This window comes from Marinifilum sp. RC60d5 (genome assembly GCF_052400665.1).
Classification (GTDB): domain Bacteria; phylum Bacteroidota; class Bacteroidia; order Bacteroidales; family Marinifilaceae; genus JBQTGK01.
Map to the genome: position 1 here is coordinate 1 of NZ_JBQTGK010000007.1, position 115,343 is coordinate 115,343.

The 115,343-nt window shown below is 34.2% G+C and carries 90 protein-coding genes, 2 tRNA genes and 1 riboswitch (1 of these 93 running past the window's edge); of the genes, 46 read left to right on the top strand and 46 right to left on the bottom strand.

Annotated elements, in window-relative coordinates:
* Positions 1–110: 110 nt before the first annotated feature.
* The 8 genes from rimO to dinB form a co-directional block, all read right to left on the bottom strand.
* Positions 111–1,409 carry a 30S ribosomal protein S12 methylthiotransferase RimO gene (gene rimO, locus ACT3CE_RS14270; RefSeq protein ID WP_444710443.1) on the bottom strand — a complete coding sequence of 433 codons (1,299 nt, stop codon included), beginning with the start codon at positions 1,407–1,409 and terminating at the stop codon, positions 111–113.
* Positions 1,410–1,551: 142 nt separating this feature from the next.
* Positions 1,552–2,502, bottom strand: a complete 951-nt coding sequence (gene ftsY, locus ACT3CE_RS14275; RefSeq protein WP_444710444.1) for a signal recognition particle-docking protein FtsY — start codon at positions 2,500–2,502, stop codon at positions 1,552–1,554.
* Positions 2,503–2,663: 161 nt separating this feature from the next.
* Positions 2,664–2,819: a DUF4295 domain-containing protein gene (locus ACT3CE_RS14280; protein WP_444710445.1), complete on the bottom strand. Its 156-nt coding sequence runs from the start codon at positions 2,817–2,819 to the stop codon at positions 2,664–2,666.
* Positions 2,820–2,827: 8 nt separating this feature from the next.
* Positions 2,828–3,010, bottom strand: a complete 183-nt coding sequence (gene rpmG, locus ACT3CE_RS14285; RefSeq protein ID WP_054721833.1) for a 50S ribosomal protein L33 — start codon at positions 3,008–3,010, stop codon at positions 2,828–2,830.
* 14 nt (positions 3,011–3,024) lie between these two features.
* Positions 3,025–3,267 (bottom strand): 50S ribosomal protein L28, encoded by a 243-nt coding sequence (gene rpmB / locus ACT3CE_RS14290; protein WP_444710446.1) that lies wholly within the window; start codon positions 3,265–3,267, stop codon positions 3,025–3,027.
* Between the two features lie 289 nt (positions 3,268–3,556).
* Positions 3,557–4,465, bottom strand: a complete 909-nt coding sequence (locus ACT3CE_RS14295; protein ID WP_444710447.1) for a YitT family protein — start codon at positions 4,463–4,465, stop codon at positions 3,557–3,559.
* A gap of 291 nt (positions 4,466–4,756) precedes the next feature.
* Positions 4,757–7,705: a DNA polymerase III subunit alpha gene (locus tag ACT3CE_RS14300; RefSeq protein ID WP_444710448.1), complete on the bottom strand. Its 2,949-nt coding sequence runs from the start codon at positions 7,703–7,705 to the stop codon at positions 4,757–4,759.
* A 12-nt stretch (positions 7,706–7,717) separates the two neighbouring features.
* Positions 7,718–8,926, bottom strand: a complete 1,209-nt coding sequence (gene dinB, locus ACT3CE_RS14305; RefSeq protein WP_444710449.1) for a DNA polymerase IV — start codon at positions 8,924–8,926, stop codon at positions 7,718–7,720.
* Positions 8,927–8,999: 73 nt separating this feature from the next.
* On the opposite strand from dinB, the gene ACT3CE_RS14310 reads away from it, so the two are divergent.
* The 3 genes from ACT3CE_RS14310 to ACT3CE_RS14320 all read left to right on the top strand — a co-directional run bounded on the left by ACT3CE_RS14310 (position 9,000) and on the right by ACT3CE_RS14320 (position 10,838).
* On the top strand, positions 9,000–9,710 hold the full coding sequence (locus ACT3CE_RS14310; protein WP_444710450.1) for an XRE family transcriptional regulator: 711 nt from the start codon (positions 9,000–9,002) through the stop codon (positions 9,708–9,710).
* A 77-nt stretch (positions 9,711–9,787) separates the two neighbouring features.
* The gene (locus ACT3CE_RS14315; protein ID WP_444710451.1) at positions 9,788–10,309 is read left to right on the top strand and encodes an RNA polymerase sigma factor; all 522 of its coding nucleotides are present in this window, start codon (positions 9,788–9,790) and stop codon (positions 10,307–10,309) included.
* Entirely contained in the window at positions 10,296–10,838 is a 543-nt protein-coding gene (locus ACT3CE_RS14320) for a hypothetical protein (protein WP_444710452.1), read from the top strand. Before ACT3CE_RS14315 ends, ACT3CE_RS14320 begins: the two co-directional genes overlap by 14 nt.
* A 480-nt stretch (positions 10,839–11,318) precedes the next feature.
* On the opposite strand, the gene thiC is transcribed toward ACT3CE_RS14320, so the two are convergent.
* The 3 genes from thiC to ACT3CE_RS14335 are packed head-to-tail and all read right to left on the bottom strand — an operon-like array spanning position 11,319 to position 13,976.
* Positions 11,319–12,593 (bottom strand): phosphomethylpyrimidine synthase ThiC, encoded by a 1,275-nt coding sequence (gene thiC, locus ACT3CE_RS14325; protein WP_444710453.1) that lies wholly within the window; start codon positions 12,591–12,593, stop codon positions 11,319–11,321.
* Positions 12,593–13,204: a thiamine phosphate synthase gene (gene thiE, locus ACT3CE_RS14330; RefSeq protein ID WP_444710454.1), complete on the bottom strand. Its 612-nt coding sequence runs from the start codon at positions 13,202–13,204 to the stop codon at positions 12,593–12,595. The genes thiC and thiE overlap by 1 nt, the downstream gene beginning before the upstream one ends.
* A gap of 1 nt (position 13,205) precedes the next feature.
* Positions 13,206–13,976, bottom strand: a complete 771-nt coding sequence (locus ACT3CE_RS14335; RefSeq protein ID WP_444710455.1) for a sulfide-dependent adenosine diphosphate thiazole synthase — start codon at positions 13,974–13,976, stop codon at positions 13,206–13,208.
* A gap of 58 nt (positions 13,977–14,034) precedes the next feature.
* Positions 14,035–14,127, bottom strand: a riboswitch (TPP riboswitch).
* Between the two features lie 442 nt (positions 14,128–14,569).
* Here ACT3CE_RS14335 and ACT3CE_RS14340 point away from each other — a divergent pair.
* Both ACT3CE_RS14340 and ACT3CE_RS14345 read left to right on the top strand, forming a co-directional pair.
* Positions 14,570–15,205, top strand: a complete 636-nt coding sequence (locus tag ACT3CE_RS14340) for a flavodoxin family protein (RefSeq protein ID WP_444710456.1) — start codon at positions 14,570–14,572, stop codon at positions 15,203–15,205.
* 192 nt (positions 15,206–15,397) lie between these two features.
* The gene (locus ACT3CE_RS14345) at positions 15,398–16,144 is read left to right on the top strand and encodes a hypothetical protein (RefSeq protein WP_444710457.1); all 747 of its coding nucleotides are present in this window, start codon (positions 15,398–15,400) and stop codon (positions 16,142–16,144) included.
* A 459-nt stretch (positions 16,145–16,603) separates the two neighbouring features.
* Here ACT3CE_RS14345 and ACT3CE_RS14350 read toward each other — a convergent pair whose 3' ends face one another.
* Complete coding sequence (locus ACT3CE_RS14350) at positions 16,604–18,634, bottom strand: M3 family metallopeptidase (protein ID WP_444710458.1); 2,031 nt, start codon at positions 18,632–18,634, stop codon at positions 16,604–16,606.
* Between the two features lie 612 nt (positions 18,635–19,246).
* Between ACT3CE_RS14350 and proB the strand changes: the two genes are divergently transcribed.
* The 4 genes from proB (at position 19,247) to ACT3CE_RS14370 (ending at position 24,476) form a co-directional block, all read left to right on the top strand.
* Complete coding sequence (proB, locus tag ACT3CE_RS14355; protein WP_444710459.1) at positions 19,247–20,317, top strand: glutamate 5-kinase; 1,071 nt, start codon at positions 19,247–19,249, stop codon at positions 20,315–20,317.
* Between the two features lie 187 nt (positions 20,318–20,504).
* Complete coding sequence (locus tag ACT3CE_RS14360) at positions 20,505–21,752, top strand: glutamate-5-semialdehyde dehydrogenase (protein WP_444710460.1); 1,248 nt, start codon at positions 20,505–20,507, stop codon at positions 21,750–21,752.
* Between the two features lie 280 nt (positions 21,753–22,032).
* Positions 22,033–23,832, top strand: coding sequence for a MutS-related protein (locus ACT3CE_RS14365; protein WP_444710461.1), 1,800 nt, complete (start codon positions 22,033–22,035; stop codon positions 23,830–23,832).
* An 83-nt stretch (positions 23,833–23,915) separates the two neighbouring features.
* Positions 23,916–24,476: a hypothetical protein gene (locus ACT3CE_RS14370; protein ID WP_444710462.1), complete on the top strand. Its 561-nt coding sequence runs from the start codon at positions 23,916–23,918 to the stop codon at positions 24,474–24,476.
* 56 nt (positions 24,477–24,532) lie between these two features.
* Here the strand turns inward: ACT3CE_RS14370 and lgt are convergent, their stop codons facing one another.
* The 5 genes from lgt to ACT3CE_RS14395 form a co-directional block, all read right to left on the bottom strand.
* Positions 24,533–25,354 (bottom strand): prolipoprotein diacylglyceryl transferase, encoded by an 822-nt coding sequence (gene lgt, locus ACT3CE_RS14375; protein WP_444710463.1) that lies wholly within the window; start codon positions 25,352–25,354, stop codon positions 24,533–24,535.
* Positions 25,355–25,455: 101 nt separating this feature from the next.
* On the bottom strand, positions 25,456–28,752 hold the full coding sequence (gene secA, locus ACT3CE_RS14380; RefSeq protein ID WP_444710464.1) for a preprotein translocase subunit SecA: 3,297 nt from the start codon (positions 28,750–28,752) through the stop codon (positions 25,456–25,458).
* Between the two features lie 105 nt (positions 28,753–28,857).
* Complete coding sequence (locus ACT3CE_RS14385) at positions 28,858–29,244, bottom strand: hypothetical protein (protein ID WP_444710465.1); 387 nt, start codon at positions 29,242–29,244, stop codon at positions 28,858–28,860.
* A gap of 176 nt (positions 29,245–29,420) precedes the next feature.
* Positions 29,421–29,930 carry a ferritin gene (locus tag ACT3CE_RS14390; protein WP_444710466.1) on the bottom strand — a complete coding sequence of 170 codons (510 nt, stop codon included), beginning with the start codon at positions 29,928–29,930 and terminating at the stop codon, positions 29,421–29,423.
* A gap of 184 nt (positions 29,931–30,114) precedes the next feature.
* Complete coding sequence (locus tag ACT3CE_RS14395) at positions 30,115–31,740, bottom strand: patatin-like phospholipase family protein (protein WP_444710467.1); 1,626 nt, start codon at positions 31,738–31,740, stop codon at positions 30,115–30,117.
* A gap of 341 nt (positions 31,741–32,081) precedes the next feature.
* Between ACT3CE_RS14395 and ACT3CE_RS14400 the strand changes: the two genes are divergently transcribed.
* The gene (locus tag ACT3CE_RS14400) at positions 32,082–33,677 is read left to right on the top strand and encodes a cation:proton antiporter domain-containing protein (protein ID WP_444710468.1); all 1,596 of its coding nucleotides are present in this window, start codon (positions 32,082–32,084) and stop codon (positions 33,675–33,677) included.
* Positions 33,678–33,776: 99 nt separating this feature from the next.
* Here ACT3CE_RS14400 and ACT3CE_RS14405 read toward each other — a convergent pair.
* The 4 genes from ACT3CE_RS14405 to ACT3CE_RS14420 form a co-directional block, all read right to left on the bottom strand.
* Positions 33,777–33,858 (bottom strand) — tRNA-Leu (locus tag ACT3CE_RS14405).
* 197 nt (positions 33,859–34,055) lie between these two features.
* Positions 34,056–35,387, bottom strand: a complete 1,332-nt coding sequence (gene nhaA, locus ACT3CE_RS14410; protein WP_444710469.1) for a Na+/H+ antiporter NhaA — start codon at positions 35,385–35,387, stop codon at positions 34,056–34,058.
* Between the two features lie 98 nt (positions 35,388–35,485).
* On the bottom strand, positions 35,486–36,139 hold the full coding sequence (locus ACT3CE_RS14415) for a response regulator (protein ID WP_444710470.1): 654 nt from the start codon (positions 36,137–36,139) through the stop codon (positions 35,486–35,488).
* Complete coding sequence (locus tag ACT3CE_RS14420; protein ID WP_444710471.1) at positions 36,126–37,388, bottom strand: sensor histidine kinase; 1,263 nt, start codon at positions 37,386–37,388, stop codon at positions 36,126–36,128. Before ACT3CE_RS14420 ends, ACT3CE_RS14415 begins: the two co-directional genes overlap by 14 nt.
* Positions 37,389–37,582: 194 nt before the next feature.
* Between ACT3CE_RS14420 and ACT3CE_RS14425 the strand changes: the two genes are divergently transcribed.
* Both ACT3CE_RS14425 and ACT3CE_RS14430 read left to right on the top strand, forming a co-directional pair.
* A complete protein-coding gene (locus ACT3CE_RS14425) occupies positions 37,583–37,870 on the top strand; it encodes a hypothetical protein (protein ID WP_444710472.1) in 288 nt (95 codons plus the stop codon).
* A 99-nt stretch (positions 37,871–37,969) separates the two neighbouring features.
* On the top strand, positions 37,970–38,596 hold the full coding sequence (locus ACT3CE_RS14430; RefSeq protein WP_444710473.1) for a YqaA family protein: 627 nt from the start codon (positions 37,970–37,972) through the stop codon (positions 38,594–38,596).
* Between the two features lie 45 nt (positions 38,597–38,641).
* On the opposite strand, the gene ACT3CE_RS14435 is transcribed toward ACT3CE_RS14430, so the two are convergent.
* From ACT3CE_RS14435 to ACT3CE_RS14445, 3 genes are all read right to left on the bottom strand, one after another.
* Positions 38,642–38,723, bottom strand: a tRNA-Leu gene (locus tag ACT3CE_RS14435).
* A gap of 160 nt (positions 38,724–38,883) precedes the next feature.
* Positions 38,884–39,252 carry a hypothetical protein gene (locus ACT3CE_RS14440; protein ID WP_444710474.1) on the bottom strand — a complete coding sequence of 123 codons (369 nt, stop codon included), beginning with the start codon at positions 39,250–39,252 and terminating at the stop codon, positions 38,884–38,886.
* Between the two features lie 50 nt (positions 39,253–39,302).
* The gene (locus tag ACT3CE_RS14445; protein WP_444710475.1) at positions 39,303–39,638 is read right to left on the bottom strand and encodes a DUF6686 family protein; all 336 of its coding nucleotides are present in this window, start codon (positions 39,636–39,638) and stop codon (positions 39,303–39,305) included.
* 217 nt (positions 39,639–39,855) lie between these two features.
* Here ACT3CE_RS14445 and mnmE point away from each other — a divergent pair, with 217 nt between their 5' ends.
* The 21 genes from mnmE to ACT3CE_RS14550 all read left to right on the top strand — a co-directional run bounded on the left by mnmE (position 39,856) and on the right by ACT3CE_RS14550 (position 68,430).
* A complete protein-coding gene (gene mnmE, locus ACT3CE_RS14450; protein WP_444710476.1) occupies positions 39,856–41,253 on the top strand; it encodes a tRNA uridine-5-carboxymethylaminomethyl(34) synthesis GTPase MnmE in 1,398 nt (465 codons plus the stop codon).
* 214 nt (positions 41,254–41,467) lie between these two features.
* The gene (locus tag ACT3CE_RS14455) at positions 41,468–41,833 is read left to right on the top strand and encodes a helix-turn-helix domain-containing protein (protein WP_444710477.1); all 366 of its coding nucleotides are present in this window, start codon (positions 41,468–41,470) and stop codon (positions 41,831–41,833) included.
* A complete protein-coding gene (locus ACT3CE_RS14460) occupies positions 41,833–42,927 on the top strand; it encodes a phage integrase SAM-like domain-containing protein (RefSeq protein ID WP_444710478.1) in 1,095 nt (364 codons plus the stop codon). Before ACT3CE_RS14455 ends, ACT3CE_RS14460 begins: the two co-directional genes overlap by 1 nt.
* Positions 42,927–43,949, top strand: coding sequence for a DUF6617 family protein (locus ACT3CE_RS14465; RefSeq protein WP_444710479.1), 1,023 nt, complete (start codon positions 42,927–42,929; stop codon positions 43,947–43,949). Before ACT3CE_RS14460 ends, ACT3CE_RS14465 begins: the two co-directional genes overlap by 1 nt.
* A gap of 199 nt (positions 43,950–44,148) precedes the next feature.
* Entirely contained in the window at positions 44,149–44,451 is a 303-nt protein-coding gene (locus ACT3CE_RS14470; RefSeq protein ID WP_444710480.1) for a helix-turn-helix domain-containing protein, read from the top strand.
* A complete protein-coding gene (locus tag ACT3CE_RS14475) occupies positions 44,448–44,741 on the top strand; it encodes a helix-turn-helix domain-containing protein (RefSeq protein ID WP_444710481.1) in 294 nt (97 codons plus the stop codon). The genes ACT3CE_RS14470 and ACT3CE_RS14475 overlap by 4 nt, the downstream gene beginning before the upstream one ends.
* Entirely contained in the window at positions 44,731–45,663 is a 933-nt protein-coding gene (locus tag ACT3CE_RS14480) for a BT4734/BF3469 family protein (protein WP_444710482.1), read from the top strand. The genes ACT3CE_RS14475 and ACT3CE_RS14480 overlap by 11 nt, the downstream gene beginning before the upstream one ends.
* 150 nt (positions 45,664–45,813) lie before the next feature.
* Entirely contained in the window at positions 45,814–47,655 is a 1,842-nt protein-coding gene (locus tag ACT3CE_RS14485) for a DUF3987 domain-containing protein (RefSeq protein WP_444710483.1), read from the top strand.
* A 189-nt stretch (positions 47,656–47,844) separates the two neighbouring features.
* On the top strand, positions 47,845–48,531 hold the full coding sequence (locus ACT3CE_RS14490; RefSeq protein WP_444710484.1) for a hypothetical protein: 687 nt from the start codon (positions 47,845–47,847) through the stop codon (positions 48,529–48,531).
* Positions 48,532–48,740: 209 nt separating this feature from the next.
* Positions 48,741–49,022, top strand: coding sequence for a helix-turn-helix domain-containing protein (locus tag ACT3CE_RS14495; protein ID WP_444710485.1), 282 nt, complete (start codon positions 48,741–48,743; stop codon positions 49,020–49,022).
* A gap of 14 nt (positions 49,023–49,036) precedes the next feature.
* Positions 49,037–49,633, top strand: a complete 597-nt coding sequence (locus tag ACT3CE_RS14500) for a BrxA family protein (protein WP_444710486.1) — start codon at positions 49,037–49,039, stop codon at positions 49,631–49,633.
* 3 nt (positions 49,634–49,636) lie between these two features.
* Positions 49,637–50,227: a BREX protein BrxB domain-containing protein gene (locus ACT3CE_RS14505; protein ID WP_444710487.1), complete on the top strand. Its 591-nt coding sequence runs from the start codon at positions 49,637–49,639 to the stop codon at positions 50,225–50,227.
* A 2-nt stretch (positions 50,228–50,229) separates the two neighbouring features.
* On the top strand, positions 50,230–53,793 hold the full coding sequence (brxC, locus tag ACT3CE_RS14510; RefSeq protein ID WP_444710488.1) for a BREX system P-loop protein BrxC: 3,564 nt from the start codon (positions 50,230–50,232) through the stop codon (positions 53,791–53,793).
* A gap of 6 nt (positions 53,794–53,799) precedes the next feature.
* Positions 53,800–57,444: a BREX-1 system adenine-specific DNA-methyltransferase PglX gene (gene pglX, locus ACT3CE_RS14515; RefSeq protein ID WP_444710489.1), complete on the top strand. Its 3,645-nt coding sequence runs from the start codon at positions 53,800–53,802 to the stop codon at positions 57,442–57,444.
* A 288-nt stretch (positions 57,445–57,732) separates the two neighbouring features.
* Positions 57,733–60,270: a BREX-1 system phosphatase PglZ type A gene (gene pglZ / locus ACT3CE_RS14520; protein ID WP_444710490.1), complete on the top strand. Its 2,538-nt coding sequence runs from the start codon at positions 57,733–57,735 to the stop codon at positions 60,268–60,270.
* Between the two features lie 160 nt (positions 60,271–60,430).
* Positions 60,431–60,787, top strand: a complete 357-nt coding sequence (locus tag ACT3CE_RS14525; RefSeq protein ID WP_444710491.1) for a helix-turn-helix domain-containing protein — start codon at positions 60,431–60,433, stop codon at positions 60,785–60,787.
* On the top strand, positions 60,781–62,073 hold the full coding sequence (locus tag ACT3CE_RS14530; protein ID WP_444710492.1) for a type II toxin-antitoxin system HipA family toxin: 1,293 nt from the start codon (positions 60,781–60,783) through the stop codon (positions 62,071–62,073). The genes ACT3CE_RS14525 and ACT3CE_RS14530 overlap by 7 nt, the downstream gene beginning before the upstream one ends.
* An 18-nt stretch (positions 62,074–62,091) precedes the next feature.
* The gene (brxL, locus tag ACT3CE_RS14535) at positions 62,092–64,104 is read left to right on the top strand and encodes a BREX system Lon protease-like protein BrxL (RefSeq protein WP_444710493.1); all 2,013 of its coding nucleotides are present in this window, start codon (positions 62,092–62,094) and stop codon (positions 64,102–64,104) included.
* A gap of 158 nt (positions 64,105–64,262) precedes the next feature.
* Complete coding sequence (locus ACT3CE_RS14540) at positions 64,263–65,561, top strand: IS1380 family transposase (RefSeq protein WP_444710494.1); 1,299 nt, start codon at positions 64,263–64,265, stop codon at positions 65,559–65,561.
* A 557-nt stretch (positions 65,562–66,118) separates the two neighbouring features.
* Positions 66,119–68,194 carry a Piwi domain-containing protein gene (locus ACT3CE_RS14545; RefSeq protein WP_444710495.1) on the top strand — a complete coding sequence of 692 codons (2,076 nt, stop codon included), beginning with the start codon at positions 66,119–66,121 and terminating at the stop codon, positions 68,192–68,194.
* A gap of 17 nt (positions 68,195–68,211) precedes the next feature.
* Entirely contained in the window at positions 68,212–68,430 is a 219-nt protein-coding gene (locus tag ACT3CE_RS14550; protein ID WP_444710496.1) for a hypothetical protein, read from the top strand.
* A 370-nt stretch (positions 68,431–68,800) separates the two neighbouring features.
* Here ACT3CE_RS14550 and ACT3CE_RS14555 read toward each other — a convergent pair whose 3' ends face one another.
* The 5 genes from ACT3CE_RS14555 to ACT3CE_RS14575 form a co-directional block, all read right to left on the bottom strand.
* The gene (locus ACT3CE_RS14555) at positions 68,801–70,177 is read right to left on the bottom strand and encodes an SUMF1/EgtB/PvdO family nonheme iron enzyme (protein WP_444710497.1); all 1,377 of its coding nucleotides are present in this window, start codon (positions 70,175–70,177) and stop codon (positions 68,801–68,803) included.
* A 221-nt stretch (positions 70,178–70,398) separates the two neighbouring features.
* Positions 70,399–71,793 carry a hypothetical protein gene (locus tag ACT3CE_RS14560; protein ID WP_444710498.1) on the bottom strand — a complete coding sequence of 465 codons (1,395 nt, stop codon included), beginning with the start codon at positions 71,791–71,793 and terminating at the stop codon, positions 70,399–70,401.
* 24 nt (positions 71,794–71,817) lie between these two features.
* Positions 71,818–72,987, bottom strand: coding sequence for an FISUMP domain-containing protein (locus ACT3CE_RS14565; RefSeq protein WP_444710499.1), 1,170 nt, complete (start codon positions 72,985–72,987; stop codon positions 71,818–71,820).
* Between the two features lie 40 nt (positions 72,988–73,027).
* Positions 73,028–74,056 carry an FISUMP domain-containing protein gene (locus ACT3CE_RS14570; RefSeq protein WP_444710500.1) on the bottom strand — a complete coding sequence of 343 codons (1,029 nt, stop codon included), beginning with the start codon at positions 74,054–74,056 and terminating at the stop codon, positions 73,028–73,030.
* 227 nt (positions 74,057–74,283) lie between these two features.
* Positions 74,284–75,048 carry a LytR/AlgR family response regulator transcription factor gene (locus ACT3CE_RS14575; protein WP_444710501.1) on the bottom strand — a complete coding sequence of 255 codons (765 nt, stop codon included), beginning with the start codon at positions 75,046–75,048 and terminating at the stop codon, positions 74,284–74,286.
* A gap of 1,609 nt (positions 75,049–76,657) precedes the next feature.
* Here ACT3CE_RS14575 and ACT3CE_RS14580 point away from each other — a divergent pair.
* Positions 76,658–77,299: a DUF6266 family protein gene (locus tag ACT3CE_RS14580; RefSeq protein ID WP_444710502.1), complete on the top strand. Its 642-nt coding sequence runs from the start codon at positions 76,658–76,660 to the stop codon at positions 77,297–77,299.
* Positions 77,300–78,276: 977 nt separating this feature from the next.
* Here the strand turns inward: ACT3CE_RS14580 and ACT3CE_RS14585 are convergent.
* The 3 genes from ACT3CE_RS14585 to ACT3CE_RS14595 all read right to left on the bottom strand — a co-directional run bounded on the left by ACT3CE_RS14585 (position 78,277) and on the right by ACT3CE_RS14595 (position 82,795).
* Complete coding sequence (locus ACT3CE_RS14585; protein ID WP_444710503.1) at positions 78,277–79,230, bottom strand: hypothetical protein; 954 nt, start codon at positions 79,228–79,230, stop codon at positions 78,277–78,279.
* Positions 79,231–79,915: 685 nt separating this feature from the next.
* On the bottom strand, positions 79,916–80,647 hold the full coding sequence (locus tag ACT3CE_RS14590) for a DUF6261 family protein (RefSeq protein WP_444710504.1): 732 nt from the start codon (positions 80,645–80,647) through the stop codon (positions 79,916–79,918).
* 606 nt (positions 80,648–81,253) lie between these two features.
* On the bottom strand, positions 81,254–82,795 hold the full coding sequence (locus tag ACT3CE_RS14595; RefSeq protein ID WP_444710505.1) for a Dabb family protein: 1,542 nt from the start codon (positions 82,793–82,795) through the stop codon (positions 81,254–81,256).
* A 774-nt stretch (positions 82,796–83,569) separates the two neighbouring features.
* Between ACT3CE_RS14595 and ACT3CE_RS14600 the strand changes: the two genes are divergently transcribed.
* The 3 genes from ACT3CE_RS14600 to ACT3CE_RS14610 all read left to right on the top strand — a co-directional run bounded on the left by ACT3CE_RS14600 (position 83,570) and on the right by ACT3CE_RS14610 (position 88,352).
* Positions 83,570–84,346, top strand: coding sequence for a hypothetical protein (locus tag ACT3CE_RS14600; protein WP_444710506.1), 777 nt, complete (start codon positions 83,570–83,572; stop codon positions 84,344–84,346).
* A 23-nt stretch (positions 84,347–84,369) separates the two neighbouring features.
* Positions 84,370–86,586, top strand: coding sequence for a sodium-translocating pyrophosphatase (locus tag ACT3CE_RS14605; protein ID WP_444710507.1), 2,217 nt, complete (start codon positions 84,370–84,372; stop codon positions 86,584–86,586).
* Positions 86,587–86,987: 401 nt separating this feature from the next.
* Positions 86,988–88,352, top strand: coding sequence for an FAD-dependent oxidoreductase (locus tag ACT3CE_RS14610; protein WP_444710508.1), 1,365 nt, complete (start codon positions 86,988–86,990; stop codon positions 88,350–88,352).
* 143 nt (positions 88,353–88,495) lie between these two features.
* Here the strand turns inward: ACT3CE_RS14610 and ACT3CE_RS14615 are convergent, their stop codons facing one another.
* On the bottom strand, positions 88,496–89,884 hold the full coding sequence (locus ACT3CE_RS14615; protein WP_444710509.1) for a sensor histidine kinase: 1,389 nt from the start codon (positions 89,882–89,884) through the stop codon (positions 88,496–88,498).
* A gap of 524 nt (positions 89,885–90,408) precedes the next feature.
* Between ACT3CE_RS14615 and ACT3CE_RS14620 the strand changes: the two genes are divergently transcribed.
* Complete coding sequence (locus ACT3CE_RS14620; RefSeq protein WP_444710510.1) at positions 90,409–91,113, top strand: queuosine precursor transporter; 705 nt, start codon at positions 90,409–90,411, stop codon at positions 91,111–91,113.
* A 268-nt stretch (positions 91,114–91,381) separates the two neighbouring features.
* Here ACT3CE_RS14620 and ACT3CE_RS14625 read toward each other — a convergent pair whose 3' ends face one another.
* Positions 91,382–92,053, bottom strand: coding sequence for a Crp/Fnr family transcriptional regulator (locus tag ACT3CE_RS14625; protein WP_444710511.1), 672 nt, complete (start codon positions 92,051–92,053; stop codon positions 91,382–91,384).
* A 210-nt stretch (positions 92,054–92,263) separates the two neighbouring features.
* Between ACT3CE_RS14625 and ACT3CE_RS14630 the strand changes: the two genes are divergently transcribed.
* From ACT3CE_RS14630 to hcp, 3 genes are read left to right on the top strand one after another with little or no spacing between them, the layout of a single operon-like run.
* Complete coding sequence (locus ACT3CE_RS14630) at positions 92,264–92,455, top strand: ferredoxin (RefSeq protein ID WP_444710512.1); 192 nt, start codon at positions 92,264–92,266, stop codon at positions 92,453–92,455.
* Positions 92,456–92,465: 10 nt separating this feature from the next.
* Positions 92,466–93,155, top strand: coding sequence for a hypothetical protein (locus tag ACT3CE_RS14635; protein ID WP_444710513.1), 690 nt, complete (start codon positions 92,466–92,468; stop codon positions 93,153–93,155).
* Between the two features lie 39 nt (positions 93,156–93,194).
* Positions 93,195–94,853: a hydroxylamine reductase gene (gene hcp, locus ACT3CE_RS14640; RefSeq protein WP_444710514.1), complete on the top strand. Its 1,659-nt coding sequence runs from the start codon at positions 93,195–93,197 to the stop codon at positions 94,851–94,853.
* Positions 94,854–95,133: 280 nt separating this feature from the next.
* Here hcp and ACT3CE_RS14645 read toward each other — a convergent pair whose 3' ends face one another.
* The 8 genes from ACT3CE_RS14645 to ACT3CE_RS14680 form a co-directional block, all read right to left on the bottom strand.
* A complete protein-coding gene (locus ACT3CE_RS14645; RefSeq protein WP_444710515.1) occupies positions 95,134–95,916 on the bottom strand; it encodes a VIT1/CCC1 transporter family protein in 783 nt (260 codons plus the stop codon).
* Between the two features lie 502 nt (positions 95,917–96,418).
* The gene (locus tag ACT3CE_RS14650; protein WP_444710516.1) at positions 96,419–97,531 is read right to left on the bottom strand and encodes a polysaccharide lyase family 7 protein; all 1,113 of its coding nucleotides are present in this window, start codon (positions 97,529–97,531) and stop codon (positions 96,419–96,421) included.
* Between the two features lie 112 nt (positions 97,532–97,643).
* Positions 97,644–98,078 carry an RbsD/FucU domain-containing protein gene (locus ACT3CE_RS14655; protein ID WP_444710517.1) on the bottom strand — a complete coding sequence of 145 codons (435 nt, stop codon included), beginning with the start codon at positions 98,076–98,078 and terminating at the stop codon, positions 97,644–97,646.
* 80 nt (positions 98,079–98,158) lie between these two features.
* Entirely contained in the window at positions 98,159–98,923 is a 765-nt protein-coding gene (locus ACT3CE_RS14660) for an SDR family NAD(P)-dependent oxidoreductase (RefSeq protein WP_444710518.1), read from the bottom strand.
* Between the two features lie 113 nt (positions 98,924–99,036).
* Entirely contained in the window at positions 99,037–100,311 is a 1,275-nt protein-coding gene (locus ACT3CE_RS14665) for an Nramp family divalent metal transporter (RefSeq protein ID WP_444710519.1), read from the bottom strand.
* Positions 100,312–100,343: 32 nt separating this feature from the next.
* Complete coding sequence (gndA, locus tag ACT3CE_RS14670; RefSeq protein ID WP_444710520.1) at positions 100,344–102,227, bottom strand: NADP-dependent phosphogluconate dehydrogenase; 1,884 nt, start codon at positions 102,225–102,227, stop codon at positions 100,344–100,346.
* Between the two features lie 60 nt (positions 102,228–102,287).
* Complete coding sequence (locus ACT3CE_RS14675) at positions 102,288–103,001, bottom strand: FadR/GntR family transcriptional regulator (protein ID WP_444710521.1); 714 nt, start codon at positions 102,999–103,001, stop codon at positions 102,288–102,290.
* Positions 103,002–103,578: 577 nt separating this feature from the next.
* A complete protein-coding gene (locus ACT3CE_RS14680; protein ID WP_444710522.1) occupies positions 103,579–104,190 on the bottom strand; it encodes a leucine-rich repeat domain-containing protein in 612 nt (203 codons plus the stop codon).
* 582 nt (positions 104,191–104,772) lie between these two features.
* Here ACT3CE_RS14680 and ACT3CE_RS14685 point away from each other — a divergent pair.
* Both ACT3CE_RS14685 and ACT3CE_RS14690 read left to right on the top strand, forming a co-directional pair.
* Positions 104,773–106,569, top strand: coding sequence for an ABC transporter ATP-binding protein (locus tag ACT3CE_RS14685; RefSeq protein WP_444710523.1), 1,797 nt, complete (start codon positions 104,773–104,775; stop codon positions 106,567–106,569).
* A gap of 245 nt (positions 106,570–106,814) precedes the next feature.
* Entirely contained in the window at positions 106,815–107,675 is an 861-nt protein-coding gene (locus ACT3CE_RS14690; RefSeq protein WP_444710524.1) for a YkgJ family cysteine cluster protein, read from the top strand.
* 93 nt (positions 107,676–107,768) lie between these two features.
* Here the strand turns inward: ACT3CE_RS14690 and ACT3CE_RS14695 are convergent, their stop codons facing one another.
* The gene (locus tag ACT3CE_RS14695) at positions 107,769–109,070 is read right to left on the bottom strand and encodes a M18 family aminopeptidase (RefSeq protein WP_444710525.1); all 1,302 of its coding nucleotides are present in this window, start codon (positions 109,068–109,070) and stop codon (positions 107,769–107,771) included.
* A gap of 295 nt (positions 109,071–109,365) precedes the next feature.
* On the opposite strand from ACT3CE_RS14695, the gene ACT3CE_RS14700 reads away from it, so the two are divergent.
* On the top strand, positions 109,366–110,664 hold the full coding sequence (locus ACT3CE_RS14700; protein ID WP_444710526.1) for an exonuclease domain-containing protein: 1,299 nt from the start codon (positions 109,366–109,368) through the stop codon (positions 110,662–110,664).
* A 188-nt stretch (positions 110,665–110,852) separates the two neighbouring features.
* On the opposite strand, the gene ACT3CE_RS14705 is transcribed toward ACT3CE_RS14700, so the two are convergent.
* Complete coding sequence (locus ACT3CE_RS14705; RefSeq protein ID WP_444710527.1) at positions 110,853–111,086, bottom strand: hypothetical protein; 234 nt, start codon at positions 111,084–111,086, stop codon at positions 110,853–110,855.
* Between the two features lie 317 nt (positions 111,087–111,403).
* Entirely contained in the window at positions 111,404–111,607 is a 204-nt protein-coding gene (locus tag ACT3CE_RS14710; RefSeq protein WP_444710528.1) for a hypothetical protein, read from the bottom strand.
* A gap of 157 nt (positions 111,608–111,764) precedes the next feature.
* Between ACT3CE_RS14710 and ACT3CE_RS14715 the strand changes: the two genes are divergently transcribed.
* Positions 111,765–112,487: a hypothetical protein gene (locus ACT3CE_RS14715; protein WP_444710529.1), complete on the top strand. Its 723-nt coding sequence runs from the start codon at positions 111,765–111,767 to the stop codon at positions 112,485–112,487.
* A 298-nt stretch (positions 112,488–112,785) separates the two neighbouring features.
* Positions 112,786–115,011 carry an alpha-L-rhamnosidase-related protein gene (locus tag ACT3CE_RS14720; protein WP_444710530.1) on the top strand — a complete coding sequence of 742 codons (2,226 nt, stop codon included), beginning with the start codon at positions 112,786–112,788 and terminating at the stop codon, positions 115,009–115,011.
* 143 nt (positions 115,012–115,154) lie between these two features.
* Here the strand turns inward: ACT3CE_RS14720 and ACT3CE_RS14725 are convergent, their stop codons facing one another.
* On the bottom strand, positions 115,155–115,343 hold the 3' end of the coding sequence (locus tag ACT3CE_RS14725) for an RICIN domain-containing protein (protein ID WP_444710551.1). The gene runs 192 nt beyond the window's last position; only the last 189 of its 381 coding nucleotides appear in the window; its start codon lies beyond the right edge, outside the window; the stop codon is at positions 115,155–115,157.

The window sequence follows — 115,343 nt, forward strand, 5'->3', positions numbered from 1 at the left end:
CAATTTTTTTCTTGAGCTAGAAAAAGGCTCCGAAAAAATCAGAATAACTTTACTTACACACTTTATGGGATACTACTCTTTATTAAATTTTCGGAAGAATACCTGATTTTTTAGATTACAGTTCCAAACAGGTCATAATCTTCACAATCATTAATTTTCACATTATAAAACTCACCTATTTTTAATATGCTATTTTCTTTCAGAATTAAAACTTCAGGATCGACTTCATAGGAATCGAATTCGGTTCTGCCATAGTAGTAATCTCCTTCTTGACGATCAATAAGTACTTTAAGCTCCTGACCGATTCTCTTTTTATTTGCTTCTAAACTAATATCTTGCTGAATGAGCATTATTTCCTCTTTTCTTCTTTCCTTTTCTTCCTGTGGAATATTATCCTCATAATTAATGGCAGCATAAGTATCTTCTTCGTTCGAATAAGGAAATACACCCAAACGTTCAAATTTCATTTCCTGAACGAAATTCTTAAGATCTTCCATATCCTCTCTGGTTTCACCAGGGTGTCCAACCAACATTGTGGTTCTAAGGGTAATACCAGGAACCTCTTCTCTAATTCTATTTATTAACTCTGTTGTTTTAGCACGGTTGATACCTCTACGCATCAATTTTAAAACATTGTCGCTTGAATGTTGCAAAGCAATATCCAGATAACGACAAACTTTAGGATTCTCACGCATCACTTTTAGTATGCCATAAGGAAATTGAGTTGGATATGCATAATGTAATTTAATCCATTCCAGACCTTCAATTTCAGATAAAGCCTGGACTAATTCGGCCAGTTTTAATTCATCATATAAATCATAACCATAGTAAGAAAGATCCTGGGCAATAACCAATAATTCTTTTACTCCACCTTCAACCAAACTTTTGGCTTCTGCAAGAATATCTTCCATTGGTCGGGAAATGTGTTTTCCAGTAATAATAGGTATTGCACAATAAGAACAAGACCTATTGCAGCCCTCAGATATTTTTAAGTAAGCAAAATGTTTAGGAGTTGTTACCATTCTCAAATTTTTGAAGTCTGGCTTGTATTCTTTATGCAATTCTCCAACAATTGCCTTCCAATCAAATTTACCAAAATAATGATCGACTTCTGGAATTTCACGTTCTAATTGATCCCTGTATCTTTCCGATAAACAGCCCATTACAAACAACTTATCAATACGTCCATCTTTTTTTGCTTCAACATATTGCAAAATGGTATCAACTGATTCTTCTTTGGCATCACCAATAAAACCACAAGTATTAATAATTATGGTTTTAGCATCACTATTCTCCTCTTCACAGGTTACCTGAAACTGATTTGCATCCAATTGTTTCATTAACACTTCTGTATCAACTAAATTCTTCGAACATCCAAGACTTATGATATTGATCTTATTCTGATTCATATATTGATTTTCTTTATTAAATTTTTGACAAAAATAAGACAAAAAACTCTTTTATACACTTAAGTATTTAGATTAAATAAATTTCAATGCAAAAGGCTGTCTTTAACGACAGCCTTACTAATATTATTTTTGATATTTTTCTTTAGTTAAATAAGGAATCTACAAATTCCGTACGATTAAAAACTTGTAAATCTTCCATAGCTTCACCAATACCAATATATTTAACTGGAATTTTAAATTGATCGGAAACTCCAATTACAACACCACCTTTTGCTGTTCCATCAAGTTTAGTTATGGCAAGAGCATTTACTTCTGTCGCTTTGGTAAATTGTTTTGCTTGCTCAAAAGCATTTTGACCTGTCGAGCCATCTAGAACCAATAAAATTTCATGAGGTGCTTCAGGAATTACACGGTCCATTACACGCTTAATTTTACTAAGCTCATTCATTAAATTAATTTTGTTATGTAATCTTCCTGCTGTATCGATAATCACAACATCAGATCCGGCTTCTTTAGCTTTGGTAAGAGTTTCGAATGCCACCGATGCAGGATCAGCTCCCATTCCCTGATTTACAATAGGAACACCTACTCGCTCCGACCAAATAATTAATTGATCAACTGCTGCAGCACGAAATGTGTCGGCAGCTCCAAGCATTACCTTTTTTCCTGCTTTTTTAAACTGATGAGCCAGCTTCCCAATAGTTGTGGTTTTACCCACTCCATTAACTCCCACAACCATTATTACAAACGGATGATCTGATTGAGGAAGTTGAAAAGCTTCGTAAGCTCCTTTATTATTTTCTTCGAGTAATCCGGCAATTTCTTCTTTTAAAATTCTATTTAATTCCGAAGTCCCTAAGAATTTATCTTCAGCAACTCTTTCTTCTATTCGTTCAATAATCTTAACAGTTGTATCTACACCAACATCAGAAGAAATTAGGATTTCTTCTAATTCATCAAGCACATCATCATCAACGGTAGATTTACCAACTACAGCTCTGGAAAGCTTTTTAAATACACTTTCCTTTGTTTTAGCCAATCCTTTATTAAGATTTTCCTTTTTCGATTTCGAAAAACTTCCAAATAATCCCATTCTACTTAAATTTTAGGCTGCTAAATTACAAAAAAAGGAACACACAAACAATTAACAATAAATGATTTAAAACAAAAGATTAAAAGTTTTAATTTAAACAATAAAAAAAAAGCTTCCTGAAAAACAGGAAGCTTTTTAAACTCAGTATTATATGAACTTTTTTACTTCTTAGCAAAAAAATCCTTTACGTTCTCGTTAGGAACAATCTCTTCTTTAAAAGAGTATGAACCAGTTTTAGATGATTTAACCATTTTGATTACTTTAGCGTAACCACGGCCTTCACCTTTTTGTAGGGATGCTACTACTTTCTTAGCCATATCTCAAATTATTTAATTTCTCTGTGAAGGGTTACTTTCTTCAAAATAGGATTATACTTCTTCAACTCCATACGATCTGGAGTATTCTTTTTATTTTTAGTAGTGATGTATCTTGAAGTTCCTGGCATACCGCTTTCTTTATGCTCAGTGCACTCAAGAATTACTTGCACTCTATTACCTTTTTTAGCCATTTTCTATGCCTTTTTTAATAATTTTTAATAAATCCTTTTTCTTGAGCTTTATCTAGTGCACCTTTTACACCTAATTTATTAATTAGACGAACTCCTGCAGCAGAAATTTTCAATTCAATCCAGCGATCCTCTTCAGGAAGATAGAACTTCTTTACAAAAAGATTTGGATAGAATCTTCTCTTGGTTCTTCTTTTTGAGTGAGAAACATTGTTCCCAACCATTACGCTCTTTCCAGTAATTTGACAAACTCTTGACATAGTCCAGATTATTTTTTTCCTTAAACGCTTTTCAAACAGGTCGCAAAATACGTAATAATTTTCTTAAAAATCAAATTATATTACATTTTTTTGCAGATATATTTTCAGACTGGAGAAAATCCTTAAGCCTCCATAAAACCAATGAAAGATCGGTTTTAGAAGTTCATATCATTACAAACAATAAATTTTCTTATTGAATTCTCTCTAACGCATTCAGTCTTACTCGTGCAAAAATAAAAAAATCTCTCTGTTATTTGGAGAGATTTTTCATTTATCTGATAAAATATTTTTATTCGATTTCTTCATTTAAGGATTTAAATCCTTTACCAATAATTTCATTTGCCTCTGTTACATTAACAAATGCATCAGGATCAATAACTTTAACATGTAATTTAAGAATTTCCAGTTCTCTTCTACTCATTACTGAGTAAAGCATTTTTTTCTCTTCTCCGGAATAAGATCCCATTCCGCTTAGTATAGTTACCCCTCTTCTAAGGTCATATTTAATTTTATCAGCAATGATTTCGTAGTGATCTGATACTATCATAACCGTTTTGTGATAGTTTGCTCCACTTACAACCATATCGATAATCTTACCTTCGATATAAATAATAATTAACGAATAAATTACAAATTCCCATCCAATTGCACCTGTTTCGGTTGGTTGTACTAAAGTAAAAAGGACAATTATACCATCCACAATCATTACCAACTTACCCAATGATAATTTCGTATATTTTGCAAAAATCATTGCAATAATATCTGAACCTCCCGAAGTTGCTCTCGATTTAAATATCATTCCAATTGCAATTCCATAAAAAACACCTGCAACAACTGTATTAAGCATAGGATCGAGAATTACTTTTGGATAACCGGGAACAACATAAGTTTCCATTATCCAAACCGTAATCAGAATTATGGCAATACTTAAAACTGTTTTAATTCCAAATCTGGGTCCCAAAATTATAGTTCCTATAATTACCAAAGGAACTTCCATGGCAAAGGTACAGTAACTAATTTTCCAGTTAAATAATGTGTTTAAAACTGTTGCGATACCATATACTCCACCTGGAGCTAATTTGTAAGGAACAACAAATAAAATGTCGGATACTGCAAAAATAATACTTCCAAGAATTAGATATGCATAAGCGCTTAGCCACTCATTTGACAAGAACTTTTCTTTAGTAATAAAAGCCATTTTTTTAGTGTTAGTTTAAGTGTGTTAAATTCGCCGACAAAAATAAATTCGCCCCAATTATATGCAAGCTTTTTGGTAATTTTTCACTTCCGGCTTACTATCACTAAATCTGATTGTTATGTATTTTAAAATTATTTTTTTTTAGCTTTTCACAAAAACCACTAAAAAAAGACGTCAATTTTTCACTTATGTGAATGTAAATTTTAATTCTTGTACTGATTCTTATCTAACTATATCATTATTCTATTTAAAGTTATTACTATACTTATGTATAGTAAAATCGAAAAATACTCATTTTTCCACCAAATCATCAATACTAATATTTGCCATGCGTAACATTTTACTCACCTCTATGCTTAAAAAACCATACTCTTCTACTACTTTACCTTCTATGGTATAGCAACCCGGACCACGAAAAGGATATTCTTTTGCTTTTTGCGAAAAATGAACTGTATCTATCCAATGTCCATCTAAATCTATCCAGGTACCAAAATACATGAGAGTACCATTACTGGCTCGTGTAGGTTTACGATGAATTAAATAGGCAACAATACGTATGTAACGATTTACTAATCTGGGCAAGTGACAAGCTTTTAAATCGGAAGGTAATTGTTCTTTTACCAATTCGAAAGGCGATTGTATTGATACTCCCAGCAATTCTAATTCGTCGAATGCATTTTCAAGCTTATGCTTCCACAATTGAGGTAATTTGAATTCTTTTACCTCGGTTTGAAATAATGTTTTTTCCGGTTTACTCTTTTCTGTATGTCCTAATATAAGGTGAGCATCCCACAATAATTCTTTTTTCCCTTTTCCGGTAAAACGAAAAGCTCCCACTCTAATTAGAATAATTAACTGCTCCAATCCAATTGGAAAACGTTTCACAAAATCGCGTAAGCTTTTATATTTCCCATTTTTTTCCCTTTCCTCGATTAAATCTCTTGCTCTTTCTTTTTCTAAATCTCTTAGCAAGAAAAATCCCAGCCAAATGGTTTTTTCTTTAATAGTATGCTTCAAAAAGCTTTTGTTTACACATATTGTTTCCAGGTTTGCTCCATGCATAGCAGCTTCGTGCAGGTACAATTGAGTAGAATAAAATCCTCCGCCATTATTTAATGTTGCTACCATATACTCTAAGGGATAATAAGCTTTTAAATAAAGAGCCTGAAAACTTTCTACCGCATAGCTGGCCGAATGCCCTTTGGCAAAAGCATAATTGGCAAAACTTTCTATTTGTCGCCAAATATCATGTACAACAAGATCGGCATAACCTTTGGACTTGCAATTAGAAAAGAATTTATCTTTTACCTTAGCAAATTCATTTCTCTGTTTAAATTTCCAGGACATTCCCCGACGCAAAACATCAGCTTCGTCGAGCGATAATCCTGCAAAATAATGAGCTACCTTAATAACATCTTCCTGATAAACCATTACACCATAAGTTTCTTCCAGAATTTCATATAAGGCTGGTAATTCCCGTTTTGCCTTCTCTCTTTTGTCTTTATTCTGAAATCGAATAATATATTCTCGCATCATTCCACTTTTGGCTACTCCCGGACGAATAATAGAACTAGCCGCCACTAAACGCTTATAATCTTCGGCTTTTAGCTTAGTTAAAAGCATACGCATGGCTGGCGATTCAACGTAAAAACATCCAATTGCCTGTCCTTTTTTTAGCATCTGTTTTACACGCAAATCCTCCATAAATAAATTGGTATTGTTAATATCAATCTCAATTCCATAATTTTGTTTGATTATTCCCAAAGTATCCTTGATTTTTCCCAAACCACGCTGACTTAGAATATCGAATTTGTGCAAGCCCAAATCTTCGGCAATGTACATGTCGAATTGAGTAGAAGGAAAACCTTTGGGCAATAGTTCGGTGGCCGTATAGTTGCTAATTGGTTCATCCGATATTAAAATACCACTGGAATGTATGCTGGAATGACTCGGAAAATCGGAAATATAATTACTGTAGCGAATTACCCATTTACCATACTCGTCGGCTTGCGCCGGATTTGGATTTTTTTGCAAACGCACAATTTCTTCATCGGGTAAACCGAATACTTTGCCAATTTCCCGAAAAGCCGATTTGTGGCTAAAAGTAATAAAGGTTCCTAATAATGCTACATGATCCCAACCATATTTGTCGAACAAATAACGAGTTACATCATTGCGATCGGTCCATGAAAAATCGATATCAAAATCGGGAGGAGATGTTCGAAATGGATTTATGAAACGCTCAAAGTAAAGATCCAAATCAATAGGGTCAACATTAGTGATTCTTAATAAGTAAGCTACGAGACTATTGGCTCCGCTTCCTCGTCCAACATGATAGTATCCTTTACTTTGAGCATAGCAAACCAAATTCCAGTTAATTAAAAAGTAGGAACAAAAATCTAACTGTCGAATTACTTTTAGCTCTTTATTTAAGCGTTCTATAATTTCCTTGGTTATTGTTTTGTATCGATACGATAAACCTTCAAAAGCGATCTGTTTTAGAAATTCAAAATCTTCATCCTTCGATTTTTTAAAAACCTTTTTGTTTTTATTGGTTTTAAATTCGAAATCTATACTGCAGTTTGCCAGTAAATTTTCAGTATTCATTATTAGCTCGGGATATTCTTTATACAGTTCCAATAAATTGGATTTACTTATGTACTGATCATCGAAACTGGCTTGTTCGTCTTTGGCTAGTTTACTTAGTAAGCTGTTTTTATCAATAGCTCTTAATAGGCGATGAATATTATAATCTTTCTTATTGCGAAAGCTTGCAGTTTGTAGAATTACCAGCTGATCGAAATTATTTTTCCATTGTGAAAAAGGCAGATAGAGTAAATCTTTTGGGCTTATTCCAATGAATTCGTAAGCTTTTAATTCACGCTGTTTATTTTGAAAAGGATAAATCACAAAAACATTCCTGAATAAGGGAGCTTTATCACAAAACTTCTTATTCCCATGTAAATGAACTGTTAAAAACTCATTTATTTCTTGAAATCCCCCGGCATTTTTTGCTAGCAGTACATATTGTTGTTTTACTCCATTTCTTATGTCTGCACCAACAATGGGTTGCATAGATATTTTTTTAGCCTGCCTCACAAAATCGAGGCTTACTGCTGTATTATTTATATCTGTTAATGCAACACGCGTATATCCTCCGGTATGGGTCTCCTTCAAAACCTCTTCAACCGAAAGTGCTCCGTACTTAAAACTATAATAGGAGTGACAATTTAATAACATACAATGAAAAAATTATTCATTACCAATTAAATTCGGCGCTTGTCCGTTAAAAGAATTCATTCCGCCAATGGTTTTCACATCCATTCCTATGGCTCTTTTTACTGCATTTTTCCCATATCTATTTCGCAAATAATCCATTTTCTGATATAATTTTATGAGCTTCTCAGAATCTTCGAACAGACGAATTTGATAAGTTCCCCCCACCAAATTACTAAAGCGAACACCAATTAAACGAATCAGCACTCTACGTTCATATATTTTATCAAACAAGTCGAGCACTATAGCGATTAGGGTGTGATCGAGCGATGTGTATGGAATTCGCTTTTGTTTAGAATAGGTCTGAAAATCGGAGTAACGAATCTTAAGCGTCACACAGGCAGTTAGTTTGTTGCTATTCCGAAGCTGATAAGCCAAATTTTCGGCCATAGCTATCAACATGCTTCGTAATTTTACCATATCGGTGGTATCTTTCTCGAAAGTGCGCTCGGTAGAGATCGATTTCTTCTCACTCCAACCAACAACAGGAGTATTATCAATTCCCTGTGCCTTCTTCCAAATTACCTGCCCATTTTTTCCCAACACGCGCTCCATTAACTCCATGGGCATTTCCTGCACAGTTCTCACTTTTTCAATCCCCATACTTCGCAATTTGTGGTAAGTTTTATCGCCAACCATAGGGATTTTTTTAATGGAAAGCGGAGCCAAAAACGGAATTTCATTTCCACTTTCAATATTGATATGATTATTTGGCTTTGCTTCTCCTGTCCCTACTTTTGAAACTGTTTTGCTGGTCGACAATCCAAAAGAAATAGGCAAATGAGTTTCTTTTAGAATTTTTTCTCGCAATTCTTTCGACCACAAATAACTTTCCTGTACAAAACGATCCATTCCACTTATGTCAATGTAAAACTCATCGATAGATGATTTTTCGAATAAAGGCGAGTATTCTTTAATAATTTCCGTCACATCATTTGAAAACTTACTGTAAGTTCTGCTTTCTCCTCTAATTACTACCGCCTCGGGACAAAGCATTCGAGCCATTTTCATTGGCATGGCAGAATGCACACCGTAAACACGAGCCTCGTAAGAACAAGCAGCTACAACTCCCCTGTCGGATGTTCCTCCAATTAATACCGGACGATTGTTCAACCTTCTGTCTAACAATCTCTCACACGACACAAAAAAAGTGTCCAAATCCATGTGTACTATCGTTCTTCTCATTAATTGTCGATAATTTCGTCATTATTTTGTCTATAATTTAGTCTTTCTTTCCTATCTTTGAAAAAAAGTAGCTATGTTTTTTGCAGAAAATATCAAGTTTCTTCGCAAGAGAAGAAAGAAATCACAGGCCGATTTATCTGAGCAATTGGGAATTACCAGAACCACTTTAGCAGGATATGAAAAAAGTGTTCAGCCTCCTTTTAAAGTGCTAATTAAATTTGCTGAATACTTTGGCGTTTCTATTGATGCCTTACTAAGGTATAAATTGCAGGAATTATCGGAATTTCAGCTTTCGCAGATAGAAAATGGATTTGATATTGATGTAACTGGTAAAAAATTACGCTTGCTTACCATATCAGTAAATCAGGATGGAGAAGAAAATATAGAAATGGTTCCCCTAAAAGCTCAGGCCGGCTATACCAATAGCTATGGCGATTTGGATTTTATCGAATCCCTACCAAAATTCACGCTCCCATTTTTACCTAAAGATAAAAGTTATCGCACATTTCAAATTCAGGGAGACTCTATGTTACCAATTTCTGAAGGATCGTGGGTTACCGCCTCTTATATTCAAAACTGGGAAAATATTAAGGATGGAACTCCATGCATTATTGTTACACAAGATGATGGTATTGTATTTAAAGTAGTATACAAACAGCTTGAGAAAAATAAATCTTTTTTACTGGTATCGACAAACCGGAGCTATAAACCTTACGAAATGCCTGTTAGTAAGATAATTGAGATCTGGAAATTTGAAACTTATAATGGTTTTGAAATATTATAAATAAAAAATATCAAAAAAAAGTGTAACCAATTACACTCCTCTCTTACTAAATAGATAAAGAATCAAATTTACACACATTGAAAAAAGAAGAGCTATTTAATCAAATTCTATCGGATAATAGCGAGCGCATACAGCGAATATGCCGTTACTATAATTCGAATGCCGAAGATCAAAAAGATATGTATCAGGAAGTACTGGTTAATATCTGGAAAAGTTTGGATCAATTCAAAGGAAAATCGGCAATTAGTACATGGGTTTATCGTATAGCTGTTAACACATCGCTGAGCTTTACCGGCAAAAGCTACAGAGAAATGAAACTGATTGTACATAGCGATACGCAAAATTTAAATTCTATTGTTGATGATGAAGAATTGGATATCAAACAAAAAGAAGAAAGCCAGTTCAATCTACTCCAAAACGAATTAAATATGCTGTCGGTAATCGATAAGGCCTTAATATCCCTAATGCTTGAAGGTTTAAGTATGCGTGAAATTGCAGATGTAATTGGTATAAACGAACCCAATGTAAAGGTTAAAATACACAGAATTAAGACACAATTAAAAACTAAACTGACAGGAGGTACTCATGAACGTAAATAAAGATAACAGCGAAAAAATCAATTTAGATCATTTAATGAGTAAACTCAAAAAAGAGGATAACAATTACGCCAATTTATGCAAAGTTCTTAAAGCTATTTATTGGGCCTTAATTCCAATGTATGTGATCATGACAATTGTTATTTATCTTGATACAAAAGACATAATGAACCTAATTGCAGGACTAACAATTATAAGCTCATTCATCGTTTTCCTCATTATTTTAGGACAATATCAAAATGAATATAAAAATGCCGATTATTCATTACCCACTCTTCTAATGTTGAAAAAAGCAGCCGCCAGATATCAACCCATTCGACCTAAAGCAATTTGGGCAATTCTTGCAATTGTATTACTAGATATCGGCTTATCTATAAACTCCATCAATGAAATTGACATGGTGACTTTTCACATCTTTTTAGGTGCTTTTTTTACTCTTGCATTAATTATTGGCTTTATTATATGGTATTACAAATACAAACCTCTTCGCGATCATGCTTTGGCAATTATTGCTGAAATTGAAGGTGAATAGTCAAACTCATTTGCAATGATAAATGCCCAAATCGATGTGATTTGGGCATTTAGTTTTTCTCTAAAATTAAAACCGCCTAATTAAAGTCTGATGCTGCATTTATCACTTTTCTAAAATCCTCAAAGTAGACTTTATCGGTATCAATTTCTTTCTAATATTCATCAATTTCAACAATATATTCATCTCCCTCAATTCGGTGATTGGAATAAAGAAAAGAGAATAATAGAACCCACAAGGCTCGCCGCGGAGAATCCTTTTTATTGAAACTTAGGCTCTCCCTCTAATTCATAAACAACATTCATATCTACTAAGCCCGTCAGCGATTTTTTTTATCCCTGACGGTGCTTTAAAAAATAGACGTAATTCCCGTAAGCGCCGAAAGTGCCCAATAGCCCAAATCGTGTGCAACTTTACAATCCTGTTGCATACCTGCTCCTCCACAACTATCCGAAGCTGCAATTGTTAAAAATTAGTCCATTTCTACATGTTTTTATCGTTTTTCACAGCGCACAGATTACCACACATCGTGCAATGATCCTCTTCGCTACTTTCCGAATCCATTTTTCGCTTTCTGGCCAATTCCGGATCGATACTATTCTGAAACATTGTCTCCCAATCAAGATCGTAACGTGCCTTCGAAATGGTAAAATCTTGCTGACGGACACCTGCTACATTATTCACTAAATCGGCAGAATGTGCAGCAATTCGACTAGCGATTACACCTTCTTTTACATCTTGTACATTGGGCAAACACAAATGTTCGGCAGGCGTTACGTAACACAAAAAATCGGCTCCGTGAATGGCTGCAACAGTTCCCCCAATTGCTCCTACAATATGATCGTATCCTGGTGCGGCATCGGTAACCAAGGGCCCTAAAACATAAAATGGTGCTTCACCACAAAGTCTTTTCATCAATTTCATATTGGCTTCAATCTGATCCAAAGGCATATGTCCTGGACCTTCTACCATAATCTGAACGCCTTTTTCTCTGGCACGATCGACCAATTCACCTAAAACCAACAATTCAGCCACTTGAGCACGATCTGTTGCATCGGCACCAGCACCAGGACGCAAACCATCTCCTAAACTAATGGTCACATCATATTGTTTACAGATATCCAATACTCGATCGTACTGCTCATACAATGGATTTTCTTTCTTGTTCTCCTTCATCCATCGTTTTAACAAAGCTCCTCCACGACTCACAATTCCACAAACCCTATTTTCATTCTCCAAAAACGAAAGAGAAACATTGGTTACACCACAATGTAAAGTCATAAAATCAACACCCATTTTTGCCTGAATTTCAATCTCTCGAAACAAATCTTCTGGATCGAGTTCTGAAATTTCTTTCCCTTCAGCCAATAAGCGTGTGGCAACTCCGTAGATAGGTACAGTACCAACCATTACAGATGACTTCTGAAGTATTCGTTGAAGAATAATATGCAAATCGCCACCTGTTGATAAATCCATTATCGCATCAGCTCCATTGGCAATGGCAACATCCATTTTTTCCAATTCCTCTTTGAAAAAACAATGTTTTTCAGAGGTTCCCATGTTCGCATTTACCTTGGTTCGTAAACCATTCCCAATTGCCTTAACCGGAAAATCATGATTTATATTTTTAGGAATAACAATTCGTCCTGAAGCAATCTCGTTTCGTAACCATTTAACATCAACTTTCTCTTGCTGAGCAACCGCATTCATTTCGGGTGTAATAAAGCCTTCTTTAGCTTTTTGTATTTGTGTAGTCATTATTTCTTGTTTAGTAAATTCGTAACGTCTTGAATTCTTTGATCGAACTGATCGGTTTGCATAAAATGCCGAACCATAGCAATATTTTTAGCTCCCGCATTTAAAATATCATCTATATTTTCAGGAAAAATTCCTCCAATGGCAACCACTGGAACAGTCGCTAAATCCAATACTTGCTTTAATTGTTCAACACCAACAGTTTTGTCAGGTTTCGCTTTTGTAGTAGTTGGGTAAATAGGACCAAAACCAATGTAATCTGGCTTTTGAGCCAAAGCTTCCTTAACTTGCAAAATGGAATGAGTAGATAAGCCAATCTTCATATCTCCAACAATCTTTCGAGCATCCTCCATCGACACATCATCTTGCCCGAGGTGTAAGAAATCAGCATCACAAATGGCGGCAATATCAGGACGATCATTCATCACAAAACTAGTTTCACTTCCCTTGGTAATGCCTCTAATCTCTTTTCCAATCCTAATTAATTCCTTGTCAGATAAGTCTTTTTCTCGCAATTGCAACATCTTAACACCGTTTTCAACACAAGATTCTGCAATATGTCGATAAGTAGATTGTGGATTTGTAATAATAATGTATAAACCAAAGTCTTCCATCTTATTTCCTTAAATTTTCAGCAATTAAATCAGCCAATTTTTCACCTGACAAAAGCATTCCTCCAAAAATTGGTCCCATTCGAAATCCACCACTCACACCATTCGATGCCATTCCCGACACATACAAACCTGGATATACTTCTTTGGTATTTTCTACTGTAGTTCTCTCCGCTTCATCAATCGATAATGAATATTCCCCCATTACCTTACCTGTTTTCGTATTCAGCTTTACATCGTTTTTACGTTCTAGTGTGCTTACAATATCACATTCATGACCCGTTCCATCTACCACAGCTTTTGCCATAATCACCAAAGGATCAACATGTAATCCTTCTCTACGAACAGGAGACCAGTTCAAAACTACTCCACATACTTTATTATTTTGAAAAACAACATCTTCGATAGAAGAACAATTGAACATTTTCACACCCGCCTGTGTAGCATGATAAATTAATGCCGAAGTTGCATGTACCGAATCAATGGTATAATAATCTCCTTGATAATTTGCATACGAAATGTTCAACTCATCAAGAATGTGTAAGGCATCTTTTTGCACAATAATTTCATTAAACATCATAGCACCACCCCACATGCCTCCACCTGGAGCCAATTTACTTTCGTACAAAGAAACTTTAAAACCTTTCTTTGCGAGATAATAAGACGCAACCAATCCGGAAGGACCCCCTCCAACTATTGCCACATCAACCGATAAATTTTCTTTGAGTTTTTTAAAATAGGAATCAACGATTCCTGCAGATACAATTTGCTCCATTTTATTGTTTATTAAGTAAATACTATTAATAAACAGGGGCTATCCTACTCTAAATAAAGTAGACTTGTCTTTACTTTCCTACGCAGGCATTATCCTGATCAGGTAAAGGGTATAATCTCAGCCTTAAAGTTAGGCACCCCTAGTTTATATAATTGCAAATGTAAAATAAAAATATTAGAATGCTGCACTTAAGTTTAAAATCTTGCACGAATAAATAATTCGGATCAATTATCTTTACCCGTAAAAATACCAAAATCATTAGCCTAAAATAGATTTATTCTATTAACAAATTATTAAAACAATTGCATTTGCTTACTGATTATTTTTGTGAGCTAGATTGGTGAGAACTTTTCTATTTCTTATAAATCAAAAATGATTAAAACAATAAAACTCAAAATATGAAACAAGCCTGTAAAAAGCATTACAAACAAGAGAATGAGTGTAATTTGAAAGTTCCATATAGCAACTAAAAAACAAATTATTATTATATGAAACGTCCATGTACAAAGCTTTCTACACACAGGAAAATGATTATATGGTAAGTTCTCCCGAAAAATCCAAAACAGAAAAACATAACTTAAAATAAAAAACAAATGAAAGTCGTCGCATTTAACGGAAGCCCTAAGAAAGAAGGAAATACTTACCATGCTTTACAATTGGTATGTGAACAGTTGGAAGCTAAAGGAATTGAGACAGAAATTGTAAATGTTGGCATTAAAAATGTGAAAGCATGTACCGGCTGCAACATGTGTTTTAAAAATAAAGATGAAAAATGCATCATTAAAAACGATAATGTGAACGAATGGATTCAGAAAATGAAAGAAGCCGATGGAATTCTTTTGGGTTCTCCGGTTCATTACGCATCCTTGAGCGCAAGTCTTAAATCATTCCTCGATCGCGCATTTTATGTTGCCGGAGCCAATGGAAATTTGTTCCGCCACAAAGTAGGTGCCTCTGTTGCAGCAGTTCGTCGTTCGGGAGGATTACCTGCCTTTAACGAAATGAACAACTACCTGACCTATTCCGAAATGATGATTCCAACTTCGAACTACTGGAATGTGATTCATGGTTTGTTCCCGGGACAGGTTCATGAAGATAAAGAAGGCGTTCAAATTATGAGAGTTTTGGGTAAAAACATGGCTTACCTGCTGGAATTAATGGAAAATGGAAAAAACAAGGTGAAAGCTCCTGAAATAGAGAAAAAAATAATGACCAACTTTGTGAAATAATAGCAAACAGCAATTAATTATAGAAGCTACCAATCCCAATTGGTAGCTTTTTTTTAACAGCAAAAACAATAGAAATCCCATTAAAATTTCACCTTTCATTCTTTCATAAGCTAAAATTTTGATCAGCCTAAATGATAAATTATAGTAAGATTCTGCTAAATTTAATCTATCAATTACCAAACTTACCTTAGCATGAATATAGCAGAACTTACTATTCCTGAAAATTCTTTACTCGAAATAAAATCCATTACAACAGAAAACATCATCGAGCCCACCATCCCCGTTAGCACCTATCTGCAGGACGCCGAAAACCTCGTACTCTGGACAAAAGACGATTTAAACGAACTCGCCAGAGTGGGCATTAGGCAGCAACATATCGACGAATTAATTGTTAGAATTGACATTTGCCGAAAGGTGCAAACCTGCTGGATTCATTCCAAAGAAACTCAATCGGAGCTAGATAAAAACTGGAAAAAGGAACTACAAACTGGAAAAGATCTTTACAGAGAACTGCTTCATTATTTTACATATGCATTCCGAAACGATGAGAAATTATCCAAAACATTAAAACGAAATAAAAAAGCAAATAGTCATGCTTCCCTCATTCAAACACTGTCTAATTTGAGGGTATTAGGAGATGCTAATAAAGATTTACTGGAAAAAATATCTTTCGATTTTCAATTGCTCACTAAAGCATCAGACTTATCAAATCGATTAGGAATATTAGCAGGTAAGTGTCATGCAAACAATTGGAATATAAAAGAAAATAAGCGATTTCGTGATAAAACCTACACCTACCTTAAGCTGTGTATCGATGAAATTCGCGATGCAGGAAAATTTGTATTTCGTGACAATAAAAAACGCTTGCGCGGATACATGATAGCCTATTATTTGAAGAAAAATGCCGAGCATCGCACAAAGAAGCAAATCCTTCGCTAAAAATAATATTCCTACGTATTTTAAGCCCGCACATAAGCCATTTTATAGAGAGCATTGATATAAATACAGCATAAATTTCAAAATTTCCGTATCCTGTTAAAATAAAAATTACATTTTTTATTTACTCTTTATCGTGTATTGATATCTACTGTCTTTTTAATAGTTTAATTAGCTTTTCGAAAAAGAATGTAAATTACTTAAAAAGGATAACTAGTTTCTGAAAAGATCTACATTTTTATGAAAAGGCGACATTATTTTCTAAAAGGTATCAAAGTAATATAAAAGATAGTTAAATATCATCTCTGCTGATAGAAAAATGAATAATATCCTGATTTATATCGCAAAGGAAAATCCTCTATTAGGCAGGGAGAATATATAAATAAAAATGGAGGGTAAAAAAAAATCGCTGCCCCACTTGAGACAACGATAGTACTATTCTTTTTAAAGTAGATCTTCAATTTATTTTAAACCGCTACGCTTCAAAAGAGGATCGATTGATGGTTCTTTTCCTCTGAATTTTAAATATAAATCCATAGGATGTTCGCTACCTCCTTTTTCAAGGATATTTTTTCTAAACGAATTGGCAGTGGCCTTATCGTAAATTCCATTTTCCTTAAAAGCTTCAAACGCATCGGCATCGAGTACTTCGGCCCATTTATAGCCATAATATCCTGCGGCATATCCTCCAGCAAAAATATGTGAGAAGGAAGTGCTCATACAGCTTTCTTTAATCGGAGAAAATAACTCTGTTGATGCCATTGCTTTATTTTCAAAAGCAGAAACATCTTCTATAATTGGCTCTTTTACACTGTGCCACGACATATCATTTAAACCAAAGCTTATTTGGCGAACAAAGGAATATCCGCTAAGGAAATTTGCACTATCGATAATTTTCTGAACCAATTCAGATGGAATTTTTTCACCTGTTTCATAGTGTTCTGCTACTTCATCTAACCACTCTTTACGGAAAGCAAAATTCTCCATAAACTGCGACGGCAATTCAACAAAATCGCGATAAACATTGGTTCCCGATAAAGCACTGTATGTACATTTCGACAGCATTCCGTGCAATGCATGACCAAATTCGTGCAAAAAGGTGGTTACTTCGTTAAAGGTAAGTAAAGACGGTTTTGTTGCGGTAGGACGCGTAAAATTACACACAATAGAAATATGCGGACGAAAATCCTCTTCACCTATCATGTACTGATCAGTAAATGAAGTCATCCATGCACCCCCTTGTTTTGTGCTACGAGGGTGAAAATCGGCATAAAATAAAGAAACAAATTCACCTTTTGAATCAAATACTTCATAAACATCTACCTCTTTATGGTATTTAGGAATATCTGCATTCAATTTAAATTGAAGGCCGTAAAGTTTTCCTGCTAAATCGAAAATTCCTTTCTTCACACGCTCCAATTCGAAATATGGACGAGTAATTTCATCGTTTATATCGTACTTTTCTGTTTTTAATTTTTCAGCATAGTACGCCCAATCCCATCTTTGTAATTCAAAGTCTGCACCCAATGATTTTGCATAATCTTGCAGTTCTTTAAATTCTTCTTTTGCTCTGGGCATCGAAGCATCTAAAAGTTCGTTCAAAAAACTCAAAACTTTATCTGCCGATTTGGCCATTCTTTCCTCCAGAACAAAATCAGCATAACTTTCATATCCCAAAAGTTTAACTTTTGCCAGGCGCAACTCAATAATACGATGAATCACTTTTTGGTTATCGAATTTATCATTAAAACAACGCGAAGAATAGGCTCTGAACATTTTTTCCCTTAATTCGCGATTATCGGCATATTGCATAAAGGGAACATAGCTAGGAAATTGAAGGTTAAAAAGCCATCCATCCTTCTCTTTCTCCTTTGCTAAGGCCGATGCAGCCTCTAAAATACCATCGGGTAAGCCGGCAACATCCTTTTTATCGCTTAAATGCAATTCAAAATTATTGGTAGCCGCCAAAACATTTTCTCCAAACTGAAGAGTAAGTTTCGAAAGTTCTTTGGAGATCTCTCTTATTTTTGCTTTTTTTTCTTCATCCAAATCGGCTCCCGATCTCACGAAAGACTTATAGCGATCGGTTAATAATTTTTCCTGCTCAACATTCAAACGAAATTTTGCCTTGTTTTCGTAAACCAATTTCACTCTTGCGAATAGTTTCTCATTCATAATAATATCGTTCGAAAACTCTGTTAGCATTGGAGAAACCTCACGAGCCAAAGCCTGCATATCATCATTGGTATGTGAGTGATTTAAATTAAAAAACACAGAAGCAACACGATCCAGTTGATGTCCTGAGTATTCTAGTGCTTCAATTGTATTCGAAAAACCAGGTGTTATAGAATTACTTGCAATATTATCAATCTCTTTTCTTGCCTTTTCTATGCTTTCTTTAAAAGCAGGCATATAATGCTCCAATTCAATTTTATCGAAAGGAACAGATTCGTATGGTGTCGTAAAATCTTCTAATAAAGGATTTGTACTCATAATTTAATTCAATTTTATATTTACATACAAATATAGAAAAGGTCTATGATTAAATGTTGCATTGGAAATATTAAAAAAGCTTAATTCTATTAAAATTGCTACAACTAGAGATAGAATTAATTTAAATAAAAAAAATATCTTTTTTATTTATTTGAACTCTAAATTCGTCTCAATATTGTTGATTACATGATATTTATCATGTTTTTACAATGGCTAATTTAATCACCGAAAAGGTTTTCAACACAGAGTTAAGTTACGCTATATCAAGAAGTAATAAATATTGGTAGGAAAATTTATGTATATTTGGGCTTTAGATAAGGGGGAAATTACATCTGCAAGCTTTAGTACTATGAAAGAAATGTGTAATCTTATCGATCAAGCAAAAGACTATTCGGAAGACAGTAATAATAGCTTCTTCTGCCACCTTTATGCCCCAATTTCATTTACTTTATCATCTCGTCCCGTTAGGGTATTTTAATTCTCATACAACTTACGTTACATCTTTAAGTACATCGGCCTTAGCTATTTATTTAAAGATAATTTACACCATTTACATTACTGTTTTACAGTGTATGCATTGCGTACATTAGAATTACTATACTCATAAATAAAATGAAAAGAATTTGCATTAAAATAGGCTCTAATGTTTTAACCAAAGAAAACGGAGAGCTAAACAAGGAAAGAATTAAAAATATAGTTTATCAGATATCGGAGCTTCGAAAAAAAAATATTCAGTGCATTTTAGTTTCATCGGGAGCAGTTGCGGCTGGTAAAAGTAAAATTAAGCTGTGCGATAAAACTGATACTGTTACGGCCCGACAGATTTGGTCGTCGGTTGGGCAGGTTGAATTGCTGAATGTGTATTCCTCCTATTTAAAGGAATATGATATTGAATGCGCCCAATTATTGGTCACAAAACAAGATTTTAGAACAAGAGAGCATTATTTAAACATGAAAAACTGTCTTACATCGCTTCTGCATAATGGTGTTTTGCCTATTATCAATGAAAATGATGCTATTTCGGTTACTGCCTTAATGTTTACAGATAATGATGAACTATCGGGTTTAATTGCTTCTATGATAGATTCAGAAGCTTTGTTTCTGCTGAGTAATATCAATGGAATTTATACAGGTAATCCTGATAATCCAGATTCAACTTTACTGAAAACTGTTGATGGGGACATAAACCGATTAAAGCAATACATAAGCACAAAAAAATCGAATTTTGGACGTGGTGGTATGCTTACAAAATGCAGTATTGCGGGGCGTGTGGCAAAATCGGGAATTAGTGTTCATATAGCCAATGGAGGGATCGATAATATCGTATTAAAGCTAGTTGACTCATCTGTAAATGTGGATCATACCGAATTTACTCCAAGCAAAAAAACCTCTACCGTAAAACAATGGCTGGCAAGTTCCGACGGATTTGAAAAGGCAAAAATCACCATTAATGAGGGAGCTGAAGAGGCTTTATGTTCGAATAGAGCCAATAGTTTACTTCCAATTGGAATTGTAGAAATGAAAGGCAGTTTTGAGAAAGGAGATATTGTAAAAATAATAAATATGGACGGGAAAGTCGTAGGACTTGGAAAAACTGCTTACAATAAAACAAAAGCAAAAATTCATATTGGTAAAAGTGGTGCTAAACCTCTGGTTCATTACGATTATTTGTTTCTGTATTAATTCAATATTTGAAGGCCAATTGTTGAAAACAGCTACATTTAAACAGTAAAAACATTCAGCAATCAGCAACAAACAGTAATCATAAAACATACTGCTTTTTTACATGAAACTAAAGATTAAATTATAATCATTAGTTACTCATTTAGTGAAAATTGCCAACCTTAACGAAACAATTACTTTATTAGCTATGAAAACAATAGATCAACTTTATAAAATAAAAGAAGCAGCACGAAACATGCCTTTAATTTCGGCAGAAACCATTAATAAAATTCTTTTGTCGCTTGCACAAGCAATAAGAAATGCTTCGGCCGATATTTTAGCTGCTAACCAAAAAGACCTGGATACTATGCGTAAAGATGATCCGAAATACGATCGTCTTCTATTAAATCAGCAAAGAATTGAAGGGATTGCTTCGGATATTGAAAATACAGTTCAACTAGCATCTCCTTTGGGTCGAATTCTATCTGAAAGAACATTGGAGAATGGTCTTACAATTAAAAAAGTTAGTGTTGCCTTAGGAGTTGTAGGCGTAATTTACGAAGCCCGACCTAATGTAACTATTGATGTTTTTGCTCTTTGTCTTAAATCGGGAAATGCTTGTGTTTTAAAAGGTGGTAGCGATGCCATAAATTCAAATAAAGCCATAACTACTATTATAAAAAATACCTTATCAGAACTACATATTAATTCTGAAATTATTCAATTATTAGCTCCCGATAGGAAGGCTGCAAGTGAATTAATGAACGCACAAGGCTTTGTTGATGTATTAATACCAAGAGGATCGCAAAATTTAATAAATACAGTACGTGAAAATTCAAAAGTTCCTGTTATTGAAACCGGAGCAGGAATTGTTCATACTTATTTCGATAAATATGGCGATACAGAGAAAGGTGCAAATATTATATTTAATGCAAAAACAAGAAGGGTAAGTGTTTGTAATGCCTTAGATTGTTTAATTATCCATAAGGATAGATTAAATGATTTATCGGTTTTGGTAGGTCGATTACAGGAAAAAAATGTGGTAATTTATGCCGATAATACTTCTTTTAAAGCCATTCAGGAAACTTATCCCAATTCTCTTCTGTACAAAGCCGATTCAGAATCGTATGGAACTGAATTTTTAAGCCATAAGATGGCCATTAAGACAGTAAATAATTTTCAGGAAGCACTAGATCATATCTATCGGTACAGTTCAAAACACAGCGAAGCAATAATTAGCGAAAACAATGACAATATAAATGCCTTTTATTCTAGTGTTGATGCTGCTGCTATTTATTGTAATACTTCAACTGCATTTACCGATGGAGCACAATTTGGCTTAGGTGCCGAAATTGGAATTAGTACCCAAAAGTTACACGCCAGAGGTCCGATGGCCCTGGAAGAACTTACCTCTTACAAATGGCTTATTGCTGGAGATGGACAAATTAGAGAATAGTTAAAACGCTTTTAAATCGAGTGATTATATGGGAGATTCAGCATTGCGAATCTCCTATTTTTTTTAGAAAACTACAACTAAAAAATAAAAGTTCAATCCATTATTTTACGTCCTTTTTTATATGCAATCTCCAGCGAATAGAGATGCCTGCAGCGCAACAAATCCATTCGCTGCACAAACCTGCACCCAAGCACTAAATATGATTTTTAAGAATTCCATAAATATTTAATTTCAAGAGATAGTTTTTGCTAATTTTGGTTTCTTAAAATACAAGCATTATATGAAGCAGAACTATTACCAAAATCGCATAAAAGCATTCAGAAAAGAAACAGCACTTCTTCAAAAAACCAATAAAAGGCTATCGGCATTTCGCTTACTTAGCGCAGTAGCTGCATTTGTTTTGTTCTATGTTATTCTTCCCTACTCTATGTTGGCTGCTATATCTGTAGCTGTATTTCTTATTAGTGCATTAAGTTATTTTGTGCGCAAATACGGTAAAAACGATAAAAAAATAAAAAAATTGAATCTCCTGGCCGATATTAATGCCAACGAAATTTCATGTTTAAATACTAGGCATAATGATCTTTTTTATAATGGAAAAGAATATTTAGAAGCAAATCATCCCTATGCCTCGGATCTTGATATTTATGGCTCTCATTCCTTATATCAGTTAATTAATCGCTGTGTAAGTAAAAGTGGAAACGATAGTCTGGGAAAATGCTTAAATGAACCCTCTGCGAATAAACTTATTAAAGAAAGACAGGAAGCTGTAAAAGAATTAAGCACACAAATTGACTGGCGCCAAAATATTATCCAATACGGTTTATCTAAAAAATTAAAAAATGACAATCCTGATTTTGTAAGTGATTGGGGTAAAATGTCATCTCCATTTCATAACAACAAAGGCTTATTTAGGGTAATTTCTATACTCCCGTTTTTTTCTTTTGCAGCTATTATTTATTCTTTTATAGGATCGTCGATTCCCTTGTTACTTCTTTTTGTTCTTAGTTTTGCTATTCATTATCGTAACAATAAAAATGTAGACAAAGCTTATAGCAACACCTCTAATAAAGGTAGCATGCTTAGGATTTATGCCTTTATTATCGAAGAATTTGAAAATCGAACCTGGGAATCAAAAAAACTATCCTCTCTCAAGAAAAAGCTGGAAAGCAAAGATTTAAGTGCCTCAAAAAAAATAAGACGCTTGTCGCGATTAATCGAAATGCTCGATCAGCGTCACAATATGCTTGTTCAAATTATTTTTAATGCTTTGTTTTTCTATGATCTTCATTTGTTGTACCGAATAGATAAATGGAAAACAAATTATGGTCATGAAATTGAAAACTGGTTTACTAGTATTGGAGAAATTGAAACATTGTCGAGCTTTGCCAATCTAAGCTTTAATCATCCCGAATGGGTATTTCCTGAAGTAACAGATGAACACTTTAAGTTGGCAATGAAAGAAGCGGGCCACCCTATGATTGATGAAAATGTTCGTGTAAATAACGATTATGAACTAAATGGTCCTGGAGTGATTCATATTGTTACCGGATCGAATATGGCCGGAAAAAGTACATTTTTAAGAACCATTGGTGTGAATATTGTTTTGGCTCTTAGTGGTGCTCCGGTTTGCGCAAAAGAAATGCTGGTTTCAAATGTCGAGGTTAATACTTCCATGCGTATTAAGGATTCCATAGAAGACAATGAATCTTCGTTCTATGCAGAACTGAAAAGAATTCAACAGGTACTTGAAAAAGTAAATAAGCAGGAAAACACACTACTTTTACTCGATGAGATATTGAGAGGAACCAACTCTAAAGACAAGCATACCGGATCGAGAGCATTAATTAAGCAATTGGTAAAGCAAAATGCTGTTGGTTTGGTTGCTACTCACGATTTGGAATTATCAGTTTTAGAGGATGAATTACCGGGTAAGGTCGAAAATCGATTTTTCGATATTAAAATTGATGGTGATGAGTTGTATTTCGATTATAAAGTTCAGCATGGATTCTGCAAAACCTTTAATGCGCCTATTTTAATGAAGAAAATGGGAATTGAAATGGAGTTGATTAATGACTAAAAATTAGACGCAGATTTTTATGATTGGTTATGATTTTCATATATAAATTGGAAATTTGCGCTAACTAGACATAATTGAAAATAATGAATGATAAAACACAATTTTCTAAATTAATTGATAATTTAAACCTCATAAAACCTAGAGAGAAGTATGGCTTAAAATATCAAAATATTAGTTTGCTTGGATTAGTCTGCATTTATCCAATTTACTACAGATATAATTCATTAGTTATTTCAATCAATGAACTAATAGTTTTTATCCCAATAATAAGTTTTATTATTTCAATCACTTTCTTTAATTTTTTCAAAAAACATTTGGGATTTATTTGGTCCCTTTTTCACAACCTCACGATTGGGGTGCTTTTTCTTTATACTCTAATCTTTATTAATTCTGTAAATAAACAAGATAATATTGAATTCAAATCTTATAAAATTAAAAAGGTAAGATTAGTTGATAACCATAAAAAAGGAGATCAGACTTTACATCCTATAATAACATTAAAAATAGACTCTATTGTTAAAAATATTAATATACACCATCAGCATACAAAAAATTCATTGCACTCCGATAGTATTAGGCTTGGAATAATAAAAGGCAACTTAGGTTATGCTGAAATTATATCTTTTGAATTTATAAAGAAATGACAAAAAAATCCGAACCAGTTTGGTTCGGATTTTTTATTTGATCTCGAAATTGAGATTTATACTATTTTTTTCTTTAGGTTTTTAATTAGTAAATAAGCTCCCAAAAGCACAAATGGAATACTTAGCCATTGTCCCATGTTTAAAGCCATACCTTCTTCGAATGCTTCCTGATTTTCTTTGATAAACTCAATAAAGAAACGAGCTGTAAAAATCATCACTAAAAATGCACCGAAAATCATGCCCGATCGTTTTTTCGCATCCGTTTTCCAATACATAAACATTAGTACACCGAAAGAGATTAGGTAACAAATAGATTCATATAACTGTGCCGGATGGCGAGGTGAATTTGGTTCAAAAATGGAAGCTCTCACAAACTGGAATCCCCAGGATGAGCCTGTTTGAGTTCCAATAATTTCTGAATTCATAAGATTACCTAAACGAATAAAACAACCTGCTAAAGCAACTGGAATAACAACAAAATCTAATATCCATAAAATTGACTTTTTGCTTACATTTTTAGAATAAAACCAAAGAGCAATAATAATTCCTATCGCAGCTCCGTGAGAAGCTAATCCTCCATGCCAAACCTTTAATATTTCACCTGGATGCTGTGAATAGAATTCCCATCCATAGAAAAATACATGCCCCAGGCGAGCCCCCACAACTGTAGCAATCATGGTGTAAAGAAATAATTTATCAAGCCATTCCAGCTTAATACCTTCTTTCTTAAACATCTTTTCGACAATATAATAGCCTAATAAAAAGCCAAGAGCAAAAAGTAATCCATACCAACGAACCGAAATGGTCCCAAATATCCACCAGTTTATGGGTAGGTTAAAGATTTCCGGATCAATATCCCAAAGTATTGATAGTAACATGTTATAAGATTTTAGATTTTAGTCCCGATTGTTATCGAAATGAGAACTGAGCTACAATTTACTCAATTCTCATTAATTCATTCTTTCACTTATTATCTGGCTTAAGCCGATGCACCTTTACCGTGACAATGCTTAAACTTTTTACCACTACCACAAGGACAAGGCTCATTACGTCCTACTTTTTGAACATTTCGAACTGGTTCAGCTTTTTTGGGAGCCTGCTTGTGTCGTCCATCAGAGCTTAGCTCCTCTTTGGTAGTTTTTAGCTTACTCATATCGCGCTTGCGTTCTTCAGCCTGACGAACTTCTTCAGGATCCTGCAAAGGAATATGCCCTTTCATTAAACTTGAAATCACCTTCTTATTTACATCTTCAACCATTACTTTAAATAAGTTAAAGGATTCAAATTTGTAAATTAAAAGTGGATCTTTTTGCTCATAAGAAGCATTCTGTACAGATTGTTTCAAGTCATCCATTTCGCGTAAATGCTCTTTCCACGAATCGTCAATTGTTGCCAAAATAGAAACTTTTTCGAATGATCTCATTACATCTTCAGCCTCAGTCTCGTAAGCTTTCTTTAGATGAGTTACCACATTGAACATTTTCGATCCGTCGGTAAAAGGAACAACTATGTTCTCATACATTTCTGCTTTTGCCTCATATACATTCTTGATTACAGGATATGCCTGTTTAGCAATAGCTTCGGTTTTTCTTTTGTAAGTATCCTGTACAATATCATTGATTTTTTCGGAGATTACAGCAGGATTTTCCTTCATAAATTCTTCCTCTGTAATTGGAGATTCAATTGAGAAAGTACGAATTAATTCCATTTTAAAATCTTCGAAACTACCACCATGATATTCGTTTACTATTGTTTCTGAAACATCATACATCATGTTGGCAATATCAACCTGAATACGTTCTCCGAATAATGCGTGACGGCGACGTTTGTAAATTACCTCACGCTGAGAGTTCATTACATCATCGTATTCAAGTAAACGCTTACGAATACCAAAGTTATTTTCTTCTACTTTTTTCTGTGCTCGCTCAATTGATTTGGTAATCATGCTATGCTGAATTACCTCACCATCTTCCAGCCCCATACGGTCCATTAGTTTCACAATACGATCGGAACTAAACAAACGCATTAAATCATCTTCAAGAGATACAAAGAACTGAGAAGAACCTACATCTCCCTGACGACCGGCACGACCACGCAACTGACGGTCTACACGACGTGAATCGTGACGTTCGGTACCAATAATAGCCAAACCACCTGCAGCTTTTACTTCATCGCTTAATTTAATATCGGTACCACGACCAGCCATATTGGTAGCAATGGTAACGGTTCCTGCCTGACCGGCTTCTGCAACAATATCAGCTTCGCGCTGGTGTAATTTTGCATTCAGTACATTGTGTTTTATCCCACGAATCTTAAGCATTCTACCTAACAATTCTGAAATTTCAACCGAAGTTGTACCTACTAATACCGGACGACCAGCCTGTACCAGAGCAACAATTTCTTCAATAACCGCGGCATATTTCTCACGTTTGGTTTTGTAAACCAAATCATCTCTATCGTCGCGAGAAATTGGTCGGTTGGTTGGAATTACAACTACCTCTAATTTGTAGATGTCCCACAACTCACCAGCTTCGGTCTCTGCAGTACCTGTCATACCCGATAGCTTGTGATACATTCTAAAGTAATTCTGAAGGGTAATTGTTGCGAAAGTTTGAGTTGCAGCTTCAATCTTAACACTCTCTTTGGCTTCAATTGCCTGGTGCAAACCATCGGAGTAACGACGACCTTCCATGATACGTCCTGTTTGCTCATCGACAATTTTGACCTTACCATCAATTAACACATACTCTACATCTTTTTCGAATAATGTGTAAGCTTTTAACAACTGATTTACAGTATGAACACGTTCTGTTTTAACCGAATAAGATTGAATTAGCTCATCTTTTTTGCTAACTTTTTCTTCATCAGATAATGATGATTTTTCAATGTCATTAATTTCTGAACCAATATCAGGTAACACAAAGAATCCAGAGTCATTGGCATCGGCACTTAATAAGTCGATCCCTTTATCTGTAAGTTCTATTGAATTTTGTTTTTCGTCGATAACAAAATACAGCTCATCGGTAATAATGTGCATGTTTTTGTTGTTCTCCTGCATGTAGAAATTTTCTGTTTTTAGCAAGATAGCTTTGTTTCCCTGCTCACTTAAGTACTTAATTAAAGGTTTCATTTTTGGTAAACCTTTAAAAGTTCTTAACAACAACTTAGCACCTTCTTCATGCTCTTTTTTATCTTGGCTGGCAAGTAATTTTTTTGCTTCGGTAAAAATATGCATCACCAAATCGTTCTGTGCTTTAACAAGCTTTTGAACTTCTGGTTTTAAAACATCGAATTGCTGATTATCACCACGTGGAATAGGTCCTGAAATAATTAATGGCGTACGAGCATCATCTACTAATACCGAATCGACCTCATCGACAATTGAATAGTTGTGACGACGCTGAACCAAATCTTTAGGATTGGTAGCCATATTATCACGCAAGTAGTCAAAACCAAATTCATTATTTGTACCAAAGGTAATATCAGAGGCATAAGCCTTTCTTCTCTCATCGGAATTTGGAGAGTGTTTATCAATACAATCAACTGATAAACCATGGAATTGATATAATGGTCCCATCCATTCCGAGTCACGTTTGGCCAGGTAATCATTCACAGTTACAACATGAACACCACGACCAGTTAAGGCGTTTAGAAACACTGGTAAAGTTGCTACTAAAGTTTTACCCTCACCCGTTGCCATCTCGGCAATTTTACCTTGGTGCAGAACAGTACCACCAATTAGCTGCACATCGTAATGAACCATATCCCAGGTTACTTCTGTTCCCCCAGCAGTCCATGAATTAAAGAAAACAGCTTTATCTCCATCTATTTGTACATTATCAAAATGAGGAGCCAAGTCGCGATCGAATTGGTTTGCAGTTACTTCAATTTCTTCATTCTCGGTAAATCGTCGAGCAGTATCTTTCACAACAGCAAAGGCCGTAGGAAGAATTTCCTCTAAAACCTCTTCTATTTTTTCATCAATTTGCTCTTCTATTTTATCGATTTGGTCGTAAGTATCTTCTTTCTCGTTTACAGAAAGACCACCATTCTCGATTTTATCTTTTAAAGCTTTAACCTGATCAGTTTCAGCTTTTACATAATCTTTAATGTGTTGTTTTAGTTTCTCCGATTCTTCACGAAGCCCATCATGACTTAATTGTGTTACTCTTTCGTACTCTTTTGTAATTTTCCCTAAATAAGGCGATAATTCTTTTAAATCTCGGTCTGATTTATTACCAAACAGTTTGCCTAATGTTTTATTTATAAAACTCATCTTGATATATTGATTTCAATATGTAAATGCACTCAATACTATTGAGATACAAATTATTTGTATGTTAATTTACTAAGCTTGCCCGGTTTCTGGGCAGATGAAATATTAGCAAAAAATGCCAGGAGCCCGAATTTGAGTATCACCCTCGGGAATTTGTTTGTAGTAAACTTCGGAATAAGGATTTACTCCCCTAAACTCTTCTGGTAAAGGATAATTGAGTAAAGATTCTTCTCGATTTAAAGCTGGAATTTTAGGTAAATTCTTTAGAACAGATAGTTCTTCGGGATTCGAAAAACAGGTTCCAGTAACCATTTCCTGATCTACTTGCACCAATATTGGTGAAGCAAAAGATTCGTCGAAGTGTTGAATATGATCTGCATACCATTCTGCAAACAATTGTTGATCTACCGTAAAATCCTGAGCATTAGCGCCCGGAACTACAGCTGCACAACCTGTAAGCACACAAAAAACTACTATGAGGTATCTGTTCATATCCATCGAGACCAAAAGTAAAAATTATTATTGGTTTAACGACTGGTTTTATTGAAAATAATTGAATTCTTTTGATGGATTATTAGTAAGTCGTAAAAATACGATTTATGATAATATCATAAAAAAAGCCTCACAAAAAATATGTGAGGCTTTAGATATAATAAAGTCTGTCTTATTTATTCAGCAGGAGCAGTAAATGTTCTTGTCTTAAAATCTTTATCCATCATATAAAGTCCATGACCTTTTCCTTCGAACATTCTTAATTGATCAATAATTTCGCCAACAGTGGCTTCTTCTTCTACTTGTTCATCAACAAACCATTGAAGAAAATTAACTGTAGCGTGATCTTTTTCTTCGATTGCAACATTTACACATCCATTTATCAATCGAGTAACTTCCTCTTCGTGTTTCAATGTTTCTTCGAAAACATTTAGCACTCCGGACCATTCTGAAGGAACTTCAGGTATGGGATCTAAAATTACTCTACCTGCACGCTCATTTATATAGTCAAGCATTTTCATTGCATGAAAAGTTTCTTCTTCAAACTGAACTTTCATCCAATTTGCAAAACCTGGCATTCCATTTGCGTTAAAATAATTCGACATTGAAAGGTAAAAATATGCTGACCAAAATTCAGCATTAATCTGTTCGTTCAAAATCTTTTCTACATTCTTGTTAATAGCCATAATGTATGATATTTTAGTGTATCTCTTATTTTATTCAAAAATAGAAAGAATTCACCGAACACAACAAAAATGCTAATGTAGATTGATTCTAATTTACTGACTAAGGCACATATATACCTGTGAAAAAGACGAGTACTAATTGACGGATTACAAATCTAGAATTAAGATTGAGTTGATTCAAATTTTATTCTAAGGTAAAAAGTGGATTTTCATTAAACTTTGCCCAATCCTCTTTTAACACATTATACATTTTATCTATTTCCGGATTACTGATTCCACAACTTTTTAGTTCTAAGATATATTTCATCAAATTATAACAGCTTGTAAATTGCCCACAAGCAATTAAGGAATTCATTCTGTCTACTTTTCTATCTTCCTCGGTCCACCAAAGCGATGTTGGTGCTTTTGATGCTGTTAAGGCCACTGCCTTTAACCGCTTCTGAGGTCGTTTTATCTCTAGATGTGTTTTTTTTGCTCCATTTAAACCGCCTATAACTGAACTTATTCTCCTATTTTCCAGATTCTCCGAAGAGTAGAAAAGTTGGTAGTTTAAATACCTAATTTGTTTTAAAAATACATCATCAATCATTTTCGCTCCTGAGGTTGCTCTTTCTATGAGCATACGTTTTACCAAATCGGTATTTAATTTCTGGAAAGATTTAATTTCGGTAAGTAATGATCCGGGCACATTATTTTCAAAAATTACTTTTAGCTTAGCCAAAGCATCACTTTTTAAATAAGCAATTACTCCACCGGCCAAAGATAAACTTAAGCCAATACCTGTTAGAACACCACCAATAACATATAAAGAGGGCCATGCTTGTCCTGTTATAATTTCTAAAGAGTTGATTAACATTAAAACAATGCCAGAAAATAAAATTGTTAAAAAACTCCAGTGAACACTCAGATATTTCATGAATGTATTGGCCTTTTCTTTTACTGATATTCTGGAAGTACCTTTAGAATTTTCGGGTAACCAGGCTTCCATTTCACTATTCCCAACATCATTAACAATAATTAAATCTAATATCCTGTCTCTATGTTTTGATTTACTAATATTCACCATACTACCAATAGCCTGATTATCGACTATTCCTCCATCCATTACACCAATTCCTTTGGTAAAATTTTCGAGACGCTTAAGATTTTTGTAATCGGTGTCTTTTCTGTTTCGAATATAATCATCGGGAAACACCAAAGGCTCAAATCCAATGGGAAAGCACGATGATGATGCAACAATATCTGAAAGTTCAATTTTACTGCTTAATTGATTTAACTCATCACAAGATAGATTTCCATTTCCAAATGTGCCAATATTCTGAAACCTAAAAGCCCTTCCAAAAGAAAATTCTGTTGCATTAAAACAAACATGCTTAAGATTCGATGATTTGATATTTTTAAACATACCGAATTGTCCCTGAAAGAAAGGCATATCAGCATAAGCCAAGGCAAAAGCATTAATCAAAGATCTTTTCTTGTGTGGATATTTTTTCCACAAAACGCGATTCTCGAGTTTCTCGACTGCATTTTCGAGCAATTTATCTTTGTCAGGCTCAAAACATTCGTAGAACTCTCTGTAAAACTTATTAAAATTATAATTCTCACTTTGTACGGCTTTAGCATAGGCCATAGCTAACAAAGATCCTCCACTTACCGCACTAATAGCCTCTACCCTATTTAGCAATGCATCGCCCTCATAAGATATTCTGTTTAAGTAGGAAAGAACCCCCAGCGAAAAAAAAGTAGCACGATATCCGCCACCACTAAAACAAAGTCCAATCGATTGAAATGGGATAAGTTGTGTTCTCATGCTTACATCTTTTATATATTTGCCTCTAATGATAGAAAGCATTATTTTTTATACTAAACTACAATAATATTGGGAATATCAATATTTAAAAATTACATGAATAACTCCGGTTTTATTATTGCACATATTTTTTACAAAAAAAGCAATAACACAATTTTAGCTAAGTCATAAAGTTTAATTTAGGGGTACAATCGTTTTAATTATTTTGTTCGTTAATTTTTTAAGTAATCTCTAAATATTTTCTCTAATTTTAAAAACTCATAAGTCCAATCTATAAATTATTATCTCTATTTTTAGTATCCCGCCATGAAAGCGGTTTTACCCTCTAAATTAAATTAACTATGGATCCTCTTTGGCTAGCTATTGCATTTTCTTTCGGACTACTTGTAAAAGTAATAGGACTTCCCCCATTAATAGGATATTTACTAGCGGGATTTACCTTAAAATATTTTGGTGCCGAGTCGAATGAATTAATTCAAAGTCTTTCCGAGCTTGGAATAAGTCTTTTGTTATTCACCATTGGTCTTAAGTTAAGCATTAAAGATCTACTTCATAAGGAAATCTGGGGTGGCGCCTCTATACATCTTCTTTTGGTAAGCTTGCTAATGGGTTTAATTTTATTTGGTTTAAGCTATAGCTCCTTACATATATTTACTGATTTTACATGGCAACAAGCCTTAATAATTGGTTTTGCGCTTAGTTTTTCGAGTACCATTTATGCAGTTAAAATTTTAGAAGAAAAAAGCGAATTAAAATCGGCTTATGGTGTACTATCGATAGGAATATTGATAATTCAGGATATTTTCGCTGTTTTTTATATTGTATTGGTTGCGGGAGAACTTCCTTCTGTTTGGGCTCTTGCTTTACCAGTTGTTTTTGTTTTGATACGTCCCTTACTATTTTTGATACTCGAAAAAATTGGTCATGGCGAAATTTTAGTGCTTTACGGATTTTTTCTAGCTTTAGTTGTAGGAGCCGAGCTATTTAAATTTGTTGGCCTTAAAGCCGATTTAGGAGCATTGGTTGTGGGTATACTTATTTCAAATCATAAAAAAGCAAAAGAACTGGCAGAGTCCTTAATGAATTTTAAAGATATCTTTCTAATTGGCTTCTTTCTTTCTATTGGATTAATGGGTTTCCCTGATTTTCAGATGCTACAGATAGCAATCATTTTAGCTTTGGCTATTAATATAAAAGCCATACTCTATTTCATTGTATTAACCCGCTTTAAAGTTCGGGCCAGAACATCTTTATTTACATCTTTAACACTTGCCAATTTTAGCGAATTTGGTTTAATTGTGGCTTCTATTGCAGTTGCAAAAAATTTAATTCCCTCAGATTGGTTGGTAACTATTGCTATTGCGGTGGCCATAACTTTTATCATTTCTTCTCCTTTAAATTCTCAGGCTCACAGAATTTATTTTGGAATTAAAAAACACCTTCGAAAATTTGAGACTAAAAGTCGTTTAATTTACGATAAGACTTTTGATATTGGCGATGCAGAAATTTTAGTTTTTGGTATGGGAAAACTGGGTGTATCGGTTTATGATCAATTAAATAAAATACATGGACAAAAAGTTTTAGGATTGGATTACAATTATGACACAGTTCAAAATCTTAAAAAAGAAGGAAAAAACATTCAACAAGACGATGCTGCAGACGGTGAATTTTGGGAAAGTATTTTTTCAAAATCGAATCACAAGCAAGTAAAGTTAATTATGCTATGTATGAATGATCATCAATCAAATATTTTTGCGGTAAAACAATTAAAATCAACAAAATATAATGGAAGAATTGCTGCCATAGCACGATTTGAAGATGAACACAAGCAATTAGAAAAAATGGATGTTGATGCAGTTTATGATATCTATTCCGAAGCTGGTTACGGATTTGCAAATCATGTATGTAGTAATATTGATATTGAATGCAGCAGATAATATACTTCTACTATTTTACTAAACTTATTAGAATTAGCAGACAGCGAAATAATCTGGCTAACCATAAAAAAAGGATCAACATTAGTTGATCCTTTTTTGTGCGGATGAAGGGACTCGAACCCCCACGCCCTAAGGCACTAGATCCTAAGTCTAGCGCGGCTACCAATTACGCCACATCCGCCTTGCGTTAATTGCGATGCAAATATGAGTCATTTTTTCTTTTGAAACAAAATATTTTCATAAAAAAATCTCCACACATCAGTATTTACGGGACATACACCAACTAAACCAGCTGATAAACAAGTTTATCGAGAAATAAAATTATTTTACAAATAATTCTCAAACCAAAACTTTGTTACAGGAACAAAACCAAAATAATTATTCCTGATTTCGACTAAAAATCCTGAGTATCAGAAAACCTATAATTCCCGACATAGATGATGCTATTAAAACCGAAAATTTTGCAAGACTTAGCATCTGGACATTGGTAAATGCCAATTGCGAAACAAAAAACGACATTGTAAAACCAATTCCACCTAAAAAGCCAATTCCTAAAATTTGCAACCAAGAAATTTCTAATGGCTTCTGTGCTAATTTTAAATGTACACTTATGTAGGAGAATAAAAATATTCCTAAAGGTTTTCCAACAAATAATCCGAAGATGATCCCCAAAGAAATAGGCTCAGCAATATTTGTCACTAATGTTGAATCGATTAATACACCCGCATTAGCGAAAGCAAATAAAGGAACAATCAAATAGGCCACCCAGGGATGGAATAAATGTTCCAATCTGTGTAATGGTGAAATAACTTCAACACAATTATTTTCAATCGCATATACTGAGGATTGAACATGTTTTTCTTTAAACTCAGTCTGCTTTTCGCTAGTGGAATCATCTAACTGATTCATTATAACCAAATTTGAACGAACAAACTCAAATACATTTCGATTGGCATGCGCAGGAATTGTAAACGCAAGCAGTATGCCTGCTAAAGTTGCATGAACACCCGATTTTAAAAGCATGTACCAAAGAATAATTCCCAAAATTAAAAAGACTGAAACATTGCGAACTTTTAGTAAGTTTAAACACCAAAGAAATACATATATTCCTCCGCCGTAAAGCAAATACAACCAATCTATTTCACTGGTATAATAGACTGCAATTACAATCACAGCACCAATATCATCGACAATAGCAATTGATGTTAACAAAAGTTTTAAAGCAACCGGAATTCGTTTTCCCAGAAGAATTAAAATCCCCAAAGCAAAAGCAATATCAGTAGCCATCGGTATTCCCCAACCATGAGTACCACTACCTGTTAAATTAAGCGACACATAAAATAATGCAGGAACCAGCATACCACCAATGGCTGCAAAAATTGGAAGGCTTGCTTTACGCATCGATGATAATCCTCCAGTTAAAAGCTCACGTTTAATTTCCAGTCCAACAACAAAAAAAAAGATTGCCATTAAACCATCATTAATCCAATGAATAAGACTTTTTGATAGTTCCCAACTTCCAAAGTGCAAACCAAAATACCCTTGCCAATAGGCAAGAAATGATTCACTAACAGTAGAATTTGCAATAAAAATTGCCAGAATTGTGAAAAACATTAATACAATTCCACCAAATGCTTCTAATCTTACAAATTCCACCAAGGGGTCTTTAATCTTATTTAGTATTCTTTTGCGCTTTAAAAACTGAATCATATTTATTCTCTCTTAATTAATGAGCTGCAAAAATAGAATACCGTAAAATCTTTTACAATGGGGAAATCCCTACTTTCATTATGGATAGATAGTAAAAACTAGTCTTTGATTAAGCCATGTTTAAATGCATAAATTACCAAATTAACAGAATTGTAAGTTTCTGTTTTCTGAAATAAGCTACTCTTATGTTTTTCAATAGTTTTTGGACTTAAAAAGGTCTGTTCCGCAATTTCCTTGTTCCCTAATCCTTTACAAATTAAGTCTAAAATTTCTGTCTCCCTATCGGTGAATTCAGGGACATCCAGATATTTTTTCTTGTGCTTTTGTAATGAGTTTTTTTTATTCGATAAGAGGTCAATCATTTCTTCGGAAAAGTAATTACCACCTGAATTTACTTTTTTAATAGCATTTTCAAACTCATCAATTTCAGCACTTTTTAACATATAAGCTTCTACCCCTGCCATTAGCATTTGTTCCAGATAATCATCATCTAAAAATGTGGTAAGGGCAATAATTTTCATATTGGGAAATCGTTCTAAAGCTTTTTGTGTAGCTTCTACTCCATTAATATCTGGCATATTAATATCCATAAAAATGATATCTGGAGAATGAGTGTTTAGCAGTTGCAATAATTCCCTTCCATTGGATGCTTCACCAATTATTTCAACATACTGGAAACTCTGCAGTAATAATCGAAAACCATCTCTAAAAATTTTATGATCATCTACTAATATTACTTTAATTGATTTCATCGATCTGTTTTATCGTGTTTATATCAAACTTAATTTCAATAAAAAAACCCTTTCCTGGTTTACTTTTAATATCAAGTTTTCCTCCAATTGAATTAATTCGATCCGTAATATTCTTTAATCCCATCCCTCCACTCTCATTAATAGGAATTTTTGCAGAATCAAATCCAATTCCATTATCGGAATAATTTAATAAAATGGTTTTATAACCCGATAGTTTAAGATAGGCTTTGCTGGCCTGTGCATGTTTTAAGCTATTATTTATTAACTCATTACATATTCTATAAACAATTACTTCTGTACTTTTTAAAGGCTTTCCCTTAAAATTATCTGTATTTACAGTTAAATTTATTTTGCCTAATTTATTGATTTTATCGGAAAGTTTTTGCAGAGATTCACTTAAATTATAACGATTTAATACCGATGGATTTAAATTATTAATCACCTCACCAACAGCACCTAATGCCTGTTTTGACAGTAAGGTAATTTGATTTAATTTGACATTTACATCCGGATTTTTTTCGAGCTCTTTTGCTACTATTTTTCCATACATTCCAATACTGGAAAGTAAAGCGCCCAAATCATCGTGTAAATCCCTTGCAATTCTTTTACGTTCTCGCTGTTCAACCTTCATGGTGTTTCGAACTAAGTCTGCGTTTACTCGAATTAAATTATTTGCTAAGCCAATAATTAATAACAAACTCAATATCAACAAAATAAAAACCACCACTATAAGCACAAATATTTGCTGTTTTAATCTTGAATTTGTCTCATTAATGTATAAATGCAGGCTTTTTTCATAGTTCGTGAAGTATTTCTGAAACTGATAAAAAGATTTATTAAAACTTAAATATTCATCAATTTTCTTGATTCTACTCTCAAAATTTGAAATTGTCTGCTTAAGCTTAGATAAGTCGGATAGGATTAATTTCGCATGACTTAAAGTGTGGGTGCGAGAATTCGCCATTACATCTTCTATATCAGCAATATATACTTTTGATTTTATTAAGTAATTTTCGCAGGAATCAATATCTTCCTTTTGTCTGCTTTGTATATAATTATCTAATTTTATTCTGCTATCAAGAAAGCTAATCTCAATTTTCTCGGATTTTTCAACTAATTTGATATGCTCTTTATCAAGGCTAGTGCTAAAATGAAATGTATAGATTATACCACCAAAAGAAAATAAGCTAAATAATACCAAAACAATTACAATTTTCTGCTTAATTAAATGGTTTTTTCTGATACTCATAAGCTCTGATTATTTTGACAATAAACAAATATAAAAATATTATTTATGTACAAATAAAGAATAGGTTTATTTTAAATTTAGAATAAAACTTTCAATAATAATTTAAAATGAAAAATTTATATTTTTTAACAAAAAACAAGTGTTTTTAGACAGTTATTTATGTATATTTGTTAATTGCAATCTAAAAAAGATTAATGAAAAAGTCACTTGTAATTATCCTGCTCTCAATGGCATTTCTATCACTTCCGGTGATAATGAAATACCATCAATTTGAGTGCGATTTAACAATAGACCTTTTCGATTCGAATACTGAAAATTCTGAACTATCGGATAAAAACGATAATGAGGAAACTGAAGAAATTAACATGAGTAGTATTTTATCTAAGATACTTCCTTTAAAAAGTAAGAGTGAATTTCTTCATAAAATATTCGAAATTATTAATCCTTCAAGAGAAGTAGATTCGCCACCTCCAAGACAGTAACAATTCTGAATGAGCTAATTTTCTGAGCTCTGTATTTAGCTTTCTTATTTTTTTTATCCGTTTGTTTAAGTTTTAAACAAAGCTATTGTTACGCCATAAATGAAAACATACTTTGAACGCAAAAATCGTAAACCGAGAGTTTTGCTACTGCATCAATATTATGCCTATACAGGCTTTTATCAGTTCATTATCAAAAGTCTTAAAAAAGTAATTTTACCTGTTGTATTTCTTATTTCAGCACTATTATTTGTTGATTATTTTATTCTTGATCTTACCTCCATATTTACAGAAAAAACAAAAGATTATTCCCGATTAGGAGTTTTCTCACTTTTTTTTGTTTCAGAATCGATCTTAGGCTTACTTCCACCTGAACTATTTATTGCCTGGATCAAAACATTACCCAATCCGCTTGTTCACTTGTCTTTTTTAGCTCTACTCTCTTATTTAGGAGGTTGTGTATCCTATTTTATTGGTAAAGGAGTAATTAAATTTCCTTCTTTTAAACAAGCTATCGAAGGAAAAATGAAGAAACACATTGTTCATTTAAAAAAATGGGGTGGTTTTTTAATAGTTATCGGTGCTTTGCTCCCTATTCCCTTTTCGATGGTAAGTATCGCATCGGGAATGATTAATTATAAACTAAGTAAATATCTGCTTTTTGGACTATTTCGTTTTTTAAGATTTTATCTGTTTGCTATCGCAATTTTTAGTTTTATGGAAAACTAAAATCTCAACAAATAAAAAAGGACCAACTAATGTTGATCCTTTTTGTGCGGATGAAGGGACTCGAACCCCCACGCCCTAAGGCACTAGATCCTAAGTCTAGCGCGGCTACCAATTACGCCACATCCGCCTTGCGTTAATTGCGAGGCAAATATGATGCTTTTTTCTATAGTCTCCAAATGTTTTTGAATATAAAAATAGTCTACAAGTCGCTATCTTCAACACTTCCGACAATAATTAACTGATTAACAGCACCAAATAAATATTAAAAAAAAGTAATATTTATTTCATTATTTTTCTGTGCTTAATAATTCAATTGGCTGCATAATAAATACACCAAAACACTCATGACCGTCGTGACTATGTCCGACAATCTGATTTTGAGCATTTAAGATCCCTTCCCAAGTATCTAAATTGTATTCAAATTGCTTTTCTACATCTAATAATTCTACTTTTGTTCCTGTAACCGAAAAATTTGTTCCATCATAACTACCTTCCACATGCTGCTCTACCCTAAATGGGGTTTCCTCGTCTATTCGTTCTGTATAAACAACTACTCCAGTTAATTTATCTCCATTCTGTGTAAATTCGGCAAAACCTTCATCTTTGCCAAAACCAAAATCCTCGTTGAACGACCATCGGCCAGTAATATTTTTCATTGTTTTGTTTTAGTATCATTTATTATAAAAAACAAAAGTAGAAACAATAATTAGTTTAGACTAAAATCGATCTCTAGTTTTGTAAAACTTAAGATATTGTCGTTTAATCTTTGGATACATAAGCGTTTAAGATCCTCCAATTCTCCCCCGTGCATTATGAAATTGCAGGCTCCACTGCCTATGGGAATCATTATTTTTCTATGATAAGGTGAATTTTCATTCTCTTTTTCTGTTTGCTCTATATTTATATCATGCACATAATCAGCAAACTGATGATACTTGATTTCATTCGAAAAATTGATATTTATATTATTAAATTCCAAATGAATTGATTGATAGGAATCACATTTAAATACTGATCCGTTTGATGTCTTATTATATACCATATCCTTATATATTTTAGTGTTTACATACAAATCTAAAGTCTAAAGTGTTGCTTAACAATACCTATAAATAGTGATTTTTAATTTCGAAAAGCTAACAAAGGAAATGAAGATCATTCCTAATATCGATTACTATTAGATAATTTTAGAATCTTAATTCTTAATTCATAATTCTCACTTATCTTTGTAAACTTAAATATTGACAAAAATTCATTGTATCATGATCGATCAATCAACTATATGTGCCATATCAACTGCTCCTGGAAATGGAGCTATTGCAATTGTACGCCTCTCGGGAGATAATGCTATTTCTATTTGTGAAAAAGTATTTCATCCTCTTAAATCAAAAAAATTAAATGAACAAAAAGCAAATACTGTGCATTTTGGGACCATTAATGATGGCGAAGAAATAATCGACGAAGTATTAGTTAGCATATTTAAAGCTCCTCATTCTTACACAGGAGAAAATAGTATCGAAATTGCTTGCCATGGAGCACCTTTTATACAGCATAGAATTTTACAGGTGTTACTAAAAAATGGTGCCCGAACTGCAAATCCTGGTGAATATACTCAACGTGCTTTTCTTAATGGAAAAATGGATCTTTCTCAAGCCGAGGCTGTTGCCGATTTAATTGCCTCTACTTCTGCGGCCGCTCATAAAGTTGCATTGCAACAAATGCGTGGAGGTTTTTCTAACGAAATTGCTAATTTAAGAGACAGGCTTCTTAATTTTATTTCATTAATAGAGTTGGAACTTGATTTTGGTGAAGAAGATGTTGAATTTGCAGATCGCAGTCAGTTAACAAATTTAGTTGACGAAATTAAAGGTCTAATTCAAAAACTGGTTAACTCTTTCGAGCTAGGAAATGTAATTAAAAACGGAGTACCTGTTGCCATTGTTGGGAATACGAATGTAGGTAAATCAACACTTTTAAATGCTCTTTTGAACGAAGACAGAGCCATTGTTTCGGATATTGCAGGCACAACTCGTGATGTAATTGAGGACACCATTAACCTTGGCGGAATTACATTCCGATTTATAGATACTGCAGGAATTCGTACCACATTGGATCGAATTGAAAGCATGGGAATCGAACGCACCTACAGCAAAATGAAACAAGCTCAAATTGTTATGCTTTTGGTGGATGCCGATAAGGATATTGATCAACTAAATGAATCAATTGCTGCTGTTAATAAAACAATTGATCGTGATTCTCAACATCTTTTGGTTTGTATTAATAAAATTGATTTAATTGAAAATCCACAAGAAATTGCAAAAAATCTAATAGGTCTTAAAGCTGAAGATAAAGTCATGTTTATTTCTGCCAAGCAAAAACAAAATATCGATGCTTTAACCAATGAATTACTTAAGTCTGTTAATATGGGGAAAGTAAATGAACAAGATGTAATTGTTACCAATATTCGCCATTTCGAAGCTCTTAAAAATGCATTGGAAAGTATACAGAGAGTGTCTCAGGGAATAGTCAGCCAAATTCCTACCGATTTTCTTGCTCAGGACATTCGCGAATGCCTTCATTTCCTTGGAGAGATAACTGGTGATATTAGTACTGATGAAGTTTTGGGAAATATATTTAAGAATTTCTGCATCGGGAAGTAATCCACCTTCCGATATTTGTCATCAATCCTCATTTACTGCATCTTACAAATATTTATTTTCACTTATCTGTTGCCCATCTGCATTTTTTTATCTATTTTAGTTGTACAGTTGTTGCCCAAACAATCTTATTTGTTGCCTAGCAACAGAGAAAGATAAATAATGGCAGTTAAAGACAACTTACGACAGTTATAGACAATTAAAGGCAGTTGGTGGCATGAGTAGTAAAATTCAAATTTCAAAACATTGCGAGTATTGCGGTAAGGAATTTACTGCAAGAACTACAGTGACTAGATTTTGCACCCAAAAATGCGCAGCAAAATCTTACAAACAACGCAAAAAGGAAAATAAGTTTAGCAAAGCTCTAGAGGAAGCCAATAAAGCTAAGCACTCCTTTCCTAAAGATTCAATTCTTGAATCAGCAAAACAAAAAGAATTCCTTTCCATCAAAGAAGCTTATACCCTACTCGGCATTAGTGAACGCACATTCTATCGCGTCATGAAAGATGGAACCATTCCTACTACCAAATTTGGTAGACGTACCATTATTAAAAAATCTGACATTGATAAACTATTTACCTAATGAAAGTAACCTTACGTCAACGCAACAAAAGTGGTAAAATAAGCCTGTATCTGGATTTCTATCACAAAGGAATTAGAAAGTATGAATACTTAAGACTTTACCTTGTTGAAAAACCAAAAACAAGTGACGATCGTCGCCTAAACAAAGAAACACTAGAATTAGCTAATAATTTAAGAGCCAAAAGGCAAATTGAACTTCAAAATGGTTTCTACGGATTTAGCGATTCTGAGAAAATATGCTCTAGTTTTCTACCCTACTTTGAATCTTTAGCTGAAAAACGCAAAGAAAGCGGAGGAAATTACGGCAACTGGATGAGTGCATTAAAACATCTAAAAAAATGGAAAAAGGCAGATGTTCGCTTCATGGACATAAACAATGTATGGCTTGAAGATTTAAAACATTATCTGGTGTATGAAGCCAGGACAAAACAAGGAAAAAGCCTTTCTAAGAATTCATGTGTATCCTATTTCAATAAGGTAAGAGCTACCTTAAAACAAGCTGTAAAAGACAAAATTATTTCTGAAAACCCAGGAGAAGATGTTAAAGGAATACAAGAGGCTGAAACAAAAAGAGAATTCTTAACGCTCGAAGAGCTTAAACAAATCGTAAATGCACATTGTGAAATCGAGGTACTAAAAAACGCATTTATCTTTAGTGCCCTTACCGGATTACGTTTTTCGGATATTGAAAAACTAACATGGGCAGAAATACAACACTCCGAGGAAAATGGATACTATATTCGATTTAAACAACAAAAAACGAAAGGTCAGGAAACACTCCCAATATCCGAAGATGCCATCAAATTTACAGGAGAAAGACCGCCTAACAATCAAAAAGTATTTAAGGGACTTACCTATAGCGATTACAACAACGCGAAAATTCGTGAATGGATGATACGTGCAGGAATCGAAAAACACATTACCTTCCACTGCGCACGACACACTTACGCAACGCTGCAATTAACATTAGGCACAGACATCTATACTGTTTCTAAACTACTAGGTCATAAAAGTCTAAAAACTACTGAAGTCTATGCAAAAATTATAGACGAAAAGAAAACCCAAGCCGCTAACCGAATTAAACTCGATCTTTAATGAACGCAATAGAATTATATCAAAAAATATTGTTCCTGGAGCTTCGCCCTTGGCAAATGAACAATCTCTCAGATCTAAAATTCAAACACCTTATACTCGATATAAAAAAAGAGTACTATACACATCAACCCAATTACGAAGTAGTCTTTTGTAAACCTCTATCATATTTTCGTAAATACTACAACAATTTAATTGAATACTCTGCTATTAACTTTTTAAATGAGTTTTATTCCGAAATTCAACTAACATCCAATAAAAGCGAAATTGCCTATTTGGTCAATCAAGCTATAAATAAAAAGCTATCACAAAAATTAAAAGAAATAGATCAAGTTATTCAGAGTAGAAATTATACACCTGAACAATTCGATCTAAACAGTCCTAACAAAGCTAAAGACCCTACCATTGCAGATGAATCCTATGTCATTCACCTGTTAAAATATCATATGATAAGATTGTTTATGGATATCCAGGAAACTTATAAAAATGAACTACATGGTGAATACTTGAGTAAAGAGGAGATCTTTTACAAATATTTTAACGAGAATCCACCTTCTCAAGAAATTATAATTGAAGCTGATAATTTTCCAAATACCAATCCAATTATAAAAACAAGTACGGAAGAAACCAAACCAACATTTAACCCAATTAGGGATGATATAAGACCAAACAATACGAAAGTGCTATTATTTGAGCAGATCATTAAAAACCCTTCCCGATTCTCACATATAGAAGAGTTGATGTATGAAAAAGAATTGATTGATGACAATTATAATTTTAAGGATAAATACGGCATAAAAAGATATTTGGCGGCTCTTTATCATCAACTAATTAGAAAAGGATACTTCAACTCTCGCTACTTCCCTGAGAACAAAGAAATAGAACCTCTTATGATTAGAAAGTTCCTGGATTATAGATACAATTCAAACATAGATAAGCAATTCCGAACATGGAATAATGATCAAGCTGGATTATTAAATTTTATTGAAAAAGATTACTGGTTAGATAATATTTCTGCCTGTTAAAATTGCGGTAATTTGCCGTCAATTTTCCAATTACAATTACCACTCAAAATCATAAGTGGCTGATTTACTACACCCTACACTTTCCAAAATTACCACATAATAAACTGCCATCATTGCTGTATTATATTGCATATGTCATTGATAATCAGTGATGACTTTATCGATAGAGTCCATTTTCAAACTTGTAATTCACAAAGGAATGGATTCAGTTATTTTAAAAAAATTAGAAAGCATTGAACAGATGCTTACTGAGCAGAATATGCTCAAAAAAGAAGTAATAAACTTCAACGAAGCCTGTAAATACCTTGAGTTCTCAGAATCTCACTTGTACAAACTAACAAGTAGTAATCTGATACCCCATTACAAACCCAACGGGAAAAAAATCTATTTCAACCGCAAAGAATTAGATACCTGGTTGCTGCGCAACCGTATTAGCTCTAAAGATGAAATAGATCAAAGAGCAGCCGATTATCTCGTAAAAAAAGGGAGGATCACATTATGACTCAAATCATAAAAATGATGTTGAATCTCTCAGGCGAGATCAAATCAATCAAAATACTGCTCGAAACTTTTCACAAAACAAGACTCGAAAAGTTCACCGAAGCATGGATCGACGGACAGGATGTAATGCAAGTGCTGCACATCAGCAAAAGAACTCTGCAAACCCTCAGGGACAGTCATACACTTCCCTACAGCCGCATCAATGGCAAATTCTACTACAAGCTTTCTGATATAGAGAACATGTTGGAATCCAACTATTCACCATCTAAATCAGCACGCCATGGAAAATAGCAGAAAAGCCATTTTGTCTAAAACCCATTGCGGTTTAAAGATATACGCACACATACTGCGTAAATATTATCCTGGAACAACAGTCCTTTCCCTTTCGGGGAAGGATTGCCTTCCGGCAAGGAATCCTTTCAACGCCGATAAAGCAACATTAAAAATTTCAATCAAAGACAATTGCGGCTGGCATACCGACACAGAAAAAGCAATTCCCGATGGTGATGTTTTCGACTTTGCAGAACAACATTACAAAATAGAAGGCGATGATTTGCTTCAAAGAATAAAGGAAGAATTAAACCTCAGTAAGCTAAAAGTTCAATCAGGTACCGAAATAAACCTAAGCTTGTTAAATGCACCTCGTTTTTCCTATTTCAAGCATCCAATTCGCAATACAGTACCTTTTGAAAAATTCACATTGCTCGATGTATATCAGGTAATCATCGGAAATGCTTTTAAGAAGAATACCAAAGCTTTGCGTAAAATTAGCGATCCAAAACAAGCGCGAAATTTTAAAGCCAACAACTTCGATTACGTTACCTTTTCAGGTGTTTTCTCAAAACGAAAAGATACCGAATTAATTAAGCATTCAGGCTTACTGACCATCGATTTCGACCACATTCCAAACCTTCAGCAATTGAAAAATCAACTACTGAACGATGAATACTTCGAAACCGAACTGATGTTCACATCACCCTCAGGAGATGGCTTAAAATGGATCATTTCCATTGATCTCTCACAAGCCTCACATGCCAATAACTTTCAGGCAATAGCGAACTATATCAAATACACTTACAAGGTAGAAGTTGATAAATCAGGCAAAGACATTTCAAGGGCATGTTTTCTGCCTCACGATCCCGAAGCCTATATCAATCCCAATTATTTCAGTAATCGTAAATCAGTAAATACAGAGAATTATGAAAGCAAATAAATACATCAAATATATATTTAGATTCCTACAAAAAGTAACATCAAACACCTGGCCCATCTGGTGGACAGTCATTCCCTTTCTCTTGCTCTATTCGGTTCAGTTTTCCAAATGTTCACAAATTTTTCGTGTAATCCTTTAAAAGCAATAGTCATGAAGAAAGAATTCAAGCCACAAGAATGGCTAAACATAGATACTAGTAGTAATACAATGCCTTGTGTTTCAAATCAAAGAACAGACGCAATGTCTTGTACCTCAAAGACCCCTTTAGGGAATTGGAGCAAAGCGGAAATCGACGAAGTCCATTTAGGAGTTACTGACATCGAACAACCTGAATTAAGCGAAGTCGAAATGATCACCCAGCGCATCGAATCCAGCCAAACCGACATCACAACAAATTATGCCGATTGGCGCGATATAGGCTTTGCACTAGCCGATGAATTAGGAGAAGCAGGTAGAGATTACTACCATCGCATCAGCCGATTCCATCCCGATTACAACACGAAGGATTGCAATCAGCAATTCGACAAATGCCTCAAAGCAAACGGACAGGGAATCACAATCAAAACCCTCTTCCATCTCGCCAAATCCGAAGGAATCAATATTTCCTTTCCCAAGACTAAAAGAAACCTGTCAGAGTCTTCAAGACCTGACAGCGTTTTAAACGCCAATGAAGAAGTCATTTTCAATACCCCACAAATCCCCTCTTTAATCTATGAGCAATTGCCCGATATTTTGAAAGAAAGCACTAATCTATTTCAAGAAGGCATCGAAAAAGATGTATTCCTAATTGGTGCATTATCTGTTATCAGTGCATGCTTACCCAATATCGAAGGAATCTATTTCGATGAGCCCGTTTCAGCTCATCTCTATGCCTTCATCACAGCACCTGCCGGATCAGGTAAAGGAAAGCTGAAATGGGCAAAATACTTTGGCATAAAAATTCATAAAACCATTGTCGAAGAATCCATTCAGGAAAAAGAAGAGTATGACCGGCAAATAGAGGAATACAACAACCTCAATAAAAAACAGCGTCAGGCTGTCGAAAAACCCATCGAACCCAAACGTAAAATGTTCTACATTCCTGCCAATAGCAGTGCTTCTGCATTTATCCAGGCATTGGCCGATAACGATTTTAAAGGCATCATTTTCGAAACCGAAGCCGATACCCTGTCAGGAACCCTAAAACAAGATTGGGGAAACTTTACCGATGTGCTCCGAAAAGCCTTTCACCACGAAAGTACCAACATGTTTCGTCGGAAAGACAGTGAATACATCGAAATTGAAGATCCACATCTGGCAATTGCCCTGTCTGGTACGCCAAAACAGGTACACAACATGATGCCCGATGCGGAAAACGGACTCTTCAGTCGTTTCCTTTATTACGCTTTCGAAGATTTCAGCGACTTTAAAAATCCATTTGTTTCTTACTCCTCAGTCAATTATACCGAGTTTTTCGAAGCGAAAGCCCGGGAAATAGATGACTTGTATCAAATGCTGAAACAAAACAGTTCTCCCATTCGTTTTTCTTTCACAAACAAACAAGGAGAAAGATTCACCCAACAATTCAACACCCTTTACAATCGCAACCGAATGTTACTGGGGAACGATTTCAATGCAAATAGCCGACGTTTAGGCCTAATAACTTTCAGAATTGCCATGGTTCTTCGCAGCCTTCGAATTCTCGAAGACGGCGACACATCAACTCCATTACTCTGCAACGAAGTCGATTTCCAAACAGCCATCGAAATAGCTTTCACTTTAGAAAAGCATGCTATCGCTGTATTTCAAAACCTCCCCAACAACAACAACTTAAAGGGAATTAAACTGAAATTCTACAACGCTTTGCCCCACGAGTTCAATCGGCAGGAATATTTGGCAGTTGCAAAACAGCTTGATATAAAAGATAAGACTGCAGAAAAGTACGTCACACAATTTCGTGAAGCTAAGCTGCTCAGCCACGAGCATAACAAATACACAAAAACAAATACATAATACTCTATCCCAATGGGATGCAATACCAAATAGGTGAGCATCCCATTTTTATTTATTCAAAGAACAAAACTTGGCACATTTGACAGGTTGATTTTAAAATTTAAAAACGTAAATTGATGTGCTTTTTTTACTCCTTTTAAAATAATCAAGCACTGTAAAAGGAGATAATAAATAATAACCCTAAAAAAAATGGTAATCTCTGACAATGAATTAAATATTCTCAAAAATCTAATAGTAGGTAAATCAATTGCCAAAGTATTGGAAATATTAAAAGCTTCTGAAGAAGAAATTGGCCTTATAGGTGTAAAATCAAATGAAACTTATACCAATAATGTGTGGGATAATAATGCTGATAAAATTATTCATTATTACACCTCAAACATACACAGACCTTGCAAAAGGAGATTGCGAAAAAAAATTGAACTCCTAAATGCGAAAAAAGGTTTTGCCATTCCTCAAGATCAATTAATAGCTAAAAAGCAAGCTAAACCAACACCTGAACAGAAACCTAAGAAAACAACTCTTTCATTAGCAAAACAGGAAGCCATAGAAAAGGAAGCAAAACACAACATCTATGTTTATTTTCAAAGATTAAACTATGCAAAAGAAATTTTTAAAATATACAATTCACCAGATGTATTTACAAACCTAAAAAATCACATGCTTGAATTGTATGAATCAGACAAAGAAGTGTACAACAGGATACTTCGTAAAAAGAATTTCGATGGGTTGTGCAAATGCTTACCAAAAATGAATTCTACCAAAACAGCAATTAAATTATTCGAATTCAAAAAAAGAAATAGCGAAGATCATTCAAATGATGATAGGAATTCTATTCATGCAATTTCCATCCCCATGGGTGGTAAAAATAATTAGGAAATAGGAAACAGAGGAAATATAGGAATTCAAATCGTTTAATTAAAATATTGATTAATTAGGAGTTGGTTGTTGAGCGTAGTCGAAACATTCTATACTTCCTACAATTCCCCCTCTCCTATGTTAATAAAAATTAGCCTTTTCTTTCTTTTCTTTGCTTTTACTTTAGTACATTGTCCAATATTTGACAAGTCACAAACAAAATAGTCATGTTTTTAGGAAAACGAATCAGAGAACTCAGAGAAGAAAGAGAATTACTGCAACGGCAATTAGCAGCTGAATTGGAAATTGACACACCAATGTTTAGCAAAATTGAACGTGGCGATCGTAAAGCAAAACGGGAACAAGTTGTTAAAATGGCAAAGCTTTTCGAAGTTGATCAAGAAGAACTAATATCTCTTTGGTTGGCTGGTCAGATTTATGGGATTGTCAAAAATGAAAACGAAGCATTAAATGCTTTAGAAATTGTTAAACAACTATACAAGGATTGAATAAGAGGTGCCAGATGACCAGAAATAAAACAAAATACGAATCTAATTTTACGTCAGCGGGATTACTTTACCATGAATTCATAGCCCTTCAAAATGTTTTATTAAGTCCAAATTTTTCTGTATTAATGCAATCAGAACAAAAGGATAACCAGTATTTAGGAATCGCAACACAAACAGGACGCAAAAGGGCTATTCATGAAATTAAAAGAAGATATTCAAATGCTCCAAGCGGATTTTGGCAGCAGTTTTTCGAATGGGATATTCAAGAACAGAAACTTGGATTATTTTTTTTGATATTAAAAACTTATCCCATAATATTTGAACTTCATTGGAATGTTACCTTAAATAAGTTCCGTACAGGAGATAATTTAGATTCTTATGACTTAACCATGAAATTTGACGAATTATCTTCAAACAATGAGATAATTGATTCATGGGCGAATTCTACAATTAACAAATTAAATACAAGATATAGAAGAGCATTAACAGAGGTTGGTATGCTAAAAAACAAAGCGCTCCAAAAACCTCCTGTAAATAAACCCTTGTATTGGGACTATTACAAAAATATCTCCGAAGCATGGTTCCTAGAAGCCTGTTTCCAAAAAAATTAAACAATGACCATTACCGAACTATACACACAATTAAGCGATAAAGATTTTCAAAACCACCAAACTGGCAATCTATTCTTTCCTGCATACATGTACATGTACGACCCCGAGAAAGAATACGAAGTAGATGCGGAAATCTTAGACATCAAAAATCGTTTACATCGCCCAAGTAATTACCTGGATGTAATGGTAATTGATATTTTTGAGGTTTTTGTTGAATACCTCAAACAAGAAAAGTTTGGACGAGAAACAAAATTTAATTACTACACCCAATTTGAAACTTCAAAGCCTGATGCTGTAGATAAATCCCTGAAAATGGATGCCTACAACCAACGTTTTTTAAACTTCTTATCCAACAAAATTGAAGAACATCTAAAACAAGCAAATGATTTTGAAGTAGCCTATGTATTTGTAAAAGGTTTTGGCAGGTCATTCCCCTACATACGTGCCAGCCGCTTTATGAACAACTTCGAGAAGTATATAAAAGGCTATAAACTTATCATGTTTTACCCAGGCGAAGCAAAGAACTATTACAGCCTGTTTGAATTGTTAAAAGACGAAAACCTATATCGAGCTATCAAATTAATCAACGAATAAGCATGAAATTACAAGAGATATACGACCGTGATATTTTCCGCCACATAAACCCAGCGGTTGTGGTGAGTGAAAAAGATGAAGCTACCATTGAAGCAGAGATTAAAGAATATGTTTTTACCAACGAACTAATTGAAAAAATATATCTGATATTAAACACTGTCCTGAATAAAAAGTCAGGAAAAACAGGAATCTGGATAAACGGATATTACGGCTCGGGTAAGTCGCACTTTATTAAGTATGTCCATTACTTGTTAGATGCAAAAACATCACCTCTTGCTTTCGAAGCATTTAGTAAAGCCGTTGGTGGATACGACACTATGGCTATCGGTGCGAATGAGGATATTACATTAAGTAACATCAAATTGTTGCAAAAGCGGGTTAATTCTTCACATACCGATAACATCATGTTCAACGTAGAAGATGAAACCGATGATGGCAGTAAAGAACGCCTGACTCGTATCTTCCTGAACATGTTCAATAAGTTCAGAGGCTACAATGCCAATGATATTCCATTAGCTCTTTTATTGGAAAAACCGCTTGACCAAAAAGGAGTGTTCCAGGCTTTTAAAGATAAAATAGATTCCGAATTAGGTTTCGATTGGAATACCGATGCTGCACAAGTATCCGCATTCCAGTTAGAAGGTGTATTAGATATTGCTAAATCGGTATATCCAGAATTAGATACCGTATCATTACATGGAAAACTTTCAAATCCCGATAGTTTTAAAGTAGGCATTAACGCTACCTTAATTCCCGAATTACAAAACTTCATTAAAAATAAAGAACCGAATTATCGTTTGTTCTTCCTGATTGATGAAGTGAGCCAGTACATCGGTTCCAACAAAGAAATACTGCTCAACTTTCAGAATATAATTGAGCGCATAAGTAACGATTGTAACAATCAGGTTTGGGTAGCTTGCACGGCACAACAAACATTAGACGAAGTTTCTATCAGTGCCGATGGTGTAACAGATGTACAGGACGAGTTCGGCAAAATATTGGGGCGCTTTGATACCCGTATTTCATTACAAAGCAACGATGCATCATACATTACACAACGCAGGGTTTTGGATAAAAGCAGCGAGGGTATCGAAGCTTTAAATAAGCTTTATGCTACCAACAAAGACTATATCGAAAACCAATTCAAAATCAGTCACGAGCTGTATAAAGGCTACCAAAACGAAGAGGAGTTTATTGTTTCCTATCCCTTTATTCCTTATCAGTTTAAGTTAATCGCTCATGTATTCGAAGCCTTTCAGCAATTACAATTTGTAATAAAAGAGGTAAAAGATAACGAACGTTCAGTATTAGGAATTACACACTTTACCGCCAAGCAACATGCTAACGAAGAAGTGGGAATGTTTATCCCTTTCGATGGTTTTTATAATCAGCAATTTCATACCAACCTCACCAACCGTGGTTCCAAAGCCATTCAAAATGGTTTAGAACTCACCTATGTGAAAAATAATGCATTTGCTCAGCGTGTAGTGAAAGTGCTATTTATGATTTCCAATTTATTGGAAAATCAGCGTCAGACCTTCCCATCTACCATAGAAAATATAGCGGTGTTGTTGATGGATCAATTAGACCAAAACAAAATGCAACTCCACACAGAGATTAAAGAAGTGTTGGACAAATTGGTTGACGAAAGTATTATTCGGGAAGAAAAGGGTAGCTATTTCTTTTTTAACGAGGATGAAATTGACGTTCAAAATCTGATTAAAAATCAAACGGTAGGTCTAGACGATAAATGGAGTACCTTCGATTCTTTATTTCGCCCATTAGTAAAAATTAGTCCTAAGGTTTCATTCGGAAAGAACGATTTTAAAATGGCTTATTCCATTGAGAATAAAGAGTTCTTCCGTCAAGGTGAATTTAATTTAATTGTTCTGTTAACCGACAGCACACATCTACCACAGAAAGCCTTAGATGTAAATAAAAAAGACCTGCTCATTTGTATTAACGAGTGGTACAATAAAGATGAAAGCTTACGCAGAGATTTCGACTGGTACTGCAAAACCAATAAATATTTTACCAATAATTCGGGGGGCGAAACAGGTGAACGTTCCAAAACCAACGATAATTTCCGTATTCGAAACAACCAACTGAAAACGAAGATAGAGCAGTCATTAAAAAACAAGTTCAGCGACACACGGTTTATCTCGCAAAACACCATACTTGAAACCAATCAGGTTAATGGTGCAACAGCATCAGAACGTGTAAAGAACCTGATTGAAAAACACCTGTCTGGCATTTATAAAAATCATAAATTAAGCGAAAAATATGCCGACAATCAGATGATGTTAAAAAAGTCGGCAGCCGATACACAAACCATGTTCCCCGAACTAAGCCCGGCCGAACAAATGGTAAACGATTTTATTACTGCCAACGGACATCAGGTAACAGTGCATGATTTAATAAAAAACTTTGAAAAAGAACCTTTCGGCTGGCGTTTTGAAGCTGTACTAGACGTGTTGATTCATCTGGTAAAAAAGAAAAAACGGGAGTTTGCCTATAAAAAACAGCAGCGTTATCCTATTGTAGATTTCATTAACAAAGCGGTAATTACTTCCGAGCGTTTTTCCTGCGAGGTAGTAACGGGCGAAGATATTGACCCTATTTTACTTAACAATGTGGCTAAGGCGTACAAAGCCATCTTTAATGAGAATTTGAAAACTTCTACCGATGGAAACGAACAATTCGACAAGCTAATTATCGCATTAAAAGAAAAGCAACAACACTACCAAAAATCGGAAGGCGAATACTATGGTTATTATCCCTTTGGTGTTGTATTTCAACAGGCTTCCAATCAATTAAGAGAATGGAGCCAAATGCGTGACCCTAAAAAATTGTTTAACGCCATAGTGGGTGCTCAGGATGGTTGCAAAGAACTCTTCGACAAAGCCAAAGGAATACAAGACTTTGCTCATCGAAGTTTAAAAGAATACGAGAGCATTCGTAAATTCGTAACAGAGAATAGAGAGAACATTAAAGAGCTGGATGCAAGTGCGCAGGAAAAGGCTGATAAATTAATGGCCTTTACTAAATTGGACGACCCTCGTAAAGAGTTCCGTCATGCACGTAAAGCTTTCGACGAAATAAAATCTGCGCTTAAAGAGTTTACCGAAACGCTCAAAAAAGAAGTGCTGCACATTTATAGCGAAATATTTGCTGAGCTAAAAACGCAAGCAGACAGTTTCAAAGTGAGTGAAAACGATTTTGCACAAAAAGATTATACGCTTTCGTCCATTAAAAACATGACTTCTATTGCAGCTCTGAGCAACAAAAAATTAGATGCCGACAACTTTAAAACAGCACAACTTAGGCAAATTGTTGATGTTTACGAAACGGAAAAAGCACAGGAGAAAGCTAAAAAACAACAGAAAAATAGTGATGGTACACCTAAAAAAACATACGCTGTTCCCAAACCAAAATCAACAACCTATCACTTAGCAAATGGAACAAGTATTATTAGGACCAATGAAGAATTAGATACCTACATTTCCAAAATTAAAAGTGAAATGAGCGAGTTGCTAAAAGCAAAGAAAACCATTATCCTGAAATAGAAACTGATGAATACAAAAACATTTGCCCAAACGGCACGAAGAATATTGATGGAGGGCGTTGCCCAAAAGCTATTGTATTGGGGCTTCACTCCCGAAGGAGAAGTGGTGGAAGAACCGGTATCAGTTTCTGGTGGATATTCCTTCCGTGGTAAAGTGATTGACGATGCCACACTACCCGCATTATGGAGAAAATTACGTTCTGCCATTGGCAAAAAAGGAATGGAAGTAATTGTGGAAGAAGCTGCCTATACTTGGTTTAACCGTATGATGGCATTGCGCATAATGGCGAAAAACGATTACGAAGAACATCAGCTTTCCTATGTGGAAGGAATGGAAAATACGCCCATTATTCTACAACGGGCACGACAAGGGGAATACTCATTCTTAAACGCGACCGAACAAGAGCGATTGCAAAAAATAATTGGGGACTACAACAAAGACACCGAAGCTTTTGCACTCTTATTGGTGGGCTATTGCCACAACCACCAAACCTTGAATAGTGTATTTGGAAAGTTAGACGATTACACCGAGCTGCTTTTACCCGATAACATACTACAGGAAAGTGGCTTTTTACACCTCTTAAATACTACCGATGCCATTAGCGATGAAGAATACAAAAAGGTAGAACTGATAGGTTGGTTATACCAGTTTTATATTTCTGAACGAAAAGACGAGGTATTTGCTTCTTTTAAAAAGAACAAAAAAGCCGAAGCAAAAGACATACCCGCTGCCACCCAAATATTTACTCCAAATTGGATTGTAAAATATATGGTGGAAAATACTGCTGGTAAATTGTGGTTGGATAAAAATCCTGACTCTCCCCTCAAGAAGAACATGAAGTATTTGGTGGAGAATGACAGCGATGGACAAAACGAAGCATTAATAAACGATATTGAAGACCTCACCCTCATAGACCCCGCTTGTGGCTCGGGACACATACTGGTAGAAGGCTTCGACCTGCTCTACCAAATGTATATGGAAGAATACTATACCCCCGAAGAAGCGGTGGAAAGTATTCTTACTAAAAACCTATTTGGTTTAGATATTGATGATAGAGCTGCACAATTAGCCACCTTTGCCATTTTGCTAAAAGCTGCACAACAATACCGCGATATATTTACCAAAGGGTGGATGCCGCAGGTATATGCCATGCCCGAAGCACAGGATTTTACCGAGCAGGAAGTCTTAGACTTTTTAGGTGCAGATGGTGAAGAATACGTAGAAGAACTAAGCGATGCTTTGCTCTTAATGAAACAAGCTAAAAACTTGGGTTCTGTAATGAAGTTGCAACTAAGTGCCGATGCACAGAGTTTTATAGAAAGCCGTTTTAAAGACTTACAAAATAACCCAAGCACCGACATTAATGTAGTTGCAGTATTTCAGAAAATAAAGGTGTATATACCTGTGCTTCTTATAATGACTAAGAAATACAGCTCAGTTGTAGCCAACCCACCTTACATGGGAAGCGGTACAATGAATGCCAATTTAAAAAATTACGTAACGAAGAACTATAAGAATAGTAAATCAGACCTTTGTACAGTTTTCATTGAAGCTCTACCCTTATATAGTATAATAAAGGGAAAATTTGCCTTTATTGTCCCTCCTTCTTGGATGTTTTTATCATCATTTGAGAAGTTAAGGAATCAAATAGTTACATCCCAAAGTCTTGATTCTTTACTTCATTTGAGTAGGGGAATATTTGGCGCTGATTTTGGTTCAGTCTCTGCTGTTATAACAAAATGCAAACCCAAACCGACACAAAGTGGTGTATATTTTAGACTTGTGGAACGCACTTTCCAAGAGTTTTATCACAGCCACTTAGAAAAGCTATTTTTATCATCTAAGGGAGATATTTCGTTTAAGTATAATTTTAAGAAATACACAAAGGATTCTCCATCCATATTTCATTCAGAAGAAGGACTAAGAATTTACTATCCTAATATTTCTCAAAATCATTTTTCCAAATTGCCTGGAAGTCCAATTGCATACTGGGTTTCAGATAAATTAGTATCGATTTTTGAGAAAAATGAAACTCTCAAAAGTTATGGGAAAGGTGTAAAAGGCTTGGACACAGGAAAAGATGCCTTATTTCTTCGTTTATGGTGGGAGGTAAGTTTGACGAATACGTTCCTAAATAATGAAGAAACTCCTAAATGGTTTTCATACCACAAAGGAGGAACTTTCAGGCGTTGGTATGGGAATAAGCTTTTTATAGTAAATTGGGAAAATAATGGTGTGGATATACATTCGCATCATAATTTACCATTATCATACAGGGGAGCACCAGTTAGAGCAAAGCAGTATTATTTTGAGGAAGGAATTGAATGGTCAAGAATAAGTTCTTCTAAGATAGGGTTGCGCCTAATGTCTTCATCAATATTTGGTGGAGCAAGTCAAGCTGCCTTTCTTATTGACAACAGCTTTAATAACTATTTCCTTGGACTCTTAAATACAGAGTTGGTAAGTGAAGTGTTGAAGCTTTTAAATCCGACACTTGTTTTTCAGGGTGGTGATATTAATCGGATTCCTATTATTATTGAAAACAGTTATAGACCTAAAATTGAAAAATTAGTAGATGAAGCAATTCAAATAACGAAATCAGACTGGGATGCATCTGAGTTTTCATGGGACTTTAGGAAGTCACCTTTATTAAATGGAAACAGTACATTAACCGTTTCTTACAATACATGGCATGAAAAGGTTAGAGAAGATTTTTTTCAACTGCATTCTAATGAAGAAGAAATCAACCGAATTTTTATAGATATTTATGGTTTACAAGAGGAGCTCACCCCCGAGGTGCGTTTAAAAGACATTACCATTCTGCAAGAAGAGCTAGATCGCAAGCAATTAGAGCAAGATGAGAAAGTACTTAGGAAACAGGGATTAGGGATTAGTAGGAAAGACCAAGACTTACCTCTCGTACCTGAAAACTATTCCCTCCCTATAGATAAAGCAGAGGTGATGCAACAGTTTATCAGCTATGCCATTGGGCTGTTTATGGGGCGTTATAGGTTAGATAAAGCAGGTTTAAATATTGCACATCCAAACCCAACGGCAGAAGAATTGGCCACTTACACCTACAAACATGGTGAGGTAGAAATAGATGAAGATGCCATTTTACCTTTAATGGGTAACAATTGCAACTTCCCTGATGATGCCATATTGCACATCAACGGATTGCTAGACACCATTTGGGGACACGAGGTACGCACCGAGAACATCAACTTTATACAGGAATGTTTGAACAAAGATTTGGATAAGTTTCTGGTAAAAGACTTTTACAAGTATCACTGTAAAATGTACAAGAAGAAGCCCATTTACTGGTTGTTCTCGTCTAAAAAAGGCGCCTTCCAGGTATTGGTTTATATGCACCGCATTAACGAGTTTACGGCCGAAAAAATACGAGCCAATTATTTGTTAGAACATTTGAAACAACTGCGTGGTGAGCAAACTTTATTACAAAGCAACGAGAGCAGTTTAAATACCCAGGAAGCACGTAAACTAGAGCAATTGCGCAAAGACATCATCGAATGCGAAGAATACGACATGGAGCTGAAAAACATTGCCGACCAACAAATTAAAATAGATTTAGACGATGGCGTTACAGTAAACTATAAGAAATTTGAAAAGGTAGTAGCAAAAATAAAGTAGTGGTTTAGGAATGGGCTCATACGGATGTTTGATTTCCGCCTCTGAGAAAATGCGTTAATAAAATCAATGAAAGGAGCGTTAAAAATTCAAAGCTGTTTGACGAACGTTAAGTTTGAGGCACGAGAACTTATAAGGAGGAGTTCTTTGAATTTAGTGAATGAAATGGATTTTTAGCACTTTTATCAGCAGCGGTGGGGTCTTTTGATTACTTTTCTCACCTATAGGAGAAAAGTAATTGCCCTTGCGGCATGAGCAAAAAGGAAATACTTATTACGATAACAAAAGAAAATGATAAAAGAAAAAATATACAGTTATTTTGAGCGTTTCAATCATTTACGCATTCTATTCTTTTTCGATGAAAACGAAGAATACAAAGCCGATGTAGAAGCCTTAGATTTAGAAGACATCCATATTGAATGGTATGCCAACAATCCCTTCTCTTTAAAATGTAAGCTGATTGATGAATTAAAAAATACAAATGTGCTGTTGTATTTACCTATGGCAGCTCCACGCACACAAGAAGCCTACCATACATTTCCCTTAATGGGCTTATTATTGGCAAACAAAGAACTTCAGTTGGATAATGTAGGCAACTTTATGGAAGATTACGGCTTACAACGTCACCAGAAAAGCCTGGTGCAAAAATACATGGCTGAACTGCAATATGGGGGCATACAAAAAGTTTGTGCGCCTGTGCTTAATGCCGCTAATTTTGTAGAACCTAATGTACAGCAAGCCATTGTTTCGGCATTATTAAAGTTTAAAAACATAGAAAGCTGGTCGGTATTGTGTGCCAAATTAATGGTGCTGGCTTCGCATTCCGAAACCACAGACTTAGATAAATTGATTACCCGTTTTCAGAAGAACAATCTGCATGAGCTTGTTGTAAATAAACTGAATCAGATTACGGGTGTTTCAATAAAAACACTGAGCAAAGAAGGTTTATTGGAAATTACCCGTGCTATTCTTTACAACCAACTGACTCAAACCATAGAGGTCACTGTACCAACCGACCCTTATGCTGCTTTAAAAATAAAAGAAGGTCAGCAAATCACCCGTCTTAACCAGTTATTACAAGATGTAGATAAAAATAGTACGGTAAGTACTGCATTTAAGCAAGCATTAAAAAATGCAGGTAAGAAAATTAAAGGTGCTACCTTAATAGAAGCATACGGAAACGATGCGACCTTTGCCGAATGCAATACCGAAATGATATGGGCAATAGTCAATAGTGTACAATCGCTAATTCAGATCTCACCCCAAGAGGTGATTGAACGCATGGAGCAAATAAGCCTTCAATCCGATTTAGACGAGCTAATAAAAGAAACCTTAAAATATGTGGTTCAGGTTGCCAAAGTACATCGCTCCATAAATAGCATTAAAAGTTATATTTTAGATACACCCGAAATCTACATCCACACCTACGTACAGGAACATTATAAAATAGATGCTGCCTACCGTAGAGCTGTACTTGCTTTTAAAAGCTTAGATATTTCTGAAATACCCAATATGATCAACCTGGAAAATATTCAGCAGGAATTGAACAAGAGCTACGATAAGCATGTAGATGAACTCAACCGTGAATGGTTGCGTTGTTTGAACCAATTTAACTTCGATTATAGCAAGGTAAATGTCCCCAAGCAGTACAATTTTTATAAAACAGAATTAGCCACCGAAGATAAAAAGGTAGTAGTCATTATTTCGGATGCTTTACGCTACGAAGCAGCAAGTGAATTGTTGTCAGAAATGCATGGCGATGCAAAAAATACAGCAGAAATGCGATACATGTTGGCATCCATCCCCTCCAAAACAAATGTGGGAATGGCGCAATTGTTACCAGGCGTAAAATCCTATAATAATGGCGAAATTAAGTCGGATAACTTTTCTACTTCGGGTACCGAAAACCGTTCCGCTATATTAAACCAACACAAGCCCGAAGCAACTGCCATTCAATATTCTGAATTAGACAGATTTAATCAGGCACAAAAACGAGAGCTTTTTAAAAAACCTCTGGTGTATGTATATCACGATATCATTGATGCCCGTGGCGATAAAAAAGTATCGGAACGAAGCACCTTTAAAGGCGTAGAAGAAGCCATTGCTGAAATCAAGCGTTTGGTGAAAAACCTTCATGCTTCTAATAATGTTTCAAAGGTAATTATTACTGCCGACCATGGCTTTTTATACAACGATATAGAGATAGAAGACAAGGATAAGGAAAATATAACAGCGGATAATGTAATAACATCGGGCAACCGATATTTTATTACAGAAGAGGAACAAAGTTTAGATCTTGGCTATTCCATTTCTTTATCGGCAACCACTGCATTTAATGAAAATGCTTTTGTGAATATTCCACTATCCGTAAATCGTTACAAAAAACAAGGCGTGGGTCAGCAGTTTGCGCATGGTGGCGGTAGCTTGCAAGAGTTAATAGTTCCTTTAATTGAAAGTTCCCGTCAGCGCAAAGAGGTAAGCAAAAAGGTAGTGCCGATGCTGATTAACCGTGGTGGTTTAAAAGTGGTATCCAATATCTTAAAGTTGAATATTCTGCAAGAGACAGAAGTATCTCGCTTAGAAAAAGAACGTACCTTACAAATTGGCTTGTATCGTGGTTCTAACTTAGTCAGCAACCTAGAAACCATCACTTTAAACTTCACAAGCGAAGCACCAAGCGAAAGGATGCTTCGGGTAGAATTGACTTTGTCAAGCGAAGCTGGTACCGAGAGTTTCTTAAAACTAAAAGCTTTTGATGTAGATGACTCATTAAACCCCGTAATTGAAGAAACAGTTCAGAATAATACTTTGATACAAACGGATTTTTAGAATATGATCAGGTATTATTGTATGAAATATCATTCATTATTATCAATTACAAACGTTAATGTGTGATATGTCACGCATTAGTCGGATTACATGTTTATAATAGGATTTTTTACCATATATTTGTATTATATTTCAGTCAATAAATATAAAAAATACGTTTATGAATGATATCTCGGACATTAACTGGGCTTCGATGACCGATGGGGCATTGTTAAAGACGGTAGGTGATTTTGTACGGCACCACCGCTTAAACCAAAATATTACACAAAGTCAATTAGCTAAAGAGGCAAATATCAGCCGTTCAACTTTGAGTTTAATGGAAAAAGGAGATAAAATTACGTTCCCAACACTAATACAAGTATTGCGGGTGTTAGACCAGTTACATATCATGAATGTATTTAAAGTGGAAGAACAAATCAGCCCCATTGAATATGCAAAATTGATGAAAAAAAAACGTCAAAGGGCTAGTTCAACTAAAGATAAATCGCAACCTGATAATTTAGAATCGGAATGGTAAATTTTGCAAACGTAAAAATATGGGGAGAATTTGTCGGCATCATTCTTTGGAATGATGAAAAGCAGTCTGCTACTTTTGAATTCGACCCAGGCTTTGTTTCAAAAGGATGGGATTTAGCTCCTCTTAAAATGTCAATCAAAAATAGGCAGCGCATCTTCTCATTTCCTGAATTAACAAAAATAGCAACATTCAGTGGTTTACCTGGTTTATTAGCTGATGCCTTACCCGATAAATATGGCAATGCTTTAATGGATAGATGGCTTGCTCAGCAAGGTCGCCCTGCAGGTAGCATGAACCCTGTGGAAAAGCTTTGTTTTATTGGCTTTCGTGGAATGGGTGCATTGGAATTTGAACCGTCTGAATTTAAAGCCACTAAAAACACCTATAAAGTAGAAGTAGACAATTTGGTAAGCATAGCTCAAAAAATGCTGAACCAAAGAGAAGATTTCAATGCCAATATTTCAACCGACGAAGAAAAAGCAATGAATGAGATTCTTAAAATAGGTACTTCTGCAGGTGGCGCAAGACCCAAAGCAATTATTGCATACAATAAAAAAACGGGAGCAGTAAAGTCTGGGCAAACAAAAGCACCCAAAGGCTTCGAGCATTACCTCATAAAATTAGATGGTGTAAGCGATACCCAATTTGGTGAAACTGAAGGCTACGGTAGAGTTGAAATGGCCTATTACAAAATGGCTTTAGCCTGTGGAATTGACATGATGCCCTGCGAATTACTAGAAGAAAATGGCAGAGCTCACTTTTTAACCCAACGATTCGACAGAGAAGGAGGCTCAACCAAACACCACATACAAACCTGGTGTGCCATGGCGCATTTTGATTTCGATAATGTTGGAATGTACGGTTACGAACAACTGTTTCAAACCATGCGCATATTGCGTTTATCATACCCGCAAGCCGAACAACTATTCAGAAGAATGGTTTTTAATGTGATTGCCCGAAATTGCGATGACCATACCAAGAATTTTGCATTTAGATTAAAACAAGGTGAAAAGTGGGAACTAACTCCTGCTTACGATGTATGCCACGCATACCGTCCTGACAGCATTTGGGTCAGTCAGCAATCACTCAGCGTAAATGGCAAACGAAAAAATATTCAAAAGCAGGACTTATTAGCTGTGGCAAAAGCTATGAATATCAAAAAGGCTGAATCCATTATCAACCATATTGACATAACCGTAAGCAACTGGAATACTTTTGCTGAAGAGCAAAAGCTTAGAACAGACCTGCGTGATGCCATTAATAATACCTTAATTACTTATAAATAGACAAACACACCGCATAATATGAGCACTTTAAAAGAAAAAATAATCCAACATTTTGAAGGTAAGGTTGTACGCAAAGATTTAACCGCTATAGTTAAAGGAAACAACCCTGTTCCCGCTTATGTATTAGAATATCTGTTAGGACAATATTGTGCCATAGATGATGAAGAAATTATTAATGCAGGTATCGAAAAAGTAAGAAGTGTTATTCGTAGTAATTATGTACATCGCTCCGATGCAGAAATTGTAAAAGCAAAAATTCGTGATACGGGTAGTTACAAGATTATCGACAAAATCACTGTATCGCTGAACGATAAAGCCAACATTTATGAAGCTGAGTTTGCTAACCTTGGTTTAAAAAAAGTACCCATTGCCGATGCCATGGTAATGGAAAATCAAAAGCTTTTAAGTGGTGGCGGTGTTTGGTGCATTTTAAGTATGGGGTATTCTCATGCAGAAGAAACTTCAATACGTTGGATAATTGTTGATTTAAAACCTATTCAGGTATCAAATGTTAGCCTGGATGAATATGTGCAAGCTCGTAAATCTTTTACTACAGATGAATGGTTGGATGTAATGATGCACAGCATCGGATTAAATCCGGAATACTTTAGCCGTAGGGATAAATTTATTCAGCTTTCACGATTGATAACACATGTCGAGAACAACTACAACTTTATAGAACTGGGCCCAAAAGGCACAGGTAAATCGCACATCTTTTCAGAACTTTCCCCACATGGTGTATTGGTATCTGGTGGTGATGTATCCAAAGCCCGTTTGTTTGTAAATAACACAGGCAACAAAATTGGCTTGGTAGGTTATTGGGATGTAATAGCGTTAGATGAGTTCGAACAGGAAAAAGGCGGTAAACGAACCGACGGAGATTTGGTGAAAATCATGCAAAATTACATGGCGAACCAATCTTTCAATCGTGGAAAAGAAACCTATCAGGCAACAGCATCTTTGGCATTTGTAGGCAATACTAAACGCACAGTGCCATACATGCTCAAAAATTCACATCTATTCGAATCAATTCCTGAAGGGTATATCAAAGGTGCATTCTTAGATAGAATGCACATGTACATACCAGGTTGGGAAGTAAGAATTTTAAAATCTTCTACTTTTTCTAATGAGTATGGCTTTATTGTAGATTATTTGGCTGAGCTATTGCGAGAGCTTCGTAAGTTTGATTATTCGGGTTTACTAGATGACAAAGTTTCATTTGATGGTTCGTTAACCACAAGGGATAAAACCGCTATCCGTAAATCTTTTTCAGGATTAGTAAAGATAATTTACCCGCACAAAGAATTAACTGAAGCTGAATTACTGGAACTATTAGATTTTTGTGTGGAAGGTAGAAAACGTGTAAAAGATCAATTGTACATCATAGATGAAACATTCAGAACTGAACCCGTTGACTTTACATATACACTGATTTCAAGTGGGAAACAGTATAGCCCTGAAACATTAGAAAATTTGAACTATAAGGCTGCTGTTCAAGTACAAAAAGAACATCAGGAAGAGGAAAATCCAACAGAGACTAAAAACACTGCTAAGGTAAAATTAGAGCCCCATCAAGTAATTTTAAAAGACAATCAGACAGGTATTTCTTACAAAAAACTTTTTGCTGATTACCTAAGAGATACAAATTGCATTACCATCCAGGATCCATACATCCGACTCCCTTACCAATTTAAAAATTTGTTGGAGTTTTGTGTAATGCTCGGGAATACAAAATCACCTGAACAGGAAATTAACCTTGAAGTGGTTACTTGGAACGATGAAGAACACATAGCTGAGTCAATAGCCAATTTCGAGGAAATACAATCTAGCTTAATCGACCTTGGTATACATCTTACCTATCGTATAGAAAAACATCACGATAGATTTATCGCAGCAGATAATGGTTGGAAAATATCATTAGGAAGAGGTCTGGATATCTTTGAAAAAATCGAAGGTCGCTTTAATGTCGCCGATCTCGACCAAAACAGACGCAAATGCAAGGCTTGTGAGTTAACTTATTTGAGAATATAACATATTGGAAATTTGCAATTCAAATTAATCCCCGCTGGTACGCGATTCCTACCTAGATTCCGCAAGTCTTGCTAAAAATAAGCTGTAAAACTTTATTGAATAGAGTTTTACAGCTACAGTATTTTCACCTAAATTGGTGTTGCTTACAAAATACCGATATGAAGATACTAAATAGCCCGACGGTTTCGTCATTTGGAGGATTAAACTTTGTCATTGAAGAGGTGATAAAATTAAAAATCGATGAATTATTAAAAGGAAATATGCCGATATTACCTAAACAATCTACTTATAACTGGTTTGATATAATTATGTCATACTGGTCAGTCTTTTTTTGCGGAGGCGATTGTGCAGAAGACTTGTCAATTAATTTGAAGGATGGACTTAAAAACAATCCATTCATAAAAATTCCTAGTCCTGACAGAGTTTTGAATAGACTAAAGTCATTATCTGTACCAGCGAAATATTTCACAACTCAAAGAGGAAACAAAGAGCATCATTTTTCAGTAGCAGAACAATTAAATCGCATCAACCTTAAAATGTTATCATCATTACCTGGTTTTGAAAAAGATAATGTAGTTCTTGATTATGACAACACAATAATATTCTCCGAAAAAGCAGATTCAGAACGTACTTATAAAAAAGAAAACGGATACAATCCGGGAGTTGGTTTGATAGGTCACCATGTGGTTTACGTTGAAAATAGAAATGGAAAAAGTAATGCCCATATTTTGCAACATGAAACCATTGATCGAATGGCTGCCTTATTAAATGAAGCGGAGATTAAAATTGATGCCATAAGAGCGGATTCAGCTTCATATACTTATGATATCATAAAATCTATGGAAAGAGTCGCAAAACGAATTTTCGTCAGAGCTAGAATGACAGCTGGTGTTGAAAAGGCAATCTCTAAAATTCAGAATTGGGAAGAGGTAGTCATTGGTGATGATATATTGCATAGGAGTTCGATTACTTTTACCCCATTTTTGCGCAAAGCAAGAGAAGATAAGAGCACCAAAACTTCTCTTCAAGAATATCGAATTGTGGTAACCAAAGAGGCTCGAAGAGACGGACAGTTGAACATGTTTACCGGAGAAGCATGCAACTACAGTATAATAATGACCAATGACTTTGAACTAAGCAATGATGAAGTTGTTTTTTTCTATAATGCCAGGGGAGCAAGTGAAAGAGAGTTTGATATATTAAAGAATGATTTTGGCTGGAATAGAATGCCATTTTCAAAACTGGAACAGAATACTGTATTTCTTATAATTACAGCAATGTGCAAGAACTTATATGTGCATATGATTGAAAAATTTTCCAGACTTACCAATGTTTTGTCCCCTAGTTTTAGAATCAAGAAATTCATCTTTCGTTTTATATGTATACCCGCAAAATGGGTATATTCTGGCAGAATAAGAAGGTTAAGACTGTACGGATCAATTGCATTTAAAACTTAAAACGGTTATAAAGAAACAGAACAAATTTTTAAGAGTCCAGATTAATAAGTCATACTTAAATGGAACACTATGCTATCAACTTTAGATAAATGTCCTAATATGCAATTGTCAGGTACAGTTTCGTTGTGTAAGAACAAAATCATACTAGGATTATTAAAAAAATTACGATGATTTCCTGAAAATCCAAGTGTGGTAATTAGACATGCGGATTTTAGGTTCCTATCGCGTTCCTATACAGGATATAGGATTCATAGGAAACATCAGATTTCCAAAAATAAACCCCAAACCTTGAGATTCTCACTTCTAGTGAGGCTCTCAATAAAAATCAGCATACCCTTTATCGCAATCATCCCAAAAAAATTACCAAGCCTAGTCAAAGCTCAAATCCCCCATTTCCTACATTTCCCCTATCCTACACTTCATTTAACCCAGCATAACTAACTCATTATCTGACACAATTAACAACAATTATTTTGCAGCAATATAAATTTTTGTTAAATTAAGTTTTCTAACTGACAGAATTTTCTGCCATTGTTTAATTCACACAACAGAAAGCTATGCAAGAACAAAATCTATTTTTCAACACCTTAACCTTCGATTTTCCTTCAGAAAAACAAACATTCTACTTCTCAAAAGATGACATTGGAGAAGGTCATAAAATCTACAAATCTTTATTTCCCGATAATATAGATTCAATATTCCCAGGACTTAGCAACAGTGACACAGAAGCCATATTTACAACCTTTACCGGTAAAGTAGATAAATTTCTGCCTTTAAGCATAGATCTCGAAAAAGAAAATCCTGATTTGATCAAACGATACTACAATCGTCAAATCAACTATTACTTTAGCAAAGTAATCGATCAAATTGTTAAAGTTGGATTCATAAAAGAAAATCAGGTGTGGGTACACGATCCCAGGCAATCTACATCTGAATTTAAGATATATAAGAAATTCTCACTTAAAGTTCAGTTAAAAACCCTTAGTAAATACCCCGAATTATTAGTTTCATACGATGGAATCTCTAAAGTACTTAAGAAATCTGTTGCCGAGATAATTCAAGGGATATCTCCGACTTGTTTAAATTGGGTAGTGCACAACAATAAACTCGAAAAATGGGCTTGGCAAAACTCCGAAGACAATCCTGATTACAACACCTACTTCCCTGTCTTAAACAAAAAACTGCAGTCTGCATTGAACCTTCCTCCAAAAACTCCCGATCGAGGAAATCGATACCCTAAATACCTAAGTAACATTCAAGATTTCTACAATCAGTACTTAGACACTACAGATTTTAAAAAAATAATCCCACTTCACGATGAAGGTTTCTTAAATGTAAGTTCAGCTCGCATAAATACAACAACCAAAGAAAGCAATCTATTGGTTTTTGGTAAGAATCAATTAGGCCAAAATTACACAGGAATCACACCAAAATATGACCTTAAAAAATTTAAACCATACAAGGCTAGTCCATACAAAAAAGTTCATCTCTTCTTTATTATGCACAAAGAAGCCATTCCACAAGCTTTTGCCTTAAATAAAATTTTTACAAGTGGATTAAAATGGTTTAAGGGATTGCAACAATATGCCAATATCTTATTTCATATTGAGAAAAATTTCAGTATCACATTCATAGACAAAGAAAATCCGATTCCTGAAATAGAAAAAACACTTTCAGATCGAGACCTAAATCCTGATGTCAAATACATCGCCATTTACATCACACCATATAGCAAATATGACAGCAACAAAGAACATCGGGAAATATACTATCAGGTAAAAGAGCTGCTTTTAAAAAGAAACATCACCTCTCAAGCCATCGATCCAGATAAAATGATCGCTCAGGGCGACGATTGGGTCTACAGCCTACCAAACATTGCCGTCGCTATCTTAGCAAAGCTAGATGGTATTCCCTGGCGTTTAAACACTCCTGTTAAAAATGAGTTAATCATTGGTATCGGAGCATTCAAGCATATCGAAGAAAATATTCAATACATTGGCAGTGCCTTTAGCTTTAGCAACGATGGCAAATTCAACAGCTTCGAATATTTCATGAAAGATGAAATCGAACTTTTAGCGGGGAAAATTTCAAAATCTGTTCGCGATTATGCAACCATCAACAACAAGCCCGATCGATTAATCATTCACTTTTACAAAAGCATGAGTGAACGGGAAATTGTGCACATACAAAATGCTCTAAACGAAATGGATTTGTCCATTCCTGTTTTTATCATATCCATCAACAAAACAGAATCAAAAGACATCATTGCATTCGATAAGAATTGGAGTCAACTAATGCCTGCAAGTGGTACTTTCATCAATATAGGCAGAAATAAATACTTACTCTTCAACAACACACGCTATCCCGAAGCAAAACATAATAGTGCCGATGGATACCCATTTCCAATAAAACTAAGCTTCGATTGCACCGATAAAGAACAACTAAAAGATGCTAAAGTTATCCGACAACTCATCGATCAAGTGTATCAGTTCAGCCGTATGTATTGGAAATCTGTGCGTCAGCAAAACCTACCTGTAACCATCAAATATCCCGAAATGATTGCCAAAATTGCTCCCCATTTCGTTGACGAAGACATTCCTGTTTACGGAAAAGATAATCTATGGTTTTTATAAATTGAAATTGCAGAAAAATGATACTAGAAGCCAAAAATACACATCAGGTTGAGCTATTAAAAACAAGTAAAATAGCCAGTAAATTATATGCAAAACACATTAATACAGAACTATATAAAAAAATTGTCGAATCTTTAGATCAAGATCATCCTGATTGGCGCAAAAACAGTCAACTGGGTAGATGTGCACCTCACCTGATCAATTTCGTGATCAGGTTTTGCAGCAGGATGGAATAGATCCATCCCATAAAAATTGGCAGAAAGACATAAAAAATATAATTAATTTCGATTATGATCTTTGTTATTCTGCTAATGTTTTGTTCTACAAACAAGACATTCATGATTTATTTGATGACTACTTAGAAAATTGTACAAAAAAAGAATTCCTATCTCTTGATATGAACGAATTCATGAAAAATTCCTCAAACAAATTAAATAACAAAATCTACTGGCCCTATTAAATCAACTTGGAGTAACAATCTTATTCGAAAGCTAAATTACAAAACAGCTTACTCATTTAACCGATGAATAAGCTGTATAGATTTTATATGATATGAACTAATAAAGTTACTCTCACATTTGCTCATATAAAGGAATGAATAATCCGCTATAAACTAAGGGCAAGGCGTAAGCCTAAAGCATTCCCCTTTTCACTCGGATCGAAGGGAGCGCGATTAGCAACATGACAGTAGCCACCGGCTGCGTGCCAACCGCCACCCCGACTAACACGGGAAGAGCCAGATGTAGGACCTGTAGGGTTAGTTACTGCATCACTTCCATAACTTTCATAATACCAGTCAGAACACCACTCGTACACATTACCACTCATATCGTAAATTCCCAATTCATTAGCTTGTTTTGTACCAATATCATGAGTTTTGCCGTCTGAGTTGTTATCATACCAAGCCACATCCTCCACAGTATTACTACCTGCATAGCTATTATCATTTGATGAATTACCTCCTCGAGCAGCAAATTCCCATTCAGCTTCGGTTGGTAATCGGTACTCTAGCCCTGTTTGTTCGTTTAATTTGGAAATAAAAGTTTGAATAGTATTCCAGCTGACTCGTTCAACAGGCAAGTTATCACCCTTATGGTACGAAGGATTACTACCCATTACACTCTCCCACTGAGCTTGAGTCACCTCATATTTTCCAATCTCGAAACTGCTGATCGTAACTGTATGTATGGGCTGTTCATCACTGTCGCCATAGTTAAATCCCATTTGAAAGGTGCCGCCTTGTACGGTTATCATTTCAATATCAGTTGAGGGACTAGAATTAGCTGATGTAGTAAAACTAAATACAGAGCTAGATGAACTTGCTCCTTTGGTATCTTTAGCAATAACTTTCCAATAATAATTCTTCGAATATTCTAAACCTTCAGGTTTGTAGTTTAGCGTGTTTACATCTGATGCTATTAATTCATTTTCTGACAAATTATCAGATTCACCTAAATAAACAGTGTAAGTAATTTTATCTCCATCGGCATCGGTACTTTCCTCCCATATTAAACTTAAATCAAGTGCCACATCTGTTGACTTATCTGTTGGCAATGTTAAAATAGGAACAGTTGGTACTGTGTTGGACTTATCCTTTGTTGTAAAAGAAAATATCGTGCTTGAACTTTCCAAGTCATTTTCATCTTTTGCAACTACTTTCCAATAATAACTTGTAAAATATTCCAATTCATTCAATTCACACGAAGTTGTTTTAAGATCTGCAGCAATTAATTTATCCTCAAGCTCAGTTTCTATTTCTGATAAGTAAACATCATAAAATATATCATCACTATCAAGATCGGTACTTTCTGCCCAATCCAAAGAGAGACTAAGATCCAGCTCAGTAGCATTATCAGCAGGATATATTAATTCTGCTGAAGATGGAGGTGTATTTTTCACATCCACATCTTCATCTTTACTACAATTGGTAAAATTTAAGGTACTCCCCAATAGAAGTATCACAAGAACTAATTTGATTTTCATAACTTCCATTTTAAATTTTATTAATAAATATACCTTTACCTAATACATTCTGATACTCTATATGTAAAATTTCTTGCAATTCTCCTTGACCATACCTAAACTCTGGATGGATCTCATCTGAGGTATAACAAATTCTAGTATATATTTCATATATTAATTTACAGTATTTCACATTGTTATATTCAATTAGACACTAACTCAAAATGTATTTATAATTATATTTACCGTATCCCCAATTGTTGTTTTTGCTCTGAGTTTAAAGAGCCACGAAAATCACTCCATACTTCTTGAGGTACATAACCACTCTCACTAATTAAACGAATAACTTGAAGTTCAGTACTACTAAATGGCACCGAATTATCTAATCTAAACTGATAAGACATCTCATAGTTATCCATTTCATAATCAGAATGATATTGAGAAAGTTTTTTTCGACTTTCCTCCATCTTTTTTATCTCTTCTTTATGATATGCATATTCATTATAATGATCTGCTGCTTTCACAAAATCCCCGGAATACATTTCGGATACATAATTACCATACTCCTGCGAAGCTCGACTTCTTTCAAACATCACTTGCCTATGTTTCGATACACTTGTCCTTATTCGTTTTGACGAATTATAAGCTCTGTTTCTAAGCTGTGAATACTTCATTTTCTCCTCTCCCATAATCTCCCAAAGAGTAATAATATTTTGCCTTAAGAAAAGTCCATTTTTTGTTCGCCAACCTCTATCCTCGTTTGCAAAATCTACTTTTAATAACCACATACCTATATCCCAGCCGTCAGTAGGCGGTCGCCCAACAACCTGTTGAGCAGAAACTGTACTAGGCGGAAAATTTTGTTGCACAACATTTAACTTACTTTGGCTATTCATTCTTTGAATTAAATTACGATGTAATTGTTGCGGAATACCTATAGGAGGATATTTTTCCGCTAACTTAGGATTGTTCATAAACGAACGCCATGGGTCTCTGGTAACTTTTTCCTTTTGGTAGATATCTGATTCCTCAATTGCCTGACTATTTTCAACCTGATTAGCTTGCGATCTATTTCTGCCTAAAGACTCATCAATAAATTCTAGCAACTCCTCATTAGCTTGGTGATAACAACTATTTAAACATTTTTTTGCTGTTTTAGTTCCATAAGTATTAGGAAGTGTTTCAACTTTCGTAATGTTTTTATCCTTGGATACAACATTTTCTTTCCTGTAATCACTCACATTTGCAAAATAAGCTGTATTCCCATTCCAAACACCAGATAAGAACGGACCAGGGTTTGCTTCATATACAGCTATGCCAATCATGATACAAATAAGGTTTGAAGTTTCATCTCCATTGTATTGCTCAAAAGGAATTACTTCCATTGAAGCTAATGGATAGGCCCTTTTCAACATATTTATAAGTGAATTCGACACATCTTGGTTTGTACAATAAAGTTTACTCCCAGTACTATATTCACTATCGTTAAATACAACCAAATCAACTTTCTCTCCTACCAGTATATCTGTTCTTGGCTCAAGCGTTTGTTCAGTTGGTGCCCATACATAACTCTTCTGTGCATAAACAGAAGATGCAGTGCAGAGAATTATAAATACTAAATATTGTCGTAGTTTCATGTAACATCTTTATAATAGTTGCAATTAATCATCTTTCACACATCGCACGGAAAAACCATTCGATTTAGGTCCTGTATATCGAGTAACTGTTGACCTTTTATAATATATATATCGATATTCTGCCCCTGAACCTGAAGATGACTCTGTACTAGTCCAAAAATGACAGTATCGATTAGGAAAGTAAAATGAACCATAATCAAATCGTCCACCTCCTGGCAAAGCTGAAAAACCAAAATCATCACTTCCGTTACCATTTTCATCCCATCCGTATATTGTTTTTAACTTATCTCCTTCGTCAGCACCGCGATCAACTCCGTCTTTATTTGCATCTATAGCACTCATTCCCAAGTGCATCTCAAGAACTTTCCATTCTTCATCGCTAGGAATATGCCAACCTTCAGGTGCTACACCTTGGACATGATCAGTTCCATTATGAGGGCTACCATTTACAGCAGCAGCAAAAGTATAAAGAGCTCCATAAGCTGTATTTACATTGTTATTATAATAACAATAAGCTTTAGCACTATTATTATCAATTAAATTATCCCAAACCGTTTTATCTGTCACGTATGGAATTGAAGTTCCATTGGCATAATGTGTCACTTTTAAATTCTCGGCCATCCACCATTGGGTTCCAATTTTAACTGTTCTGTAGATATTTCCATCAATATCAGTAACTGTTCCTGATTGTATATTACTAGTAGATGTACAGTCTTCAACTAATGCTACCTCTATGGAAAATGACCCATTTGATATCTCTATTTCCTTGCCATAATCATCAACTACAATTGCATTAAATGTTCCTATAAAATCCCCATTTTCCAAAATATCCATCTCAAAACTACCACTTGAACTAGTGTAAGACTGAATTTCATTAGTATAAACTAAAACTGCTTTCAAATCAGGATTACTTTTTAATAACACGCCTTGGGGGTCAGTAATATAATCTGATAAAGCATAAATTCCTGAAAGTGTATCATTGGTGGTAATGAAAATAGTTTGATTTACACTCATACATGAAAGTTCTATACTTGTATCAAATTTTTTCAGTTCAACTTCTAACGGAATAAATACTTCTTCATTAATTGTAAACTCTTTTTGTTCATCACTAGGATCTGATTCTTCATGGCAAGAAAAAAATCCTACAACCATTGCAAACAGCATAGCAGTTCTGATTAAATATCTTATTTTCATTTTAGTATTGTTATAATTCATTCTTCACACGACGAAAAGGCTATTCTTTTATACATCTCACTGAGAAGCAATATTTTTTATATTCATTTATAAAATAACATTGAGCTGTATTATTATGAATCCGTAAATACCATGCCAAATTTGAAGATATATTATGTGAAGACCAAAACCTTGCTTCTAATCCTAAATCAAAATATACCGAATTTGTCGAAAATCCCCCTCCTGGAAGGGCTAAGAATCCGCTTGAATTATCAGCGATATTTGGATCAACCCATAATTGACTACATATATCTTTTAAATGACCACCTGCAACACCTGAATTACCAAGGAAACTTATTAGTTCGTCATAGTCACTTTTTAAGGGCAATCTCCACCCTTCAGGGGATATGGTTTGAGCGACAAACCAATCATACAAACACCCATATTTGATATAGTTTTCATGTTTTTTTGCTTCAGTAACATCTGAACCGTTAAAATTATAAACTCTTATACCTCCATTTCCTGTTGCAGATATATAAGGCATATAAGCTAAATTCTCAGCCATCCATTCTTGATTTCCTATCTTGATAGTTTTGTAACGTTTATTATCTCTTGAATCTATGAAAGATCCGTATTCCGATTCATCAACTCCACAATTTTGATCTACAGAAATACTAACTTCATCTTCTGCATGATCCCCATTTATATTTAAAGCTTTTACCTTTAATATATGCGTACCAATATCTTCACTTGAAGGGGTCCACTCAAAATCATAAGGAAAAGAAGAATTTGATTTATTCGCTATGTTATCAATATAGAGTTGAAGTTCCATTATTGGATCTTCTTCACATTCCGCAGAGGTCTTTATGACTATTGTTTCATTAACATTTAAAATAGTACCTTCACTAGGTGAAGTGATTTTACAATTGACGTCATATTTCAATTCGTTGTCTTCATTATTATTAGAATCGTCACAACTATAAAATAAAATGGAGAACATGATCGTTAATAGTGGAAATCGTAACTTCTTTACCAATAAATAATATATATCAAAAATAACTGTCTTGTAATTTTCATTAAGTGTTCCCATGATTTTACCCTTTAAATGATTATCTAAACAGTAAGTTACAGATTCATTTACATTAATAAAAAAGTGTTTCTTCCTGGCAACATTCGAATGGTGGATATTGTAATCCGATAGGTAAAAATTGGGTGGGGAATGGAATTATTAAGACGTATCGTGACGTAAGTCGTTATTAATTCATTTCTCAATGTTATTGGAAAAGATAATGTAGAATTTTATTTTTTAGTAGGTTCCTATTTAACGAAAACATCTTGCATAAAATTTCTCAACCTACCTCTTGATATTGAAATTTCAAATTGCTTATCATTTTTAACGAGAAAACATTTTCGGGATTTAACTTCTATGTCAGATAGATAATCAAGATTAATAATTGTCTGCCGATCTACCTGTAAAAAATCATCAGATGGTAATAATTCAAGAATTCGTTTTAGAGAACAACATCCGGCAATTACTTCGCAATTATCTTGGTCATAATAGACTTGAACATGATTTGGTGATGAATAATCTTTAACAAAATAGAGTACATCTTTCAATTTTATATGCTTAAAGCCTGTAATGGATGGTAACAACACTCTATTATTTTTATGAAACTTATGGATTAATGTTTTTATTTCATCAATCTTTCTTCCATTTTTCTGAATACTAATATAACGTTGTATTGCAACTGACAAATCATCTGCATCAACAGGTTTTAGCAAATAATCAACTGCATTACTATGAAGTGCTTCTATGGCATAATTATCAAATGGTGTTATGAACACCACCTTCGGGCATTCTATTGGTAGCTTAATTAACTCGTTAAGTATTTCAAAACCATTCATACTTGGCATTTCCACATTAAGAAAAACCAAATCAGGTTTTTTATAAATTATTTCCCGGATACCAAGTATTGGATCGATTGCTTCTCCAACAATCTCAATATTTGCATAATTCAATAATAACAATTTCAATTCATCAATATCTTCCTGATGATCATCAATAATAAAAATACGTATCATTGTACTTAGTGAACTTATTGGTTAATAGTTGGATTTTCGAATCACATACAAATCATGCAATATTAAAAAAGTGGTTTAGAAATAATGATCTTAAAAAACACTTAAATAGTAGATGAATTAGCGCTTATCTAAATTAGTATAAATCATTAAAATCATCAAATAAATTATTTTTTAATAAAACTTAATATTACACAATCATTTATATAATATGATCTGTTTTGTTTGGAAATAAGGCGTTCTCTCCTCGGGCATCGGCAAAAAGTCCGCCAGGGGTTTCCAAAATCCTGGTGCCCGTTCCGCTTGTTTTTCAAACTAGCTGTCTGCATCAATTTTTTAGCTACACGGTCAACAGGCATTTGTCACCTAAAGTTGCTAAAGCAACCCTGTCACACTTTTTGCGCTCAACCACTCGTCGTTCACAGCAATTCCCGGCTTCCCTGCCTCGTGGTCTGTACTTCAATCTTCACCATTTCAATGCAGCAGTACTAATAACTCTAAAATCAGCAACACAAATAGACAAAAAACCACCAGGCAAAAAGCCTCCATTGCTCACTTTAGGCTCGCCTGCTAGGTCGGGTGCTATCAGTTTTTGTCATCTTTTTTGAGCGGCCACGGGCAGTACTTGCCTCTTGTAAAAATTATGCTTTCACCAGTCACAATTAACCAACTACAAATCCATTCAACAATCTATAATAAATAAACTAAAGTGTCACTCACTCGCATAATTTCTCCTGCAAGTCAAGCCCTTTCCCTACACACCCGGGTAAAGTTTCTCCAACCCTAATGATTTATTAACCCACACCAATTCCAAAACTAAATAAATCATTTTCCAAACTAAACTTCCCCCGGCAACAGCCATCCCTGCTTCAAAAAAACCGCCAAAAACTGCTGACTGCCAATCACAGGTTTTCAACCTATTTTACTTGTCAGTCACACCCTCCCACTCGCGGGCGGCTCGCATCCCTTAAGGCACGACACCTATCACCACCAACAACCCCACCACCACCCATTTTTAACGCTACGCATTAAAAACAAAAAATAATATGAATTGATAGTTAATCTGAATTATATTAATAAACAGTTATCTGCTAATTATGCCCATTGAAACTTTTTCCTTTATACTTTTAACTTCAATTTCTTCTTTCCTGATAAACAAAGATATTTCCTTGTTAGCATGAAAATGATCTTTCCATCACGCCTGGTCATTCCCTTCACTTTCCACAAGTCAAGGTCAAGCCTCCTGTTTTAACAGATTTTTTGATATCGCATTTTGAAATCTAGCAGAATAAAAAAATCTGTCAAAAACCTTGACACAGCCCACGCTCATCGGTCATTTTTTGGATGTTTAACAGATAAGAAGAAAAACCCTGATCGAATTTCTCTACCCAATAATAGCACATCAATCTATCTGACAAGACGTCGGTTCATATCATTGGATGAATTCACACTATGCAAGATGCTGAAAACTGATGCAAACACCCTGTAAAATTGCCATTTGCATAGCATTTGTCATATATTATTTGACGTACACAAAAGCATGGTTCTAGACGTACCAAGTCCGTACCAAGTTCGAATGTAAATCATATTGTTTCATTAAATATTCATACAAATGGGAAAAATTAATCAAGGAATCCTTGGTGGATTCAGCGGAAAAGTAGGTAATGTAATTGGTGGTAACTGGAAAGGCATTGATTATATGAGAATAAAACCTGCAAGTGTAGCAAATCCTAAAACAGAAGGACAATTGGATCAAAGATCGAAGTTCTCAACTGTCTTGAAATTTTTACAACCAATGAAAGACTTCATAAAGGTTAGTTTCAAGGGGTATGCAAATCAAATGACAGAGTTTAATAACGCTATGTCATACAATCTTAAAAATGCTGTTGCAGGTACGTATCCTGACTATGAGATTGATTATGCAAATTCATTAATCAGTCGTGGTGGATTAGCAAGTGCTTTAAATGGTGCTGCCAGTTCAACTGTAGCCGGAAGAATTGAATTTACCTGGGATAACAACTCAGATGCGGGTAATGCTAATATGACTGATAAAGCTTATTTATTAGCTTACAACAAAACGAAAAATGAAGTTGTTTATTCATTATCAACAGCAACAAGAATGATTGGCAGACATACATTAGTTGTTCCAGACTCCTGGTCTGGAGATGATGTAGATGGGTTTATTTCATTCACAACTTTTAATGGTGACGAAAATTCTAACAGCAAGTATGTTGGATCAATTGCCGTTGCTTAAACTGAACTTTAATCACTTTTTTTAACCGTTGCAAGTCTGCAGCGGTTTTTTTTATGATGATTTTCATATCAGAACCTATAATACTTTCCACCTAACATATCATCTTATCAATTAAGGTAGATTTATATCGGTCATAATATCGCCAGTAATTTCTCCCAAATAATGTAAGTATATTAATTACTAACTCATAAGATACTCCCAATTGAAAACGTAAAGACAATTTACAACTGCTTTCATTAATCTAATAGACTCTCTTCCTATGCTAATTACCAAACTTCACTTGTTAATTAAAAATTGTTGCTATTTTGTTTCCAAATCTTCTATAGAATAGCATTTAAGAGATAAATTACTTTCTGTATCGGAAAGTAATACCTCTAAAATTTAGCAGTTAGTCATTAGCACAAAATTAAAGTTTCAGGTGTGGAGCACCGTAGTATTTGTAGAAAATTGATACATTCGGTGAATCAAGGTACAAAGTACCGTAGCATTTATATTTTGATCTTTATTTTTTTGATTCTATCTAGAATAGATTTTTTCAAAGATCTCGACATGCTTAAACGACTATATGAGATTCAAAAAATGAATAAGGAAGACAAAGTACATATCCTTTCCGTAGTTGATGGATTCATTAAATCGATAAAAATTAAAAATATTGATGCCCTATAAAAACAAAGCCTACTCACATTTTACTGTAAGTAGGCTTATATTTTGCTTTGTATTTTACTGTTTACACGAAGTGCAAGTTGAAACTTGCACGATAAGGGGATCTTATGGCGGAAATTCACAATGAAATGAAGACTAACCGAACTCGATTTCAAAGGAGATAGTGAACAAAACTGTTAATTGTTTTTACGATCAGTGACTGAACTCCAATTAGATGAACAGAACCTTACTTCTTTTAACATTATCAATCATTACTATCAGCTATTCGGAAAGTACCAATAATTTTTGTTCTCGATTTAGCCTCTCTAACTATTTTATTTGCTCTTTTTACTAATAATAATTGCCAATTCTGCTGCAATATTATTAAGTAAACTTCTTTCTTCCGTAAAAAAGGGGCCCTCGTTCATTTCTGGGCATTTTTCAGTATAAATAACTTCTACCACTCCGCATTTTTCTTTTTCAACAATAATATCAGCTTCAAGTTTATGCTCACAATTAGTTATAGGAGCGTTTGAATAGTCGATGCCATTAACTGTAATTCGGGCCTGAGTTATTTCTGGATATTGCCAAGCAGGTGGTATGAGTTTTATAATCTGATGTATACTATCCTTCAGTGAAATTGAACTTTGCTTCGTTATATTCGACATCTCGTACAAGAAAGCCAACTCCTTCACTCGTTCTTGTAAAAGTGCTTGTGTATGCTGATTAATAAGAATAGCACTTAAAGTTTGAGCAAATTCTTCGAATAATTTAGTGCCTAAACCTGAAAATAACTCACGCTTCATATTTTTAAATTGCACAAGCCCTATTCTTTCATTTCCATATAAAAATGGGATAATTAAAAGGGAACAACTATTCTCTGGTTTCAGAAGCTCATTATTTTCAACTAAGCCCAATTTCCTACGATAAGGAATGGAAAAATTGTTAAAATCTATCGTCCAAAATGTTCCTTTTTCAGTAAAAAAAGTGGAGGTAGAATCAAAATTATTCGTCAATATTGGTTCCCAAAGCATTGTAGTTTCGTCTTCGGGTAGCTGTTGAAATAAGTCATTTAAACTTATGATTTTGTATTCAAAACTATCTTTAGAGCAATGTACAAATTCGAACTCCGAATCATTTTCCCGCTTGTGAAATAAAAGCGTTAGTTCTGTAAACTTTAACGAGTCGATAAGTAAACTCGAAATTTCGTTTAGAAAAATAGACCTTGGTATTTCGCGATTCGCTATTTTCAATATTTCATACGATAAGGTGGGAAGGATATTTTTCATTTTAATTATGTATATAAATGCACAAACTATAGTTTGTGCAAAGATATTAAATGCTTGCATTTATAAAAGTACCTTTCCTAAATCTTAAATAAAATAGATATCTTCTAGCAATCTCAATAGATTATCATGCCATTTTACCTTTCATTAGAGCAAATACAATGTAACGTTGGGTTTATTACCCGATTCAGTTTCTATTCAAGCAGGATACATCACATCTCTAAACAACTACATCTAAAATCTCATCTAGGTAATTCACAATAAAATCACTTCTAAATGCACTCGTATTTAAGGCATAACTCCTCAAATTTATCTCATCAATTTCTTTAACTTTCTTTGATAAGACTGTAAATATATCCCCTGCGAGATAGTGTATGTTTAGACTATCATTGACTGCAATATACGTGAGTAGACTAAAATTGGCGAAACTATGAGTAGTAATTTACAAATAAAAAGAATATGCGAATGGTGTGGAGAATCATTACGTTATATATTGGTGTTGATTTCTTAAAAAAATCCCCCTTATTACAAGGAGGATATCTGTTACAAATAGATTGGTTTTATTTAAAAATTCGAAGAGTCGTAAAATACTAACAAAATGATGTTATTTTTGCTAGTAAACTGAGGTCCTCAATTCCCATTTTAAACTTTCGCAGGTTAGCTAGAGAATGTTAGGAGCCTCAGTTTTTTATTCCACTTCTGTTTCATCGACTATAGAATTTTTGGTTTTTCGAGTACGTGCAGCTGCCAAATACCTTTGCGTACAATCGTTACTAAAAGTAGCAATCTGAGTGTAAGTAGCATCCGGACTAATCCTATTCAATACTTCAACTCCCTCAAATAATTCTTCACAAGCTGTTTGCAAATCCTTGTAAATAGTACTCATATCGTAAACCGTTTGGTTCTTATTAATATTCGACTTCTCTTCCAGCAAGGCATCATAAGCGGCATTGTCCTCCACCATATTTTGATACCAAACATTGGCTGTTAATAGTGTGAGTAAAGCTTGATTCTCTTCCGAACTCATCTCCTTAATTAAACTAGCCATTTTTGCCGATTGCACTTTTTTACCACCACTTTGTAAAGTCCATCCGTGACCTTTAATAATGAGAATAATTTTTTTGGCAGCCACAACTAAATCTTCCTCCTTGCGATAGGTAAAGGCCTCCATTAATCCACGGAAGGCAAGAAATGAATTATCACGATTACGATCTTTTTCTTTTAACCATTCGGTATACTCACTCGAACGCTTACGATTCGAAGCCGCCAGGGCCTCCTCAACCTTTACACTTAATTTTACTGCTGCATTTTTTATGGGCAATGCCTCTAAATCCAGCGAGCTTAGAAAGGTTTTAATTTCGTTACAGTATCCCAATAATTCATTGACACGCAACAAACTAAAAATCATTTTTTCAAACATACTATCAAATTTTAATGATTAATACTCTAATTACTTATTAACAGAATAATAAATATATGATTTTTGATAGTAAAGGCATAATAATTATATGTGTTTTTTCACCAAGTGAAAATACAAGGAGCATAAAGCCACTAAATACTGATAATCAGAACTAATTTTTATTAAGCATACCCAGATTTTCTAGTATGACAATATGAAATAAATACAAGTTAAATTTTAGGAACCACTTACAGATGATGCACTAAAAAAATTATAGAATTTATTGAAAACAGGCTTCTCTTTCTGTCTTTCCAAAAAGTTTGAAGGTAACATCCGTGCCTCCTTTTGCCTTTATAAAATATTTGGAGACAGCATCCGTGCCTCCTTTTATTATTCCAAAAAGTTTGGAGACAGCATCCGTGCCTCTGTTTGCCTTTCCAAAAAGTTTGGAGACAGTATCCGCGCCTCTGTTTGTCTTTTCAAAAAGTTTGGAGATAGCATCCGTGCCCCTGTTTGCCTTTCCAAAAAGTTTGGAGAGCCTGTTTTGAGATTTGTAAATTCAGGAAAGGCTTACCAGATAAAGGATATAGCATGGTTTGTAAAAAAATGATCCGACAAGTTTAGGGATTACTTATCTGTCCAATAATCGAGCACAACAACATCATCTAATAAAGGCTTTATTTTTTTCTCAATAGCCAAATGTGCTTTGTGAAAAATGTATATTTCCCGAGCATGCACATCATTAAAAGTCAATGTAAAACAATATTTAAAGCCTTTACTAAAACCTTCCATACTGTTATTTATCCCCCATTCCAATTTACTTATTTCGGGAATTTTATGTTCTAGGTTTTCGAACAAATGTAAAACCTCATTAATCTTTTCTGGGTCAGCATTCTTTTTAAATCTAAAACCAAAAAAATGTCTTAGTACTTTACCAGAAGTATCTGGTTTGTTTAAACCAAGCTTATAAGCCACAATTTTTCTTAGGCCCCACTGGATAGAACCCGCAACAAGAAAATTATCATCATCAATTTTAAGCGACCTCAAGCCATAATACACAGGAAATCCTGTTTCTAAATAATTAACAGGGCTCAATATCCCTTGCTCATTCAATTTACACAACTGTATACTAGCATCATCTCGTGTGCCGACTGCCAATATAGCTTCCTTGTTGTTTACCGAAACAATTTCAATTCTTGTTTGTCCTTGCAGTTTTGTGAACTCATTATCCTTCAAAACCGAATGAGGCAGTAGCTCTCCTTTTTTATTTACCTTAAAAACACTCACCGCATCTCCATGATATACAAAATCGGGATTCTTAATAAAACCGCCTCTCTTATAATATTTATGATGTCTATGTCCAACAATTACATAATAATTACCTCCCAAGCTTACACCTGTTACCGGATATGCACCAGTTAAAAACCTATCGGTAGTATTATCGCTTATATTGTTAATATTTTTAAATTTCCCATTCTCATAGACTCTAAAACTGCTTATTCCATTATCCTGAAATCCACCTGTAAACAAAAAGGTCTTGCCATCTATTTTATGAACAAACATACCAATTATGCCATCGGTATGTATCTTGTTATTGTCTTTCATGGATTGAACATGGGTAAGTTTTCCATCCTGATGAATTCTAAAACAACTTAAACCCGGATTTTCCTCTAAACCTCCCACAAAAAGATAGGAAGCATTTTTCATATGAACTACCTGCAATGTAATACCAGTACCAATGAAAATATCTTCGGTATCATGTATCATAAAAACCTGTTTCAGAGCTCCATTATTCAATATTTTGAACACTTCAACAGCATCTCCATGCTTGTTGGCCACAAATAAAAAATCAGTTCCATTAATATTGTCGGCCACCATTCCTCGTGCAGGGCCTTTCTTTTTATACAGTTCTTGCTTTGCTACAAAAGTTAATTTGCCCTGCGCATTAAGACTAAACACATCAATATCTCCTATGCCTCCGGCATATACATATTGCTTCCCATTTTTTTCATAACTAGTAACGGAAACAGTATTGTTACCCGAAACATCTTTATAATCTGTCCGATATAATGTTAGGTCGCCAGTAACTTGTGATAATCCAATTTTACACAATAGCAAAAGGATTAAAAGGATACAATTTTTCTTACTACTCATATATTTTCTACTCATTTTTAGCTGTTTTTTTGCAATACTAATAAAATAACTTTTTGTTAGAATAAATTAGTTAGTAAACTGTTTATACTTACTCTTCTATTTTTCAAACATCATCCTCAAATATTTTATGCCGCCAATTGCGCCCCACCCAATCGCATAAACAAACTCATAACTTTTCACGGGTGAATATCTAATTTTTAATGGGTAAGGCCGATTACTTTGTCCTTCTACTTCAAAAAGTATCCAGTCTCGGATTTTTAATGTAGTAAACTGACCCATTTTTTCATTCGGATTTTTATTAATTAACTATTTTACAGTCACCACTTTTTCTTTATCATTCTTTGGATACATATTCCAATAATTAAACTTATCACCCAAATCAATACCATTTAATTCGAATTGATTTTCAAAAACCATAAATAAATGTTTGCATGAAACACCAATTGTATCAAACCCGGTATTCACTAGAAATTTTACGAGAACTGAATACTAAATTATGAAAATTATTATTGTGGAATTAATACTTCCATTTTTTAACAACTTATTAAATATTCTTATATATTTGTTTTGGTTTTTTAGAAACATATCACTTTTATTTTAGTAGTCAAATTTAAATAAAATAGAGTAGCAAATTCTAATGAATCCAAAAGCACAAAGAGTAATTCTATACTCTGATACTGTTGTGATTACCTAAAGTAGCAACAGTATATTTAGTTTGTATCAAGACACTTTATTATTCCTCATAATAAAGCGCAACATATTATTTTTATCCTAAAACCAAAATAAATAATGAAACCAAACATTTATTTAAATTTAACGCCCGAAGCTTTAATTGCCTCTATGCTTTCTCCTGAAGAGTTTGGAAGCTATATGGCAGTTGGAACTCAAAAACGTACGCGTGGGCAGGTAATTTTTCTTGAGGTAGACAGTAATGCTATCGAGGATATTCTTCCTATGGATTACATCAAAGAGAGATGTGTCCCTCAAGAAGGAGGACGCCCAAAAAGTTCAGTTTATCTTTCTATTTATAGAGCCTTGGAAAGTATCCCTGTTTCGGCTTTAAAAAACCTTTATCTAACAACAGATGATGGAAGAACAATGGAAATTAAAAAAGGAGAATATTCTGGCGATATTAAATCGACAGCACACTTGTACCAAGAGCTTTGCCCTGTTACGCCAAGGATAATTAGTAAACTGGCTCCCACGGAATTTTTAGATTACATGACAAGTGGAAAAGAAAAAGTTAGTATTCCTAAACTTGCATTTGTAGAATTAAAATTGAATGGATTAACAGAAGATTTTGAAAATTCACCGGCACATAATTTGCCTTATCCAAATATAGAACACCTACGAGATTGTATGAGGATATTAAATGATGAACCAGGTAAAGTTCAAAAAACCATTATTCGTTTCTTTTCAAGAGATCTTTTTTTCAGAACAATTAAAAACGGTTTTTTCATTGGTGATAGTAATGAAATGATTTATTATCCTTTTCCTTCGGAAGAAGAATTGAATGATAAGAATTATGCATGGTGGAGATCTGCTAAATCAATCGGATTTAATTAAAAACAAATAAAAAAATTAAAAGAATGCAAAACATTGACAATATTTTTTGGTTTATTCCATTAAGCTCTTTAATCGCCTTAGGCTTTGCTTACCACTTTTTTAAACAGGTAATGAAAGAAAGTGAAGGTTCTGATAAAATGATAACAGTAGCTTCTCATGTTCGAAAGGGAGCTATGGCATATTTAAAACAACAATATAAAGTAGTAGGTGTCTTTTTCCTGATTATAGTAATTCTGTTTTCGGTATTGGCATACGGTTTTAATTTACAAAACGAATGGGTTCCCGGAGCATTCCTTACGGGAGGTTTATTTTCAGCTTTGGCTGGTTTTTTTGGAATGAAAACGGCGACTTATGCTTCTGCAAGAACTGCAAATGCGGCCCGTAATTCTCTTAATCTGGCTCTTAGGGTAGCTTTTCGAAGTGGAGCTGTTATGGGGCTTGTTGTAGTTGGTCTTGGACTTTTTGATATTTCAGCCTGGTTTATTGTACTTAACTATTTTGTAGATAACCCAAGTGAAGCTCAAAAAATGATGATTATTACCACTACCATGTTAACATTTGGTATGGGTGCATCAGCTCAGGCCTTGTTTGCCAGAGTAGGTGGAGGAATTTTTACAAAAGCAGCCGACGTGGGTGGTGATCTTGTCGGAAAAGTTGAAGCAGGTATACCTGAGGATGATCCAAGAAATCCTGCAACAATTGCTGATAATGTTGGTGATAATGTTGGTGATGTTGCGGGTATGGGAGCCGATTTATACGAATCGTATTGTGGTTCAATATTGGCTACTGCAGCACTTGGTGCAGCGGCTTTTATAGAAAATTCCGAATTGCAAATGAAAGCTGTAATGGCTCCTATGTTGATTGCTGCAGTGGGAGTAATTCTTTCAATCATTGGAATCTACATGGTGAAAGCTAAAGAAAGTGCTACTCAAAAACAATTACTAAAAGCATTATCAAGAGGAACAAACATTAGTTCAGCCTTGATTATCGTATTTTCATGGGTAATTCTTTATGTTCTTGAATTGGATAACATTTGGGGAATTTGGGGTGCAATCGTTACCGGATTAATTACCGGAATAATCATTGGGCGAGCAACCGAATATTATACATCAGAAGAATACAGACCCACACAGAAAATTGCAGAAAGCTCAAATACAGGAGCTGCTACCGTAATAATTTCTGGATTGGGAATGGGAATGATCTCAACAGCAATTCCAGTAATGGCTGTAGCTTTGGGAATTATATTCTCGTTTTTATTTGCTTCCGGATTTGATATGGCCAATATGGGCTTAGGCTTATATGGTATTGGTATTGCTGCTGTAGGAATGCTTTCAACTTTAGGAATTACCTTAGCTACCGATGCTTACGGCCCTATTGCCGATAATGCAGGAGGTAATGCAGAAATGTGTGAGCTTGGAACTGAAGTTAGAAAACGTACCGATGCTCTTGACTCTTTGGGTAATACCACTGCAGCTACAGGTAAAGGCTTTGCCATTGGTTCTGCAGCATTAACAGCGTTGGCTTTATTGGCTTCTTATATCGAAGAGCTTAAAATAGGAATTATTCGTTTGCTTGAAACAGCTGAGAGTTATGTTTTCCCAAATGGTAATGAAGTATTTTCAGCGGTTGATGTTAGCTCAATCAGTTTAATGGATTTCATGGACTTTTTTAAAGTTAACTTGATGAATCCAACTGTACTTATTGGAATATTTATCGGTTCGATGATGGCATTTGTATTTTGTGGATTAACCATGAATGCAGTAGGTAGAGCAGCCGGAAAAATGGTAGATGAAGTAAGAAGACAATTTCGTGAAATACCAGGAATTCTAACAGGAAAAAATGAACCAGATTATGCAAATTGTGTTGCCATCTCCACAAAAGGAGCTCAAAAAGAAATGATGATGCCTTCAATTTTGGCAATTACAGTTCCTATAGTAGTTGGTCTCGTATTTGGAGTTGCAGGTACCATGGGACTACTTGTTGGAGGATTAGGTGCTGGTTTTGTTTTGGCGGTTTTTATGGCAAATTCAGGTGGTGCCTGGGATAATGCTAAAAAATATGTCGAAGCCGGTCATTTAGGAGGTAAAGGTTCTCCTGCTCATAAAGCAACTGTAATTGGTGATACTGTTGGTGATCCATTTAAAGATACTTCGGGTCCTAGTCTTAATATTTTAATTAAACTAATGAGTATGGTTGCCATTGTAATGTCTGGAGTAACCGTCGCATATAGCTTAATGTAAAAAAGCGATTTGTTTGAATATATTGTAATGGGCTTAAGCAATTCGCTTAGGCCCATTCTTGTATTTCCTTGTAAATAAAAACTAAAAAATAAGGCTTGTGGGCAAGTTTTGAGAATTTCAATTTTAGAATAAAACTTAGTTGAGTGTTTAATAGTTTTACTAAATCCACAATTACTTAGCGTGTTTTAGTGTAAAAACTAAGGAAGGTATTTTAAGAATTATTTTTTATGATTACACTAAAAATAGAAAGTTGTATTTGAATGGAAAGTTCAAATTCTATTATTAATTAAGGCATTCACCTTTGTATTGATATAAATATAATGCCAGTTACGAAATAATAAAAACTAAATTATTATATTTATGATAACATTTCACAAATAAGTAACTTAATATTTAAAACGATGGAAAAAATTAATGTTTTAATTATTGGAGGTGGTGCATCTGGACTTCAAGCAGCTATAAGTGCAAAAACAAATAATCCAGACAAATCAGTTATTTTGGTTCGAAAAGAGGAAAAGGTTCTCGTTCCTTGTGGTATTCCATATATTTTTGGTTCGTTGCATTCTACGGATAAAAATATTTTACCCGATAAAATGCTAACCAATGTCGGAGTTGAAATAAAAATAGCAAAAGTTACAAAAGTTGATTTAGAGAATAATATTTGTCATTTATCAACTAACGAAAAATTATACTTTGAAAAACTAGTATTCGCAACGGGATCAATTCCTACAATTCCTAAGTGGCTAAAAGGTGGTGATTTGAAAAATGTTTTTACAATTCCTAAGGATAAATTTTATCTCGATGAAATGTATACTAAATTAAAAGGATTAAAAAAAATCATTACAATTGGTGCTGGATTTATTGGAGTAGAAATGTCTGACGAATTGAATAAAGAAGGTCGTGATGTTACTCTTGTTGAAATTGAATCTTCCATATTAAATAGAGCTTTCGATAAAGAATTTGGTGACAAAGCCGAAGAATTGTTAACATCGCGAGGTGTTAAGGTAATTACAAGTAAAGGGGTAAAAGAAATTGTTGGTAAAGATGGAAAAGTTCAGAAGGTAATCTTAAACTCCGGAGAAGAGCTCGAGGCTGATGCTGTTGTACTTTCTATGGGCTATGTGCCTAATACCAAGCTGGCTAAAGAGTCTGGTATTGAATTGAATAGATATGGCTTTATCAGAACTTGTGAGTACATGCGTGTTGAAGATTGTTCCAACGATATCTTTGCTGTTGGCGACTGTGCTGAAAAAAGAGATTTCTTAACCAGAAAATTGTGTACTACTATGCTTGCATCAACAGCATGTGCCGAAGCCAGAGTTGCAGGTATGAGTTTATATGAATTAAGTCCTTGTAAATCGTTTAGTGGAACCATTGCAATTTATGATACGGCTATTGGTGATACTGCTTTTGGTACGGCTGGTATTATTGAATCTAAAGCAAGAGAAGAAAACTTTAGTGTTGTTGTTGGAAGTTTTACAGGAATGGACAAACACCCTGGTACACTTGAAGGCATGCACGAACAGACTGTGAAATTAATTGTTGCGGCTGATTGTGGTATGATTTTAGGAGGTGAAGTGTTTGGTGGTTCTAGTGTTGGCGAATTAACAAATTCCATTGGATTCTTAATTCAAAATCATACGAATATAAAAGCTCTGTTATCTGCTCAAATTGGTACTCACCCATTACTTACTGGTTCTCCTGCTGCTTATCCGTTAATTAAGGCTGCAGAAGTTGTTGCTAAAAAATTAAAACGACAATTCTAGATAAAAATTTTCACACAAAGAGCTTCCTTATTTTCTGTTTAGGAAGCTCTTTTATTCCATTTAAGTTTTTTGTTTGGTATAAGGAGGCAATCGTCATTTGAATTTTGTTTAGAAAAAAATGATTAAGAGGTTCTTGTTAGTTTTTATACTTCTTTAACTAAAGGTAAAGTAAATTTGAAAACACTACCTTTTCCTAGTTTACTCTCAACCCAAATTTTACCGCCATGTTTTTCTATAAATTCTTTGCAAAGGATTAAACCTAAACCTGAACCTTTTTCGTTTGCAGTTCCAATTGTTGATACATTGGTTTCAAGCTTGAACAATTTATTTTTAGTATCGTTGTTCATTCCAACGCCATTATCAGAAACTGCAATTTCAATTTGCAGTTTTTCTTTTTTTGTTAAAATACTTATGTTTCCTCCTGTATTGGTAAATTTTATTGCATTTGATACAAGGTTTCTCAAAATAATTCTCAACATTTCTTCATCAGCATAAACTTTAATATCATCTATACTATTTTTTGTTAATGCTATTTTCTTTGCAGCTGCAGTTGAATTTGACAGTTCTATTATTTCACCTATAATTAGTGTTAAAATTATTTGTTTTTGGTTGAAATTAATTTGTCCTGTTTGTGATTTAGCCCAATTCAATAAATTGTCGAGTAAAGTAAGTGTGTTTTTGGCAGCAGAATTAATAAAGCTTAAATATTCTTTGGTTTTTTCAGTCTTCAGGGTTTTAATATTGTCATTTAACAGGTCAGAAAACCCTATAATACTGTTGAATGGGCTTCTTAAGTCATGTGCAATGATTGAAAATAATTTGTCTTTAGTATTGTTAAGCTCTTCAAGTTTAAGTTTATCTGTTTCTATTATTTTGTTTTTAAGAATTATAATGTTTTCATCTATTTCTTTCAAAAGCATTATATAACCAATTCTCAATGTACTAACAATAAACACCGAAATTACAAGATACCAATTGTCAATTGTAGAACCTTCTAAGAAGTGGTATGGTTGTTCTACTTGATATAAAATATTGGCTCTATAAAGTTGAAAAATGCTATAAGATATAAGTGCGGAACCAATGATGAGGGAAAATTTGTATTTTTCTTTGTTTGTAAAAAGAATGTATGCACTAATTCCATAAAAAAAAGAACATGCTATTATTTGTATGATAATACGCTTTATATCGTCTTCGGCAACCAGTAGAAAAGAACAATAAAAGATAAGAGTAAATATGCTGAATAGCCAAAAAATGTTTTTACGAATTTTGTTATCGTACGAAATAAGGCCAAAAGATGTTAATGCAAAACTGGAAATTAAAAAGAAATTACTTAGTTGTACCGTGATTATAAAAGGTAAGTTTTTTCTAAAGCCAATTAGAATCATGGCTATTGTTTGAAATAGAATACCCATAATAAAAACAGATAGATACCATTTTTTATGATGGAAAAAATATTGATAAGTGAATAAAGCAAGATTAAATATATTGGTTATGACAAAGAAAAATAATATAGTGGGGTAATCTAGATTCATATTAATTCTATCTTATCGTGTTTGAAAAATTTTAATCTATCAAAATATGTATTTCCTAATTTATTTTTCTAAAGGTACATTTAAACGAAGTGTTTTTTTGAATAATATCATATAAAATTACTAAGTTTTATGGTGGTGGATTCTTTGTGATCTGTTTGCTTAGTTTTTATGTTTATTATTACGATCCGTTATGGACACTATAAAATTGATTTGAATTGTTCCTTAATATATTATTGTGTTAATAGTTTTAATACGGTTAATTATATCTGGTGTTTTATTGTGATTTTTACAAATGAGAAAAATGTTATAAACTGTTTTTATGCACAGGAGATATAGCGTACAATAAATAAAGTAGACTTTTGGAATCATAAATTTAAGTTATCTTTTAAAATGAGCAATTTTTCTTACATTTGCATCCCGAAATGAGTACGAACAAAGCAGGTGGCATCTCCCTGCGAATAAGTAAAGAACTGTTTAGGAACAATTTGTTGTGAACATTCTTTCTTTAACTAAAAAATAAAAAAATGCAAAATGAAATTTTATGGCTAAGCATGTTGCTGGCAAACTTCCTGTTAATTATTTTGGCCTATCGATTATTTGGCAAGTGGGGACTCATTATTTGGATTCCGATTTCTGTTATTGTTGCTAATATTCAAGTAATTCAGACTGTTGAATTTTTTGGCCTTGTAGCAACTTTAGGTAATATTGTTTATGCCTCGTCGTTTTTAGTGACAGATATATTATCTGAAAATTACGGTAAAGAGGATGCAAAAAAGGCTGTCTGGATTGGATTTTTCAGCCTCATTTCCATGACCTTATTAATGAATATGGCTTTACTTTTCATCCCCTTAGAGGGAGATGAGTTTGCAGGTGTTGCACATGAAGCAACCAGTACCATATTTAGTTTAATGCCTAGAATAGCAATAGCTAGTCTTGTGGCCTATTTACTTTCACAACGTCATGATATTTGGGCGTATCATTTTTGGCGTAAACGCTTTCCAAAAGACAGCCAGATTTGGATACGAAATAATTTAAGCACATCGGTTTCTCAGCTTATTGATAGTACTGTTTTTGTACTTATTGCTTTTTTGGGCGTATTTGAAACTGCCGTTATGTGGGAAATATTTATAACCACTTATTTCTTGAAATTTATTGTTGCTGCCGCAGATACTCCATTCGTATACTGGGGTAAAAGAATTTTTAAAAAAGGGAAGTATTATTTAAATTAATATTTTCTCTTGACAGAATCTTGTGGATGAGATGTGCACATTTACAGTTCAAGTATATATAAATACGCCTCAGTCTAGTTTATTTCTAGACTGAGGCGTATTTATTTTACAAGAGATAATATCAACTGCTTAATAGGTGTTTTCTAATTGAGTTGAATTATTGTTTATTTGTCTTTAGTGCTTGTAATTTTGTGAAAAGTCAAGGTTTTGAGTAAAGTTCTAGTCAAGAAATTCAATGGATTTCTTAGCATTACTTAATGCTGGCTTCCTAATTTAATAATTGTATAAGCTTTTCTCTATCAGTTATTTTTATTTCTTTATTTTTAATTTCTATCAAACCATCTTTTTTAAGGCTTAGTAAATTACGTGTTAATGCTGGGCGAGTAATTGCAAATAAGGTGGCTAATTCTTCATGGGTTTTTCCCAATCTAAAACTTTCTTTCCCTACACTCTCTTTTTCCATATCAAGAATATAAATTGCCAATTTACTTCTGACTGTATTAAACATCAAAAATTTCAATTTTTCAGAAACAATTACAAAACGATTTGATGTTGCAACTAAATAGTTGTTGAGTATATGAGTGCTTTTGTTTAAAAGCTTTAATAATTCACACTTTGAAATAATTAGCACTCTTGCTCTTGTTATTGCTATAATATCTACCAATAATTTGTTCTTGTCTGCAAACAAAAAACCTTCTGCAAAAGTATCGGGAGCATGAATTTCACTAACAATAATATTTTTGTTGTTATAGGATGTCATTTCACCTTTTACATGACCTTCGAGCAAGATGAATAAATTCTCACTTCTGTCGCTGGCAAATGCTATTGTACTTTCCGGTTCATACCAATGTACATTATAATGAACACTATGTAGAACTTCAATTATTTCTGAGGTTTTTAAACCTTTAAAAATTGATGTGTTTGCTAATTCTGAAAACATTTTTTTTCTACAAATATAAAAAATAAACCCAAAATGTAATCTGGGTTACATTTTGTGTCGATTTACTTTCTCAATTTTACACTGTTGTAATTAATTAAATCATTTGATATGAAACGTCCATGTATAAAGCTTTCTACAAACAGGGAGATGATTATATGGAAATCCCGAAAGCTTTCGGGACTATATGACAAAACTTAAAGTTATAATCTTATGAAAACAAGTGTAGATAAAGAAACATGCATTGGATGTGGAATTTGTGAAAGCATCTGTCCTAAAGTTTTTGAGATGAAAGATGATGGTAAATCTCATGTGAAAATCAATCCGGTACCTTCCGATTGTGAGGATTGTGCTCTTGAGGCAGAAAATGAATGCCCTGTTGAAGCTATAAGTCATGAAGACTAAATCTAATAGTATGGAAAACACTGCAATAAAAAACAAAGAGGGTTTCATTGAATTAGATGTGAGATCTTTAAAAGGTAATTTTCTTTTGGGCATACTCAAAAAGGCAAAAAGCCTTAAGCTTGGAGAAGGAATTAAAGTGATTCAGAATTTTGAACCCATACCTCTCTATTCTACCATGGAAAATATTGGTTTTGTTTCAGAAACCGAGAGGTTAGCCGATGCAAGCTACGCCGTTTATTTTTATCGAACTGAAGTTAAGGAAGCTAGTGATGTTGAATTACCATTGAAACCGATTGTAATGCCCAAGTTTGCTGAAATTGACAAGGCTATAGCCGACCTTAGCGTAAACTTTTGGGACAATATTTGGAATAAAAAAAATCCAGCAATTGAACTAAAGACTAAACTCTTACTCTCGCTAACCAACGCAGTTGGATCTGGCAGAATTAAGCAAGCAACCCGCGAATTAATTAAGTCTTACTACCTCGGAACTAGTGTTGCTGAGTTCGACGAGCTTTTTTCATTGATTATTTGGAATCAGGGAAATGGACATTTCGCTTCTGAAATAGCTCAATCGCCACTTTTTAAGTCTTATCTCACGATTAAAAATGCTGAAAAGAAAGGCATATCGAAAAAAGAAATAATGGCTGTTTTAACCGAAACGTTTGGTGAGAAAAATCCGGAAACAGGATTTAATAAATAGGTAAAGTAAAAATCAAATAAATCATAAAATAAATAAATCATGAGCATGTTTTGTTATCAATGTCAGGAAGCTGCTAAGGGTACAGGTTGTACTGTTGCAGGTGTATGTGGTAAAAAAGAAGACCTTGCCAATATGCAGGATCTTTTAATTTTTGTATTAAAAGGTGTTTCTATTTTTGCAACAAAAGCGCGGGAATTAGGAATTGAAAATGAAAAAGCAAATAAGCTTGTTTTTGATGGTCTGTTTATGACCATCACAAATGCTAATTTCGATAAGGATCGTTTTATCAATATTATTAGAGAAGGCTTAAAAATTCGTGAAGAGTTGAAAATTGCTTTCAGTAATGCTGGAGGAGTTGTTCCCGAAAACTTACACGATTCGGCAATATGGACAGGAGATTCTATCGCAGAATTTGAAGCAAAAAATAAATCAGTAGGTGTTTTAGCTACCGAAAATGAAGATATACGTAGTCTTCGAGAATTAATTATTTATGGTTTAAAAGGTTTGGCTGCTTATACTGAGCATGCGTTCAATTTAGATTACGAAGACAATACCCTTTGTGCCTTTATGCAAAAAGCATTAGCCTCTACAACTGATGATAATTTGACTATTGACGAATTAGTTGCTCTTGTGCTTGAAACAGGTAAGTTTGGTGTTGATGGAATGGCTCTTTTGGATAAGGCTAATACAACAACTTACGGTAATCCTGAAATTACAAAAGTAAATATTGGGGTTAGTGATAAACCAGGTATTTTAATTAGTGGTCATGACCTTAGAGATATGGAAGACCTCTTAATACAAACCGAGGGTACAGGTGTTGATGTTTATACGCATGGTGAAATGTTGCCAGCAAACTATTATCCTGCATTTAAAAAATACAAACATTTTATTGGTAATTATGGAAATGCATGGTGGCAACAAAAAGAAGAATTCGAAAGCTTTAATGGACCTATCTTATTTACGACTAACTGTATAGTTCCACCAAAAAAAGACGCTAAATACGCCGATAAAGTATTCACTACGGGTACTTCTGGTTATCCTGGATCGAAACATATTCCTGAAAGAGTAGACGGTAAGCGCAAAGATTTTTCTGAGATTATCGAATTAGCTAAAACATGTGCTTCTCCTATTGAGATTGAAAAAGGAGAAATAGTTGGGGGATTTGCCCACAACCAAGTTATTCAGCTGGCCGATAAAGTTGTTGATGCTGTTAAAACTGGAGCTATCAAGAAGTTCTTTGTAATGGCAGGTTGCGATGGTCGTCATACAAGCAGAAACTATTACACCGAATTTGCTGAAAAACTACCTAAAGACACGGTTATTCTTACAGCAGGATGTGCAAAATTCCGTTATAATAAATTACAATTGGGTGATATTAATGGTATTCCTCGCGTTTTAGATGCAGGACAATGTAACGATTCTTATTCCTTAGTTGTTATTGCGCTTAAATTGAAAGAGGTATTTGAATTGGAAAATATTAATGATTTACCAATAGAATACAACATTTCTTGGTACGAGCAAAAAGCAGTAATTGTATTGTTAGCTTTACTCTATTTGGGTGTTAAGGATATTCACTTGGGACCAACATTACCTGCTTTCTTATCGCCAAATGTGGCTAAGGTTTTAGTTGATAATTTTGGTATTGCAAGTATCGGTACTGTCGAAGATGATATAAAACTATTTATGAATCATAAATAAACAATACAGCTAAAATTCTCTTTGAATTGAAGGGGATTTTAGCTGTTTTTGTATGTACTAATGACACTTTACTGGATAATGTCCAATAGGAATAAATATTTTTCAGCAAAATTTAATTTGGGATTCTTTTATAAAATCTGAATTCAAGTTGCAAATGCAACTTTTTGATTAGATACAATATAATTATACTTTCTGTCTGTTTATGTTTAGTAATGTTGCTTTTGTTTATTCCAGTAAGCATGTAAATCCCTTGATAATTTAGCTTTCGTGTGTGCTTTTTTTAACCAAGATTAACACCAAATACATAGCCAATTACTGCTGTTAATCCCATGGCAACAGTACCCCAAAAAGTAATCCGAATAACTGCTCTAATTACACTTGAACCTCCAGCTTTAGCGGCTAAAGCACCTAGTGATATCAAAAAGAATAGAGCAAATCCGTAAAGAGAATATTCAATACTTTTTAATGGTAGAAAGAGTGTTACCAATAAAGGAAGTGTTCCTCCTAGCGTAAATGCCGCTCCCGAAGCAAATGCGGCTTGTATTGGTTTGGCTTGACTCATCTCATTTATTCCCAATTCGTCTCTGACATGAGCTGCTAAAACATCATGTTCTGTCAATTCTTTAGCCACAGTTAATGCTGTTTCCTTTTTTAGTCCTCGTCCTTCGTATATTTGTGCTAATCGGTGTAACTCAAGCTCTGGCGCATCTCTTAGTTCTTTCTTTTCTCTCTCAATATCAGCTGTTTCCACATCAGACTGAGAACTTACAGAAACATATTCACCAGCTGCCATTGATAAAGCTCCAGCAACTAATCCTGCTAAAGTTGCTAATATGATTGGTTCTCTAAAATTACTAGCAGCAGCGACTCCAATCGCAAGACTTGCTGTTGATAAAATTCCATCATTTGCACCAAGAACTGCTGCTCTTAACCAATTACTTCGATGGATAAAATGGATATCCATATAGTTATCAAAACCTTCTTCTTCCTCTTTCGAAATCATTTTTCCTGTAATTATATTTTTTTCAATCTGCGGACAATAAGTATGCAATGTGTCATGCATTTTATTCCTCTTGTCTGTTATTTTTGTTATCCATTAAAATGGTATTTAATGGACTTTCTATTTTAGTTAGAGATCTTATTTACTCGGGTGATAGTCTTTTTCAGTTTCTTATCTACTAAATGAGTTCTATTTGTATATCTCAAATATTGAAACGTGAATTTACTATTTATTTTACCTCTTAGTAAAGCTTTCTTAAATATATTTGCAAGTTTACAGGTTCTATGGTACACTTTTCTCTTTAGTTCTTGAATTCAAGTTGCAGATTCATTTTTTTGATTAGTTACAACATAATCATATTTTTCGTTTGTTTATGTATAATGGTCTTGCTGAGGTTTATTTATGCCAATAAGCTTTATTCTTGTTTAATAGACAGTTTGCACGAATTTTTATAGACTCGTTCGATTTGTTCTGAATCCATCTCAAAATGTATTAGTTAGAGAGATACAGTAACGGTCAATCGACCGTTACCTGTCTACTCAGTTCATTTGTAGAATTCATGCAGTTATTTGGTAGCAGGACTATGCCAATGATCATTTTCAGTGAAATAGCCCTCATTAGATACGGCCGCATCGCTTACAGATATACTCCCTGTTTTGAACCAAACTTCAGCATAATTTCCATCTTCATATTGTTTTTGAATATCACCACCATGAGTTTCGGCACCCGAACACCAGTTTTTATTTACCTCTGGCGATTTACCATTCGTTTGATTGTAACAACCAAGTTTAAAGAAGCACCCTTCACCAGTGTAGGCAATTCCACGTTCCACACCGTCTTGACCAATTGGGAAAAATAATTCTTGAGTTTGCATTGGAATATCAGCCTTTGTAGCATATTCTGAAGCAATTATATTTTTTGTGAATGTTTTCGTCTCATGCCCTTCACTTGTAAATTTAAGCTTCATAATACCATCCTTAACCACTATTTCATAAGAGAACTCCTCACCTAATGCAATTCCATCCTTAGGTTCTTCTGGATAGGTATTTTCGCCAGTACCTACAACAGATAAGTCGTATCCCCAAACAGCTGTTGAATAATCCCATCTTCCAGAATTGTCATCTCCCGCTGTATTAATCTCATAATCCCAAAAAACCGAACCTTTGGTATGGCCGGGAAATTTCTTATAAAAGATTTTAAGTGGTTCGTTTTCAAAGCCATCAGCACTATGAATTTGACCTACAACTACAGCATACGAAGCTGCTACTCGAGCATCTCCCGTTGCTGATACATTCATTACCTTAAGTGTCGCTGTCAATTTATCATCAGCATTTTCTGGATACCATTTTTTTGTTTGAGCCAATTCGGTTCTTGTATTGTTTGACGATCCATGTGTATGGCCAGCATTGGGAGATTTATAAACAACCCAATTACTTTTACCATCATTTGCTGTATAAAAGAAATCCTTATTCTCAAAGTTAATTGCTTTACCAACATTTGATCCATCACCTAAAATTAATTTCCAATGATCGAAAAATGGAATAACCTCACTTGCATAAACGGTCTTTTGAACTTCTTCCTTATTCGATTTTTTAGTCTTATTGGAACAACTACTTAGCGTCATGAAAACACTAAGAATTAAGAAGCTTGATAATGATGTGATAATTTTCTTATTCATTTTCTTTGTTGTTTAGTTTCAAAAAATTATAATGATGTACATTAATGTGCATTCCTTCCAAGCTAATGCTTGATCTGAATAGATTCTCACTTTCAAGAAATGAGATCATTTATTAAAAATTACTTTCTTCTTCCATTTTTACAACCCCAACAGTTAGAATTAAATTAGCGAAACGACGCTGTTCCCCTGTTTGAATAATTAATGTGGTAGCCGGTTCTTTAATTTTATCATAGAATGCCCAGCGTTCCATCGTATCCCAACTTACGTTTCCTAATAATTTTTTATAGGCATCATGAATTTCTGCGTTGGCCTCAGCAGGTTTTTCCATAACAATAGCACCTTGAACAGGGCAAACTTCCAATATACCTTCGAGTACTGTGAGAGCATCCAATAGTCCTGGACGAAAATTGAGGTGTACAGTGGTAGAGTTAGGTCCTGTCATGGCACCAACTGGCAAATTACCATCTGCAATAACAACTTGTGCAAAGTGGCCTGAACGCGCAAGCGCTTCCATTATGGTTGGGTGTATTACTGGAGTTTTTAGCATAAACTTATTCTTGAGAATTGGATTGGCATAAAACACAAAGAGATAAATAGTGCCTTGTGCTTTCTATTTTTAATTACTAACTACATATTGTAAACGCCACCATTAATGTCTAGTGTAGCACCGGTAATAAAACCATCGTATTCGGATGCCAAATAGATCACCGCTCGTGCTACGTCATCTGCATTACCTGCTCGTTGAATTGGAATGCCAGCCGTTGTTTCAGCTGCTGATTCTTTTGTAGTATGCGTGTTGTGAAATGAGGTTCCTAAGATTAGACCCGGAGCAACGGCATTAACTCTTGTGCCTTGAGGTCCTAGCTCTGAAGCTAGTGCTCGTGTTAGTGTTAGGATAGCACCTTTGCTGGTGGAGTATGCTAGTGAACCTGGGTGACCACCTTTACGACCAGCAAGTGATGCTAAATTAACAATACTACTGTTGTCATTTTTGGCTAGATATGGAGCTGCTGCACGTGTCACAAACATCATGGATGTAAGATTGATATCCATTACCTTGTTCCAAAATTCTGCTTCCATTTCGTTCAGCATTCTACGAGCTACAAGGGATCCTGCATTATTAATCAGGATATCCAGACCACCAAATACTTCTAGAGTTTTAGCGACCATTGCATTTGCATCGTCTTCTTTTGTTAAATCACCACTTATGGCAATCGCTTTTTGTCCTTTGCTAGTTGCGTATTCAACCAACTGGTTCGCAGTATCAGCACTTGAAAAATAGTGGATGGCAACATTGGCTCCACTATCAATAAAGTGTTTGGTGATTGATTCGCCAATACCTTGAGCACCGGCGGTTATTAGTACATTTTTGGCATTTAGTTTATTATCCATGATATCTTAAATTTATAAGTTAATTTTTTGTGAAATTTTTACTTATCAGTATAGTCGACTTCCTTTTTACTTGTTTAGCATTCTGAATTAGAGTAATTAACTGATTTAATAAATTATAATGCCTCTATTATCCCCAAAATACCCGTGTATGAAATAACACACGAGAAGAACAGTGCAGCAAACAAGCCGATGTTTACCCCAATATTTGTTTTGTAGTTTTTCATTACTTTTTTATTGTTGATCATTAAGATGATTCCAAGAACTACAATTGGTAAAACGAATACATTAAAAACTTGAGATAAAATCTGCATTTCTATTGGATTGGCACCAAAAACAGGTACAATTAATGCAACCAAACAAGCTATAAAAGTTATAATCTTAAACTGTCGTGAACTTGTGTCTAATTCACCAGACTGATAATCTGCAATTAGCAATGGAGCTATTAATAAACAAGGAAAAATCGATGAAAGTCCTGCACTTAAAGTTCCAAAGAAGAAAATAGTCACGGCAAAATTTCCAGCAATAGGCTCCAGCGTATTTGCCATATCTAAAACTTGAGTTACGGGCTTTCCGTTATAATACAAAGCACCACAGGCAACAGCCATTACCGAAGCACTAATTACAAATACTAAAATAGCAGCTACAATAGAATCCTTTTTTTGCTCTTTTAAGTTCTTAATAGTCCATCCTTTTCCCTTTACAAAAAGGGGTCTTGATAAAAATGTAGCCGCAGCCATAGTTGTACCCACAAAAGCTGCTGTCATCATTTTACCTCCAGGTACATCGGGTATAGTTGGAATTAATCCTTTAACAATATCAGCAGGAAGTGGGAAAACAAAAAAGAGAGAAAAAATAAAAGAAAGACCCATTAATGTTACAAAAATGACAAGTATTTTCTCGAAGAAAGTATACTTACCAACCATCATTAGACCATAAAATACAGCAATTACAACGATTGCAATTGTAAGTACTGTTTCATATTTGTAAGGAACTAATCCTTCAAAATTCATGGCTAAAATTTCATATAACATATTGGCAGAAATGCCAAGTATGCCCATTAAAGAATTCCATTGACCAAAGGATATCCCAATAATTATTAAAATGGCTAATATCTTTCCTCCTTTAATGTGTTTCTTAAAACCATACAAAGCCGTTTCACCAGATATTAAAGCGTAATTACCATAGGCAAACATGAGTACTCCTGAAAAAAGACAACTGATTAGTAAAACCCATAACAATTGCATTCCATAGGTACTTCCTGCAACAATCATAGAGGTTACACTTCCTGTTCCAATGGTATATCCAATTGCAAATATTCCGGGTCCAAAGCCTAAGATTATTGCGATTATTCTTTTTAGTAATGATTTATTTTTTAGCGTATCTGACATGATTTTGGGGTTTAGTTATCTGCTTGTTATTACTACCAATTGGTGTGGTGAAATTTCCCTGAAGCATCATCGGTTCGTTGATAAGTATGTGCTCCAAAATAATCGCGTTGTGCTTGTATTATATTTGCTGACGAATTTGCAGTTGTATAGCCATTAAAGAAGTTAACAGATTCACTTAAGCATGGAATTACGACTTCATTTAATATACATTCCGACACCACTTTGTTTATTGATGGTTTCAATGATTTAACCTGACTTTGAATTGTTTGATGGCTTAAAATGTTATCATCTTCTTTTAAGACAGGTATTAAATCCAGTATTAAATCAGATTTAATAATGCATCCATTTGTCCAGATCCTTGCAATCTCGCTTAGGTTTAACTCCCATTTATAGGCTTTTCCGGCTTCTGAAATTAATTTAAGCCCTTGGTAATGATTTACAATTCGAGCAAACTGATAGGCTTTTAGAATATCTTCGATATTTAGATTAATCGCTGAAGGACTAATTGCAAAATTTTGGTTTGCCTGAAGTCGTTCTTCTTTATAAAAGGATGTGTATCGTGCAAATAATGCCGAAGCAATTAGCGTACTAGGAGCTCCTAATTGTGCTGTTGCAATGGTAGTCCAATTCCCAGTTCCTTTATTGCCTGCTTTATCAACTATTTTATTCACCAACCAATCTTTGCCTTCCTTTTTTCTAAGCACTTCTACCGTAATGCCTAACAGGTAACTATCTGCCTTTGATTTCCACGATTCTAAAATATCTGCAATTTCATCTGGATTATTCCCTAAATGTTTCAGTATGGTATATACTTCAGCTAACAATTGCATCTCTACGTACTCAATACCATTGTGAACCATTTTTACAAAATGCCCACTACCCTCTTCTCCAATATAAGTACAGCATGGTAAGTTGTTATTATCTTTAGCGGCAATACTGTCCAAATAAGGTTTTACCAGATTATAAATTTCTTTATTCCCACCTGGCATAATTGATGGCCCTTTAAGTGCACCTTCTTCTCCTCCAGAAACACCAACGCCAATAAAATGGATATTCTTGGCTTTTAAATAATCGTAACGTTCTTTTGTATGCAGATAATTAGAGTTCCCCCCATCAATCAAAACATCGCCATCAGATAAATAGGGAATTAAATCTTCGATAACTAGATCGGTAATCTTACCAGCATTAACCATTAACATTATTCTTCTTGGCGTTTGCAGGGAATTAACAAAGGCTTCTAAATCTGAATACGCTTGCGCAGATTCAAGCTCTTGATGAGCATTCTTAAAGTCGATTGCCACATTCTCTTCTGTTCCTTTTACTTCACGATTAAATAGAGAAATGTTAAAGCCTTTTTGAGCTAAATTTCTACTTAAGCTCTTTCCCATAATACCTAAACCAAATAGGCCAAATTCTGATTTCATATTTATTTTCTTTGTGATTTTTTCAACAATTTCTTGTGGTTTTAAACCAATATTTACAACTAAAGCATCATTGGGTTGCTCTAAGGTGTTGAACTGCGATTGTAATAAATCGGAGGACATAAAATGATTTTTTCTATTCTTAAGTCGATCAAAAATCTGTTCAAAACTTCCTGCTAGATGAACCCATTTTACCTGATTCTTAATATTTCTATTTAAAATATCTCTATAACTTTCTTTTAATGCTGAACATACAATTACACAAGTATTGTTTTGTAATTGTTTTTTTGCCAGCTCATTAAGTGTAACTAACCAATCGTATCTGTCTTCATCATTTAGTGGTATTCCATTACTCATCTTTTCGATATTAGCCTGAGGATGGTAATCATCACCGTCAAAAAATGGAATATCAAGTTCTTCCGATAACAATTTACCGATGGTGCTTTTTCCACAACCTGAAACACCCATTAAAAAGATTACTTTATTCAAATTCATATTGTATTTATAGTAAGCGAGATTATTCTTTATTCGGCATTTTGCCAGCACTAATAGTTGCTATTTAAGCTTAGGCGTAAAATCAAATAGGCTTGACAGATGTTCCCTCATCGATTCTCTGGATTTTTCAACATCACCATTTTTAATGTGCTCCAGAATTATTTTATGCTCCTTCAATGCCTTTATATTCCGTTTATTCCGACATATATCATATCTCTTCGAAAAGGTTTGCATGTGTGACGTCAAATAAGAAATTAGATATTTTAACACATCATTCTTAGTGGCCTCGGCAATCCGAATATGGAACATCAAATCTTCTTCCAGCCCAGCCTCTCCTTCCGACACCTTCTTAGCCAATAGATCTACAGCTTCCTCCATAAAGTTGATATCTTCAGGCAGTGCTCTTTCGGCAGCACTTCCTGCCGCTTCTATTTCAAGCACATTTCGCACTTGCATGAGTGACTTGTAATCGGGATTAATTAAATTTAAAGCATTGGTAAGCATTCCAACAAAGGCAGAGTCTTTATTGTCGGCAACGATGGTTCCACTTTGAGGAACTATTTTTACAATGCCATAAAACTCTAGTTTTCGAATCGCATCACGAACAAAAATTCTTCCAACATTGAATTTTTCACTAAGAAATCTCTCGGAAGGTAATTTATCCCCAGCTTTTAATTGTCCAGAAGAAATAAGTTCATTTATTTGGTCGGCAATTTTATCAGATGGTTTTTCAATTACAATTTCTTTCAAATTGTCAAATAATTCTTTCGGCATTTCTATACGATTTTCTAATTTATTTTCACCAATATGAAATTGGTTAACCAGTCTATGGTTAGGCAAATCTATATAATTATTTAAAAAAAGCAAATTACCTGAGCTGTTTTTTTATTATATCACATAATTTTATATCAGTATTTTAGCCTGATATAAAATGATACAACACCCATATATTACAGTATTATAATTAAATCTGTAAACTATAATAATTGAAACTTGTAAATTGCCAGACCAATTTTAACTTATCCCTAGAATTTCTCTGTTACAAAACTTTTATATGCATACAGCAGGTAGGTTTGAAAAAGATGTTGACTAAAATTGTGGATCTGCTAAAAAGCTATGGGAAATTATAAATCCATAAAAAGGCTTGCTTACTACCTTCTCAAAAAAAAGATGTAAAATTCGTTATCGATCTTAGGATTCTATTGAATCTCGGGGTATAAATTTTATTGGAAAGATCCTAATAAAGATATTAATGAATAAAAAAATGAACAAAGCATGGCATAAAAAAGTTAAATCTTTTAATAATCAAACTATTAACCTCTTTAAAAACAACCTGAAATAGAAACTTTCTTTATAAGTACAAACCTTCAATTTCTGGTAAAGTATCGGGAGTATTTTCGAGATAATTTTCCATTAAATTCACTTCTATCTGTTTGTTTGCATCAAGTAGATGAAATGGAAATGTAATTATGCCATTATTTCTTAAATAGATATGCGTAATTGTTCTCGCATTTAATAGGTGATGCAAGCCTTTTACAATCTGGTTATTGGTAAAATCAATTACTTTTAATTTTGGACAAGAAATAAGATCTGCTGGTACTTTTGTAAAGTTATTATCTCCGAGGTATAATTTTTCCAGAGCAGCTAATTCATTTATACTATGAGGTAATGAGTTAATTTGGTTCTGACGGATATCCAAACATGTTAAACTCTTTAAATTAGAAATCTCATTAGGAATATAGTCTAATTTATTTTCTTGTAAATCTATAAATTTCAAATGCTCAAGCTTAAAGAGAGCTGAAGGCCATTTAAAATTCCTGCAAATTTTTGAAATGTTTAAATGCGTTACTTGATCAAATTCATTTAACTGATATCCTTTTACCAGCCAATTAACTTTCTTTACTTGCTTTATGCTTCGATCAAGCTGAGTATTTAACTCCTTTATTATATGCAGATCTCCCATTTACTATATATCCTATGTTTTATTTTGTTCCGATACAAAATAGCAAAAACTAAATACGTAGAACAAGCATAACTCACAAATATTATAATCACCTAATCTACAATCTATTTGCTACTCTTTTAAAGAGTATTAAGAAAATTAACATGCGAAAATTTTTCTATACTATCCAATGGTACAATAAAAGTATTTATGTTTTACTATTTTACCTACCGATTGAGGAAGTCAGTATTGAGCTTTAGTACAAACAGAAATAAAAACAAATAAGGTAAATTATCATATTTAACATTTATTAAACACAATGTAAATCTATAAATTTTATTACTTGTGTCCCATTAAAGTTGGAACATTATTAAAAATTAAACAAATTTGGCTCGTTAAGACTAAAGCGTTCTTTGTCATTTTAAAATTTAGTTCTCACAAATACGTCTCGAAGTATTGTAGATTCTTTTTGGCTCTTATAATATATAAAGCTCCTATTTGATAACAGTAATGACTAAAAGTGATTAATAACAAACCCTATAAAACATTATCCCAACTATTTTGTGTATTATTAAAATACATTACTAACTAGCGAAACAAAACATGGCACACGGCAACTCATCATATACCTCAAACGTTCCAAAGGGAAAAATAAATAAAACGGGCATTAGAAGTGCCTTACGACTTTACAAGTACATAAAACCTTACCGGGGCCAGTACTTTCTTGGTATTTTTTTCCTTTTTGGATCGAGTTTAGCAAGTCTGGCTTTTCCAAAACTTTTAGGAGATTTGGTAAACACAGGCAACAATACCACTCTAGGACAAACATTGAATCAAACTGCAATACTAATTGTGGCAGTCCTGATTATTCAGGCCACGTTCTCCTATTTCCGAATTGTTTTATTTGTGAATGTTACCGAAAAATCGCTTGCCGCACTACGACAAGCCAGTTATCGTCATTTAATTAAACTGCCTTTACAGTTTTTCGAAAGAAGAAGAGTTGGCGAATTAAACAGTAGAATTTCTTCTGATGTAATTCAACTTCAGGAAACCATGACAAGTACCCTCGCTGATTTTATTCGTCAGATTATTGTAATTACGGGTGGAATTATTCTTTTGGCAATTATATCCTTAAAGCTAACTGCATTTATGCTGATAACGCTACCTCCTACAATGATTGCCGCAAGATTTTTTGGCAGGTTTATTCGTAAATTTTCTAAGGATGTGCAAACAAAGCTAGCCGATTCGAATACCATTATCGAAGAAACCCTTCAGGGAATTCAGAGTGTAAAAGCCTTTACCAACGAACACCTGGAAATTACCCGATACAAAAAGAAAACTCTGGAAATTGCCGATTTAGGAATAACAAGGGGAAAATACCGGGGAGCCTTTAGCTCTTTTATTATTTTGGGATTATTTGGTGCCATTGCTGCCATGGTTTGGCAGGGATCGCACCTGTTACAAGCTGGAGAAATGGCTGCCGGCGACCTTTTTTCTTTTGTAATTTACTCTGTTTTTGTAGGCGGCACCATTAGCGGATTAGCAAATGTGTACACCAACATTCAAAAATTTATTGGCGCTACCGAGGATCTTTTTAAAATTTACGATGAAGAACCAGAAAATATTCAAAATATAGAAGACATTGACCCTAAATACAAAATGAATGGAGAAATCAAGATGCGAAATTTGAATTTCTCTTACCCTTCGAGAAAAGATCAATCTGTTCTAAAAAATATCAATTTAGAAATTAAGAGCAATAAAATGATTGCACTGGTTGGTAACAGCGGGGCCGGCAAAAGTACCATAGCCTCTCTCCTTTTAATGTTACACCGTCCACCAAAGAATAGTTTATTTTTTGATAATCTAGACAGTTATGAATATCCACTATCGGCTCTTCGAAGTCAAATTTCATTAGTTCCGCAAGATATTTTCTTATTTGGAGGCAGTATTGGTGAGAATATTGCCTACGGAAAACCCAATGCCAGCAGTAAAGAAATTTACGAAGCTGCTAAAAACGCCAATGCTTTAGAATTTATCGATCGCTTTCCTGAAAAATTTGAAACCATTGTTGGAGAACGCGGCACGCAGCTTTCTGGTGGTCAGCGACAGAGAATTGCTATTGCCCGTGCCATTTTAAAAGACCCTAAAATTCTGATACTCGACGAGGCTACTTCTTCGCTAGATTCAGAATCGGAAAAACTGGTACAGGAAGCCCTCGAAAAACTAATGAAAGGCAGAACCTCAATTGTAATTGCTCACCGCTTATCAACCATACGAAAAGCCGATGAAATTGTAGTACTGGAACAAGGTTCAGTTGTTGAACAAGGAACTCATGATAGTTTAATGCTAATTAACAATGGGAAGTATAATAAGTTAATTCAATTACAATATGCTGATTAAAATGGGTATTTATTTCAAAAGACATAAAAGATAGATCTTAAAAATTTTAAGCTAAATCGTATGATTGTAATTGTATTACTCTTTCTTTAAGGTGAAATATTTCTGTTTGCACTGATTTCTGGGAAAATATCAAGCATCGTTTTACGAATTTTGATAGCTTTGTGCTTTCAATTTCTGATTTAGCAAAAGAGCAACTTTCTAGCTTGCTATTGCAAATATATCATCTCAAAAATCAAGCAATTAAAATGCAAACAAACCTATTAAGCCTCCAGGATATATTACCTCTAACCTGCTCTCGAACCGGAAATTGCTGCTTCGGAAAAGTAATTTATCTAAATCCCTGGGAGTTGTTTCATCTTGCCAAAGAAAAAAAACAAACGCAAAGAGAATTTCGTGATTCTTATACCGATTTTGAAGGAATTCGTTTGAAGTTTGATGGCAAAATTGGCTATAAAGGACAACAAGCATGTTCTCAGTATGTAGATAATTTTGGGTGCGATGTGCATTTAGGACGCCCACTAGCCTGTCGTTTGTATCCTCTTGGCCGTCAACTACAAAGCAAACAAATTCATTACATGTATCAGGGGGCCGAATTTCCTTGTTTGGAACCTTGTCCGGAAGTAGTAGATTTAGAACAAATGCAGGTTGGAGAATATTTAAAAGGTCAGAAAACTGACTCTTTTGAAACGGCTCAGGATGCATATTTAGAAATGATGCAAAACGTAGCTGATTTGGCATTTGAGCTTCTACTCGATACGGACTTAGCTGCATTGGGCGATAAAAAAACACTGGCACAATGGAGAATAATTGGCAATGAGCTTCCCGAAATAGTAGTTAAAAGAATTAGCGAAGAATGGTTAGATTGTTTAATGATTCCGGATATTTCTGATGAAGATCCGATTGCATTTGTTAGCAAGCATAACAATTTAATACTAACCAAAGCACAGGAAAAATTCGGAAACATACAAAAGCCTCAGGAACTACACGAAGCTTCTGTTTTACTAATGGCTCTTGCACTGCATCTAGCCCGTGGTTTAGGTGCCAATCCTAAAGAATTATCTGAACTTTGGATTGATATAGCAAAAGATAACGGAGCCAAGGAATAATATTCATTTTTATACAGATTAGCATCTGATAGTAAAATAATACAAAAAAGGCAGCATAATCGTGCTGCCTTTCTATATCATATTTCCTAATTATTACAATCCAAAAAAGTAAGAAAATACTTTACGGATGTATACATTATCTTTAACGCCACCCATTTCGCGAACCGAGTGCATGGCAAACATTGGATTTCCTATATCAACGGTACGAATATCTACCTGTCCTGTTGAAACATTTCCAAGCGTACTACCTCCCACTAAATCGGAACGATTCACAAATTTTTGGTAAGGAACATCTGCATTTTTACAAAGTGTTTCGAATACGGTGCCTGAATCACCATCGGTAGTATATTTTTGGTTGGCGTGAATTTTTATAACTGGTCCTTTATTAATATACGGACGATTGGTAGGGTCGTGCTTATCTGCAACATTTGGATGAACAGCATGAGCCATATCTGCCGAAATCATAAACGAATTATAAATTGCCCGGTGAAGTGCCTCCATATCTTTACCCAACTTAAAAACAATGCGCTGCAGTAAGTGACGCAATACCGGAGAACCCGCTCCCTGCTTGGTTACAGATCCAACTTCTTCGTTATCGAAAATTGCCAATAATTGCGTTTTTTCACTTCCGCTATTGGCTAGCAAAGCTTTTAATCCTGCATGAGCCATTGCCAAATCGTCTAATTTAGGCGAAGAAATAAACTCTTCGTTTAAACCTAGAATGCACCCCTTCTCTACTTCGAACAAATTCACATCAAAATCGATAATCGACTCCACATCAACCTTAAGCTCTTCTGCCATTAATTTTACCAGACAATTGTCCTTTTCCATCTCATCAGTAATCATCGTCAATAATGGAAGCATGTCTTTTTGCTTGTTCAGAGCTACTCCATCGTTCACCGCTCTATTCATGTGAATTGCCAAATTCGGTATCAACATTAATGGGCGATCAATTTTTACATATAAATGTTCAGGATTTAAAGGATCGTTCGACTTTACAGCTACTCTTCCGGCAATTGATAGTGGACGATCCATCCAGGTATTCAAAATCGGTCCACCGTAAACCTCGGTATTTAGTTTTATATAATTTCCTTCTACTTCTATCTCAGGATTTGGCTTAATTTTAAAGCCCGGAGCATCGGAATGAGCACAAATCAATTGAAAACCTTCTTCTTCAATCTCTCCTGTTCCAATTTGGAAAGCAAAAAGTGCCGACCCATTTTTTGTGGTAAAATATTTTCCACCTTTAGCGATATTCCATTCTTCACGAAGATCTAACTCCTGAAATCCTGCTTCGTTTAATTCCTTACGGATATTATTTACTGCATGGTATGTGCTGGGACTTTGATGAATAAATTCGATCAATTCCTGTGCTTGTTGTTGTTCTAAGCTCATATTTTAGATATTGCTGTGAGATGCAATACATAGAACTATTTGACAGCTTCCCCTTTAATCAGGTAAAGCACATTAAATAGCCCTGATATAAATCTCACTATGTTTAAATATTTTTATGTAATAAGAAGCTCAAATTTACATTATTTTTAAGAACTAGGCTTAACTTATAAGATATTAACATGCTTCCATTCGCACTTATTCTATAATTAATCATTCATAACTCATAATTCTTGTCAAAATTTATTCAATAGTATTATATTTGTTACCAAACCTAAAAAACTAAGTATTCTATCCCATGACAAACGATCCTATTCTGGAACTCTACAAACATCAATTTGCTATTATTTCATTAGAAACAACTGGTATTTCGCCGCAGCATGGCGATCATTTGGTAGAATTAGCCATTCAGACCGTTAACTGGAACGGAGAATTACTAGACAGTTATGAAACCTTAATTCATCCGGGAATGGATGTAGAAGGCTTCCAAATTCATGGAATTACCGATGCAATGGTAAAAAATGCGCCTTCTGTTTCTGAAATTGTTCCTGATATTTTATCCCGATTAAATGGAAAAACGATTGTTGCTCACGATTTAGATTTTACACTCCGTTTTCTGCAACCTATTCTCAATGGAAATATTCCAAAACTACAAGGCATTTGTACTTTAAAACTATTTAATCTGGTAGCTCCTGATTCTGGTCTTCGCCGATTAAAACAACTTTGTACTTATTATGATATTGATTTTGCTGTTAATCATACTGCCAAATCAGATTCTTTAGCTACCGCCAAGCTTTTCTCTATTCTAAAAAATCTGTATGCTCAACAATTCGAAATTGAAAAATTTGTCGAAGAATTTCTTCATGTTTCTACTATTGAAAATTGTCCCAAAGAGCGCAACATTTTTATAAAGCGTAAGGAGGCAAAAAACATTGCCAACATTCAAAAAACCAAGCTATACGATTTACTAAACAGGCTTACTTCTAATGCTGGAGATTCTGTCCCTGTTCGCCAGTATTTAAATGTTTTGGACCGAGCTTTGGCCGATCGAATTCTAGAAGAAAAAGAAATTATTTCGCTGGTAGATTTAGCAAACAATTACAAGCTTTCGAAAGAACAGGTAATGGAAATTCATGAAGAATATTTGCGCAAATTAATTCGTATTTACCTATTAGATGAAATTCTTACCAATGCCGAAATGGATGACTTGCATTTGGTAGCCGATTTACTTTGCATTCTTCCAAAAGAACTGGATTTACTAATTAAATATGAGCGAACAAAAATTCCAATAACCACTCCTGGCATTCAAAAACAATTGAAATCATTAACAGGTAAAAGTGTTTGTTTCTCTGGACATTTAAACTGTAAAATTAATGGCAAACGTATCGATCGTGAACTGGCTCAGCAATTGGTTAAAGAACGTGGTTTAATTGTAAAACGTGTGGTTTCTAAAAATGTTAATTACCTGATTACGGCCCATGCAGATCAATTCTCGGGAAAAGGTCGAAAAAACCGTAAAGCCATGGAATATCATGTAAATGTGATTGATGAAAATATCTTTTGGGAGATGATTGGAGTAGTTGTGGATAAAGAATAATTGAAAATAATTAATTTATATTTCCAATACGATAGCAATATACCAGATGAAATGTATCTTATTACTGATATTTCCTGGTATCATTAAATTATTATGTCAATAAATTTGCAATTATTTTTCCAGTAATTTAATTCTGTCAGAATCTTCTAATACTCTTATTCACTTTATCCATTAAACAAAAAAGACTCTTAACTCGAAAATTCCAATTCGTAATACTTAATTGAAATCGAAGCTTCCTGTAAAGCCGAACTAGCAAAAACCAGCGGATACATATCTTCAAAATACCAGAGAGAGGTAAAGTACAAACCTATTGGAGTTGCTTTAATTTCTGATAAATCTGATGGTAGGTTTTTCTCTAACCAGTTAATTCTTTTTAGAGCTCCCTGCAATTGCTTGTTGGTAATTAATGCGCGAACTGCCAAAGAGATTTCCTCAATTGTCGAAATAAGGGAAGTATTTCCACCCCATCAACCATCCTTATTTTGAGACTTCAAAAGAAATTGAATCGCCTCACCTTTTACTTTATTTAAACCCAATAGATTGACTGATTTAAAGTTATATAAAGCATACAAAACAATTTCAGAAAGAAAGATTTTTCTGCCTTATGCCTATATACTTTTTAGCCTATCAGATTTTTGCCAAAAAGGGAAAAGGCATTAAACAATCTTCTTTATTATTAAGAAATTAGCACTAAAGCAAAAAATACAATAGGTGTACTATGCACCACAAGTCCTTTCAGCTAGGTTGCAAAAAAATCAACCAGATTCATTCCAATGAAGAATGATAAAATTTCCGGATTTTTATGCAAACTCCTGCATTTTTTCTTCTGACTACTGCAGAACAAGTAGCCTGGTGATGTAAATAATAAACTGGCAATTGGCACCTCTATTACTTCCATAAATCCACCTCTTTTGAATAGCATCTGATTCAACCATTTTTTCACTTTTGGTAGAATTAACCCCAAACAAGAACAGGAACACTTTTAACTCCTTTAATTACGCTTTAAAATAGCCTTTGTAATCATGTTATTCATTAATAATATTATCCTGTGAAATAAAAAGCTTAAATTAAAGTTTTAAACATTTTTAAATTACATTTTTATGAGAAGTTTATTTCTGAATATTATAATCGTTTCATCTCTAATTATTATGGGATGTCAATCGAAATCGACACAAAAAAAAGATACTAACAAGCCTGTATCTGAAACTAATAATATTAATCAAATTACAGTTGTAGAGCTAATTGAAGGCAGCACTTACTCCTATATTAACGGCACTAATGGTACTGAAAACATTTGGGTAGCCATTAGAAAAGCTCCTGTAGAAATAGGTAAAACTTACTATTATAGTGGAGAACTAGCCATGAAAGATTTTTACAGCAAAGAGTTGGATAAAACCTTCCCACTAATATATTTTCTTAACGGATTAAGCGACAAGGCAGAAATAGCCAAACCCAGTGTGCATATAGGAAAAATGAAAAAACAAGCCCAAAAGAAACTGGAAGTTAACATTCCTTTAGAAGATGGTATACTTAGTATTGCCGAACTTTTCGAAAACAAAAACAAATATGCGAATACTCAAGTAATTGTTAAAGGTAAAGTCGCAAAGTTTAATTCAAACATTATGGGTAAAAATTGGATCCATTTACAAGATGGTAGCGAATATGAGGGATATTTCGATTTGGTAATTACATCGCAAGAAACTGTAAGTGTGGGAGAAGTTGTTACTTTCGAAGGAAAAATAGCAATAAACAAAGATTTTGGAGCCGGCTATACCTACGAAGTAATTTTAGAAAATGCAAGCTCTAAAAAAATAAGACCATAAAATTTATTGTTATATAATATATTTTTCATAACTTTATAATACTTAATTACTACATACAACATTATCATATTTTTAGGGAGCGGCGTGAGCCGCTTCTTTCTTTATAATCTCTAAACAATACATACAGTCGAATAATAATTTTTCTATTCAAAGAAAATCTATAAAACACATTTTAAATACTCTATTTTTTCGCATTATCTGGCATTAAATAAAAATTCAATATTTATTCTATTTACACAAATTACTTTTTATTCTTAATTGAATTGTTAATTTTAAACGATACTACAATTTAATTTTTATGAAGAAAAGCCCTATTCATAACGCAATTTTACTTTTTTGTATGCTTTTGGCATTCACAAATTGCGACCCTAATAATCAGACTTTATACCAATCGAAAAAATTTACTGTGCTATCTAACCGAATAGAACAGGATAATTTTGTAGCTAAAGCTAGTAGTGAAAAAAAAATAGAATCGAACTACTCTTTAGCAAACGAATCGGAGAATATGGTTTGGGAACTAAAAAAGAACTTAAGTGAACTGCCAAAATATGAATCAAGTTCGGTTCTACTAACTGCCCTTTATAATTTAAGTCTGGAAGAGATAGAAAATAATATTAAGGCAGATACAACTATTATTGGTAGTAAAAATACCAATAATATAACAACCCGAGACATATCTTACGCCAGCATATTATCATTATCAATTACCCATCCTAAAGTTGCAATTAAAAACCTGATAAAAAAGGTTAAGCAGGGAAAAATTATACAAGATGAAGGAACCGGTGGATCGTGGCCCATAAGTTCAGACAGAATGATATGGTCTGTTGCAGCCTGGGAATTATACTTGAGTACTGGCGATATTGACTGGCTAAAAAAATCTTATTTTATTATTAAAAATACTACCGAGGACGATTTAAACGTTATCTGGGATTACCGAAAACGCCTTTTTAAAGGAGAAGCCAGTTATTTAAACCAACAAGAACAATTTTATCCAAAGTGGATGGAACCCAAAGATATTTACGAATCATACTCTCTAAACATTCAAATCATACATTTTCAAAGTCTACAAGTATTAATTCAGATGGGAAAATTACTTGGGAAAGACATCCAAAAATATGAGGACATTTGTTCGGCTCTGCAAAAAAGTATAAACAATAAATTTTGGTTGAAAGACAAAAATTATTTTGCTCAATTTATATACAATGAAAACCATTTAATTTTATCAGAAAAATCGGAAAGCTTAGGAGAATCTCTAGCCATATTATGGGACATAAGCACAACAGAACGACAAAATTTAATTGCAAACAATACACCTGTTGGTGAATTTGGAATTCCATGTTTTTCTCCACAAAATCCGGATACAGAAGCGTATTACAACAAAGCCATTTGGCCTTTTGTACAGGCCTTTTGGAATAGAGCTTTAGCAAAAACAGGAAATATGAATGCTCTTACCTGGGGATTAGCTAGTATGATGCGGCCAACAGCTTTATTTCTTACCAATAAAGAGAATTTATTATTAAAAAATGGAGATTTTAAGCAGACACAAAACAATACTGATGCAAATTTAAAAAGCTCTTGCGGATTACTCTCCAATTATTTTAGAGTATTACTTGGATTAAATTATACGAAAGACCAACTGGAATTCCACCCTGCTGTACCACGTAAATTTAAGGGAAGACAAAAACTTAGTGGCCTTAAATATCGAAATACGATACTCGACATAGAAGTACTTGGTTTTGGCAATCAAATTGCCTCTTACTCGCTAGATGGCGTGCAATACAAAACTGCAATTGTGCCCAAAGATATGGAAGGTTATCACCAAATAACAATCCGATTAAATAATCATGAAGGCCCAAAAATTCCGTTTAAACTTAAAAAAGAAAGCATTGCTCCCGAAACTCCGGTTTTATCCTATCATAAGAATCAGATAAAATGGAATTCAATTAAAAATGCTACTCATTATCAGATTTTTAAAAACGATGAACTTCTATTAAAAACCTCTGACACTAATATGTCGGAAGTTACTTATAAGGAACCCGTAGAATACAGAATAAGGGCAATTGACAGTCTTGGCACCTTTTCCAGTTACAGTAAAGCTTTGCGCTTATACGAATCGAAATATGAAAGATACCTGGAGGCCGAAGATTTTTTGGAAAGTAGAAAATTTAATTATGCCGAATTTTCAGATAAAGACAATAGAATCTACTATTTTCAGATAAGAGCACCAAGAATTGGAAATTACAACATCAGTTTTCTGTATGCAAATGGCAATGGTCCTATCGATGCAGGCAATAAATGCATTTCACGAAGTTTATGGCTAAACAGTAGTTATCTTGGAAGCATTGTTTTCCCTCAGCGAGGAGAAAACAATTGGAACGATTATGGCTTTTCAAATAGCTTTAACGTAGATTTAAAAAAAGGCAATAACTATTTTAAAATTAGCCTCGAAGACTTTAATCGGAACATGAATAAAGAAATCAGCCCTTTTCGTATTGATAAGATTAGGTTGATAAGAAAAGAGTAAGTACTCAAATATCCTTAATTTACGGGATTAATAGCAAATCTAATCTACAAAACACTTATTGCCTCATTGCTGAATAAGATGCTGGAATATCGCTTATAATCCCATCAACACCCATGTTTATAATCTTACGTGAAATGGCTTCATTATCCATTAGTTTGCAATGTGATTTTAATATTATCCATATTTGTTCCTGCAGGTGCAATCGCTCTACCTTTAGGCTGAGGCAGCCCATTAGCTATAGCCTCATTTGTTCGTGCATTTATTAGTACCCATTCCATCCAGTGCCCCTGATGATCGCCCCAAATATGAATATTACTACCATTGGCATAGCT

Coding starts and splice junctions, on each gene's coding strand:
- rimO (WP_444710443.1), bottom strand. CDS start 1,409: ATGAATCAGAATAAGATCAATATCATAAGTCTTGGATGTTCGAAGAAT.
- ftsY (WP_444710444.1), bottom strand. CDS start 2,502: ATGGGATTATTTGGAAGTTTTTCGAAATCGAAAAAGGAAAATCTTAAT.
- ACT3CE_RS14280 (WP_444710445.1), bottom strand. CDS start 2,819: ATGGCTAAGAAAGTAGTAGCATCCCTACAAAAAGGTGAAGGCCGTGGT.
- rpmG (WP_054721833.1), bottom strand. CDS start 3,010: ATGGCTAAAAAAGGTAATAGAGTGCAAGTAATTCTTGAGTGCACTGAG.
- rpmB (WP_444710446.1), bottom strand. CDS start 3,267: ATGTCAAGAGTTTGTCAAATTACTGGAAAGAGCGTAATGGTTGGGAAC.
- ACT3CE_RS14295 (WP_444710447.1), bottom strand. CDS start 4,465: ATGGCTTTTATTACTAAAGAAAAGTTCTTGTCAAATGAGTGGCTAAGC.
- ACT3CE_RS14300 (WP_444710448.1), bottom strand. CDS start 7,705: ATGTTATTAAATTGTCACTCCTATTATAGTTTTAAGTACGGAGCACTT.
- dinB (WP_444710449.1), bottom strand. CDS start 8,926: ATGAGAAGAACGATAGTACACATGGATTTGGACACTTTTTTTGTGTCG.
- ACT3CE_RS14310 (WP_444710450.1), top strand. CDS start 9,000: ATGTTTTTTGCAGAAAATATCAAGTTTCTTCGCAAGAGAAGAAAGAAA.
- ACT3CE_RS14320 (WP_444710452.1), top strand. CDS start 10,296: ATGAACGTAAATAAAGATAACAGCGAAAAAATCAATTTAGATCATTTA.
- thiC (WP_444710453.1), bottom strand. CDS start 12,593: ATGACTACACAAATACAAAAAGCTAAAGAAGGCTTTATTACACCCGAA.
- thiE (WP_444710454.1), bottom strand. CDS start 13,204: ATGGAAGACTTTGGTTTATACATTATTATTACAAATCCACAATCTACT.
- ACT3CE_RS14335 (WP_444710455.1), bottom strand. CDS start 13,976: ATGGAGCAAATTGTATCTGCAGGAATCGTTGATTCCTATTTTAAAAAA.
- ACT3CE_RS14340 (WP_444710456.1), top strand. CDS start 14,570: ATGAAAGTCGTCGCATTTAACGGAAGCCCTAAGAAAGAAGGAAATACT.
- ACT3CE_RS14345 (WP_444710457.1), top strand. CDS start 15,398: ATGAATATAGCAGAACTTACTATTCCTGAAAATTCTTTACTCGAAATA.
- ACT3CE_RS14350 (WP_444710458.1), bottom strand. CDS start 18,634: ATGAGTACAAATCCTTTATTAGAAGATTTTACGACACCATACGAATCT.
- proB (WP_444710459.1), top strand. CDS start 19,247: ATGAAAAGAATTTGCATTAAAATAGGCTCTAATGTTTTAACCAAAGAA.
- ACT3CE_RS14360 (WP_444710460.1), top strand. CDS start 20,505: ATGAAAACAATAGATCAACTTTATAAAATAAAAGAAGCAGCACGAAAC.
- ACT3CE_RS14365 (WP_444710461.1), top strand. CDS start 22,033: ATGAAGCAGAACTATTACCAAAATCGCATAAAAGCATTCAGAAAAGAA.
- ACT3CE_RS14370 (WP_444710462.1), top strand. CDS start 23,916: ATGAATGATAAAACACAATTTTCTAAATTAATTGATAATTTAAACCTC.
- lgt (WP_444710463.1), bottom strand. CDS start 25,354: ATGTTACTATCAATACTTTGGGATATTGATCCGGAAATCTTTAACCTA.
- secA (WP_444710464.1), bottom strand. CDS start 28,752: ATGAGTTTTATAAATAAAACATTAGGCAAACTGTTTGGTAATAAATCA.
- ACT3CE_RS14385 (WP_444710465.1), bottom strand. CDS start 29,244: ATGAACAGATACCTCATAGTAGTTTTTTGTGTGCTTACAGGTTGTGCA.
- ACT3CE_RS14390 (WP_444710466.1), bottom strand. CDS start 29,930: ATGGCTATTAACAAGAATGTAGAAAAGATTTTGAACGAACAGATTAAT.
- ACT3CE_RS14395 (WP_444710467.1), bottom strand. CDS start 31,740: ATGAGAACACAACTTATCCCATTTCAATCGATTGGACTTTGTTTTAGT.
- ACT3CE_RS14400 (WP_444710468.1), top strand. CDS start 32,082: ATGGATCCTCTTTGGCTAGCTATTGCATTTTCTTTCGGACTACTTGTA.
- nhaA (WP_444710469.1), bottom strand. CDS start 35,387: ATGATTCAGTTTTTAAAGCGCAAAAGAATACTAAATAAGATTAAAGAC.
- ACT3CE_RS14415 (WP_444710470.1), bottom strand. CDS start 36,139: ATGAAATCAATTAAAGTAATATTAGTAGATGATCATAAAATTTTTAGA.
- ACT3CE_RS14420 (WP_444710471.1), bottom strand. CDS start 37,388: ATGAGTATCAGAAAAAACCATTTAATTAAGCAGAAAATTGTAATTGTT.
- ACT3CE_RS14425 (WP_444710472.1), top strand. CDS start 37,583: ATGAAAAAGTCACTTGTAATTATCCTGCTCTCAATGGCATTTCTATCA.
- ACT3CE_RS14430 (WP_444710473.1), top strand. CDS start 37,970: ATGAAAACATACTTTGAACGCAAAAATCGTAAACCGAGAGTTTTGCTA.
- ACT3CE_RS14440 (WP_444710474.1), bottom strand. CDS start 39,252: ATGAAAAATATTACTGGCCGATGGTCGTTCAACGAGGATTTTGGTTTT.
- ACT3CE_RS14445 (WP_444710475.1), bottom strand. CDS start 39,638: ATGGTATATAATAAGACATCAAACGGATCAGTATTTAAATGTGATTCC.
- mnmE (WP_444710476.1), top strand. CDS start 39,856: ATGATCGATCAATCAACTATATGTGCCATATCAACTGCTCCTGGAAAT.
- ACT3CE_RS14455 (WP_444710477.1), top strand. CDS start 41,468: ATGAGTAGTAAAATTCAAATTTCAAAACATTGCGAGTATTGCGGTAAG.
- ACT3CE_RS14460 (WP_444710478.1), top strand. CDS start 41,833: ATGAAAGTAACCTTACGTCAACGCAACAAAAGTGGTAAAATAAGCCTG.
- ACT3CE_RS14465 (WP_444710479.1), top strand. CDS start 42,927: ATGAACGCAATAGAATTATATCAAAAAATATTGTTCCTGGAGCTTCGC.
- ACT3CE_RS14470 (WP_444710480.1), top strand. CDS start 44,149: ATGGATTCAGTTATTTTAAAAAAATTAGAAAGCATTGAACAGATGCTT.
- ACT3CE_RS14475 (WP_444710481.1), top strand. CDS start 44,448: ATGACTCAAATCATAAAAATGATGTTGAATCTCTCAGGCGAGATCAAA.
- ACT3CE_RS14480 (WP_444710482.1), top strand. CDS start 44,731: ATGGAAAATAGCAGAAAAGCCATTTTGTCTAAAACCCATTGCGGTTTA.
- ACT3CE_RS14485 (WP_444710483.1), top strand. CDS start 45,814: ATGAAGAAAGAATTCAAGCCACAAGAATGGCTAAACATAGATACTAGT.
- ACT3CE_RS14490 (WP_444710484.1), top strand. CDS start 47,845: ATGGTAATCTCTGACAATGAATTAAATATTCTCAAAAATCTAATAGTA.
- ACT3CE_RS14495 (WP_444710485.1), top strand. CDS start 48,741: ATGTTTTTAGGAAAACGAATCAGAGAACTCAGAGAAGAAAGAGAATTA.
- ACT3CE_RS14500 (WP_444710486.1), top strand. CDS start 49,037: ATGACCAGAAATAAAACAAAATACGAATCTAATTTTACGTCAGCGGGA.
- ACT3CE_RS14505 (WP_444710487.1), top strand. CDS start 49,637: ATGACCATTACCGAACTATACACACAATTAAGCGATAAAGATTTTCAA.
- brxC (WP_444710488.1), top strand. CDS start 50,230: ATGAAATTACAAGAGATATACGACCGTGATATTTTCCGCCACATAAAC.
- pglX (WP_444710489.1), top strand. CDS start 53,800: ATGAATACAAAAACATTTGCCCAAACGGCACGAAGAATATTGATGGAG.
- pglZ (WP_444710490.1), top strand. CDS start 57,733: ATGATAAAAGAAAAAATATACAGTTATTTTGAGCGTTTCAATCATTTA.
- ACT3CE_RS14525 (WP_444710491.1), top strand. CDS start 60,431: ATGAATGATATCTCGGACATTAACTGGGCTTCGATGACCGATGGGGCA.
- ACT3CE_RS14530 (WP_444710492.1), top strand. CDS start 60,781: ATGGTAAATTTTGCAAACGTAAAAATATGGGGAGAATTTGTCGGCATC.
- brxL (WP_444710493.1), top strand. CDS start 62,092: ATGAGCACTTTAAAAGAAAAAATAATCCAACATTTTGAAGGTAAGGTT.
- ACT3CE_RS14540 (WP_444710494.1), top strand. CDS start 64,263: ATGAAGATACTAAATAGCCCGACGGTTTCGTCATTTGGAGGATTAAAC.
- ACT3CE_RS14545 (WP_444710495.1), top strand. CDS start 66,119: ATGCAAGAACAAAATCTATTTTTCAACACCTTAACCTTCGATTTTCCT.
- ACT3CE_RS14550 (WP_444710496.1), top strand. CDS start 68,212: ATGATACTAGAAGCCAAAAATACACATCAGGTTGAGCTATTAAAAACA.
- ACT3CE_RS14555 (WP_444710497.1), bottom strand. CDS start 70,177: ATGAAAATCAAATTAGTTCTTGTGATACTTCTATTGGGGAGTACCTTA.
- ACT3CE_RS14560 (WP_444710498.1), bottom strand. CDS start 71,793: ATGAAACTACGACAATATTTAGTATTTATAATTCTCTGCACTGCATCT.
- ACT3CE_RS14565 (WP_444710499.1), bottom strand. CDS start 72,987: ATGAAAATAAGATATTTAATCAGAACTGCTATGCTGTTTGCAATGGTT.
- ACT3CE_RS14570 (WP_444710500.1), bottom strand. CDS start 74,056: ATGGGAACACTTAATGAAAATTACAAGACAGTTATTTTTGATATATAT.
- ACT3CE_RS14575 (WP_444710501.1), bottom strand. CDS start 75,048: ATGATACGTATTTTTATTATTGATGATCATCAGGAAGATATTGATGAA.
- ACT3CE_RS14580 (WP_444710502.1), top strand. CDS start 76,658: ATGGGAAAAATTAATCAAGGAATCCTTGGTGGATTCAGCGGAAAAGTA.
- ACT3CE_RS14585 (WP_444710503.1), bottom strand. CDS start 79,230: ATGAAAAATATCCTTCCCACCTTATCGTATGAAATATTGAAAATAGCG.
- ACT3CE_RS14590 (WP_444710504.1), bottom strand. CDS start 80,647: ATGTTTGAAAAAATGATTTTTAGTTTGTTGCGTGTCAATGAATTATTG.
- ACT3CE_RS14595 (WP_444710505.1), bottom strand. CDS start 82,795: ATGAGTAGAAAATATATGAGTAGTAAGAAAAATTGTATCCTTTTAATC.
- ACT3CE_RS14600 (WP_444710506.1), top strand. CDS start 83,570: ATGAAACCAAACATTTATTTAAATTTAACGCCCGAAGCTTTAATTGCC.
- ACT3CE_RS14605 (WP_444710507.1), top strand. CDS start 84,370: ATGCAAAACATTGACAATATTTTTTGGTTTATTCCATTAAGCTCTTTA.
- ACT3CE_RS14610 (WP_444710508.1), top strand. CDS start 86,988: ATGGAAAAAATTAATGTTTTAATTATTGGAGGTGGTGCATCTGGACTT.
- ACT3CE_RS14615 (WP_444710509.1), bottom strand. CDS start 89,884: ATGAATCTAGATTACCCCACTATATTATTTTTCTTTGTCATAACCAAT.
- ACT3CE_RS14620 (WP_444710510.1), top strand. CDS start 90,409: ATGCAAAATGAAATTTTATGGCTAAGCATGTTGCTGGCAAACTTCCTG.
- ACT3CE_RS14625 (WP_444710511.1), bottom strand. CDS start 92,053: ATGTTTTCAGAATTAGCAAACACATCAATTTTTAAAGGTTTAAAAACC.
- ACT3CE_RS14630 (WP_444710512.1), top strand. CDS start 92,264: ATGAAAACAAGTGTAGATAAAGAAACATGCATTGGATGTGGAATTTGT.
- ACT3CE_RS14635 (WP_444710513.1), top strand. CDS start 92,466: ATGGAAAACACTGCAATAAAAAACAAAGAGGGTTTCATTGAATTAGAT.
- hcp (WP_444710514.1), top strand. CDS start 93,195: ATGAGCATGTTTTGTTATCAATGTCAGGAAGCTGCTAAGGGTACAGGT.
- ACT3CE_RS14645 (WP_444710515.1), bottom strand. CDS start 95,916: ATGCATGACACATTGCATACTTATTGTCCGCAGATTGAAAAAAATATA.
- ACT3CE_RS14650 (WP_444710516.1), bottom strand. CDS start 97,531: ATGAATAAGAAAATTATCACATCATTATCAAGCTTCTTAATTCTTAGT.
- ACT3CE_RS14655 (WP_444710517.1), bottom strand. CDS start 98,078: ATGCTAAAAACTCCAGTAATACACCCAACCATAATGGAAGCGCTTGCG.
- ACT3CE_RS14660 (WP_444710518.1), bottom strand. CDS start 98,923: ATGGATAATAAACTAAATGCCAAAAATGTACTAATAACCGCCGGTGCT.
- ACT3CE_RS14665 (WP_444710519.1), bottom strand. CDS start 100,311: ATGTCAGATACGCTAAAAAATAAATCATTACTAAAAAGAATAATCGCA.
- gndA (WP_444710520.1), bottom strand. CDS start 102,227: ATGAATTTGAATAAAGTAATCTTTTTAATGGGTGTTTCAGGTTGTGGA.
- ACT3CE_RS14675 (WP_444710521.1), bottom strand. CDS start 103,001: ATGCCGAAAGAATTATTTGACAATTTGAAAGAAATTGTAATTGAAAAA.
- ACT3CE_RS14680 (WP_444710522.1), bottom strand. CDS start 104,190: ATGGGAGATCTGCATATAATAAAGGAGTTAAATACTCAGCTTGATCGA.
- ACT3CE_RS14685 (WP_444710523.1), top strand. CDS start 104,773: ATGGCACACGGCAACTCATCATATACCTCAAACGTTCCAAAGGGAAAA.
- ACT3CE_RS14690 (WP_444710524.1), top strand. CDS start 106,815: ATGCAAACAAACCTATTAAGCCTCCAGGATATATTACCTCTAACCTGC.
- ACT3CE_RS14695 (WP_444710525.1), bottom strand. CDS start 109,070: ATGAGCTTAGAACAACAACAAGCACAGGAATTGATCGAATTTATTCAT.
- ACT3CE_RS14700 (WP_444710526.1), top strand. CDS start 109,366: ATGACAAACGATCCTATTCTGGAACTCTACAAACATCAATTTGCTATT.
- ACT3CE_RS14715 (WP_444710529.1), top strand. CDS start 111,765: ATGAGAAGTTTATTTCTGAATATTATAATCGTTTCATCTCTAATTATT.
- ACT3CE_RS14720 (WP_444710530.1), top strand. CDS start 112,786: ATGAAGAAAAGCCCTATTCATAACGCAATTTTACTTTTTTGTATGCTT.